The organism is Arthrobacter sp. NPDC058288 (assembly GCF_042880995.1).
Classification (GTDB): domain Bacteria; phylum Actinomycetota; class Actinomycetes; order Actinomycetales; family Micrococcaceae; genus Arthrobacter.
In genome coordinates this window covers 450,197-563,403 of record NZ_JBHVYH010000001.1, presented here as the reverse complement: position 1 = coordinate 563,403, position 113,207 = coordinate 450,197, and the positions used below count along the sequence as shown (strand labels likewise).

The window sequence follows — 113,207 nt, the reverse complement described above, 5'->3', positions numbered from 1 at the left end:
CCGTCCAGGAGGAAGCCGTTCTCGACGTCGTCCTCGCTCAGGCGGTCGCGCACCATCTTGTTGGTGACGCTGTCCGGCACGAAATCGCCGGCGTCCATGTACTTCTTGGCCTCGACGCCCAACGGCGTCTCACCCTTGACGTTGGCGCGGAAGATATCGCCGGTGGAGATCGCAACGACGCCGAGGCGCTCGGAGATCCGATCCGCCTGCGTTCCCTTGCCCGAACCCGGAGGTCCAATAATCAGCATTCTCGTCATCGCAAAAGCCCTTCGTAGTGACGTTGTTGTAGCTGCGCGTCAATCTGCTTGACCGTTTCCAGACCCACGCCCACCATGATCAGGATCGAGGTGCCGCCGAACGGGAAGTTCTGGTTGGCATTGATCAGGACCAGTGCGACCAGCGGGATCAATGCCACGAAGCCCAGGTAGAGGGCGCCCGGCAGGGTGATCCTGGAAAGGACGTACTGCAGATAGTCCGCCGTCGGCTTACCGGCCCGGATGCCCGGGATGAAGCCGCCGTACTTCTTCATGTTGTCGGAAACCTCTTCAGGATTGAAAGTGATTGCGACATAGAAGTAGGTAAAGAAGACAATCATGGCGAAATAAAGCGCCATGTAGATAGGGTGGTCACCCTTCGTGAGGTTGTTGTTGATCCACTCAACCCAGGGCTGCATCGGTTCGCCCTGCTTGGGCTGGTTGAACTGCGAGATCAGGCCCGGCAGGTACAGCATCGAGGACGCGAAGATGACGGGCACGACGCCGGCCATGTTCACCTTGATGGGGATGTACGTGCTGGTGCCTCCCACGGTCCGCCGCCCGATCATGCGCTTGGCGTACTGCACGGGAATCCTGCGCTGGGACTGCTCCACGAAGACCACAAGGGCGACGGTGAGCAGGCCGATGACCAGGACCATAAAGAAGGTGCCAGGGCCCTGGGCCTTCCAGATGGCACCCAGGGAGGTCGGGAACCCGGCCGCGATCGAGGTGAAGATGAGCAGCGACATGCCGTTGCCCACGCCCTTCTCCGTCACGAGCTCACCCATCCACATGATCAGGCCGGTGCCGGCCGTCAGGGTGATGATGATAAGGATCGTGGTGATGACGCTCGAGTCAGGGATGATGTCCAGCTGACAGTTGGGCAGCAACTGGCCGGAACGCGCCAGCGACACCAGCGTCGTGGCGTTCAGCAGGCCCAGGGCAATCGTCAGGTAACGCGTGTACTGGGTCAGCTTGGACTGCCCCGATGCGCCTTCCTCGTAGAGCTGCTGGAACCGGGGAATGACCACCCGGAGCAGCTGCACAATAATGCTGGCCGTGATGTACGGCATGATGCCCAGCGCGAAGATGGACACCTGCAGCAATGCACCGCCGCTGAACAGGTTGACGAGCTGGTAGATCCCGCCCGAGGTCTGACCGTTCTGCAAGCATTGCTGGACATTCTGGTAGCTCACACCAGGCGAGGGGATAAAGGCACCCAAGCGGAAGATTGTGATGATTCCCAGCGTGAACAACAACTTGCGTCGCAGATCAGGCGTGCGAAAGGCCCGGCCAAATGCGCTAAGCAAGCGTCCTCCTGTTGTGTTAATAAAGTCGTGTGAGATAGGTCAATAAAACCCAACAACCGAGTCTAACGGGTTCATGCGCCCGGCGAACAATCGGAGAGGTCCCAAATGATAAAAAACTCCCGGTACGCAGGGCCTGGGCCCCGCGTACCGGGAGTCTTCACAACGGGCGTCTGCCCCGCCGTCCTCTATTAGAGGGCGGTGGTGCTGCCGCCTGCTGCTGCAATCTTTTCTGCGGCGCTGGCCGAGAATGCGTGGACGGTGACGTCAACCTTGACGGTGATGTCGCCGGTGCCCAGCACCTTGACGGGCTGGTTCTTGCGAACGGCACCCTTTTCGACCAGGTTCTCCACGGTGACTGCGCCACCTTCCGGGAACAGCTCGTTGAGCTTGTCCAGGTTTACAACCTGGTACTCAACCCGGAACGGGTTCTTGAAGCCGCGCAGCTTCGGCAGGCGCATGTGCAGCGGCAGCTGGCCGCCGGCAAAGCCAGCCTTGATCTGGTAGCGGGCCTTCGTACCCTTGGTACCGCGACCAGCGGTCTTACCCTTGGAACCTTCACCACGACCAACACGGGTCTTGGCGGTCTTGGCACCCGGGGCGGGACGCAGGTGGTGAACCTTCAGTGCGTTCTGCTTCTCAGCAGCGGCGCCCTGTGCCTTTTCGGCGGTGTTCTTCTCTGCCATTTACTTCGCCTCCTCTACCTTTACCAGGTGCGGAACCGTGTTGAGCATACCCACGGTCACGGCGTCAGCGGTGCGGACAACGGTGTGTCCGATCCGCTTGAGGCCGAGGGACCGCAGCGTGTCGCGCTGGTTCTGCTTGCCGCCAATGGCGGACTTGATCTGAGTGATCTCCAACTGAACGTCAGAGGGAATCAGGTTCTTAGCCATGACTCAGACACCTGCCTTCTGGTTCATGAGCGCCTTCACCATTGCGGCCGGAGCGATCTCATCGAGCGGCAGGCCGCGGCGTGCTGCCACTGCTGCCGGCTCTTCGAGGCGCTTCAGCGCATCAACGGTCGCGTGAACGATGTTGATGGCGTTGGAGGAACCGAGCGACTTGGAGAGGATGTCGTGGATACCCACGCACTCCAGTACTGCACGGACCGGACCACCGGCGATAACACCGGTACCGGCGGAAGCCGGACGCAGCATGACGACGCCGGCGGCGGCCTCACCCTGAACGCGGTGCGGGATGGTGCTGCCGATGCGCGGAACGCGGAAGAAGGACTTCTTGGCCTCTTCGACGCCCTTTGCGATTGCGGCAGGAACTTCCTTAGCCTTGCCGTAGCCAACGCCGACCATACCGTTGCCGTCACCGACAACGACGAGGGCGGTGAAGCTGAAGCGACGACCACCCTTGACGACCTTGGAAACGCGGTTGATGGTTACAACGCGCTCTACGAACTGGCTCTTTTCGGCTTCGCGGCCACCATCGCGGCCACCACGGCCACCACGGTCGCCACGGCCCTGGCCGCGGTCGCCACGCTCGCCACGACGAGCGCCACGGCGGTCGTCAGTGGTAGCAGGCGCAGCGGTCTCAGTTGCCGGAGCAGCTACAGCTTCAGTCACCTGAATGTCCTTTTCGTTATTTTCGGTCACAGTGACAGCCCACCTTCACGTGCGCCGTCAGCGACGGCGGCGATCCGGCCGTGGTACTTGTTACCACCGCGGTCGAAGACAACAGCTTCGATACCGGCAGCCTTGGCACGCTCGGCGACCAGTTCGCCAACGCGCTTGGCCTTGGCGGTCTTGTCACCGTCGAATGCACGAAGGTCGGCTTCCAGCGTGGACGCGCTCGCTACGGTCAGGCCCTTGGTGTCGTCGACAACCTGGACGAATACGTGGCGTGCGGAGCGGTTGACGACCAGGCGAGGGCGTACAGCCGTTCCGGAGATGCGCTTGCGGATACGAAGCTGGCGACGGCTGCGTGAAGCAGACTTGCTCTTGTTCGTACGCTTCTTGTTAATTGCGATGGCCATGGTTACTTACCAGCCTTTCCGACCTTGCGGCGGATGACTTCGCCGGCGTAGCGGATGCCCTTGCCCTTATAGGGGTCCGGCTTCCGCAGCTTGCGAATGTTGGCAGCAACCTCGCCGACCTGCTGCTTGGAGATACCTGAAACAGAGAGCTTGGTCGGGGTCTCTACTGCAAAGGTGATGCCGTTCGGTGCCGAGACGTTAACCGGGTGGCTGTAGCCCAGAGCGAACTCCAGGTCAGAACCCTTGGCCTGGACGCGGTAACCGGTACCGACAATCTCAAGCTTCTTCTCGTAGCCTGCGGTGACACCCTGGATCATGTTGGCGATCAGGGTGCGGGTCAGGCCGTGCAGCGAACGTGAGGCGCGCTCGTCGTTCGGGCGGGCGACAGTCAGGGTGCCATCTTCCAGGGTGACCTCGATCGGGCTGGCCACAGTGTGGCTCAGCTCGCCTTTGGAACCCTTGACGCTGACGACAGAGCCGTCAACCTTGACCTCAACGCCGGCAGGAACGGTGATGGGGAGACGTCCAATACGTGACATTATTCTCTTCCTTTCCCGTTACCAGACGTAAGCGAGGACTTCGCCGCCCACGCCCTTCTTGCCGGCCTGCTTGTCAGTCAAGAGGCCGGAAGAGGTGGACAGGATTGCGACACCCAGGCCACCGAGCACGTGCGGCAGGTTGGTGGACTTCGCGTAAACGCGGAGTCCCGGCTTGGAAATACGACGAACGCCAGCGATTGAACGCTCGCGGTTCGGACCGAACTTGAGCTCGAGGGTCAGCTTCTTGCCAACCTCAGCGTCTTCTTCTTTCCAGGAGGCGATGTAACCTTCGGCCTTCAGGATGTCGGCAACGCGTGCCTTGAGCTTGCTGTACGGCATAGTCACGGTGTCGTGGTATGCCGAGTTTGCGTTGCGCAGACGCGTAAGCATGTCTGCGACGGGATCTGTCATGGTCATGTTGGGCTCTTGCCCTTCCTCATAACGGTTTCCGCCCTGCCATCCCCTGGGGGAAGCGGCAAGGCCGGACCTTCTATGTAGCTAGATTAAGCTTCGGTCTTGAACGGGAAACCAAGCGCCTTGAGCAGCGCGCGGCCTTCGTCGTCGGTCTTGGCAGTGGTCACGACGGTGATGTCCATACCGCGAACGCGGTCGATGGAATCCTGGTCGATCTCGTGGAACATAACCTGCTCGGTCAGACCGAAGGTGTAGTTGCCGTTGCCGTCAAACTGCTTGCCACTGAGGCCCCGGAAGTCACGGATACGCGGCAGGGCCAGCGTGACCAGACGGTCCAGGAATTCCCACATGCGGTCTCCACGCAGAGTTGCGTGTGCACCGATGGGCATGCCTTCGCGCAGCTTGAACTGTGCGATCGACTTACGGGCCTTGGTTACCTGCGGCTTCTGACCGGTGATCAGGGTCAGATCGCGGACAGCGCCGTCGATCAGCTTGGAGTCCTTGGCGGCATCTCCAACACCCATGTTCACAACGACCTTGACCAGACGGGGAACCTGGTTGACGTTTTCGTACTTGAATTCCTCGATGAGCGTGCTCTTGATGGAATCCGCGTACTTGGTCTTCAGACGAGGAACGATCTTGCTTGCCGGAGTCTCGAGAGTCTCAGTCATTAGATGTCCTTCCCGGAGCTCTTGGCCACGCGTACGCGCACTTCACGCTTCTTGCCGTTACGCTCAACGGTCTCGGTACGGAAACCGACGCGAGTGGGCTTCTTGGTGGACGGGTCAACCAGGGCCACGTTGGAGATGTGGATGGAAGCCTCGACGACCTCGATGCCACCGGTCTTGGTGCCGCGCTGCGACTGACCGACCTTGGTGTGCTTGGTTACGCGGTTAATGCCTTCAACCAACACGCGGTTGGTATCCGGGAATACGCGCAGAACCTTGCCCTGCTTGCCACGGTCGCCGCCGCGCTCAGCCTTGGCGCCAGTGATGACCTGAACGAGGTCACCCTTTTTGATCTTAGCCATGGACTAGAGCACCTCCGGAGCCAGAGAAACGATCTTCATGAACTTCTTGTCACGGAGTTCACGACCAACCGGTCCGAAGATACGGGTACCGCGGGGGTCACCGTCGTTCTTCAGGATCACAGCTGCGTTCTCGTCAAACTTGATGTAGGAACCATCCGCACGGCGGCGTTCCTTCTTGGTACGGACGATGACAGCCTTGACGACATCGCCCTTCTTTACGTTGCCGCCCGGAATTGCGTCCTTGACGGTAGCGACGATGACGTCGCCAATGCCTGCGTAGCGACGGCCAGATCCACCGAGAACGCGAATGGTAAGGATTTCCTTAGCACCCGTGTTGTCGGCGACCTTGAGTCGCGACTCCTGCTGAATCACTATTTACTCCTTGCGTCGCGCTGGTTCTCAGACCGAAAATCTTCCTACGGAATGAGCCTTGCGGAACGGTTGATCGGGGTGTCTCTTGACCTGCCTGGATTTTGCCAGACCAGGCCTAAACTCCCGTGCCAAAAACATTTGCTTCCCAGGCGAATCCGACGGATCGGGGCGCAAGGGGGCACTATGCCGTGGCACGATTGTTTACGAGGTTGATGACGGCGCACGAACGGCGCCATACAAACTCAAAATCTTAGCACGTTTTGGGCCAATCCCCATATCACAGCCTCGGGGCCGGCGCAGGGCAATGGCGCCGGGCCACTCCCCCGGCTTTCAGCCCGGACACGGAGAAGCCCCCGCTCCCGCAAGGGGAACGAGGGCTTCTCGGCATTTCTGCAGGTGCTACTTAGCCTTCTCGAGGATCTCCACCAGACGCCACCGCTTGGTAGCGGAGAGCGGGCGGGTCTCGGCGAGGAGAACGAGGTCGCCGATGCCGGCGGTGTTCTCTTCGTCGTGAGCCTTGATCTTCGTGTTGCGGCGGATGACCTTGCCGTAAAGGGCGTGCTTCACGCGGTCTTCGACCTGGACAACGATGGTCTTTTCCATCTTGTCCGAGACGACGTAGCCGCGCTTCGTCTTACGGTAACCGCGCTCGTCAGCCTTGGCTGCGCCGGAAACAGTTTCCGTCACGTTCTCGTCCTTTTCACTCACTTGGCATCCTCCTCGGTCTCAACCGTTTCAGCCTTGTCGGCCTTCTTGGTTGCAGCCTTCTTGGATTTCTTTTCTTCCTTGGCTTCCACAACCGGTGCGGCAACCTCGGCACGAATGCCCAGCTCGCGCTCACGGAGAACGGTGTAGATGCGTGCGATGTCCTTCTTTACCGCGCGCAGACGACCGTGGTTCTCCAGCTGACCGGTGGCGGACTGGAAACGCAGGTTGAACAGCTCTTCCTTGGACTTGCGGAGTTCTTCAACGAGACGCTCGTTGTCGAAACCGTCCAGCTGCGCGGGTGCGAGATCCTTCGACCCTACTGCCATTTCTACTCACCACCTTCGCGACGCACAATGCGTGCCTTCAACGGCAGCTTGTGGATTGCCAGGCGCAGTGCCTCGCGAGCTACCTCTTCACTGACACCGGAGAGTTCGAAGAGAACCCGGCCCGGCTTGACGTTTGAGACCCACCATTCCGGAGAACCCTTACCGGAACCCATACGGGTTTCAGCAGGCTTCTTCGTCAGCGGACGGTCCGGGTAAATGTTGATCCAGACCTTGCCGCCACGCTTGATGTGGCGGGTCATCGCGATACGGGCAGATTCGATCTGACGGTTCGTGACGTATGCCGGGCTCAGAGCCTGGATGCCCCACTCACCGAAGGAGACCTTGGTGCCGCCCGTAGCAGCGCCGGAACGACCCGGGTGGTGCTGCTTACGGTGCTTGACTCGACGTGGGATAAGCATTTAAGCCTGTCCTCCTTCTACTGCCGGTGCAGCTGCCTCAACCGCAGGAGCTTCAGCAGCAGGTGCTGCTTCGGCTGCCGGGCGGTCGGTACGACGACGGCGGTCACCACGGTCAGCGCCACCCGGGCGGCCCGGACGATCGCTGGCACCACGGCCGCGGGACGGAGCAGCAGCTGCCTGCTGAGCCAGTTCCTTGGAGGTGACGTCACCCTTGTAGATCCAGACCTTCACGCCGATGCGGCCGAAGGTGGTCTTGGCTTCGTAGAAGCCGTAGTCGATGTTCGCGCGGAGGGTGTGCAGGGGCACACGGCCTTCGCGGTAGAACTCCGAGCGGGACATTTCAGCGCCACCCAGTCGACCGGAGCAAGCGATACGGATGCCCTTGGCACCTGCACGCTGTGCGGACTGCATTGCCTTCTTCATTGCACGGCGGAATGCCACGCGGGAAGTCAGCTGCTCCGCAACGCCCTGGGCAACAAGCTGTGCTTCCATCTCGGGGTTCTTGACCTCGAGGATGTTCAGCTGAACCTGCTTGCCGGTGAGCTTTTCGAGCTCGCCGCGGATGCGGTCTGCTTCAGCACCGCGGCGGCCGATAACGATGCCCGGACGTGCCGTGTGGATATCCACGCGGACACGGTCGCGGGTGCGCTCGATCTCAACCTTGGCGATACCGGCGCGCTCCATGCCCGTGGACATGAGCTGGCGGATACGGATGTCTTCGCGAACGAAGTCCTTGTACCGCTGGCCGGCCTTGGTGCTGTCAGCAAACCAGTGCGATACGTGATCGGTGGTGATGCCGAGTCGGAACCCGTGCGGGTTAACTTTCTGTCCCACTTAGCGAGCCTCCTCTTTCTCCGGGGTAGCGACTACCACGGTGATGTGGCTCGTGCGCTTCTTGATCTGAAATGCACGACCCTGGGCACGCGGCTGGAACCGCTTCATGGTCGGGCCTTCATCAACAAACGCTTCGCTGATGATGAGGTCACCTTCGTCAAACGCCACGCCGTCGCGGTCCGCGAGGACCCGGGCGTTGGAGATTGCCGACTGAACTACCTTGAATACCGGCTCAGAAGCTGCCTGGGGGGCAAACTTCAGAATTGCCAGAGCCTCGTTCGCTTGCTTACCACGAACAAGGTTGACGACGCGCCGGGCCTTCATAGGCGTTACGCGGATGTGACGCGCAATTGCCTTGGCTTCCATTGCTTTCCTTCTCTCGTCTTTGACGTAAGTGCAGGCGCCTAGCGGCGCTTGCCCTTACGGTCGTCCTTGACATGGCCGCGGAATGTCCGCGTGGGAGCGAATTCGCCGAGCTTGTGCCCGACCATCGACTCGGTGACAAACACCGGAATGTGCTTGCGTCCGTCGTGCACGGCGATCGTGTGCCCGAGCATGTCGGGAATGATCATCGAGCGGCGGGACCAGGTCTTGATGACGTTCTTGGTGCCCTTTTCGTTTTCCCTGTCCACCTTTACAAAGAGGTGCTGGTCAACGAAAGGACCTTTTTTCAGGCTGCGTGGCATGTGTCCAGGCTCCTATCGCTTGTTCTTGCCAGTACGACGGCGACGAACAATAAGCTTGTCGCTCTCTTTGTTGGGACGGCGGGTGCGACCTTCGCGCTTACCGTTGGGGTTGACGGGGTGACGTCCACCGGACGTCTTACCCTCGCCACCACCGTGCGGGTGGTCAACCGGGTTCATCGCGACACCACGGACGGTCGGGCGAACGCCCTTCCAGCGCATGCGGCCGGCCTTGCCCCAGTTGATGTTCGACTGCTCGGCGTTGCCGACCTCGCCGATCGTTGCGCGGCAGCGCACGTCGACGTTGCGGATTTCGCCGGAAGGCAGACGCAGCTGGGCGAAGCGGCCTTCCTTTGCAACGAGCTGGATCGATGCGCCGGCGGAGCGGCCCATCTTGGCGCCGCCACCCGGACGCAGTTCAACTGCGTGGATAACGGTACCCACCGGGATGTTGCGCAGGGGCAGGTTGTTGCCGGGCTTGATATCAGCGTTGGCACCGGCCTCTACGAAGTCACCCTGGGACAGCTTGTTCGGGGCGATGATGTACCGCTTGGTGCCATCAACGTAGTGCAGGAGGGCGATGCGAGCCGTACGGTTCGGATCGTACTCAATTTCGGCAACGCGGGCGTCAACGCCGTCTTTGTCGTGGCGACGGAAGTCGATCAGACGGTACTGGCGCTTGTGGCCACCACCCTTGTGACGGGTCGTGATCTTACCGGTGTTGTTACGGCCACCCTTTTTCGGGAGGGGACGTACCAACGACTTTTCCGGCGTCGACCGCGTGATTTCAGTGAAGTCCGCTACGCTCGAGCCGCGACGGCCCGGGGTAGTCGGCTTATATTTACGGATTCCCATAATTCATTTCCTCGTTAAAGTGGTCTCCGCTACGCGAGCGGACCGCCGAAGATGTCGATCGTGCCTTCTTTGAGGGTCACAATCGCACGCTTGGTGTTCTTGCGGGTTCCCCAGCCGAATTTGGTGCGCTTACGCTTACCGGCACGGTTGATGGTGTTGATCGATTCGACCTTGACGGAGAAAATCTTCTCCACGGCCAGCTTGATCTCGGTCTTGTTCGAGCGGGGGTCCACCAGGAAGGTGTACTTTCCCTCATCGATCAGGCCGTAGCTCTTTTCCGATACGACGGGTGCAAGCACGACGTCGCGCGGATCCTTGATGGTGGCTGCGCTCACTTGGCATCCTCCTCGTTCTTTGCCTTGGCGGCAACGAATGCCTCGTAGGCAGCCTTGGTGAAGACTACGTCGTCAGAGACGAGCACGTCGTAGGTGTTCAGCTGGTCTGCGTACAGAACGTGAACATCTGCGAGGTTGCGCACGGACAGTGCGGCAACATCGTTGGCGCGCTCGATGACAACGAGCAGGTTCTTGCGCTCGGAAACTCCGCGCAGCGTTGCCAGTGCTTCCTTGGCGGACGGCTTGGTGCCGGCTACCAGTTCAGCAACAACGTGGATGCGGCCGTTGCGGGCGCGGTCAGACAGTGCGCCGCGAAGTGCAGCAGCAATCATCTTCTTGGGGGTCCGCTGGCTGTAGTCACGCGGGGTCGGGCCGTGGACAACGCCACCACCGGTCATGTGAGGGGCGCGGATTGAACCCTGACGGGCGCGGCCGGTGCCCTTCTGCTTGAACGGCTTGCGGCCTGCACCGGAAACTTCAGCGCGGGTCTTGGTCTTGTGGGTACCCTGGCGAGCAGCAGCGAGCTGTGCAACGACGACCTGGTGCAGCAGCGGCACGTTGGTCTGTACGTCGAAGATCTCTGCAGGCAGGTCAACCTTGACAGTGCTAGTCATTGAACTAGGCTCCCTTCACGGCGGTGCGTACGAGGACGACCTGGCCGCGGGCACCGGGAACGGCGCCCTTGATGAGGAGCAGCGACTTCTCGACGTCAACTGCGTGAACCGTGAGGTTCAGCGTGGTGTGACGAACGGCGCCCATACGGCCGGCCATTTTCATGCCCTTGAAGACGCGGCTCGGGGTGGATGCGCCACCGATTGAACCGGGCTTACGGTGGTTCTTGTGTGCACCGTGGGAAGCACCAACGCCGTGGAAGCCGTGACGCTTCATAACACCGGCGAAGCCCTTACCCTTGGTGGTGCCAACGACGTCGATCTTCTGGCCGGCTTCGAAGACCTCAACAGAGAGCTCCTGGCCCAGCTCGTACTCAGCAGCATCTGCGGTACGGAGTTCGACGACGTGGCGGCGAGGCGTGACGCCTGCCTTTTCAAAGTGACCAGCCAGCGGCTTGGTGACCTTGCGGGGATCGATCTGGCCGTAGCCGATCTGAACGGCGACGTAGCCATCAACGTCTGCATTGCGCAGCTGGGTGATGACGTTCGAGTCAGCCTGGACAACAGTGACGGGGATGAGCTTGTTGTTCTCGTCCCAGACCTGGGTCATGCCGAGCTTCGTGCCCAGCAGGCCCTTTACGTTACGGGTTGCGGTCATAGTCTCTCAGCACCTCCCTACAGCTTGATTTCGATGTTCACGTCGGCCGGCAGGTCGAGACGCATAAGCGAGTCAACAGCCTTCGGCGTGGGGTCGATGATGTCGATCAGACGCTTGTGCGTGCGCATTTCAAAGTGCTCGCGGCTGTCCTTGTACTTGTGCGGAGAGCGGATAACGCAGTACACGTTCTTCTCCGTCGGCAGCGGCACGGGGCCGACTACCGTTGCGCCTGCGCGCGTGACCGTCTCAACGATCTTCCGTGCTGAAACGTCAATGACCTCGTGGTCATATGACTTCAGCCGGATGCGGATTTTTTGTCCCGCCATGTCGCCTGACTCTCTTTCAGTCTGTGCTTCCCCTGTTTGGGGCTGCCCTGTTTACTTACGCGTTGTGCGGCTGCCGAAGCATTTGAAGTCGTAACTACCACCCGCCGCACAAGCTGAATCCGGAAGAATCCGGGTTCCTCAACCTGCCGGCGCAACCGACCCCCGCGGTCGGGCGTGTCGCGCTGTGCACGCGTACTCGTCCGCAATTCCATGGGGAGTGGGTTATGTTTGGTCTCCTACTTGGACCCTGACACCCGGCATTATCCGGATCGGGACGCGAAGGAGCGCTTGAACAACTCATCTAGTATGCCGGATTTTGCAGGCAGAAGCGAATCAGGTGGTGCCGGGGCCCTTCAGCACCGGAGATGCCGGTCATTGCCTTCAGCAACCGTCGAATGGATGATAGGGGCATGACTGTGCAGAACTCTGCGGCGTTGCAGAGCCTGGCCGGGCGGCTGGACCCGGAGTTCGTCCTTGGCGTGGCCGCCGCCGCCTTCCAGATTGAAGGATCCCTCAAGGCTGACGGGCGCGGCCCGTCCGGCTGGGACGCCTTCGCCGAGAAACCTGGCAGCATCATGGACGGCCACTCCCCTGCCATCGCCTGCGACCACTACAACCGTTCCGGCGAAGACGTGGCCCTGATGCGCGAACTGGGCGTCGACTCCTACCGGTTCTCCATTTCCTGGCCCCGGATCCAGCCCGACGGCCGCGGCTCCTTCAACAGTCAGGGCCTGGACTTCTATGACCGGCTGATCGACCAGCTGCTCGACGCCGGCATCTCACCGATGGCCACGCTCTACCACTGGGATACTCCGCTGCCGCTCGAGCACGGCGGTGGCTGGCTGAACCGCTCCACCGCGGAACGTTTCGCCGAATACAGCGCAGCCGCAGGGGAACGGTACGGGGACCGCGTGGCGCAGTGGGTCACACTGAACGAACCTGTTTCGGTGACGCTCAACGGCTACGCCCTCGGCGTGCACGCCCCCGGCCACGACCTGCTCTTCGACGCATTACCCGCAGTCCATCATCAGTTGCTGGGCCACGGACTCGCGGTTCAGGCACTGCGGGCGGCCGGTGTTGCGGGGACCGTGGGGGTTACCAACCTGCACTCCCCCGTGCGTCCGGCCTCGGGCAAGCTTACCGACAGGTTGCTGGCCAAGGTTTTCGACCTGATGCTGAACCGGGTGTACGCCGACCCCATTCTCCTGGGCAGGTATCCGACGCCGCCGCTACTGGCGAGGCCATGGTTCCGAACCCTGTCCGGCGCCAAGGACGCCGATCTCCGGAACATCCACCAGCCCATCGACTTCTATGGACTCAACTACTACTACCCCGTGAAAGTCGCCACCGGGCGCGGTCCGGCCGACAGCCCCGCCGGGACTGCCGAGGCAATGGCCCGGGTGCCGTTCCACCTGGCCGCGTTTCCCGAATACGGCCTGACCGGCTTCGGCTGGCCGGTGGCTCCGGATCACCTGGGTGTGCTGCTGCGGGAAATGAAAGACCGGTACGGTGATGCCCTCCCGCCGCTATACATCACCGAGAGCGGAGCGAGTTTCCCGGAGCCGGAGCATGTGACAGGCCCGATTGCCGATTCCAACAGAATCGAATACCTCGCCGGCCATCTGGACCATGCCCTCGCGGCCACGTCACCCGGCGGCCTGGCCGAGGACGTGGAACTCCTGGGCTACTACGTATGGACGCTGCTGGACAACTTCGAGTGGGCCGCGGGGTACTCGCAGCGTTTCGGCCTGGTCCACGTGGACTTTGACACGCTGGAACGGACACCGAAGGAGTCCTTCTATTGGCTCCAGGCGCTGAGCAGGGCCCGGAAAGCCTGAGCGCGGCCCTACTGGTTCTTGTTGGCGCGGTTGATGCGCTTGGCGCGGTCGATCTCCTGGCGGAAGTGCTTCTTCGCCCAGAAGACGCCGACGACGACCACAGCGGCCACCAGGAAAAAAATAAACCAGCCCATGTTGCTGTCCTTTCGTTGCCAGCAACCTTACCAAGGCATCAGGAGAAGCGATCCGGCCGCATGTCGGGTGTCGGCCGCGGTTCAGGCATGGGCTCCGCGTCAGCCGGCACCACAGGCTTGGCACGCGACAGCTTCCACAGGGCAAAGACGATGAGCCCGACGGCGATCAGCGCCAGCAGCGCGAACGTGTAGGACCGGAGCGCCCACATCAGGCACAATGAAACCCCGGCCGCGCCCCACCAGACGAACATCCGCTCACCGATGAGCAGCCCGGACAGCAGGAGCGCCGCATGCAGTGCCAGGATCCACAGCTGCTGGCCGCCGGATCCGCCAAAGAGAATCCCCACGCCGCTCAGGCCCAGCAATGCGGCGCCGGAAGACAGAAGGACGCGCCCCGCCGTCGTGAATCCGGCAGTATAGCGGGCCGCAGCCAGAACAGCGCCAAGCAGGACGTACCACTGCACCGCCCAGAACGGAGACTGGAGGTGGCCCTCCGTGACAAGGAGTGCACGCTGCACTGCCAGCGTCACCACTAATGCGCCAATTTCGGCGGCCAGCCTCCGCGTTCCGCCCGAAACTTCACGCACGATCACAGCCACGGTTGCGGCCACCAGCAGTGCGGCCGTCAGGGAGGTGGCGTCGCGCACTAATCCGGTCAAGGCAGGCACTGCCAAACCAAGCGCTCCTCCGCAGACCAGTGTCCGCCGTCGCACTCCGTCCTCCGCGCCGAACGCGAAGCTGGCCCCGTAAAGGACCGCTGCCGCCAGACCGCAGCCGGCGAGCCATGGCAGGTAGGCTCCCCATATGCCCGGAGTGCCACGCAACACGGCGTCGGCAATTCGTGTGGCACCAGCCAGGACAAGTGCTGCGGCAGGCGGGTAGAGCAGCGGCAGGCGTTCCAGGTGCGAGGCCGTAAACCCGGTGACGGCCAGAACCAGAAGTGAGGCACCGGTAATCCAGTCCCCTGTCTCGGCGGCTGTCAGCACGGCAACCACTGCAGGAACAGCCGCCCCCGTCAGCCAGAACCGGCGGACCACCGCGTCCGCATGCTGCCCCTGCCGGCGCCGCAGTCTTAGAATTCCGGAAGCGTTGAAGGCAAGGGACACGGCCAGCAATGCCAACGGAACGCCGGTCCGGCTGAGAAGTGGCGCTTCGAGGAAGGTTCCGGCCCCGAAATGCAGCGCCGGTCCCGCCGCCACAACGCCGAACACGACTGCATATACACTCAGATATTGCGCACCGCGCGCCGCGAACAGCCGATGGGCCGCGACGGCACCAAGCAGCAGCAGAAGCAGTTCCGCCAGGACAACGCCGCGGCCGCCCTCGGCAGCGTAAACGGCGGACCCAGCGCCCGCCTGGATGACATACAGCGCCGGCAAAAGCGCCTGCGCCGCCAAGGTCAGCCACACCGCGGCATCTTGGAAGGGCACCTGCACCAGCCGGTGCCGCATGAACCAGCGGACCACGTGCTGGCCAGCCAGCACGACAGCGAAGGTCAGCGACACGGCCGCTGCGGACGCCGTGACGTCATAGCTGAAGACGAGGGCTAGCGCCGCGGTGAGGATGCGCGCTGAAGCAAAGTAAGCGCCCTTGGCCTGTCCCGGTTCCGCCGCGACAACCATGACCGCGCTGTAAACAGCGAAGATTCCCAGCAGGAGCTCGACGTCGGGCAAAATCCCGGCGCTGCAGACCAGCAGGACGGCCATCATGGACGGCGCGAAGGCTGCGGCGGCAGCGGTCAGGTCCCGGAATACGTAGCCGGACGCGGCGGCGCTGAGCGCCATGACGGTGATGGTCACGGTTCTCTGCCAGTCTGCCGCGCCGAGGGCTGAGGCGGGCAGGATCACAGCCAGCGCCAGCGTGGCGGTTTGCAGCGCCAGGACCAGTGCGACGTCGGCTACCACGGCGTCCGGGGCACGGTCGCGGATTGCGGCCACAAGGGGGAAGACTAGCTGGACTCCCAGGCCAACGATCAGGACCGTGGGAAGCGAGATGCTCCCTCCGGCAATGACCAATGGTCCGGAACGCTCCTGAAGGTCTCCGTACGCCATCGCCAGGAGCAGGGTTGCCGCTCCGCGCGCCATCCACCAGTAAGCCCAACGCTGGCCGATCGCAGCGGAGCGAACCGCCGACGTTGCCAGGTAAAGAACCACCAACACAAGAAGGCCGTTGGCGAGGCCTGGCGAGACACCGGAGTAGGCCGTCATGACGGCGGTCAGCGCTATTGCCAGCGGCAGCCACTCGACTGCCACAGGCTGCCAGGTCGCGCCCGCAGCGGATCTCGGGAACAGGAGGGACCCGGCCGCCAGTGAAGCCAGCAACTGGACTACAAGGGCTACCGTCGAAAGCAGGTTGCCCGACGTGGAATCCGTCATGGGCAAGGCCATAAGGCACAGGGCGCCGGCGGCGGTAAACCCGGCAAGGGTGGGTACAGGCAGCAGGGCCGCGGCACCTGCCCGTTCCGCCACGGCCGACGTCACCTGCTGGACCACAAGGCTGAGCGAGAGAGCGAAGAGAGCCGCAGCAAGCGTTTCATGGCTTCCCTCCATCACTGCCGTCACGAGTGCGGGAACGGCCAGTGTGCCGGCCACACGCGCGGCAAAGATGAAGTACCGGCGCAGCCCTGAGCGGGATGTCATCGCACGGACCGCCCAGAAGAGTGTTGCGGCCGCCAGCAGGTTGAAGGCCAGCCAGGGGCCGAGCTGGGAAGTTGCGACAATGCCGGTTGCCAATGCTGCCGGAGGCGCCCATTCGGCGGCGCCCCCGGCCCTAACCGCGATGTACATGCCCGTTGCGGTGCCGGTAAGAACTGCGCAGAGCAGCAGGTCCTCCGTGCTACTTGAAACCCGCATGGTCATGATCATGGCCAACACCAGATGCGCGCCAAGCGTAACGAACGCGTCGGCGGTCCAGTGCTGCCTGCCTGCCCGGGCCGGACTCCATCGCTGGAGGGACGCTGCCGCCGCGGTTACGGCCACTGACTGAAGGGCAAGCAGGAATGCGCCCGTGAAAAGGGCCCAGACGAAACTTCCGGAGAGCTGCCACACCCCGGCCGAGGCCGCGACGGTCAGCGCGAGGCGCGCACCGTTGATTTTTGCGAGTCGGTTGCCAGCGGCGGGCAGCACGGCGGCAACGGCGAAATAGGCTCCGCAGAGCGCCATGATCAGTGCTAGCTCCCCGCGTTCCAAACGCAGCGGAAGAATCATTGCGGCGAGGGCGACGGCAGGAACAACGAAGGGGTCGAGAAGCATGATCGGGCGCAGGAACAGGGGCGGAACCCAGCCGGACTTCGCCAGCGTGACCGCCGTCGCGGCCACGGCAAAGCCGATCACCGCCGCGGAGTACCAGACGAGCGGGGCACCCAGCACGGACACCCCTGACCAGGCAGTGGAGACCACGAAGGTGAGCGACAGGTATGCAAGGACCCTGCTGTCGAGCCTGACGGCCGCCACCACGTAAGCCAGCGTCCCGACGAGCGACGTGAGGAGCCAGGCCATCGGTGCGTCCTGCACGGCAAAGTTATACATCGCCAGGCCGGACACGGGCACCAGTGCCAACCCTGTACCTGCGAACGCTACGGCGGCCGGCCGCAGCCTGGGAGCCCTGGCATGGATCGCTAATCCGGCACCATAGAAGAGTGCCGTGATGAGGCAAACTCCGGCGAAACGCAGCACGGCAGGGAGGCTAGTGCCTACAAAGAGCGCACCAGCTGCCACAAGCAACAGACTCGCTACATAAAGCGTGACGTTGATGTTTTGACGTTCGCGCCTTTCCTTGCGTGCCTGCAATTCCTCCGCGGACTCCGCAACCAGTGGCTCATCAGTCGTCGGACCAGCAGCCGGAGACGCGGCAACTCCTGTCGGGGCAACCGCGGCGTCGGAAGGCTGGCCCGGGGACAGCTCGGCAGGCTGAAACTTGGGCCACGCGGATAGATCGACAGAGCCAGCTTGAGGCGCTTCCGTAGCCGCCGGACGGCTGGCCCGGCCTGTCCCACGGATATTTGCAGCAGCAGCGGGAAGCCCTGCACTGGGTGCGCGCTGAACAGAGGCCGCGGTTGCGCAGTCATTCCACCCCTGGACGTGCCCGGTCATGAAGCCGCTTCGGTAGGCCTCTTCATTCGCGCCCCCAAGTTCTCGGATGGAGCGCCGGGCGGAGACCAACAGGACGACGGCAATGATCAACAGAAGCGTCATGAGGGCAGCCCACATCAAGGTGTTCCTTTCGTGTCATCGCCGCCACGTATCCAATCCGCAATTTATCCAGCGACTGGAATAAACTTAGCAAAAAACAGCCCCGCTGCGTAGAAACGCAGCGGGGCTGTTGATAAGTATCAGATGGCCGTTAGACGGCTTCCTGATCCTTGATCGTGAAGTACTACTTGATGATCTTGGTGACACGTCCCGAACCAACGGTGCGGCCGCCTTCGCGGATTGCGAAGCCGAGGCCCTCTTCCATAGCGATCGGCTGGATGAGCGCAACGGTCATCTCAGTGTTGTCGCCAGGCATAACCATTTCCGTGCCTTCCGGCAGGGTGATAACGCCGGTTACGTCCGTGGTGCGGAAGTAGAACTGCGGGCGGTAGTTGGAGTAGAACGGGTTGTGACGTCCGCCTTCGTCCTTGGAGAGGATGTAGACGTTAGCCTCGAAGTCGGTGTGCGGGGTGATGGAACCCGGCTTGACGACAACCTGGCCACGCTCTACGTCATCACGCTTCAGACCGCGGAGCAGCAGGCCACAGTTCTCGCCGGCCCATGCTTCGTCGAGCTGCTTGTGGAACATCTCGATACCGGTAACCGTGGTCTTCTGGACCGGACGGATGCCGACGATCTCGACCTCAGAGTTGATCGCGAGGGTTCCACGCTCGGCGCGGCCCGTAACAACGGTGCCACGGCCGGTGATCGTGAAGACGTCTTCGATCGGCATCAGGAACGGCTTGTCGCGGTCACGTACGGGGTCCGGAACGGACTCGTCGACAGCAGCCATCAGGTCCTCAACGGACTTGACCCACTCCGGGTCGCCTTCCAGGGCCTTCAGGCCCGAAACGCGAACGACCGGTGCTTCGTCGCCATCGAAGCCCTGCGAGCTCAGGAGCTCACGAACTTCCATTTCAACGAGGTCGAGGAGTTCCTCGTCGTCGACCATGTCAGCCTTGTTCAGTGCCACCAGCAGGTAGGGAACACCAACCTGGCGGGCGAGCAGAACGTGCTCGCGGGTCTGGGCCATCGGGCCGTCAGTGGCGGCAACCACGAGGATTGCACCGTCCATCTGAGCAGCACCGGTGATCATGTTCTTGATGTAGTCAGCGTGACCCGGAGCGTCTACGTGTGCGTAGTGGCGCTTCTCGGTCTGGTACTCAACGTGGGAGATGTTGATGGTAATGCCGCGCTGACGCTCTTCGGGAGCAGAGTCAATCGACGCGAAGTCACGCTTCTCGTTGAGAGTCGGGTACTTGTCGTACAGCACCTTGGAAATGGCGGCCGTCAACGTCGTCTTACCGTGGTCAACGTGACCAATGGTACCGATGTTAACGTGCGGCTTAGTCCGCTCGAACTTTGCCTTTGCCACAGGTTCCTCCTAGAACGTTTTCAAATGACTTACCCTTCGGCTGCGCTTGTCGCGGCCGAAACTCCAGTAAGTCTACTTGGGGGGCTTTGGATTGGTGAAATTGCAGATTCAGGAACTAATACTAGTCCCTCGAGCCTGTTCGTGCAGATGGCCGGAGCCCGGCTTGACCGGACTGCATCTAACCGGGAACCGGCCACCTGCACCGGGTGAGTTTCCGAAATCGGAAATACACCCAAGTTTGTCGCTTTGAAAGTCCGGTGTGGACTACTCGCCGCGGTTCTTCTGGATGATCTCGTCGGCGACAGCCTTCGGGACCTCGGCGTAGCTGTTGAACGTCATGGAGTAAACAGCACGGCCCTGGGTCTTGGAACGCAGGTCACCGATGTAGCCGAACATGCCGGACAGCGGGACGTGTGCGCGGATAACCTTGACGCCCTGGGCATCCTCCATGGACTGCATCTGGCCACGGCGGGAGTTGAGGTCACCGATAACTTCACCCATGTATTCCTCAGGGGTGCGGACCTCAACATCCATCAGCGGTTCAAGCAGAACAGGGTTCGCCTTGCGTGCAGCTTCCTTGAAAGCCATACGGCCGGCGATCTTGAACGCCATTTCCGAGGAGTCAACATCGTGGTACGCGCCGTCAATCAGCGTGGCCTTGATGCCGACAACCGGGTAGCCGGCCAGGACGCCGTCGTTCAGTGCATCCTGGATACCGGCGTCGACCGACGGGATGTATTCGCGCGGAACGCGGCCACCGGTGACCTTGTTCTCGAACTCGTACAGCTCGCCTTCAGCGGTGTCCAGCGGCTCGATCGCAATCTGGATCTTTGCGAACTGGCCGGAACCACCGGTCTGCTTCTTGTGCGTGTAGTCGTGACGCTCTACAGCGCGCTTGATGGTTTCGCGGTAAGCAACCTGCGGCTTGCCAACGTTTGCCTCGACCTTGAATTCGCGGCGCATGCGGTCCACCAGGATGTCCAGGTGGAGCTCGCCCATGCCGGCGATGATGGTCTGACCGGTGTCTTCGTTGAGGGAGACCTGGAAGGTCGGGTCCTCAGCGGAGAGCTTCTGGATGGCCGTGGAGAGCTTCTCCTGGTCACCCTTGGTGTTCGGTTCGATGGCAACCGAGATCACGGGCTCCGGGAAGCTCATGGACTCGAGAACGATCTGGTTGGCGGCATCGCACAGGGTGTCACCCGTGGTGGTGTCCTTCAGACCGATGGCTGCATAGATGTGGCCGGCGGTAGCGCCCTCAACAGGCATTTCCTTGTTGGCGTGCATCTGGAACAGCTTGCCGATGCGCTCCTTCTTGCCCTTGGTGGAGTTAACCACCTGGGCGCCCGCTTCAACGTGACCGGAGTACACGCGGATGAAGGTCAGCTGACCGAAGAACGGGTGCGCGGCGATCTTGAATGCCAGTGCGGAGAACGGCTCTTCGGAAGACGGCTTACGAGTGAGTTCCTTCTCTTCGTCGCGAGGATCGTGACCGATCATCGGGGGGACGTCGAGCGGGTTCGGCAGGTAGTCGACAACAGCATCCAGCATCGGCTGAACGCCGCGGTTCTTGAACGCGGAACCACAGAAGACCGGGTAGATTTCCGAGTTGATCGTCATCTTGCGGATGCCGGCCTTGAGCTCGTCAATGGAGATCTCTTCGCCCTCAAGGTACTTCTCCATGAGTTCTTCGGAGGACTCTGCAACGGTCTCAATGAGCGTTGCGCGGTACTCGTCAGCCTTCTCCTGGAGGTCAGCCGGGATCTCGCGGATCTCGTACTTGGCACCCATCGTGACGTCACCCTTGGCATCGCCGGGCCACACCAGTGCGCGCATGTAGAGCAGGTCGACGACGCCGATGAAGTCGTTCTCGGCACCGATCGGCAGCTGCATAACAAGCGGCTTCGCACCAAGGCGGCTGATGATGGTGTCCACGGTGAAGTAGAAGTCAGCGCCCAGCTTGTCCATCTTGTTGACGAAGCAAATACGCGGAACGTTGTACTTGTCAGCCTGGCGCCACACAGTCTCAGACTGCGGCTCCACGCCTTCCTTGCCGTCGAACACGGCAACTGCACCGTCGAGGACGCGCAGGGACCGCTCAACCTCGACCGTGAAGTCCACGTGGCCGGGGGTGTCGATGATGTTGATCTGGTTGTTCTCCCAGAAGCAGGTCACGGCGGCAGACGTGATGGTGATGCCGCGTTCCTTTTCCTGTTCCATCCAGTCGGTGGTCGAAGCGCCGTCGTGCGTTTCGCCGATCTTGTGGTTCACACCTGTGTAGAACAGAATGCGCTCGGTGGTGGTGGTCTTGCCGGCATCAATGTGGGCCATGATGCCGATATTGCGGACCTTACTAAGGTCGGTAAGCACGTCCTGTGCCACGGTGTCTCCCTTTCGGATGGACTACACGTTCGCCGCCGGCTCGTCAGAGCCGGCGGCGTCCGGGAAGTATTACCAGCGGTAGTGTGCGAAGGCCTTGTTGGACTCGGCCATCTTGTGGGTGTCTTCGCGACGCTTCACAGCGGCACCGAGACCATTCGAGGCATCCAGGATTTCGTTCTGGAGACGCTCGGTCATCGTCTTTTCGCGGCGGGCCTTGGAGTAGCCAACCAGCCAGCGGAGGGCTAGGGCCGTGGAACGGCCCGGCTTGACCTCAACCGGAACCTGGTAGGTTGCGCCACCAACGCGGCGTGAGCGGACCTCGAGGGAAGGCTTGACGTTGTCCATGGCCTTCTTGAGGGCTGCCACGGGGTCGCCGCCGGACTTGGCGCGGGCGCCTTCAAGGGCACCGTAAACGATGCGCTCAGCGGTGGACTTCTTGCCGTCTACCAGCACCTTGTTGATCAGCTGGGTGACCAGCGGGGAGCCGTAAACGGGATCTAGTACTAGCGGCCGCTTGGGGGCCGGACCCTTGCGAGGCATATTACTTCTTCTCCATCTTTGCGCCGTAGCGGCTGCGGGCCTGCTTACGGTTCTTCACACCCTGGGTATCGAGGGCGCCACGGACGATCTTGTAACGGACACCCGGGAGGTCCTTCACACGACCGCCACGGACGAGCACAATGGAGTGCTCCTGGAGGTTGTGGCCTACACCGGGGATGTAGGCGGTAACCTCAACGCCACCGTTAAGGCGCACACGTGCAACCTTACGCAGAGCCGAGTTCGGCTTCTTCGGGGTGGTGGTGTAGACGCGGGTGCAAACACCGCGGCGCATCGGGCTGCCCTTAAGCGCGGGAGCCTTGGTCTTTGAGACCTTAGGCGTGCGGCCCTTACGGACCAACTGGTTAATCGTAGGCACTCTCGTGTTCTCCGTTTTATCCGGAGCGGCCGCTGACAGCCGCTCTCCTTTTGCTTTGCCCCGCCGCCCGAGCTTTGAAGAATCTCCAGAGCAGCTGAGGCGAAGCCTTAATAGTCGGATCGCAGACCGGGACCTGGACTCGCGTCGTGATCGGCCCCTAGGCATGCAAAAATGTGGCATACGTTGCACAAGAACCCTGCAAACCGGAAACGTCGCTCTGGCTTTGCCTTTCAGCTCAGCCGGCGCTCTCATCCACTGCCACAATAACAATTGGTATCCAGTCTAACATGGACGGCCGTCAAGCCTTAATCGGGCCAACGGAAAGGCCCCGCCACCGCTCCGTTAGTCAAAACAGAGAGGTGACGGGGCCCGACGCCGAACTAACGGTTAGCGGAAATCGCTGCCGAGATCGTAGTCATCCAGCGGGATGGCGTGGAACTCAGGAGCTCCGTCGCCGCCCAGGGTGTCGTAGGAGAAGTCGCTGAATGCGCTGGGACCTGTAAACAGGTTTGCCTTTGCTTCTTCAGTCGGCTCCACCGTGACCTCCGTGTAGCGCGGGAGACCCGTACCGGCCGGGATGAGCTTACCGATGATGACGTTTTCCTTGAGGCCGAGCAGCGGGTCGCTCTTGCCTTCCATGGCCGCCTGCGTCAGGACGCGGGTGGTTTCCTGGAAGGAAGCAGCCGACAGCCAGGACTCGGTCGCCAGGGATGCCTTGGTGATACCCATGAGCTCAGGACGTCCGGAAGCCGGAGTCTTGCCCTCGGACACAACGCGGCGGTTGGCGTCTTCGAAGCGGCTGCGCTCGGCGAGCTCGCCGGGGAGCAGGTCGGATTCACCCGATTCGATGACCGTGACGCGGCGCAGCATCTGGCGAACGATAACCTCGACGTGCTTGTCGTGGATACCGATGCCCTGGCTGCGGTACACGCCCTGGACCTCGTCCACCAGGAACTTCTGTGCAGCACGGGGACCCATGATGCGAAGTACCTGCTTGGGGTCGACCGGACCGTTGATGAGCTTCTGGCCCACCGCGACGTGCTGGCCGTCTTCAATCAGGAGGCGTGAGCGGCGAAGGACCGGGTAGGCGATCTCTTCGCTGCCGTCATCCGGAGTGATGACCAGGCGCATCTGGCGCTCGGACTCTTCGATGGTGATGCGGCCGGCTGCTTCTGCAATCGGTGCGACACCCTTCGGAGTACGGGCTTCGAAAAGCTCCTGGATACGGGGCAGACCCTGGGTGATGTCGTCGCCGCCGCTGGCGGAAACAGCACCACCGGTGTGGAACGTACGCATGGTCAGCTGGGTACCGGGCTCGCCGATGGACTGTGCGGCGATGATGCCCACTGCCTCACCGATGTCCACGGTCTTGCCGGTGGCCAGCGAACGGCCGTAGCACAGGGCGCAGGTGCCGACGCTGGACTCACAGGTGAGTACAGAGCGGACCTTGACCTCGGTGATACCGGCTGCAAACAGTTCGGCAATGACCACGTCGCCGCAGTCGGTGCCGCCGGCAGCCAGGACCTTGCCCTTGGAGTCAACGACGTCCACGGCCAGGGTGCGGGCGTACGCGCTGTTCTCAACGTTCTCGTCCAGGACCAGCTCGCCGTTGGCGTCAGCCACGGCAATCGGGGTGACGAGGCCGCGCTCGGTGCCGCAGTCCTCTTCACGGACGATGACGTCCTGCGAGACATCCACCAGACGACGGGTCAGGTAACCCGAGTTGGCGGTACGCAGGGCGGTGTCAGCCAGACCCTTACGGGCACCGTGCGTCGCGATGAAGTATTCCAGCACCGACAGGCCCTCGCGGTAGGAGGACTTGATCGGACGCGGGATGATCTCACCCTTAGGGTTGGCCACCAGGCCACGGATACCCGCGATCTGACGGACCTGCATCCAGTTACCACGTGCACCGGAGGACACCATGCGGTTGATGGTGTTCATCGGCGACAGGCTGTCACGCATAACCTGCGCGATCTCGTTCGTTGCCTTGTTCCAGATCTCGATCAGTTCCTGGCGACGCTCGTCGTCGTCGATCAGGCCCTTGTCATACTGGCCCTGGATCTTGGCGGCCCGCTCTTCGTAACCGGCAAGGATGACCGGCTTCTCAACCGGGACCTCGATGTCGGAGATGGCGACGGTGACGCCTGAGCGCGTGGCCCAGTAGAAACCGGCATCCTTCAGGTTGTCCAGCGTTGCCGCGGTGACAACCTTCGGGTAGCGCTCGGCAAGGTCGTTGACGATGCGGGACAATTCGCCCTTGTCGGCAACAGCCTCAACCCACGGGTAGTCCTCGGGCAGGGTCTGGTTGAAGATGACCTGGCCCAGGGAGGTCTGGACGAGCGCGGTCTGGCCCGGCTCCCAGCCTTCCGGAGCTTCCCAGCCGGCGTAAGGAACAAAGCCCTCAAGACGGATCTTTACCTGGGAGTTCAGGTGCAGCTCGTGCAGGTCGAACGCCATGATGGCTTCCGAAACCGAGGAGAAGATGCGGCCTTCGCCAGCTGAACCGACACGCTTGGTGGTCAGGTGGTAGAGGCCAATGATCATATCCTGCGAAGGAAGGGTCACCGGGCGGCCGTCAGACGGCTTCAGGATGTTGTTCGAGGACAGCATCAGGATGCGTGCTTCAGCCTGGGCTTCAGGGCTCAGCGGCAGGTGGACTGCCATCTGGTCGCCGTCGAAGTCAGCGTTGAAGGCGCCACAAACCAGCGGGTGCAGCTGGATTGCCTTGCCTTCAACAAGCTGGGGCTCGAACGCCTGGATGCCGAGGCGGTGCAGGGTAGGTGCACGGTTCAGCAGCACAGGGTGCTCGGTGATGATCTCTTCGAGAACGTCCCAGACCTGCGGACGGTAACGCTCAACCATGCGCTTGGCCGACTTGATGTTCTGGGCGTGGTTGAGGTCAACCAGGCGCTTCATCACGAACGGCTTGAAGAGCTCCAGCGCCATCTGCTTCGGCAGGCCGCACTGGTGCAGCTTCAGCTGCGGGCCGACGACGATAACCGAACGGCCGGAGTAGTCAACGCGCTTACCCAGGAGGTTCTGGCGGAAGCGGCCCTGCTTGCCCTTGAGCATGTCGCTCAGGGACTTCAGCGGACGGTTGCCCGGTCCGGTGACCGGACGGCCACGGCGGCCGTTGTCGAAGAGGCTGTCAACAGCTTCCTGAAGCATGCGCTTCTCGTTGTTGACGATGATCTCCGGAGCACCCAGGTCAAGCAGGCGCTTGAGGCGGTTGTTGCGGTTGATCACGCGGCGGTAGAGGTCGTTGAGGTCGGAGGTCGCGAAGCGGCCGCCGTCCAGCTGGACCATCGGGCGCAGTTCCGGCGGGATCACCGGAACGGCGTCCAGCACCATGCCGAGCGGGCTGTTGTTGGTGGTCAGGAATGCGTTGACAACCTTGAGCCGCTTCAGGGCGCGGGTCTTGCGCTGGCCCTTGCCGTTGGCAATGATGTCGCGCAGCAGGTCCGACTCGGCCTGCATGTCGAAGTTCTCAAGGCGCTTCTTGATGGCTTCGGCACCCATGGAGCCTTCGAAGTACATGCCGTAGCGGTCACGCAGTTCGCGGTAGAGGCCTTCGTCGCCTTCGAGGTCGGCGACCTTGAGGTTCTTGAAGCGGTCCCAGACCTGCTCGAGGCGTTCGATGTCGGCGTCGGCACGCTTACGCACGTTGGCCATCTGGCGGTCCGCGGAGTCGCGGGCCTTCTTCTTGTCGGCAGCCTTGGCGCCTTCGCCTTCGAGACGGGCAAGCTCGTTCTCGAGGTCGCGGGCGATCGTGGCGATGTCGGAGTCGCGGTTGTCAACCAGCTGCTTCTTCTCGATGTCGTGCTCAACCTGCAGGTTGGGCAGTTCCTCGTGGCGGCTGTCGGTGTCGACGCTCGTGATCATGTAGGCAGCGAAGTAGATGACCTTCTCAAGGTCCTTCGGTGCCAGGTCAAGGAGGTAGCCCAGGCGGGACGGAACACCCTTGAAGTACCAGATGTGCGTTACGGGCGCAGCCAGTTCAATGTGGCCCATGCGCTCACGGCGGACCTTGGCACGGGTGACCTCAACGCCACACCGCTCGCAGATGATGCCCTTGAAGCGCACGCGCTTGTACTTGCCGCAGTAGCATTCCCAGTCGCGGGACGGGCCGAAGATCTTCTCGCAGAAGAGGCCGTCCTTCTCGGGCTTGAGCGTGCGGTAGTTGATGGTTTCCGGCTTCTTAACCTCGCCGTAAGACCAGCCACGGATGTCTTCCGCGGTGGCGAGGCCGATCTGCATGAGGCCGAAGGAGGATTCGCTGGACATATGGTCCCTGTTCTCTCTTGTTCTCTAAATTCTGAAGTCTTGGGTTACGGGAAGGGGCCGAGGGGTCCGACGGCGGGTGGTCACCCGCCGTCGGACGCCCTGCTAGACCTCTTCTACGGAACTGGGCTCTGCACGAGACAGATCGATGCCCAGTTCTTCCGCAGCCGTGAAGACTGCGTCATCAGAGTCACGCATTTCAATTGTGGTTCCGTCCGTGGAGAGTACTTCCACGTTCAGGCACAGCGACTGCATTTCCTTGATCAAGACCTTGAAGGACTCAGGAACGCCCGGCTCCGGGATGTTCTCGCCCTTGACGATGGCTTCGTAGACCTTCACGCGACCATGGATATCATCCGACTTGATCGTGAGGAGTTCCTGGAGCGTGTAGGCGGCGCCGTAAGCTTCGAGCGCCCACACTTCCATTTCACCGAAGCGCTGGCCACCGAACTGAGCCTTACCACCCAGCGGCTGCTGCGTGATCATGGAGTACGGGCCGGTGGAGCGCGCGTGGATCTTGTCGTCCACCAGGTGGTGGAGCTTCAGGATGTACATGTAGCCGACCGAGATCGGATCCGGGAACGGCTCGCCGGAGCGGCCGTCAAACAGGCGGGTCTTGCCCGAGGAGTTGATCAGGCGGTCACCGTCGCGGGTCACGTTGGTGGAGTCGAGCAGGCCCGTGATTTCTTCTTCACGCGCACCGTCGAAGACCGGCGTTGCAACAGTGGTCTGGCCACTCTCGCGCGGCAGGTTCGGCAGCTGCTTGACCCACTCGGGCTCGCCTTCGATCTTCCAACCGGTCTTGGCAACCCAGCCGAGGTGCGTTTCGAGCACCTGGCCGACGTTCATACGGCCCGGAACACCCAGCGGGTTCAGGACGATATCAACGGGGGTGCCGTCGGCAAGGAAGGGCATGTCCTCGATCGGGAGGATCTTGGAGATAACACCCTTGTTGCCGTGACGGCCGGCGAGCTTGTCGCCGTCGGTGATCTTGCGCTTGGCGGCCACGTAAACGCGGACCAGCTGGTTGACGCCCGGGGGCAGTTCGTCGTCGTTGTCGCGGTCGAAGACGCGGACGCCGATGACGGTGCCGGACTCGCCGTGGGGAACCTTCAGGGACGTGTCGCGCACTTCGCGGGACTTCTCACCGAAGATGGCACGCAGCAGGCGCTCTTCCGGGGTCAGTTCGGTTTCACCCTTCGGGGTGACCTTTCCGACCAGGATGTCGCCTGCTTCAACCTCGGCACCGATGTGGATGATGCCGCGCTCGTCCAGGCCTGCCAGGACTTCCTCGGACACGTTGGGGATGTCACGGGTGATTTCCTCGGCACCAAGCTTGGTGTCGCGGGCATCGATCTCGTGCTCCTCGATGTGGATGGAGGAAAGAACGTCCTCGGCAACAATGCGCTGCGAGAGGATGATGGCGTCCTCGAAGTTGTGGCCTTCCCATGACATGAATGCCACGAGCAGGTTCTTGCCGAGGGCAAGTTCGCCCTGGTCCGTTGCCGGGCCGTCAGCGATGATGCCGCCGACCTCCAGGCGCTGGCCTTCGCTCACCAGGACACGGTGGTTGTAGCAGTTGCCCTGGTTGGAACGCGCGAACTTGTTGATGCGGTAGTTGGTTTCCGTGCCGTCGTCGTTGAGCATGATGACGAGTTCGGCGGACACCTCGGTGACCACACCGGCCTTCTTCGCGATGACAACGTCACCGGCGTCGACTGCAGCGGCGCGCTCCATGCCGGTACCGACGAACGGTGCCTCGGAACGGACCAGCGGCACGGCCTGGCGCTGCATGTTGGCACCCATGAGTGCGCGGTTTGCATCGTCATGCTCGAGGAACGGAATCAGGGCCGTAGCCACGGATACCATCTGGCGCGGGGAAACGTCCATGAACTCGACGTCGGCGGCGGGAACCAGCACAGGCTCGCCTCCACCACCACGGGCGCGGACCAGGACGGTCTCTTCGGCGAACTTCTTGTTCTCGTCCAGCGGAGCGTTGGCCTGGGCGATCAGGACCTCTGCTTCGTCGTCGGCCGTCAGGTACTGGACCTCATCGGACACGACGCCCTCGGACACGAGGCGGTAAGGCGTCTCGATGAAACCGAACGGGTTGATACGGCCATAGGAAGCCAGCGAACCGATCAGGCCAATGTTCGGGCCTTCAGGGGTTTCAATGGGGCACATACGTCCGTAGTGGGACGGGTGAACGTCTCGGACTTCCATGCCTGCACGGTCACGGGACAGACCACCCGGGCCAAGCGCGGACAGACGGCGCTTGTGGGTCAGGCCCGACAGCGGGTTGTTCTGGTCCATGAACTGGGACAGCTGGGAGGTTCCGAAGAACTCCTTGATGGCTGCCACCACCGGACGGATGTTGATCAGCGTCTGCGGCGTGATGGCTTCGACGTCCTGCGTGGTCATACGCTCGCGGACGACGCGCTCCATGCGGGACAGGCCGGTGCGGACCTGGTTCTCGATGAGCTCGCCGACGGCGCGGATGCGGCGGTTGCCGAAGTGGTCGATGTCATCGATTTCGACGCGCAGCTCGTGGTCCTGGCCGTCGCGCTTGCCGGTGAGGGTCTTCTCGCCGGCGTGCAGTGCAACCAGGAACTTGATCATTGCGACGATGTCTTCAACGTGCAGGACCGAAGCTTCCTTGTCGCCAAGGGAGCGGTCGATGCCAAGCTTGCGGTTGATCTTGTAACGGCCGACCTTGGCCAGATCGTAGCGCTTGGAGTTGAAGTACAGGTTGTCCAGCAGGGACTGGGCAGCCTCGACGGTGGGCGGCTCGCCCGGTCGCAGCTTCCGGTAGATGTCCAGCAAGGCGTCTTCGCGGGTTTCGGTGGCGTCCTTCTCCAGCGTTGCGCGCATGGAGTCGTACTGGCCGAACTCTTCGAGGATCTGGCCTTCGGTCCAGCCGAGGGCCTTCAGCAGCACCGTGACGGACTGCTTGCGCTTGCGGTCAAGGCGGACGCCGACCTGATCGCGCTTATCGATTTCGAGCTCGAACCAGGCACCGCGGGACGGGATGATCTTGGCTGTGAAGATGTCCTTGTCGCTGGTCTTGTCAGCGGTGCGCTCGAAGTAGGCGCCCGGGGAACGGACCAACTGGGAGACAACGACGCGCTCGGTGCCGTTGACTACGAAGGTGCCCTTCTCGGTCATCAGCGGGAAGTCACCCATGAACACGGTCTGCTGCTTGATTTCGCCCGTGTTGTTGTTCATGAACTCGGCTTTAACGTACAGCGGAGCCGAGTACGTAGCGTCCCGGTCCTTGCACTCTGCCATGGTGTATTTGGGATCAGCGAACTCCGGATCGGAGAAGCTCAGGGACATGGTGCCCTGGAAATCCTCGATCGGGGAGATCTCTTCGAAGATGTCAGACAGACCGGAGCTAGTGGCGACGCTGAGGTCGCCTTCTTCGACGGCCTTCGCAACGCGTGCCTGCCAGCGTTCGTTTCCGACCAGCCAGTCGAAGCTGTCCGTTTGCAGGGCAAGCAGATTCGGAACGTCAAGAGGTTCGTGAATCTTTGCGAATGAGAGCCGGCGAGTGGCACCATCGGTGCTGTCGGCATTGATAGCGGTAGCGTTGTTTACATTAGAGGTGCTCGAGGCGACCAAGAGGGATCCTTCCACAGACCTTCAGGCGTTTTCAGATCTCCCCCGTTGCAAGCCCTGCAGAATGACTCCGCAGCGCTACCAGTCCGGTTCCGCTATATGACCCGGGACCCAGGCTGCCCATGGTGTGACACGTCTTTGACGGCACGTCGATGGATCAGCTGCTAGGCAAAGCCCACCGCTATATGAAGGCTGAAGGTAAACAGGGAAGACGCAAATATCTACGATACGGCAAAACAGCGTACGTGTCTACCCCACTTCCCCGCTTATTGCAAGCACTGTTGCCGCGGGCACCTAGTTGGCCTGCGCACCGTCACAAGCCCACCGTCACAAGCGCACCGTCGCAGGCGGGCCGCCTGCGACGGCGGCGCTACAGGGTGAGTGTCACACCTTCGGCGGTGCAGGCGCCGGCGTTGGCGAACACCGCATCTCGGACAGCGTCCTTGGAGGCCTGTTCCGGCTCGCCGCTTCCGCCGGCTGCCGAATGGTCGATGGCGATGAGGCTCAGTGCAGCAAAAAGGCCTTCGAGGTCGCCGGAGACGGCGCCCTTCGCGTCCTCCGCTTTGAGGTAGATGTCCTCGTAGGCATTTTTATTGCCTCCCGCAGCCTTGTATTCCGCGTAGAGGGTGTTGAATTTCTCGCATGCTTCCTTCACTCCGGACGTTCCGGAAGCGGCCGCGGACTCAGAGGCCGACGGCGTCGCCCGGGACGGCACGGAGGAGGACGTGGCCGGGGCAGGCGTCGATGTGGCGCTGTCCGGCGCGGGAGTGGAAACGCTGCAAGCCGTGAGTCCGGCCAGGCCTGCGACGGCCGCGACTGCAAGTATCTTCTTCATCTGAGCTCCTGTTTCCCCACAACGTCTTCCCGGGACGGGCATATCCGCCATCCACCCTACTCAGCCGTGTCCGGTGCCGCACATTCGCAGGATGGGCAGAGCTACCCGTCCGGGCCGCGGAATGGAGCCTGCCGCGCGTGCGTTTGAATGGATAGGTGATTCGGCTCACGATAGCCTTGGCCTACATCGTCACAGATCGGAAGAGAAACCATGAGCAACTCCCCAGACAACAATGATGTTGTCATCCTCGCTGCGGCCCGCACGCCGCAGGGCCGACTCAACGGCCAGTTGGCCGGCTTCACGGCCGTGGAACTCGGGGCGCATGCCATCAAGGCGGCCCTGGCTGCGAGCGGCGTTACCGCGGACCAGGTGGATGCGGTCATCATGGGCCAGGTGCTTCAGGCGGGAGCGGGCCAGAACCCGGCACGGCAGAGCGCCATCGGCGCCGGGATCGGCTGGAACGTCCCCACCGTAACCATCAACAAAGTGTGCCTTTCCGGCCTCACAGCCGTGATCGACGCCGCCCGCATGATCCGCAGCGGTGACGCCGCCGTCGTCGTCGCCGGTGGTCAGGAATCCATGAGCCGGGCGCCGCACATCCTGCCGGGTTCCCGGCAGGGCTGGACCTACGGGACCGTCCAGGCGCTGGATGTGGCCGCGCATGACGGCCTGACCGATGCCTTCGACGGGCAGTCCATGGGGCTGTCCACGGAAAGCAAGAATTTGGTTCTTGGCATCGACCGGACCTCGCAGGACAACGTGGCGGCCCAGTCCCACCAGCGCGCTGCCCTGGCCGCCAAGAACGGAGTATTCGACGACGAGATCGCGCCGATCAGCGTCAAACAGCGGAAGGGGGATCCGGTGGTAGTGGCCACCGACGAAGGCGTGCGCCCGAATACGTCAATCGAGTCGCTGGCCGGGCTCCGTGCGGCATTCGTCAGTGACGGCACCATCACGGCGGGCAACTCCTCGCCCCTCTCCGACGGCGCCGCCGCCCTGGTGTTAACCAGCCGCAAATTCGCGGAAGAAAACGGCCTGGACTACCTTGCGGTGGTGGGCAAGCCGGGCCAGGTGGCTGGCCCGGACAATTCGCTGCACTCGCAGCCGTCCAATGCAATCAAGAATGCCCTGAACCGCGCCGGATGGAGCACCGCAGACCTCGACTTCATTGAGATCAATGAGGCCTTCGGTTCGGTTGCGGTCCAGTCGCTCAAGGACCTGCAGTACCCGTTGGAAAAGTGCAACATCCATGGCGGCGCCATCGCCCTGGGGCACCCCATCGGGGCGTCGGGAGCCCGTCTGGCCGGACATGCCGCGCACGAACTGAAACGCCGTGGCACCGGCAAGGCCGCGGTTTCACTGTGCGGCGGCGGCGGGCAGGGCGAAGCACTCCTCCTCTACCGGGACTGACGACTGTGGCCGACAACGCTGGCGCTACTGATAACGCAAGCGACGGGGCAAGCGGGACCGGCAGGGAGCGCTTCCTTGCCGATGCCGCCGCCCGCGGGCTGGATGTCCAGCTCGTGGAGCGACTCGCCGCGAACAGCCTCGAAGAGGCGGCCCGGATCCTGGGCATCCAGCCGTCTGACATCGTGAAGTCCCTGGTGGTCAAGCATAAGGACGGCAGCTTCCTGTTCGCCCTGGTGCCGGGAGACCGCCAGATTTCCTGGCCGAAGCTCCGCAGCCTGCTGGGCGTCAACAAGCTTTCCCTGCCGCCGGCCGACGTTGCGCTGGAGGCTACCGGTTACGAGCGCGGCACGATCACCCCGCTGGGCAGCACCACGCCGTGGCCGGTCTACGCAGACGCGGCAATCGCAGGGCGGCGGATTTCCATGGGGGCCGGGCAGCACGGCTACAGTGCCTTCGTGGACGCCGATGCCCTGACCGCGGCGCTGGACGCCGTGGTGGCGGACATCAGCGACGCCGTCTAGGTCCCGGCGCCGCCAGGCTACAGCGTCTGGCGCCGGGCCACTGGGACTAGGGTGTGACCGCCAAGGGCTGGCCGTTGACCACAAGCCGCCAGTCCTTCCGGCTGAACAGGGCCGCATCAAGGGCGCCGTTATCAACAACGTAGTCAATGATCCGCTGCCGGATTTCCTGTTGGCTGTTTGACAGGACGGGGGCCGTTTTGACTGCCGGGAAGTTTCCTCCGCCGCTCTGGCGGTAGTTGTTGATGGCCATGGCGAATTCCTGCTCTGCACGCAGCGCCTCTCCCCCGTAGCTGAGGTTGACGATACGCTCGCCTACGGGCCGTGCCAGGTCGATGTCATAGGTCAGCGGCGCATCAAGGCCGTAGACGACGTCGTAGTTGTAGTCCGGGGTTCCGTTCGGCGCCATCGCGGTGCTGGCGTTGGTAACGTCGGCCGCGCGGGCCGTGGCGGAACTAACCGGCTTGAAGTACTGCGCCGACCATTCGAGGTAGGCCCTCACCTGAGCGCCGGTGACCTTGATGGACAGCAGCGTGTTGTCGAAAATGTAGAGCCCCGCGACATCACGGATGCTAAGGGGTCCGGCTTTCACGTCCACGGCGCGCGAGAACGCCGCGGCAATGGACAGCACCGGAAGACCTGCTGCAGGACCGCCGGCCAGTTCCGCCTTGATGGTGCTGGCCTGGACGTAGTTGATGGCGTCGATGGCCGCAGAGTCCTCCCAGCAGGCGCTGGCGGTGCTGAGCGGGGCCGTGGACGTTCCGATCACCTCGTTCACATACGCCACCGTGGCCTCGTGCCCGGCCTGAACGGCGCGGACGACGGCGGGATCCGCCTCTACGGTCTTCGCGTCCAGCAGGTGGGACGAGGCTGAAGTGACGCTCCACTGCCCCTTCTCCTTGGCCAGCTGGAGGTCCATCACGGCGACCCGCATGCCCCACTTCAGTGGCTCGGTCAGGAGCACCTGCTGGCCGGTGGCACTGTTCCTGACGAATCGTTCCGGGATCTCCACGTGGGCGTGGCCTACCAGGATGGCATCGATCCCCGGCACTTCCTCCGCCAACTGTGTGGAGGCGTTTTCAGGGAACGGAAGGGCATCGCCGTAGGAGGAGCCCGGCGTCGCGCCTGAATGGCTGGAGACGATCACGACGTCGGCTCCGGCGGCCTTCATGTGCGGGATAACGATCCTGGCTTCTTCAACAATTCCGTTGAAGTCCAGTTTTCCCTGGACGTTGTCGCGGTCCCAGAGTGCGCAACCGGGTGTCACGAAACCGACCAGTCCCACGGTCAGCCAGCCGTTGTCCGTCTTCACGCGCTTGAGCACATACGGGGTGAAGGCCCGCTCCCCGGTCACGGCGTCGTGGACGTTTGCTCCGAGGAGCGGGAAGTCGAGTTGCTTCTCCCAAGTGCGAAGCAGCGGGACGCCGTAATTGAACTCGTGGTTTCCAAGCCCGACGGCGTCGTAGCCCACGGCGTTCATGGCTAGGGCCATGGGGTGCGTGACCGACTCGGAAATGGGGCGAATTTTGGCAAAGTAGTAGGCCAGCGGCGTTCCCTGGATGGCGTCGCCCGCGTCGATGGTCAGCGTGCCTTGCGCCCCCCGCTCGGCCCGCATCGCCTTGATCAGCGTGGCTGCCTGGGCGATGCCGATCTTGTTGCCCGCCGGATCCGTGTAGGCCGTGTCCTTGAAGTAGTCCCAGTTGAAGACGTTGTTATGCAGGTCGGTGGTGCCGAGCACTGTCAGGGTGAACTGCTTCTTCCCTCCGGACTGGAGCGCCGGCAGGGCCTGTGCGCCGGGGGCTCCGGCCAGGGTGGCTGCGGCGGCGGTCCCCCCGACCAGGGCGGCCGTGAGCATGGCGCGGCGGGAGGGCGAAGAGGTCGGATCGGTCATCGTGTGAGCTCCTTGACGTTGGGGCCGGTAGGCACAAACCCAAAGTCTAGGGCCGCAGAAAGACCATGAAAAGGAGAGTCCGCAATCTTTTTCGGAACTTCACCGGCTGTTGGTGCGGGTCCCGGATGCAGGAAACCCCGCCCACCGGAGTGGACGGGGTTTCCCGGAGCAGAAAGGAAAGCAGGAAGCCTTCCGGAGCTCGAACGTTACTTGAGGGTAACGGTGGCGCCGGCAGCCTCGAGCTGCTCCTTTGCCTTTTCGGCAGCTTCCTTGGTTGCACCTTCGAGGACAGCCTTCGGAGCGCTGTCAACCAGGTCCTTGGCTTCCTTGAGGCCCAGGGAAGTGATGGCGCGAACTTCCTTGATCACTGCGATCTTCTTGTCGCCAGCAGCTTCGAGGACGACGTCGAAGTCGGTCTTCTCTTCAGCTTCTTCAGCAGCACCGGCAGCGGGGCCAGCAACGGCAACAGCAGCAGCGGTAACTTCGAAGGTCTCTTCGAAGAGCTTGACGAACTCGGAGAGCTCGATGATGGTCAGTTCCTTGAAAGCTTCAATGAGCTCTTCGTTGGTGAGCTTCGCCATGGTGTGGCGTCCTTCCTATAGGTGGTGCTTGGCGGCCTGGGCCGTTGCCTTCACACCGGAGTCTGGTTTGAAAGAGAGTTAGTTCTCTTCGGTGGCTGCGGCTTCGGCCGGAGCTTCGGTCTCTGCTGCTTCTGCGGCCGGAGCTTCTTCAGCGGCGGGCGCTTCGGCAGCTGCCGGTGCACCGTTCTCTTCTTCAAGCTTGAGGCGCAGGGCGTCGATGATGCGTGCAGCAGCGGCAGCAGGAGCCTTGAGGATGCCTGCAACCTTGGCGAGCTGCAGCTCGCGGGACTCGAGTGCTGCCAGGGCAGCAACTTCGCTGGCGTTCAGTGCCTTGCCCTCGAAGTAACCGGTCTTGATAACCAGCTGCTTGTTGGTCTTGGCAAAATCCGTCAGGCTCTTGGCAGCTGCAACTGCGTCACCCTTGATGAACGCGATTGCAGTGGGGCCGGCGAGCTGACCGTCGAATGCTTCGACACCAGCTTCCTTGGCTGCAATTGCGGTCAGGGTGTTCTTGACGACCGCGAACTTGGTGTCCTGGCCGAGAGAAACACGCAGCTGCTTGAGCTGTGCAACGGTGAGCCCACGGTATTCGGTCAGGACAGCGGCGTTCGATTCCTTGAAATCGTTAGTGATCTCAGCTACTGCTGAAACCTTGGTAGGCGTTGCCATAACCCTCCTTCCGGGGATAGTGCCGGTGTTCCGGGTCCCCGCTCAGGTGAGCTAAAACTAAAAACGCCCCGGGCAGATGCACGGGGCTTGGCTCGACACAGTCCATGACTGCGGAGCTTTACTTCGTTCACCTGCGCTGGCCGCCCTATGTTCAGGGTCCTTCGTCCGGAAATCCACTGGCTCCCCCGCACACAACTGCAGAAGTGAGCTATGCCCAGGAGAGTGGAATTCCAACAACCGACGGTCTTTGGTCCTTCAAGCTTACGGGCAACGCCGCCCGTACTCCAAATCGGGGCCGCTAGCTGCTGCTCGGTCCGAGGTCCGGCAGCTCCTTCTGCCATATCCCGGTGACGCCCGCGGTGTTGAAGCCCAGCTGTTGGTTGACCTTGAGCAGGTACCTGTTTTCCGGGGCATTCCAGGTATAGATGACCCTGGCGTCGGGGAACTGCTCGGTCAGGCGCACCATGTTGGCCACCTTGATCAGCAGGCCCAGCTTGTTGCCCCGGTGTTCCTGCATCACCACGGTGTCGTCCTGGAACACAACGTCCTGCCTCTGGGACAGGACGCTGATGGTAGTCAGCCCCACCAGCATCCCGGTGGCAATATGTTCGACGGCGGTGACCACCGTTCGCCGTCCCTGCGCGATGGTGGCGTCTTCCGCCTTCCGGATCATGGCGCCGTCGAACACCATTTGCTCTTCCGTCCGAGTGGACGGTTCGGTGTCTTCACCGGCCTGGTTCTCCAGGGCGGCCACACCCTCGAGCCAGATGTCCGGGCACCTGTCCGTCCAGTGATGCAAGCGGTAGCGGCCCGCATTGGCCTGCTCGGCTTCATCGGACAACTCCGCGACCAGCTTGGTGTCCAGCGGCAGCAGGCACGAACTGAACTGCTCAATGTGCTGCAGGGTGTAGCCGGTCTTCCGGGCGAACTCCACTTCCCGGCTCCCCATCGGAACAAAGCCAAGCCCGGAGCCGGGGACAAGCTGGTCGTCCACGGAGCTGCTCAATGAAACGCCGGGATGGTTGGTGTCGATCAGGATCATGCTCCGCCCTTCGGCCCGGGCAAACTGCTCAGCCGCCTCCAGCAACTGGCGTCCCACTCCCTGGCGCTGGAATTCCGGCAGAATGTCCAGCGTGAATTCAGCGAGGTCAAGGTTATCCGCGAGTGGCAGGGCGATATCCACCGTGCCCACAATTTGGCCCTGCACCTTGGCCACCAGGATGACCTGGCGCTCGTAGGGATCGGCAAGTTCCAGGAGCTTCTCAAGCGGCGTGTAGGCGAGATCATCACTCCCCCACGTTTGCATCCGCACCTTGCGGCCAACTTCGACGGCGGCCAGGAAATCGGCGCTGTCGGGCCCGTCGAGGGAATCGGGAATCCAGAGTTGTTCGATCCGTACGTCTTCAACCATAGAGGGCGTCATTCCAGTCGTTTCTGCCACTCACCTTCAAAGCCGGCGGGCTTGAATCCAAGCGAATATTTACGCCAGCATATGCCGGTTTCCGCTGGCATTCCACGTCATGACCGACTCCGGTCCCAGCTTCCACTGCCATTCGCCGTCGTACACCTCCGGCCGGCAAATAAATGGGTGCAGACGCAGGAAGACCGCCCCGCGGCTGCGGGACGGTCTTTCAGTTGGAACCAGCGAGGATTAGACCTCGGTCAGGACCTTGGTGACGTTGGGGTCAACCGAGATGCCCGGGCCGAACGTGGTAGCCACGGTGGCCTTCTGGATGTAGCGGCCCTTGGAAGCGGAGGGCTTCAGGCGAAGGACCTCTTCCAGTGCAGCTGCGTAGTTCTCGGCCAGCTTGATGGCGTCGAACGAAACCTTGCCGATGATGAAGTGCAGGTTGGAGTGCTTGTCGACGCGGAAGTCGATCTTGCCACCCTTGATGTCGTTGACAGCCTTGGTGACGTCGGGGGTCACGGTGCCGGTCTTCGGGTTCGGCATCAGGTTACGCGGACCCAGGACCTTACCGAGGCGGCCAACCTTGCCCATGAGGTCAGGGGTCGCGACGGCTGCGTCGAAGTCGGTCCAGCCGGCTGCGATCTTTTCGATCAGGTCATCGGAACCAACGAAGTCGGCGCCGGCAGCAATTGCTGCTTCTGCCTTGTCGCCCGTTGCGAAGACGAGGACGCGGGCAACCTTACCGGTGCCGTGCGGCAGGTTAACGGTGCCGCGGACCATCTGGTCAGCCTTACGCGGGTCTACACCCAGGCGGAAAGCGACCTCAACGGTGGCGTCGAACTTGGACGGGTTGGTGTCCTTGGCCAGCGTCACTGCCTCGAACGGCGCGTAGAACTTCTCCGCGTCGATCTTGGCGGCGGCTGCCTCATATGCTTTGCTGCGCTTTGCCATGCTGCTTATTCTCCTTGTGCAGTTGTGGTCTGCGGACCGCGCTGGGCCCTGCCACAGTTGGATGATCGGGCTGGATCTCCAACATTTCAATGATTCAGTGGTGCCGGTCTCCCGGCGGTGCCGTCCGGCGTCGTAATCGGTGTCTGTCCGAATACGCGAGCCGCATCAGCGGTGGGGAATTAACCCTCGACGGTGATACCCATGGAGCGGGCGGTGCCGGCGATGATCTTCGCTGCGCCTTCGAGGCTGGTGGCGTTGAGGTCTTCCATCTTGGTGGAGGCGATCTCGTTGACCTGGGCCTGGGTCAGCTTGGCAACCTTGACGGTGTGCGGGGTAGCTGAACCCTTGGCGACGCCTGCAGCCTTTTTGATGAGCTCTGCAGCCGGCGGGGTCTTGGTGATGAACGTGAACGAGCGGTCTTCGTAGACCGTGATTTCAACAGGAATAACGTTGCCGCGCTGGGCTTCCGTCGCAGCGTTGTACGCCTTGCAGAATTCCATGATGTTGACACCGTGCTGGCCAAGCGCAGGACCGATCGGCGGGGCCGGGTTGGCGGCACCTGCCTGGATCTGCAGCTTGATGAGGCCGGTGACCTTCTTCTTGGGAGCCAATGTAGGGTCCTTCTCTCAATTACGTCCTGGGACACAGGAGCGTGCCTCAGGTTGGTGGCCGCCATGGCGAGGCGGCCGGCCGCTTCGTGGCTGCTAAGCGGGCAGCCCCGGAGCGAATTCTGTGGGTGTTGCTAGATCTTGGTGACCTGGTTGAATGCCAGGGTAACCGGGGTCTCGCGCTCGAAGATGGAGACCAGCACCACGAGGGTCTGGGAATCGATCTTGATCTCGGAGATCGTGGCGGGGAGGGTCTCGAACGGACCTTCCTTGACGATGACGGACTCGCCAACTTCGAAGTCGACGTCCACCGGAGCTGCGGCGTGCTTGACCGGCTTGCCCTTCTCGGCCTGCTCTTCTTCGAAGACCGGGGCGAGCATGGAGAAGACCTCGTCGAGGCGGAGCGGCACGGGGTTGTGGGCGTTGCCCACGAATCCGGTGACACCCGGGGTGTGCCGGACAGCACCCCACGAGGCATCCGTCAGGTCCATGCGGACCAGGACGTAGCCGGGGATGCGCACGCGGTTGATGACCTTGCGCTGGGCGTTCTTGATCTCCACGACTTCTTCCATGGGAACCTGGATTTCGAAGATGTAATCTTCCATGTCCAGGGTCTGGATGCGGGTTTCAAGGTTGGCCTTCACGCGGTTTTCGTAACCTGCGTAGGAGTGGATGACGTACCAGTCGCCCTCCTGGCGGCGCAGCTTGGCCTTGAATTCCTCTGCCGGATCAACCTCGGCCTTGGCGGCAGCTGCGGCGAGGGCGTCAGCCTCATCTTCGTCGGATTCAGCGTCGTCGCCCGTTTCGGCGTCAGCATCTTCATCGCGTGCGGCGTCTTCATCGCGTGCGGCGTCGTCGGACTCAGCGTCGGCCTCAGAGGAATCGTCGATGGAATCGGGCGCAGCAGACTCAACCTCGGACTCTTCCCCGGCTACCGCCGCGGCGTCTGTTGTGCTGTCCGTGGACCTATCCAGCTCAGTCTCAGTTACCTCGAGCTCCTGCTCAGACACTTGGTCTCCTGCTTCCTCATTGCCTAACATGCCTATTTAAATGGCTCAATTCCGCACACCCCGTGAACCCTTCCGGTTTATCGGAAGCATTCCACGCAGTCTGCGGACGGATCGCCTTAGCGGTCCGTGGGGCCTGTGCCGCCGAAGACCCAGCTCACTCCGGTCCCGAAAGCCAAGTCCAGGACGGTAACAATGAGCATCATGATGATCACGAACACCAGCACCACGAGCGTGTAGTTGATCAGTTCCTTGCGGGTGGGTGCTACGACCTTCTTCAGTTCGCCGATGACCTGGCGGATGAAGAGTGCGATGCGAGCGAAGATGCCGGACTTGGCGGCATTCTTGGCGGGGCGGCCCTTGGAGCTGCTTGCAGCCGTTTCGGTCACCTGGTCCTCACTCATCCTCGCAAATGTCGGATTACCCGGCTCTGAACTGAACCATGGTTGCTGCGCTGGCCCCGGCTAACCGCCGGAACCGCTTGCGCAGGGCAGACAGGACTCGAACCTGCAACCTGCGGTTTTGGAGACCGCTGCGCTACCAATTGCGCCACTACCCTATGGATCGAAAACCAATCACACCACACTTCCCGCAGACTTCGCGGGGCGCAGGCCATCATCGTGTTTTCAACACCGGAGAACTAGTCTACGCAACAACTGCGCTTACGTCGAACCAGCCTCATTTCGGACCTTCTTCGCGGCTGCCAGAGCCTGCCGACCGGGACACGGTCACATTCCTGGCCGCCTCGCTGAACGATCCGCTGAACAGCATAGAGTAGATCTCGTCGAATCCCACATCCAGCCATCGAGCTGCAAGCGAAGAATGGACCCCGCCATGCCTGCCGCCCGCGTTTCCCAACGCATTTCCGCTATTGCCGAATCCGCCACCCTGGCCGTTGATGCCAAGGCCAAGGCACTCAAGGCAGCCGGACGGCCGGTCATCGGCTTCGGCGCCGGGGAACCCGACTTCCCGACCCCCGGCTACATCGTGCAGGCCGCCATTGAGGCCGCCAGCCAGCCGAAGTACCACCGCTACTCCCCCGCCGGAGGGCTGCCGGAACTCAAGCAGGCCATTGCGGACAAGACGTTCAGGGATTCCGGCTACAAAGCCGAGGCGTCACAGGTCCTGGTCACCAACGGGGGCAAGCAGGCCGTTTACAACACGTTCGCCACGCTGGTTGATCCGGGCGACGAAATCATTGTTCCCACCCCGTTCTGGACTACCTACCCGGAAGCCATCCGGCTGGCCGGGGGTGTTCCCGTTGAGGTCTTCGCCGGCCCGGAACAGGACTACCTGGTCACCGTGGAGCAGCTGGAAGCGGCCCTGACCGAGCGCACCAAGATCCTGCTGTTCGTCTCTCCGTCCAACCCCACCGGTTCGGTCTACTCGCCGGAACAGGTCCGCGAGATCGGTCTCTGGGCAGCTTCCAAGGGGCTGTGGGTTGTGACCGACGAAATCTACGAACACCTGACCTATGACGGCGTCCCCTTCACCTCCATTGCCACGGCAGTTCCCGAACTGGGCGACAAGGTGGTTATCCTCAACGGCGTCGCCAAGACCTACGCGATGACCGGCTGGCGGGTGGGCTGGATGATCGGTCCGGCGGACGTCATCAAGGCGGCCACCAACCTGCAGTCCCACGCCACATCCAACGTCTCCAACATCATGCAGATCGCTGCCCTCGCGGCCGTCTCCGGCCCGCTCACCGCGGTGGACGAGATGAAGGTGGCTTTCGACCGCCGCCGGAAGGCGATTGTCGCCGGCCTGAACGCCATCGACGGCGTGGAATGCCCGACGCCGAAGGGCGCGTTCTACGTCTACGCGGACGTCCGCGGCCTGCTGGGCAAGGAATTCGAGACGGCGAACGGCACCGTCCGCCCGCAGACTTCCGCCGAGCTCGCCGCGCTAATCCTCGATGAGGTTGAGGTTGCGGTTGTCCCTGGCGAAGCATTCGGCCCTTCGGGCTACCTGCGGCTCTCCTATGCCCTTGGCGACGACGACCTCGCCACCGGGGTGGCCAGGCTCCAGGGTTTCCTCGGCAAAGCCAAGTAGGCACCCCGAACCTCTGATGCTCTATCACTTAGGGTCCTTCTGCCGCCGGCTTAGGGACCCTAAGTGATAGAGCATTCTTTGGGCTAGAGGAGGCGGCGTTCGGCCGCCCATTTGGTCAGTTCGTGGCGGCTGGAAAGCTGAAGTTTCCGCAACACGGCGGAGACATGGGTTTCCACGGTCTTGATGGAGATGAACAGCTCCTTGGCCACTTCCTTGTAGCTGTAGCCCCTGGCAATGAGGCGCATGACCTCAAGCTCGCGGGCCGAGAGCCGGTCCAGTTCGTCGTCGGCGATGTCTGCCGGCGCCGTGCCGAACGCATCCAGCACAAACCCCGCCAACCGCGGCGAAAAGACGGCATCCCCGCCGGCCACGCGCAGGACAGCGTCGGTGATTTCGGTGCCGGAGATGCTCTTGGTCACATATCCGCGCGCGCCGGCACGGATGACCGACACAACGTCCTCAGCAGCGTCCGAGACGCTCAGTGCGAGGAACCTCGTGGTGCCCAGCAGCGCGGCCGACCCGGCGATCACCTCGCGGCCGCCGCCGCCCAGCCCGCCCGGCAGGTGCACGTCCAGCAGGACCACCTCGGGCCGGGTCTGCGCGATCACGGCGATGGCCTGTTCAACCGTTCCGGCCTCGCCAACCACGGTGACCCGGGCGTCCAGGTCGGCTTTGAGCCCAGAGCGGAAGATGGCGTGATCGTCCACGATGACCACCCGGATCGCCGGCGTGCCACCCGCTTCGGCACTCCCTGGTACGACGTTGTTCACGATTTTCCCTCTCCGTTGTCCGCGGCGTCGGACGGCAGCCTGAGCCTTACCTCCGTGCCGTCCGGGCTGCTGCTGATGACCGCGGTGCCGCCGTGACGGTTCATCCGACCAATAATCGATTCCCGGACCCCCATGCGGTCCTCCGGAACCGACTGGGGGTCAAAACCCGGCCCGCGGTCCTTCACGTAAACTTCCGCGCCGCCGTCGGAGACCTCAAGATACACGGATACCGCGCCGCCGCCGTGGCGGGACGCATTCACCATGGCCTCGCGGCTTGCCTGCACCAGGGCCTCGTGCCTGGGCGTCATGACGGTGTCTCCCACGCTGACGACGTCCACGGCATGGCCCAGGGAATCCTCCACCTCCGCTGCGGCGGCCCTGATGCGCTCCGACAACTGCCCCGCCTCCTTGCCGGGATCACGGTAAAGCCAGCCCCGCAGCTCGCGTTCCTGCGCGCGGGCCAGCCGCACGACGTCGTTCTCGTTGCCCGCCCGGCGCTGGATCAGCGCGAGGGTCTGCAGGACGGAATCGTGCAGGTGGGCTGCAATCTCCGCCCGCTCCGTTGCCCTGACCCGGCCTGCGCGCTCCGTTTCAAGGTCCCGCCAGAATTTCAGGCCCCACGGAAGAAGGACCAGGGCCACACCTCCAAGGACGGCCACGGAGGCCAGGAGCGCCAGCCATGTCTGTTCCCAGGAACCGGAGCCGGACACCATCACCAGTACGCCGGCAACAACCAGGGCCAAACCGGCAGCGAGTCTGGCCCAACCGCCTGCCTGGTCGGCCTTGGTCTTGTCGAGCAATCCGGCCCGGCGGGTTTCGTCCAGCTGGATCCAGGCGATGGCAGCCCCGCCAAGGATCGCCGCGGCCGGGATCAGCGTCCCGAGAGGAACGTCCACGCCCAGCATGCGTGCGATCAGGATTCCGCCCGCCAGCAGCAGTCCGGCACCCAGGAGGACTTCCTTGCCGTACGGCATGCTCCGCACGCGGAACCACGGGGCGCTGGCGGCCGCCGCACCGTCAGTCCCACCGGTTGCCCCCTGGCCGGTTCCGGGGACCGCGCCGTGAACCGGCGCATCGGGGAAGGCCGACGCGCCCGTCAAGTCAGTTGCGGCAGGCATCGGTCCGGAAACAAAGGCCGGCGGTACGGGAAGCTGCCCCGGCGCACTGACGGCCGGCGCAATGGGCGACGCCGGGCGGCGCGCGTTCCGTTTCGCGTTCTCGTCCGCGGTGGGAACCATGATCCAGAGCCAGGCATAAAACGCCAGCCCTGCTCCGCCGGCGAGCGCGGCCACCGCCATGCCGATCCGGACCATCCGCACCGGCCAGCCCAGGTGGGCGGCCAGGCCCGCGCAGACGCCTGCGATAACGCGGTCGCTGCTGCGGACCAGCGGAGGGCGGGCAAAGGCCATTGTCATGTGTCAATCCAAACACGGATCAGGGTTCCGCAGGCCTGATTTCGGGCTGAACCGGGGGTCAGTCAGGGGTAGCTCAGGGTGTTCCCCAATAGAGCGCAGCCGCCGCGGACGGCAGGATCGAAGTATGAACTCGCACAATGCATACCCAGGTGACGATCCCCTGCCATCCCACCGTCCCGATTCGGATTCCGGTTCCGATTCCGATTCCGGTTCCGCCGCGTCAGCTGGCGACGATTCCCCCGGCGGCGCCACTGCAGACCAGGGCGCCACTGCAGACCAGGGATCCACACAGGGCAGCTTCCCGGGAGGTCCGCCGCCGCTCTATCCGAACGCGCACATTCCCGGCGCCGGTTTTCAGGGCGACCAGCTCCCCGGCGACCAGTTCCCCCCTTCCCAGCCGGCAGCTGGTCAATCCTCTTACCCTCAGTCCCAGCCCCAGAACTTCTTCAACTGGGTCCGGAGCCACAACATTCAGCGCGGACGGGACCGCTGGATCGGCGGTGTGGCCAGCGGCGTCGCACACCGGCTAGGGGTTGATCCGCTGATCGTCCGCGGCGTCTTCATTGTCCTGTCGATCTTCGCCGGCATCGGAGTCCTGCTCTACGGCATCGCCTGGGCCCTGCTTCCGGAACCCGACGGCCGCATCCATGTTCAGGAAGCCGGCGCCGGGCGCTGGTCCACCGGCATGACCGGGGCGCTCATCACCACGGTGATCGGCTTTCCCAGCCTGGGCAGCGGCTTCTGGGGCTGGGAGCGGAACGGATTCGGCGGCTTCTTCTGGACGATCTTCTGGATAGCCGGCGCCATTTACCTCATCTACTACCTGTCGCAACGCGATAAGGCCGCCAAGGGAGCGCCCATCATGAACACCCCGCCAGAAACCGGCGCGGCTGCCGGCGGAACCGCCTTTGCGGCACAGTCGCCAGCAGGGACCTCATCCCCCGCCGGGGCGCCGCCCTACGAGCCCGGCGCCTTCGCGGGCGGTCCGTATGGGGGCAGCCCCTACATTGGTGGCACTTCCGCCACCGGTCCGCACGACGGCGGCGCTCCCGGCTCGGGAGGCTACGGCGCAACCCCGCCATACGGCGGCGGATACGGCGGCGGCTATGGCAGCCCGTCCGTTCCTGCCCCCAAAGCGCCCAACCTTGGCCCGGGTGCCCCTGCCGTCGCAGTGACGGCAGGCCTCGCGCTCCTGGTGGGCGGCGGCATCAAGGCCCTCGAGGCCCTCAACCTCATCAATCTCGGCGACGCCACCAACGCCGTGGTCTGGGCCAGCGGCGCGGCCGTCCTGGGCCTCGGCATTTTGGTCGCGGGACTCAGGGGCCGGACCTCTGGAATCCTTGGATTCTTTGCCGTCGTGGCCCTCATTATTGGCGGGATTTTCAACGTTGTGCCCCACGGAGACCGTTTCCGTTTCCAGGACGCCAACTGGAACCCGGCCAGTATCGAACAGGCACGCGGAGGATTCGACATCACCGGCGGCAGCGGAACAGCCGACCTGACCAAGCTGAACATCACCCCTCCGCTGGGCACCGCCGTCGTCATTCCGATGGACGTCACTGCCAGCAACCTGACCGTCATCATCCCGGACACAGTGCCCGTGGAAATCCGCGCTGACATGACCCTTGGCAACCTCAATGAAGGTTCGCAGAACCACGGCGGCATGACGTCCAAACAGAGTAGCTACAACACCGACAAGCCAGGCGCCGCGCTCATCCTCGAGATCGACGGCACCATGAGCAACATCACCATCCAGGAAGGAAAGTGACATGAGCAGCTACGAACCTGCACCGGACACTGCGCCGCAACCAGCGCCCTCACCGGCGGACGCGTCACACAGCGCCGGATCACGCCACGGTGGTGAGTCACCGGCCCGGGTGGGCACAGTGGTCTGGGGCCTCATCGTCCTGGCACTGGCGGCGTTGATCATCATCGGCCAGCTCGGCATCGTGGTGCTGAACGGCACGTACGTGCTTATCGGCCTGATGATCGGCGCCGGCGCAGCGCTGGTGGTTGGGGGGCTCCTCTCAGCCCGCGGACGTGACAAAGAATCCACAACAGGGAAGTCTTGAGGCATGGATAAGTTCTTCAGCATCGTCAGGGGCCTCGGCCTGAAACGCGGACCGCAGCGGTGGCTGGGCGGCGTGTGCGGAGGCATCGCCGCAAAGCTCAACGTGGACGTCGCCTTCGTGCGGATCGCGTTCCTGCTCCTCAGCCTCCTGCCCGGGCCGGCCTTCGTGTTCTACGTGGCAGCGTGGCTCATCCTCCCGGACCAGCGGAACGCCATCATCCTGCAGTCGTTCCTGGATAAACGGTCAATTAACGGATCCTGACCACGAGGTCCAGGGGCCCCGGCTCTGCAGAGCCGGGGCCCCTTTCGTTCGCCATGAATGAGCTGCCCTTTGTAACCGGTTTGTGTCGTAACCCACACTCACCACTACAATCTAGGTGAGCTCAGCGTGGCGCTCTGCCTGTACACCCCCTCACCAGGATTTGAGCCGAGACATGAAAATTGGAATTCTCACCAGCGGTGGCGACTGCCCCGGACTGAACGCCGTTATCCGCGGCGCCGTCCTCAAAGGGATCGCCATCCACGGCCACGAATTCGTAGGATTCCTCGACGGCTGGCGCGGCGTCGTCGAAGGCGACGTCATAGACATTCCCCGCACCATGGTCCGCGGCATCGCCAAGCAGGGCGGGACCATCCTCGGTACGTCCCGGACCAACCCGTTCGAAAACGGCGGCGGCCCCGAGGTCATCAAGGCCCACATGGACCGGCTCGGCATCGACGCGATCATCGCCATTGGCGGCGAAGGTACGCTGGCCGCAGCCAAGCGGCTGACTGACGCCGGCCTGAAGATCGTCGGAGTTCCCAAGACCGTGGACAACGACCTTGACGCGACGGACTACACCTTCGGATTCGACACCGCCGTCCAGATCGCCACCGAGGCCATCGACCGCCTCCGCACCACCGGTGAATCGCACCACCGCTGCATGATCGCCGAAGTCATGGGCCGCCACGTGGGCTGGATTGCCCTGCACGCGGGCATGGCATCAGGCGCGCACGCCATCCTCATTCCGGAGCAAAAGGCCTCCATGGACCAGATCACCGAGTGGGTGGAGGAAGCCCACGCCCGTGGCCGCGCGCCCTTGGTGGTTGTGGCCGAGGGCTTCGTTCCGGAAGGCCAGGAAACGCCGCATTCCGAGCGCGGACTGGACACCTTCGGACGCCCGCGGCTGGGCGGCATCGCCGAAATGCTGGCGCCCGAACTCGAGGCACGCACAGGCATTGAAACCCGGGCCACCGTCCTGGGCCACATCCAGCGCGGCGGCGTCCCGTCCGCATTCGACCGTGTCCTGGCCACGCGCCTGGGCATGGCCGCCATCGACTCGGTGGTGGACCAGCGCTGGGGAACCATGGTGTCGCTGCACGGCACGGACATCGTCCACGTTGGCTTCGACGCCGCGCTGGGCAACCTCAAGCGCGTTCCGCAGCACCGTTACGACGAGGCCGCCGTCCTCTTCGGCTAGGCCAACAGCCACAGCAGGCAAACAGCGCGAACGGGCACTTGTGGCCCCAGCAACAGGGCCGCAAATGTCCGTTCGCGCTTCACACCGCTGGGTAGGGTTGAGGCATGACTCTCGACCCCGGTTCCGCAGATATCATCCAGTTGGCATGGGCCCGCCACTTGGGCCTCGATGACGGAGCCTTTGCCGCGGTCCGGAAGCTCGACGCCGATGCGGCGGTCTCCGGGGCAGGCCCGCTGGCAGCAGGCGCACGGATCACGCGGGCGGACGAGTCCCGGAGTTCAGTGGACTTTGTGCGGTTGTTCGGCGCGTCGGCCCTCGTGGGGCCCCAGTGGGCAATCGACGCAGCAGAGCGTATACCGGACGAGGAACTCGCCCAGCACGTGACGCTCCTGACCATCACGCGGCAGCATGGCGGCCACGGCCAGGGCGCGGCCGCCCTCTTCTTCGCCGACGATCTCCCGCTGCGCCAGCCGGCCGAGGAGCTGACCGTCTCGCATGGAAATCCCGAAGCCATCGAACTGGAAGGCCTGTGTCCGCCGGACGACGTCAACGAGGTGGGATTGTCCGATCTCGAACACCGGTTCACCATCCTGCGCGATGACAACGGCCGCAAGGTCCCCGTTGCCTGTGGCGCCTACGCCGAGTGGGAGGGCATCCTGGCCCAGATGGGGGTCCTCGTGGATCCCGACTGGCGGCGCCGGGGACTGGGCTCGCTGGCTGCGTCCATTGCTGCCCATGAGGCACTCGCGGCGGGGCTCACCCTGCAGTGGCGCTCTGATGTCAGCAACAAGGGCGCACTGGCCATCGCGCGCAGCCTCGGATTTTCGACCGGCGGCATCCACACCAGCGTGCTGCTGGGCTGACCGGAATCAGCCCGGCACACGCTTAGGCGGACTTGGTCTGCGCTGATTCGGCTTGGGTTGCCGTTGTGCCTTTCGCTGACGCCGGGGCACCAGCCCCACCCCAGTTCTGAACCGGCTTGGGCTTGGCGAAGAACAGCGCCACGGCTGCGCCCAGCAGAATCACGGCCGCCGGCAACATGATGGACTGGCCCATCGCCGTTGAGAACCCCTCATGCAGTGCCTCCGGCAGTGTGCCGCCAAAGGCCATGGGACTGGCCTTGCCGGAACCGTCAGGTGCCGCCGGAAGCTCCGCCGCGAGCCGCGACTGGATGAGGACCGCAATGGCGGCGCTGCCCAGGACCGCGCCGATCTGGCGGGTGGTGTTGTAGACGCCCGAGCCGGCGCCGGCCTGGCGCGGCGGCAGGTTGCGGGTGGCTGTGGAGCTCAGCGGGGCCCAGATGCCCGCGTTCGCGAATCCCAGCACGGCACTGGGCAGGAGGAACAGCCAGATGGGCGTGTCGGGGTGCATGAGGGACGAATTCCAGAACAGAGCCAACGACATCAGGACCAGGCCGGCCGCGGTGATGTATTTCGGGTTGACCCGGTCAATGATGCGTCCGACAACCGGCGCCAGCCCTCCCGAGATCAACGCCATCGGGACCATCATCAGCGCAGACTGCGTAGGCGTCAGGCCACGGACCACCTGGTAGTAGAAGATCAGCGGGAGGCTGAATGCCGTCACCGTGAAGCCCACCGTGGTGATACCGATGTTAGCCAGGGAGAAGTTGCGGTCCTTGAACAGTGAAAGCGGGAGAAGCGGCTCTCCCTTGTTGAACCGCTGCCACAGCACGAAGCCCACCAGGACCACCAGGCCGGCGATGATCAGGCTCCAGACGGTGATGGGACCGGTGATGGTGCCCCAGCTGTATGTCTCGCCTTCCTGGATGCCGAACACCAGAAGGAAGAGCCCGACGGCGCTGAGCAGCACGCCGGGGATGTCGAACTTGTGCGGATGGGTGCTGAGGGAGGGGACGAAGCGCAGGGCAAGGATGAAGCCGACGAGACCCACAGGCACGTTGATGAAGAAGATCCATTCCCAGCCGAGGCCGTCCACCAGGACGCCGCCGAGGATCGGCCCCACGAGGGTGGCGACACCCGCCGTGGCGCCCCAGATCCCCATGGCCGCGCCGCGCCGGTCCGGCGGGAAGATCCGGGTGATCACCGCCATGGTCTGGGGGGTCATGATTGCGGCACCAAAGCCCTGGACCACGCGGGCCAGGATGAGGCTCTGGACGTCACCTGACAGCCCGCACCACAGGGAAGCGAGGGTGAAGACCACCAGGCCCGTGAGGTAGAGCCTCTTGGGCCCGAACCGGTCGCCCAGCCGGCCGGTGATCAGCAGCGGCACGGCGTAGGCCAGCAGGTAGGCGCTGGTCACCCAGATGACGGAATTGATGTCCGCGTTCAGGCCCTCCATGATCCGGGGGTTGGCGACCGAGACGATGGTGGTGTCGATCAGGATCATAAAGAAGCCGATTACCAGGGACCATAGGGCCGGCCACGGCCTAGCTACGTTTTCCATGTGAATCCTTCAGGTGTTGTGGTGTGGTCCGCTACCAGGGGAGGTCCCCGGAGCGGAGCTGGTCCTGCAGGCCGCATATCCAGCCCATCTCGGACCGCAGCATGGTCTGTTGGTACTGCAGGTCGATCCAGTACTTGCGTGCCACGTCCTTCGTCCGGACGGCCGACTCGGCTGACTGCAGGAAGTCCAGCTGTTCCTGCAGCAGGACCAGGCGCCGGTCCAGGAGGTCCAGGACGACTGGGGCGGGCAGGTTGTAGGCCTCTGCCACGGCGAGCGGGAACGACGGGTATTCGTTGACCGGCTCGGCGAGCATGTCCTGCAGGCGGGCCGTCAGGGCCTCCCGGCCGGCGGGCGTGATCCGGTAGGTGGTCCGTTCCGGCCGGTTGCCCTCCCGGTCCGTTCCGGCTGTTTCCACGAGGCCCCGCTCCTCGAGCCTGCCGACGGCGTGGTAGAGCGTTCCGGGGCGGACCTTGACCAGACGGTCTTCGTGCCTGGCCATCAGGAGCTGGTACATCTCGTATGGGTGCATGGGTTCTTCAACCAGGAGCGACAGGGCAGAGATGCCGAGCGGCGTCAGCGGGGCGGATCGGGGCATGGTTCCGGCTACTCCCCTGTTCCTCCACGGCCGCATCTCGACAGCACATTTGCTATTATTCCGCTTCAACTATTCCACATGGAATATTAGGGTGCAAGAAAGCCCGCGCATCCAAGGATCCGCGGGCCTTCCCTCCGTCCGGTTGCCGGCTGGGTCAGCCGAGCAGGGCCTGGATGTCCGTCCTGGCAAACATCTCCGCCGCAGCGCGTGCGGACGGCGTGCCGGCATCCGGGTCCGCGCCTGCTCCCAGGAGCGCCTCGGCGACGTCCGTGTAACCCTTGAAGGCGGCGCCGGCGAGGGGCGTCTGGCCCCGGTCGTTGATGGCGTTGGCATCGGCGCCGTGCCGCAGCAGCAACTGCACCGCCGGGGCGTGGCCGTGGTACGCCGCCAGCATCAGCAGGGAGTCGCCGGCGGCGTTGGTCATGTTGACCGGCGCACCTGCATCGAGGTAGCTGCCCAGGAGCGCAGCGTCGCCCTGGCGTGCCGCGTCAAAGAGGGCGTGGGCCAGTGCCAGTGTTTCGTCGTCGGGGCCGGCGGTACCGCCCCCCGGGGTGCCATCGTGGTCAGTCATCGGTGTGTTCCCTTCAGGAATCCGGTCTGGCGGCCCACCACTTGTCCTGCGTCGGGAGCCACAATGACTTCCTGCGCGGCCGTGTAGGGTTCGTCGCCGTCTACGACCGTCAGTATTTCATCCGGAGAGACGGAACGCTTTATGACTGCGAGTGCGATGGGACCCATTTCGTAGTGCTGCACCACGGACGTCACCGTTCCCACTTTGCGCTCCCCCAGGCGTACTTCGCTGCCCACGGCCGGGAGGGTGTGCTGCGAGCCATCCAACTGGAGGAAGACCAGCCGCCGCGGCGGATGGCCCAGGTTGTGCACGCGGGCGACCGTCTCCTGGCCCTTGTAGCAGCCTTTCGCCAGGTGGACTGCGGTGCGCAGGAGGTCAAGCTCATGCGGGATGGTTTTGTCGTCGGTTTCCGCGCCGAGACGGGGACGCCAGGCGGCGATGCGCAGCGCTTCGGCGGCCCAGACTCCTGCAAGCGGCCGGTCACCCACGGTGGCTTCGAGTTCCGTGGCCGGAACCAGGTATTCAAACCAGGGACGCTCCATGCCCGGGTGGGATTCCTCCGCGACAACAGAGTAGGCGTAGCCACCGGCACCCACATGCGGCCAGGGGTCTTCCCACACTTTCAGGCCGGACCACTCCTCAACCCGCCGCGTGGACCCCAGAACGGCCCAGTCGTCGGAAACATCGGCAATCTCGACCCGCAGCATGAACTTCATCCGGTTCAGCCACTCCGCCAGCGGCGCCGCCTCGGCGGCCTCCACAATCAGCCAGGTGGTCCCGCCGTCGTCAATTACCCGCGCGTCGAACTCGATGCGGCCCTGGACGCTGAGCAGCAGCAGTTCGCTGGACTCCCCCGGCGCGAGGTTGGTGACCTGCTGGGAGGACAGGGTGTTGAGCCAGCTCAGGCGGTCGGGCCCGGAGACGGTGACCACGCCGCGATGGGAAAGGTCGACGACGGCGGTGCCGGCCGCCAGCGCGCGCTGCTCCCGCAGCGGTTCACCATAATGCGACGCGACGCCGGAGTCCGCACCGCCGGCCTCGACGGCGCCCGGGCGCGACAACAGGGGGCTCTTGATAGTCATATGTAGTAGAAGTCCTTAGGGGCTAGCGGTATTCCGGATTCTCGAAGTCGAACCGCGTACCGGCTTTCCACTCCTCCGGCAGGTTGCCGTAGGCGGGGATCCCGCCGGCGTCTTTCAGGATTCGTGCCAGGTGCAGCAGATTCCACGTCATGAACGTGGTGTTGCGGTTGGTGAAGTCGCTCTCCGGCCCCCCTGACCCTTCGTCGAGGTAGCTCGGACCCGGCCCCACCGGACCGATCCAGCCGGCGTCAGCCTGCGGAGGGATGGTGAAGCCGATGTGCTGGAGGCTGTACAGGACGTTCATCGAGCAGTGCTTAATGCCGTCCTCGTTGCCGGTAATGAGGCAGCCGCCCACTTTGGGGTAGAAGGCCCACTGGCCTTTGTCGTTCAATTGCCCCGAGTGCGCGTACAGGCGTTCGATCAGTTTCTTGGTCTGGGAGGAATTGTCGCCCAGCCAGATGGGGCCTGCAACCACCACGATGTCCGCTTCCCTGACCGCGGGGTACAGTTCGGGCCACTCGTCGGTTGCCCAGCCGTGCTCGCGCATATCGGGATACACTCCGCTGGCAACGTCGTGGTCCACGGTCCGGATCACCCGGGTGGCGACGCCCTGCTTCTCCATGATCAGGCGGCTGACCTCGATCAGGCCTTCCGTATTGCTGGTCTCCGGAGATTTCTTGAGGGTGCCGTTGAAGAAAACGGCCTTGAGGTCGCTGTAGCTTGCTTTTCGTTGATCCGGCCTACCCGGGTCCTGCTGGCTGTTCACGGTCTTGCTCCCTGCGCTCGCTGCGGACAACAAAAATCAGTGAGACCTGCCGGCCGGAGGGTTGCAGGGTCCGGCCGGCCTAGGAAATCTTGCTCAGAATGGCCGAAGCGTGCGCTTCCAGTCCGCTGCCCGGGGCGGAGCCGGCGCCGCTGGCAACATCCCACCGCCAGAGCAGCTTTCCGTCCACCAGGCCAAAAATCCGTGTTGCCGCCGTGTACTCCTTGGAGTGGCTTCCACGCATGACCATGTCGGTGCTCAGCTGGATCTGGGGGCCTTTGATCTGGCCGTAGTACAGCTCGGAGATTCCGCCGGGGTGGGAGATGGAAACTGAGATGTCGAAGCCGCCGTCGCTGTTGCGCAACGCTTCGACTTCGTCGGCGCTTTTCAGCACCGGAACGATGTCGGCCGGGATCAGCCCCGGACCGCCGTCTTCCTCCCGCTGCTTCCGCTCCAACGCCCAGAAGCCGGTCTCCACCGTCAGCGGCCGCAGCTTTGTGCCTTCATCGTCGGTTAGCCAACTCTCGGCACGGTACTGGAGGTACGGCAGGCCGTTGTGCGTGAAGGACACGTGCTGGGAGAAATGCTCGGAATCCTCCTCGCCGGCCCCCAAGCGTCCGCTGCCCTCCCACTCACCAATGAGCCAGGACAACGGGACGAGCTCGGGTGTGAGGTCTGTAGGTATTTCAATCGGCACAGTAACTACCTCCGCAGACAACTAGCTCCGAACTGGTATTACTTCTGGCCCTTGAAGAGGCGGTAAACCACGAAACCAGCGAACCAAGCCATGGAAAGGCTGGCAATGCCAAGCAGGACAAGGAAGAAAATCTCAAATGCAAGTACGGACATGATGCCATCCTAACGCGTTAGTAGATGAGTAGTTTGTCTATGAAGTAAGCGAGTGAACCCACCGCGGCCACGGGTGCGAGGCCCATGCCGAGGGCGGCTGGAAAGTTAATCCGGTCCCCGCGGAGTATAACCAGTCTGCGAAGGCTGACGAGGACTGCGCCCACCGCAACGCCCACCACGGCGGCTGGTATTACGGCGATGTTTGAGAAGATCAGGCCTGCCAACGGAGCAGTGAGTCCGGCCAGCACAATGCCCAGCGGCGCTACGATCCGGTCCGGCCAGCGAATGAGTCCGGCCAGCAGGGCAAAGGCGGCACTAACGCCGGCCACGAGCAGCATCTCCTTGACGCCGTTGAACCGTGACGCCGCAATCCACCCTGCGCCAAGGCAGGACAGCAGCACACCTGCGCTCGAACCCAGCGTGGATTCCAGCCGCTGCGCCTGGCCGGTGCCCCGAAGCAGCTGCATCAGGAAGACAGCCATCACGCCCGCGGCGATAAACGCCGGGGTCCAGTCGAGGAAGCCGGGTGCCGGGACGTAGGTGGCAGCCACGGCCGATCCCGCTCCGGGCAGTCCGATGATTGCCGCGAGCGTCTTCTTGGCCGGGATGTCCAGGAAGTGCGGCCAGCCGACTCCCACGGCCAGGGCTACGAGTATGGCGACACCGAGCAGCACTTCAGGTGAGGTGTAAGCCCCGCCGATAAAGACAGCAAGCCCGGCCAGCCCAATGGTTCCGATGGTCCACGGCTTCACTGTTTACCCGCGCTCACTCTCTGCTGACATCTTCTTCGCTGCGTCCAATCCTGCCCTATGTGACCTGCTTATGTCGCAAAACGTGAACTGAAACCGCACTGATCAGTGTCTGTTTAGGGGCAATTGGGTATACTCAAAGCTCAGCTACGCTTCCTTCGGAGGATGCGGGCCCGGCGGGATTTCCGGCCGGCCACGACCGACGCGGGCAGCCAGTACCGGCCGGTGAAAGCCCGGTTCAGACGCCCAATGATGCGCGGACAGCCCCTTGGAGGAACAATGTCGCACATCCTGCTACTGACGAACAGCACCGGCTCATCGGTGGACATTTTGCCTGCCTTGGAATTGCTCAACCACCGCGTCCATATCCTCCCGGCCGAGCCCACCGCCCTCTTGGAAACCGATCCCTGCGACGTCGTCCTGCTGGATGCCCGCAAAGACCTGGTAGGTGCGCGGTCCCTCACGCAGCTGCTCAAGGCCACGGGGCTCAGCGCACCACTGATGCTGATCCTCACCGAAGGCGGCATGGCAGCCGTCTCCTCGGCCTGGGCCGTGGATGACATCCTGCTGGACTCCGCGGGTCCTGCCGAAGTCGAAGCCCGGATCCGGCTCTCTGTCGCGCGGGCCGTGCCGGAGAAAGAGGATCTTCCCACCGAAATCCGGGCCGCCGGCGTCGTTATCGACGAAGCAAGCTATACGGCCAGGGTGAACGGTGCCCCCCTGAACCTGACGTTCAAGGAGTTCGAACTCCTGAAGTACCTGGCGCAACACCCCGGCCGGGTGTTCACCCGGCAGCAGCTGCTCACTGAGGTGTGGGGCTACGACTACTACGGGGGCACCCGCACGGTGGACGTCCACGTCCGCCGGCTGCGCGCCAAGCTTGGCGCCGACCACGAGAACCTGATCAGCACGGTCCGCAACGTCGGCTACCGCCTGACGCTGGTGCGGCAGCCCGAAGAGGAGCTGACGGAGGCATAGCCCACCGCAGCCCGCGCGGGGTGGCCCGCTCCCGCAAATTCAACGAAAACGAAGAAGCCCCGGACCAATGGTCCGGGGCTTCTTCGTTGGCTTCTAGGCCTGCAGTGGAGGACATACGGGTCGAACGTATCGAGGCCACCCCAGTGGTGGATCCCCCTCAGTTCCCGCTTCAGGAAGCCGGAACAGGTAATGACTATACGTGCCGGATCCGGCCGCATCAAATCGACCCGAATCCCGCCGTCAGCCGGATGAGCCGTATAGCCTGTAGACCATGAGTCCTGCGCATCCCGAAAACTGGCCCGTGCTTGTCATCAAAGGCGGAGTGGACGATGAACTGCTCAGGGATTTCACCGCCCTCGCCGCGGCGGCCGAGGAGTCGGACGGAAACCCTCCCCTGTCCGAACAGACCTTTGTGACCCTTCGCGCCGGCGAGTCGGGAAGCCACTCACTCCTGACCTTGGCGCTCTATGCGCCCGATGAAGATTCGGATCCCGCCACCGCCCAGGACCTTGCCGGCTTCGCGGTGGTGGTGGAGGAAGCGGACGGCACGGGTGTACTGGAGGTGGCGGTGCATCCGAGCTACCGGAACCAGGGCGTGGCGGACAGGCTGGTGGCCACGCTCAAGGCATCACGGGGTTTCGACGGGCTCAAGGCGTGGTCCCACGGAAACCATGAAGCCGCAGCGGACCTTGCGGCCAAGTACGGTTACGCCCCCATCCGCGAGTTGTGGAAGATGCGGCTCACAGCGTCTGACGCTGAGTTGCCCGACGCCGCCCTTCCGGACAACGTGAGCCTGCGGGCTTTCGTCCCCGGGCAGGACGAGGAGGCCTGGCTGGCAGCCAACAAGGCGGCCTTCAGCCACCATCCGGAGCAAGGCAACATGACGCGGCAGGATCTGGCCGCCCGGATGGCCGAGGACTGGTTCGATGCCGCCGGCTTCCTCCTCGCCGTAGACCCGTCCGGGCGGATCCTCGGCTTCCACTGGACCAAGGTGCACCCTGGCCACGGCGGCCATCCCGCTATCGGTGAGGTTTATGTGGTGGGAGTGACCCCCGAAGCCCAGGGCATGGGACTAGGCAAGGCCCTCACTGTGGCCGGCATCAAGTACCTGCAGGACAAGGGCCTCCACGCGGTCATGCTCTACACGGATGCGGACAATACGCCGGCCGTTTCGCTGTACCGCCGGCTCGGCTTCACACGGTGGGATGCTGACGTGATGTACGGGCCCAAAAACGGCGGTTAATCCAATCGGCAGTCGCATGCGCCGCGGTTCAGGAAATCTGCGTATCCCCTGAATCGAATGCTTGTAAGGTTGAAGGTAAACCGCGCCAGCAAAAGGAGTGACCATGCAACCGGAATCAGCCGGAATCGCCACGTCTGAGGCCAAGGTGCTTCCGGTGCGCGCCCGCTTCGGGTCCTCCGAGGTCCCGGCTTCCCGTGCCACGCAGGACCGGATCGACATCCCCGAGTTCGCGCCCAATCTTGAGCCCGAAGGAGACATCAGCCCGGACCGGTTCCTGGACCGTGAACTGAGCTGGCTGGCTTTCAACGCCCGGGTGCTGGAACTTGCCGAGGACCCCACCCTCCACCTGCTGGAGCGTGTCAGCTTCCTGTCCATCTTTGCCTCCAACCTGGACGAATTCTTCATGGTCCGCGTAGCCGGGCTGAAGCGCCGGATCGCCACCGGGCTGGCCGTCCCGTCGCCGGCAGGCCTGAGCCCCATGCAGGTACTGGACCAGATCGGCGAAGCTGCCCACCGCCTCGCGCAGCGCCACGCCCGGGTCTATGCCGAGCAGATCCGGCCGGCCCTGGCGTATGAGCACATCCACCTCATGCACTGGGATGAGCTTGACGACCAGGCCAAGGACCAGCTCAGCGCGATGTTCGCGGAAAAGGTCTTCCCCATCCTGACACCTCTGGCTGTGGATCCCGCCCACCCGTTCCCCTACATTTCGGGGCTGTCGCTCAACCTGGCCGTGGTGGTCCGCAACCCCGTCAGCGACAAGGAACTGTTCGCCCGCGTCAAGGTTCCGGACCAGCTGCCCCGCCTCATATCAATCGACGGCCCGCGCGCCGGATCGGTCCCCGGCCGGGTGGCCCGGTTCATCGCCCTGGAAGAAGTCATCGCCGTCCACCTGGACCAGCTCTTCGCCGGCATGGAGGTCCTGGAGCACCACACGTTCCGCGTCACCCGCAACGAGGACGTTGAGGTGGAAGAGGACGACGCCGAGAACCTGCTGCAGGCGCTCGAAAAGGAACTGCTGCGCCGCCGGTTCGGCCCGCCGGTGCGGCTCGAAGTCACCAACGACATCAACCCGAACATCCGCGCGCTCCTGATCCGCGAACTGGGCGTCGAGGAGTCCGAGGTCTACTCCGTACCCGCACCCTTGGACCTTCGCGGCCTGTCCGTCATTGCGGCGATCGACCGCGCGGACCTGCACTACCCCAAGCACGTCCCGCACACCTCGCGGTACCTGAACGAATCGGAGACGTCGAAGGCAGCCAACGTGTTCGCGGCCATGCGCCGGCGGGACATCCTGCTGCACCACCCGTACGATTCGTTCTCCACCTCCGTCCAGGCCTTCCTGGAACAGGCCGCGGCGGATCCGAAAGTACAGGCCATCAAGCAGACTCTGTACCGCACTTCGGGGGACTCCCCCATCGTCGATGCCCTCATTGACGCGGCGGAGGCAGGCAAGCAGGTGCTCGCCCTGGTGGAAATCAAGGCCCGGTTCGATGAACAGGCCAACATCTCCTGGGCAAGGAAACTGGAACAGGCCGGTGTGCATGTTGTGTACGGCATCGTGGGCCTGAAGACCCACTGCAAGCTCTCCCTCGTGGTCCGCCAGGAAGTTGACGGGCTGCGGCGCTACTGCCACATCGGCACCGGCAACTACCACCCGCGCACGGCCCGCTACTACGAGGACCTCGGGCTGCTGACAGCCAACGAGCAGGTGGGTGAGGACCTTTCCAGGCTCTTCAACCAGCTCTCCGGCTACGCTCCGAAATCCACTTTCAAGAGGCTTCTGGTGGCGCCCCGCTCAGTGCGTTCCGGGCTCATTGACCGCATCGAGAAGGAAATCCGCAACGCCAAGGCAGGCATTTCGGCCAGGGTGCAGATCAAGGTCAACTCCATGGTGGACGAGGCAATCATCGACTCGCTCTACCGTGCCTCGCAGGCCGGCGTAAACGTGGATGTGATCGTCCGCGGCATCTGTTCGCTGCGCCCCGGCATCCCCGGGCTCAGCGAAAACATCACGGTGCGTTCCGTGCTGGGACGTTTCCTGGAGCACTCGCGCGTGTTTGCCTTTGCCAACGGCGGGGACCCCGTGGTCTATATCGGCTCCGCAGACATGATGCACCGCAACCTTGACCGGCGGGTGGAAGCACTGGTCCAGCTGACCAGCGGCGACGACACGTCCTATGTGCTGGACATGCTCCGCCGCTACATGGACCCGGAAACGTCCAGCTGGCACCTGGACAGCCAGGGCGAATGGACCAGGCACCACATCAGTGACGACGGCAAGCCCCTGGAGGACGTCCAGTCCTGGCTGCTCGCTTCGCGTTCCCGCCAGCGCCCAACGATTAGGCGGTAGGACCCTGGCCTCGAAGAGTGATGCGAAAAGCGACGCCAACAATGAGTCGGCGAACGATTCGCTTATCGCGGACCAGACAGACCATCCCGGGGAACCGGTCGCGGTCACCGCTGCGGGCGCCCTGCCGTGGCGCGTCAACAAGGACAAGCTTGAAGTCCTGCTGATCCACCGTCCAAGCTATGACGACTGGTCGTGGCCCAAAGGAAAGATCGACGCCGGCGAGACCGTTCCGGAGTGCGCCGTCCGTGAGATCGAAGAGGAGATCGGGCTCAAGGCCACCCTGGGCATCCCCCTTCCTCCGATCCACTACCATGTGTCCGCCGGCCTGAAGGTAGTCCATTACTGGGCCGTGGACGTGGACGGCGCCACCCTGCGTCCGGACGGCAAGGAAGTGGACAGCGTGATGTGGTGTTCACCGGAAAAGGCCGCCACCCTGCTGAGCAACCCCGGTGACATCGCGCCCCTTGAGCATCTGGTGGCAGCCCACGCACGCAAGGAGTTGGACACATGGCCGTTGCTGGTGGTCCGCCATGCCAAAGCCAAGCCCCGCTCCTCCTGGACCAAGGCGGAAGGGGACCGTCCGCTCGCGGCCACAGGATTGCGGCAGGCCCAGGCTGTCCGCCGGCTGCTGCACGTGTGGAAGCCGCTTCGCGTGCACTCGAGCCCGTGGCAGCGCTGCGTGGCCACCATAGCGCCGTACGCGAAGTCCGCCGATGCGAAGGTAAAACTGCATGACGCGCTGACGGAACACCGCCATGCCCGGAGTCCGAAGAAGACCGCAGCCGTTGTGGAAGCTCTCTTCGACAAGCAACGCGCGATCGCCTTGTGCACCCACCGGCCAGCCCTGCCCACGGTGATCTCGCAGCTGGGTGAGCACATGAACGGCCGGCTCCGCGCCCTGCTGCCCTCCTCCGACCCCTACCTGGCGCCGGGCGAGATCATCGTGTGCCACGTGGCCCGCGGCAGCAACCACAAGATTGTCGCCGTGGAACAGTTCCGGCCTTTCGACGACTAAAACGGACGGCCGGCCCGGCCTCCCTAAAGTGCAGGCAACCCACCGGCTTGACCCGGACCTCTTTGTATCAAATACTCAGTACATTGATGCAAAATCTGGGGGGATTATGCCGGTCCAATTCGAACTACCGCCAATGCTGCTGCTGGGACCGCTGGTCGCCGCCGTCGTTCTCTACCTCATCCTGAGGTGGGTGGTGTGGGAACCCAGGATGGGCGCCTCACCCGAAACCGTTTCGCAGCACGCGCTCTGGGTGGGCGTCATTGGCTGGATGGCAAGCTCCCTCCAGGGGGCCGCAAACATCGGGATCATCCCCGCAGGCAGGACCAACACCCCTGCCCTCGGTCCCTTCCTCGTCACTCCGGACACCATCATCCCGGCACTGGCCTGGCCCATCCTGGGCACTATCGGGGTCCACGCGCTGGGCCAGGTCAGCTATCCGCGGCCGCGGCGCCCCCGCCGCAAGGCCAGCCTCCATGTCCGGAAAATCAGCGATTTCCTGCCTCGGCCGCTGGCCTGGACAACGCTGGCCATTTTCACGGGCGCAGCCGCGTTCATCGCATGGACCGCCACGCTCCCGGCATACGAACCGCTGCCGTACGGGTCGGTCCGGGAGGATCCGCAGGGCTATCGGACCTTCGGCGGGGACGGGCGCATCCCCGGGATTGAGCTGGCCGGCTGGCTGGGAGGCGCGCTGGTTATCCTGGCTGCGGGCACCTGGCTGGTGCTCCTGCTGATCGGCCGTCGCCGGCAACTCGAGCAGCTATCGGACCAGGACAACTCGCTGCTTCGGACCATCGCTATGAACAGGCTCCTGCGGACAGTCGCCACGGTGGCGTCAGGCCTCGCCGTCATCGCCGGTAACTATGTGGCCCGGCCGGATCCGGCTGCGGGCAGCACGTCGTGGACTAATTTTGCCGCCTTTGCGGGCATGGCGGTTCTGCTGGCCATGCTGGTCTGGGCGCCGCCGAAACTGACGGGACCCGCAACAGCGGCCGCCCTCCGGGATTCTAAGCACGGCCCCCTCGATGCCGGGCCGCACCCGGCGACCAGACTCGTGGTTTCCATCGGTGCCGGCCTCGGCGTCGCCGCAGCCCTGCCGGTGCTCGTGGGAGTGTTCCTGGTTCCGGCGATCGTTGCCGCGGGCCCTGCTGGTCCGGCGCTTTTCGTAACGCTGGTGGCGGGGCTGGTCCTTCTGGTCCTCGCGGCCGGCGAGCTCCTGCTGCAGCGAAACTACACGACTCCCGATGAACCGCGGACCTGGCCGCAGCAGCCGGTGGGGCCAGCGCTGCTCACCACGCTCATCCTCGCGCTGCTGGCCTTCGTCACAATTCTCGTGGTCTCAGCCGCCGGGAACTCTGTGATTGGCAGGGACGGCGGGTGGGTCCCTGCCGCCGTCTTCAGCGCCGCCGGGGTGGTGCTGGCGCTTCCGGCTTTCCTGGCAGCCCGCCTCCGGCACGGCATACCGGCCGATCCCGCCGGGCTCGACGCTGCGCTGCGTGCCATCACCCTGCATCGTATGGCCCGGACGCTTTCGGCCATGTTCATGGCACAGGCAGCGATGGTGCTGCTGATGAACAGCCAGGCCTGGGCCGCTGTCTTCGGGGTGGCGTTCCTGCCGTCCATCCCGTGGTGGCCTGCGTCCCTTGCAGGCTCGCTCCTGGCCTGCGCGGCGATAGTCACGGCCCTGGTGCCGGTGCGGACCTTCGCAGGCTCCCGTTCCCGGTCCGCTCCCCTGCCCCGCAGGGACCCCGTCACATGACGGCGGGGATCGCAGTTGACCTGCGGTCGGCCGTGCCGCCCTATGAGCAGATCCGAACCCAGATCTCCTCGTTGATCGCCGTTGGCTCGCTGGCCGCCGGAACCCGCCTGCCTACTGTCCGCAGCCTCGCGGCGGACCTGGGCATCGCAGCCGGGACGGTGGCACGCGCCTACAAGGAACTCGAGCAGGCGGGCCTGATTGAAACACGGCGGCGCAACGGGACCGTCGTCGTCGGCATGCCCGACTCCGTCCGCCCGGCGGGCGGCTCCGTGCCCGCGGACCTGGCTGCCGCCGTCGACCGTTACATCGCTGAAGGCCGCGCCGCGGGCCTGGACGACGGCACGCTCCAGGACATACTGCGCCTCCGGCTTGGCCATCCTCAGTAGACTGGGACCGTGAGCATTCCAACGCCCTATGAAGACCTCCTGCGTGACGTCCTTGCCAACGGCACGCACAAATCTGACCGCACCGGCACCGGCACGCTCAGCGTGTTCGGGCGGCAGATGCGCTTTGACCTCAGCCAAAGCTTTCCGCTGATCACCACCAAGCGCGTTCATTTCAAGTCGGTGGCAGTTGAACTTCTATGGTTCCTGCGCGGCGAAACCAATGTGAAGTGGATGCAGGACCAGGGCGTCACCATCTGGAACGAATGGGCCGATGCCGACGGCGAACTGGGTCCCGTGTACGGTGTGCAGTGGCGCAGCTGGCCAACGCCCGACGGCGGCCACATCGACCAGATCGCGGAGCTGGTGGAGAACCTCAAGTCCAACCCGGACTCGCGCCGGCACATCGTCTCCGCCTGGAACGTGGCCGAGCTCCAGGACATGGCCCTGCCGCCGTGCCACGCGTTCTTCCAGTTCTATGTTGCGGACGGCAAACTGTCCTGCCAGCTATACCAGCGTTCGGCGGACACCTTCCTGGGCGTCCCGTTCAACATCGCCTCCTATGCGCTGCTGACATGCATGCTGGCCCAGCAGGTGGGCCTGGAGCCGGGCGAGTTCGTCTGGACCGGCGGCGACGTGCACATTTACGACAACCACATGGACCAGGTACTCAAGCAGCTGAAGCGGGAGCCGTACGAATACCCGCAGCTGAAGATCCTCCGCAAGCCGGACTCCATTTTTGACTACACGCTGGACGACTTTGAAGTGGTCGGCTACCAGCACCACCCTACGATTAAGGCGCCGATCGCAGTATGAGCACCGACAACGCCATGGATCCCCTGGCCTTCACTGAAAAAATCGCCGACGCCACCACCGGGGTGGGGCTCGTCTGGGCCCAGACCACGGCGGGCGTTATCGGCAAGGACGGCGACATGCCGTGGCACCTGCCCGAGGACATGAAGCACTTCACCCGGCTCACCACCGGGCACCCGGTGATCATGGGGCGCAAAACCTGGCTTTCCTTCCCGGACAAGTACCGTCCGCTGCCCGGGCGCACCAACATTGTGGTGACGCGCCAGGAAGGCTGGGGAGACACTCCCGAGGGTCAGGGCGCCATCGCGGTCAAGTCGCTCGACGACGCCCTGCTGGAATCACAGTTCGCCCCCGGCCACGAAACCGTGTGGGTGCTGGGCGGCGGGGAAATCTTCGCGCAGACCCTGGACATCGCCGACGTCGCGGTGGTGACATTCATCGATTCAGAGACCGACGGCGACACCTACGCACCCGAGCTCGGCTACGAGTGGAAGCTGGCCGTAAGCGAGCCGGCCACCGGCTGGCTGACGTCCGCCACGGGAACCCGGTACCGGTTCACCATGTGGCGCCGGACGGAGGCCTAGGAGCATGCTGAAGAAGCCGGAAACCCTTTTTGTCCTGGGCTACATGCTCCTCCCGCTGCTGGCACTCCTCTCCGCGATCGTGGGACTGACCATGATCCTGGGCGGCAACAAGATCGCCGGCGCGATCGTGCTGGTGGTGGTCACGCAGGCGTTTGCCTTCGGCGCCGTCTACGCGCTGCGCCTCCGCAAGGCGGCAGTGCTCGAACAGCACGACGCCGAGTAGCGGCTTGGGCGGTTCGTTCCCTTAGCCTGGGCCTCCTACTTCAAAAAGGGCAAGGCAGCGCCCCTCCGCAGGCAGTGCATTCCATGCGTGACGTAACCGACTGCGCCGTGCCGGTTCCGAAGTCTAAACTGGTCGAATGACTACAGCAGCTACCCCCTCCGTCGGCCTGGTCGGATGGCGCGGCATGGTCGGCTCCGTCCTGATGCAGCGCATGCAGGACGAAGGCGACTTCGCCAGCATCAACCCGGTGTTCTTCTCCACCTCCAACGCCGGAGGTGCCGCGCCTTCGTTTGCAGAAGGCGCCGGCAAGCTCGAGGACGCGTTCGACGTCGACACCCTGGCCAAGCTGCCGATTATCGTCACTGCCCAGGGCGGCGACTACACCAAGCAGGTCCATGGCGAGCTGCGCAGCCGCGGCTGGGACGGACTCTGGATCGACGCCGCCTCAACCTTACGCATGAACGACGACTCGATCATCGTGCTGGACCCCATCAACCGCGACGTCATCGACAAGGGCCTGGCCAACGGCACCAAGGACTTCATCGGCGGCAACTGCACCGTGTCCTGCATGCTGATGGGCCTCGGCGGCCTCTTCAAGAACGGCCTCGTCGAGTGGGGCACCTCCATGACCTACCAGGCTGCCTCCGGCGGCGGTGCCCGCCACATGCGCGAGCTGCTCAGCCAGTTCGGCACCCTCAACGCCGAGGTCAGCTCGGAACTGGATGACCCGGCGTCGGCCATCCTGGAAATCGACCGCAAGGTCCTGGCACACCAGCGCACCGACATCGACGCGACCCAGTTCGGCGTCCCGCTGGCCGGCTCCCTGATCCCCTGGATCGACGCGGACCTGGGCAACGGCCAGTCCAAGGAAGAGTGGAAGGCGGGCGTGGAGACCAACAAGATCCTTGGCACCGCTGGCGAGAACCACGTCATCATGGACGGCCTGTGCATCAGGATTGGCGCCATGCGTTCGCACTCCCAGGCGCTGACGCTGAAGCTCCGCGAAGACCTGTCCGTCGCCGAGATCGAGAAGCTCCTGGCCGAGGACAACGAGTGGGCCAAGGTCATTCCGAACACGAAGGAAGACTCCATGGCGAGCCTTACCCCCGTGGCCGCCTCCGGCACCCTGGACATCCCGGTGGGCCGCATCCGCAAGATGGAGATGGGCCCGGAATACATCAGCGCGTTCACCGTGGGTGACCAGCTCCTGTGGGGAGCAGCCGAGCCGCTGCGACGCATGCTCAACATCGCCACCGGCACGCTCTAGCCGAGGAATTTCAGGTATCTCGCGGCCTGCAGCTCAAATGACTTTTGGGCTGCAGGCCGCAGTCCGTTAACCGTGTCGAACGGTACAGGTACGACGGCGGCCGAGCGGCCGGTGCCTTCCCGCGCCCAGGTGCCCACCACTTCACCGCCGGCCACGATTGTCTTCTTGAACATCCCGTTGCCACCAGGAACCACCTTCTGGGCGTGCTCGGGCGGAAGCACCAGAGACCGGTCGGTGTATCCCAGCAGGAACTCATCGAAGCCCGGCAGGGCCAACACGGAGCGCTGGCCGGGGACGCCCTCGTCGAGCAGTGCCGCGGTGGCCGGCGACATCCAGTAGCTGGCTCCCTCAAACTCCAGCTCAACGAGCTGGTCCTTCACCAGGGCAAGCGCACTCCTCACCTCCGTCACTGGCGTACTGGACCACCACGCGAAGTCACGTTCCGTCGCAGGGCCGTGGCTGAGCATGTACCGCAGCACCAGTTCCGCGATCCCTTCGGCGCGGTCCAGCTCACGGGATTTCGGAATCCATTCGTCGAACGCCTTGATGAGCTGCTGGTTCCCCGTCGGCGGCCCCTGCACCAGCCAGGCCCGCTGGCACAAAACCCCCAGCAGGTGGATACCGCGCTGGCCCGCCGTGGACTGGCCCGCGGCTTCAAAAGCCTCAAAGAGCTGCCGGCGCGTAGCTGCGCCTCCGCCCGAGACGAGCTTCAAGGCCGCCTCGCGGGCCGCGTCCACGTCGCGGGCATCGATCTCAAGTTCCCGGTGGCGGCCGCCCATTCCCCGGAGCAGGCGGTCGGCCGTGATGTCCAGAATCCAGCGCAGGTCCTCCGGAGCCAGCAGGTGAAGCGTCCCGCGCATGGGCCACGAGCGGACCACCAGCCCTTCATCCAAGGCAGACCGGACGGTGTCAATGCCGGCGTTACGGACCCTCAGCCCAACGGCCCAGAGTGCCGCCTGCAGGTCCTGGGCCTGCATGGCGGTCATCCACCGCACGGCGTCCTGTGGAGAATCGAACGCCGGCGCCAGCAGCCCCTGCGAGGCGAGGCGCAACCGTCCGATGACCTGCCGGGTGACCCGGATCCGTGAGCCTGTTCCCATACCCCCATCGTAGGTCGCACCGCCATCCGGGTCGGCAGTCCCGGGCAGTTTGCACGGGCAGTGCACGGCAGGCTCCCAGCCGGTTTACAGCCGGGGTCCCTACGCTGGTTGGATGACCGTCGGAGAGCTCTGGCCGCACCTGCGGCCCCTGTGCCGGGCCCTTGCCCTGCTGGGCTGGGCCACAAGTGCTGCCGGAATGGCCGCAGGACTCTCCATCGCGGTGGCCGGCGGCACGAGCCTGTCCCCCACCATGGAGGCCCTGCAGTCCTTTTCGGCCGTCAGCATGGTGTTGGCTGTCATCAGTTTCATTGCAGCCTCCCTGCTGCAGCCCCGGCGCCGCGGCTGGCGTGGCATTGACCATGACGCCAGCGGTGCTGCCCAGGATCCGGGCGGCGAGATGCCGCCCACCGTCAGAGCCTTCCTGCTGGCGGCCTTCGCGCTGCTGGCGGGGGCCGCGGTGTTCGCCTGTGCCGGACTGGTCCTCCGCAACGGCCCCAGCGCCCAGTCCGTGGCCTTTTGCCAGGTCTTCCTGCTGGGGGCGGCGGCTTCAGGTTTCAGCTTCATGCTGTTCAGCAAGGTCACCCCGCGGCAGCGCCGGAACTAGCCGGAGCATGCCGGGTCATCGGAGCGGCTAGAGCTCGACGCCGATCAGCAGCGGCTCCGGGTGCAGTTCAATGCCGAAGCGCTCGACGACGCCGCGCCTCACCTCGCGCGCCACGGCCACCATGTCTGCCGCACTCGCTGCGCCCCGGTTGGTGATGGCCAGCGTGTGCTTGGTGGACAGCGACGCCCGTCCGCCGGAGACACTCCCGTCCTCCAGCCCGTAGCCCTTGCCGAAGCCGGCATGGTCGATCAGCCAGGCGGCGGACAGCTTGACGAGGCCGTCCGCCCCGGCCGGGTAGCGGGGAGCCGCTTCGGGGAGTCTCCCTGCCGCCTCTGCGGAGACGATCGGGTTCGTGAAGAAGGATCCCGTGGAAAAAGTGTCACGGTCCTCCGGGTCCAGGACCATGCCCTTGGAGGCACGGAGCCGCAGGACCTCACGGCGGACGTCGTTGGAGTAGGCCCTTTCCCCGGGCTCGACGCCCAGGGACTTCGCCAGCTCGGCATAACGGATGGGCGCACTCATCCGGCCCAGCGGCAGCTGGAACTCGACCGTGAGCACAACATAGCGCGGAGACCCCTGGACTGTTGCCTGCTTGAGGATCGAATCCCGGTAGCCGAACTTCAGCTCGGAATTGGTAAAAGTGCGGACAGCATTCTTTTCCCGGTCCCAGGTCCGGACAGCGGCAATGGTCTGGGAGACGTCCGATCCGTAGGCGCCCACGTTCTGCACCGGCGTGGCACCGGTGGACCCGGGAATGCCGGACAACGCTTCGATGCCGGACCAGGCGTGGAGCACGGCGTGCTGCACCAGGGCATCCCAGTTGTGCCCCGCCTGGACCACCACGGACACTCCGCCGCAGGAATCCTCGGAGTTGACTGTGAATCCCTCAGAGGCGATCCGGAGCACGGTGCCGGGGTATCCGTCGTCGGAAATCAGCAGGTTGGACCCGCCCGCGATGATCAGCAGCTTCTCACCGGCGGCGTCCGCTGAGCGGACGGCGTCAATGATTTCCGCTTCCGTGCGGGCCTCGATGTAGTTGCCGGCGGGACCGCCGACGGCGGCAGTGGTCAGGTCCGAAAGCAAAGTCTGGGTCACCTGTCCAGCCTATCGGTCATTGGCATCGGAGCGGATCAGGAGAGCTTCCGGGCTACCGGGGACAGCAGGAAACTGACCACGAGCATCACCATCACGGCAAGGAGGGAGTGGAGGATGCCGACATGTTCGGCCAGCAGCCCCAGCAGCGGCGGACCGCACAGGAACGCACCATATCCGATGGTGGACACCACGGACACACGGGCGGCCGCCTTGACCGGATCGTCGGCCGCGGCGGACATGCCAACCGGGAATCCCAGCGAAGCGCCCAGGCCCCAGACGGCCAGCGCCACGAACGCCAGCCACGGCATCGGGGCGAACACGAACAGCCCCAGGCCGGCCACTGCCAGCGCGGCGCACCAGCGCATCACAGGGACCCTGCCAAAACGGTCCAGGACCAGCGTTCCGGCAAAGCGGCCAATGGTCATGAAGGTGACGAAGAGGCCGTAGCCCGCTGCTCCGGCGGCGTCGGTCTGGCCGTGGCCGTCGGCAAGGGCCAGTGCCACCCAGTCGCCTGCCGCACCTTCGGCGAGGGCAAGGCCAAGCACCAGCACGCCCAGCAGCAGCGTGCGCTTGTCACGCCAGGCCTGGGCGATCTGGCGCTTGTTGTCCAGCGGCTGTTCCGGAACCGCGTCCGTCTGCCGGACAATCGGAATGGGCCCCGTGGACGGGTCCTCGAATGTGTCCGTACCGGACGCCTTGAACGGTCGTTCCCCGTGCACTGGCGTGATGTCGGCACGGAACCAGGAAGCAGCGGTTGCCACCGAGCCGGCCACCACGAGCCCTCCCGCCGCAAGATGCCAGAACACGGGGATGCCGGCCCCGGCTGCCCAGGCACCCAGCCCGGCTCCTGCCACCGTTCCCAGGCTGAAGGACCCGTGCAGCCGGGGCATGATGTGCCGGCGCACGGCGCGTTCCACCGCGGCGCCTTCAACGTTGGACGCCGTGTTCCAGCTGGCCGTGCCGAGCCCGATGACCGCCAGGCCGGCGGCAACCGCCACCGGGCTCGCCAGCACCGAGGTGCCGAATCCGGCCAGGAGCAGCCCGGCGCCCACCATGATGCTGCCGATCCGGATGGTCCGCTTGGAACCCAGCCGGAGGACGATCAGCCCCGAAGCGGAGACGGACAGAAAAGAGCCGGCCGTCATGCAGAGCAGGAGAAGTCCTACCGTGCCTGGGGTCAGGTCAAGCCCGTCCCTGATGGCCGGGAGCCGCGACACCCACGTGGAGAAGGCTAGTCCGCTTGCCCCGTAGGCCACCACCACGGCGTTGCGCCAGTGCGTGATCTCGGCAGACGGTCTGAAGACGTCCTTGGTCACGGGAGCATCGTGGTCAGGCAAGCCTGACGACAGCCTGGGCCTTCACCAGGACCTTCTGGCCGGCGGAGACCACGGTGAGGTCCACGCGGGCGGTGCCGGCCTCGGCGTCGAGAGCGCCAATGGCGCCGCTGACCTCGATAACGGCCCCGGGCTCGTCGGTGCCGGTAGTGTCGGCGACCAGGACCGGTTTGGTGAACCGGGTCTGGAAATCCACGACGGCGGCCGGATCGCCCGCCCAGTCGGTCACCAGCTGGACTGCGGCGCCCATCGTGAACATGCCGTGGGCAATGACGCCGGGCAGGCCGACACCGGTGGCGAACGCCTCGTTCCAGTGGATCGGGTTGAAGTCGCCGGATGCACCGGCATATTTCACCAAGTCCTGGCGGGTGACGGTGATGCTGCGGCTGCCGAGGTCCTGGCCGACGGCAAGCTCAGAAAAAACGGGGGCAATGGATGCAGTGCTCATGGTTACTGTCCCTCTCCGCGGACCAGGATGGACGAGGTGGTGGTGGAGACGCTCTCGCGGGAGGCGTCGGCGCCGTCGCCGGTCAGGGCGAAGATTTCCGAGCGTGTGGTGATCATTGCGCCGCCGCCCATGGCGCGGACGCCGTCCACGTGCAGTTCCGCCACGAGCCGGTCACCGGCGAAGATGGGCCGGTGGTGGACAAAGCGCTGGTCCGCGTGGACCACGCGGGAGAAGTCAATGCCGGACTCCGGATCCTCGATCAGCTGGGCATCGGCGCGCTGGGCAATGATGATGGCGAAGGTGGGGGGCGCCACGAGGTCGCTGTGGCCCAGGGCCCGGGCTGCTTCCAGGTCGAAGTGCGCGGGATGGGTGGCCTTGACCGCCCTGGCGAACTCGCGGATCTTCTCGCGGCCAACGTCGTACACCTCTGCGGCAGGGTAGCTACGGCCCTGCAGATCCGGATTGATAGTCATGGCCTCAAGCCTATCGCTCCCCCGCCGTCAGGCCAGCGGCCGGTTACGAAGAGGAAGGCAGCGCGGTTCACGGCCTGTTGCGAAGCAGGGGTCTGGCGGGATACCCCGGGCAGCGGTATGATGAATTCATCATTCCATCAATTCGCGTGGCATCCTCACATCCGGACTGCTGCGTGAACCAGGCGACAGCAGGTCTCCAATGCTTACCGCGGCACAGGCTCCTTTGTACGAAATCAAGGCCAACCTCTTCAAGGCCCTTGCCCACCCGGCCCGCATCAGGATCCTCGAACTGCTTGCAGCGGCCCCCGACTCAACAGCGCCGGTCAGCTTCCTCCTGGCCGAAACCGGGCTGGAGGCTTCCCATCTCTCCCAGCACCTGGCAACACTGCGCCGGCACAGGGTGGTGACCTCGGTCCGGTCCGCGAACGCCGTGACCTACCGCCTGGCGCACCCCAAAATCGCAGAGCTCCTCGCTATTGCCCGGACGTTCCTGCTGGATACCCTGGCGGATTCCAACGAGCAGCTCCGCCTGGCGCAGGAACTGCCGGTCGCCCATCTCTCCGGCCCGTCCTCGTGAGCCGGATGCGGACTCTGCGGGCATTCCTGCCCTCCCGCCGCGACTACGACGGACTCCGGTCCTCGTGGAAGACGGACCTCACCGCCGGCATCACGGTGGGCATCGTTGCGCTCCCCCTTGCATTGGCGTTCGGCGTCAGCTCCGGCGTGGGGGCCGAAGCCGGACTGATCACCGCAGTGGTCGCCGGCCTGGTGGCGGCCGTCATGGGCGGGTCCAACGTCCAGGTGTCCGGCCCCACCGGTGCCATGGTGGTGGTCCTCGCCCCGGTGGTGGCCAGCCACGGTGCCGGCAGCATCCCTGTTCTTTCGCTGATGGCAGGGCTCATTGTCTGCGCGCTCGGCATCAGCGGGCTGGGCCGCGCCGTTGCTTTCATCCCCTGGCCGGTGGTGGAAGGATTCACCCTCGGCATTGCCGCCATCATCTTCCTCCAGCAGGTGCCGCTGGCCACCGGAACAGCGGGCATCCCGGGCCACAACACCCTCGTTGCGGCGATCGAAGCCGCCTCGGGGGCCGCATTTCCCACCGTCATCCAGACCCTGGCCGTGGTGGCTGCGGTCGCGGCCATCATGTTTGTGGTGCCAAAAGTTCATAAGTCGCTGCCTGCCAGCCTGACCGCCGTGCTGCTGGTCACCATCGCCGCGGAACTGCTTCGCCTCGACATCCCCCGGATCGGCGCGTTGCCGCATTCGCTGCCCGCCCCTGCCGTGCCGTCGATCGACCCCGCAGCTCTTGGGGACCTCATGATGCCGGCACTATCCATCGCTGCGCTGGCGGCGATTGAATCGCTGCTCTCCGCACGGGTGGCGGGCGGAATGGTGGGGCCGGACGGCAGGCCAGGCGGCCGTTACAGCCCGGACCGCGAACTGGCCGGACAGGGACTGGCGTCCATCGCAGCCGGCCTGTTCGGCGGAATGCCTGCAACCGGCGCCATCGCACGCTCGGCCGTCAACGTCCGGTCCGGAGCGAAGACACGGCTGGCAGCCGTGGTCCACGCCCTGGTGCTGTTGGCCATCATCTACCTCGCCGCCGGGATGGTGGGGCGGATTCCGCTGGCCGTGCTGGGCGGAGTCCTGATGGTCACGGCCACGCGGATGGTCTCGACCCAGACGGTCAGTGCCATTCTCCGTTCCACACGTTCTGATGCGGCAGTCTTCATCCTCACGGCCCTGATCACCGTGGCCTTCGACCTGATCATCGCCATCCAGATCGGCCTGGCCGCCGCTGCCCTGCTGACGCTGCGGAAGTTTGCCTCACTAAGCGGTGTCCGCCGGGAGGACCTTACGGGTGCACCTTCCGAGGGGGACTCGCACATCGCCATCTTCAGGCTTGACGGCGCCATGTTTTTCGGGGCGGCGGAACGGATCCTGCAGGAAATCAGCGACGTAAAGGACATCCAGGTGGCCATCATCCGCTTGTCCCAGGTGCGCATGCTCGACGCCACGGGCGCCCACGCCCTGGTGGAAGTCATCTCGGCGCTGGAACTCCGCGGAATCACCGTCCTGCTGAAGGGGGTCCAGCCGGAGCACCTGGAACTCGTGACGAACGTGGGTGTGATCCGTTCCCTCCGGCACCACAAGCACCTGTTCAGCACACTGCCGGCGGCCGTGGAGCACGCCCGGAGCCACGTCCTGCGGAACGCCGCTGCTAGCGCTTGAGGTTCTTCCGGATCTGCTGGCCGCGCACCATGATCCCCACGACGTGCAGGACCAGGCCACCGCCGATCACCGGCAATGAAGCGACGGCGAGGCCCTGGTTGCCGGAGGTGTTGCCCACCAAGTTGAGGACAATCCCGGCTGCGATCAGGCCCATGGCGCTGAAAACGAGCACCTTGTAGGAGGTGGATGCGGTGGCCCAGAATTCGTTCAGCACCGTCCCATTCTATGTGCCGGCTCAGAACAACGATTCCTGCACGGCCGGAACATCCGAGGAGTGGTGGTCTCCGAGTTCCACGCTCCGGGCCTTCAGCTGCCCGAGGTTCACCACGAACTCCAGCTCGGTGCCTTCCAGGGCCGCCACGGCGACGCTGCCGCTCAGCGCGGCAATCCGGAATCCGTGCGCTCCGGCGCGCAGGCTGTGCGGGTACTCATACCTCGCCGCCGGCCTGCACGCGCTGTCTGCCAGGCCCGGCCGGACCCACTGTTCGTCCACCACCTCGAACCCCTCACCACCGGCGCGCACCAGCACTCCGCGTGCTTCACCGGCCAGGCGCCGGTTCAGCGCATCAAGTTCGACGGCGGGCGCCGGAGCCGCCAGGGCGGCGGCCTTGGCGGCCGACCGTACCTGCTGCGGGAGCCCGGCGTCGCGGGTCAGCATGTCTTCCAGGATCCGGACCACCCTGCCGTCGTCCGCGCGCGCCACATACCTCGCCACCACCGCCCCCTGCTCGGCCAGCCGGTTCCATTTGCGCAGGTTCGACGCGGTACCTACCTTGCTGGCACCGTTGGCGAACGTTGCCACATACAGCCAGTGCTGCTGCATCAGGTAGGCGCGAAGCCCCGGCGGGACACCTCCCCCGCGATGGAAATCGTGGATAAGCCGGGAATCATCGACCACGAAGCAGCGCTCGCACTGGTTGCCTCTAACGGCCAGGGCATTGGCCGGGCAGAGGACGTGGTCGCGGTCAGCAGGGCCGTGCACCTTGTGATGGCCCAGGCAGAACTTGCCCTCGGCGGCGAGCCGGAAACCCAGCCGGCTGCCGGCGTCGAGCTTGAGCTCACGGAAGCCGCCGGAAGGGTCCTGCAGGCGCATGACAGGAGTGCCGCCGTCGCGCTCCCCTGACCCGGGACTGCCCGGTGAAACGGGCGGCGCGCCATCCCAAAAGACCCCGTGGACCAGATAGCGGGTATCGGTCACGGGGTCTCCTTTTGGCTGGGGCTGCGGCGGCGCTAGATTGCCGGCTGCACCCCAAAGGCTACCGCGAGCTTCATGATCTTCTCGGCGCGTCCCAGGCGGGGCAGGTCGGAGCCGTCGCGGATGACGCGGCCGTTGGCTTCGAAGTCGGCCATGAAGTCCGTGGCCCAGGCGACGTCCGACGGCGTGGGGCTGATGACCTCGTTGATGACGTTGGTCTGGTCGATGGCCAGGCAGAGCTTGCCGGTCATGCCCATCATCACGGTGATGCCGGTCTGCTCGCGCAGGATGGGGTGGTTGGTCCCCACCGTGGGGCCGTCGATGGGGCCGGGGAGGTTGCCCACGCGGCTGGCAACAACCAGCTTGGCCCGCGGGTACGCCATCGCCTCGGGCGTGGCCGCCATGCCGGTGTCGCGGCGGAAGTCGCCGGAACCGAAAGCGAGGCGGAAGGCGCCCTGTGCCTTGGCGATGTTGTTGGCTTCCTCGATGCCGACGGCGGATTCCACCAGCGGAATCACGGGGGTCTTGCCGTCCATGCGGTGGTAGCTTTCGGTGACCTGGTCCGCGGACTCGGTCTTGGCCAGCATGACGCCGAGCAGGCCCGGGGTACCGCGCAGGCCGGCGAGGTCAGCGGCCCAGAACGGGCTGGTGGCGTCATTGATCCGGACCCAGGCCTGGCCGCCGGCGGTCAGCCAGTTGACGACGTTCTCGCGGGCCGCATCCTTCTGCGAGGGGTCCACTGCATCTTCGATATCAAGAATGATCGAATCCGCGCGCGACACGGCCGAGACGTCAAAAAGCTCAGGCTTCATTGCGTTCACCAAAAGCCACGAACGGGCAATTTCAGCGGGGATGTTTCGTTCGGGCCGCACGGTGTCGACGGCGGCGGAGGTAGAGGTGGTCATACTCCTACCGTATCCGGCCGGAGCCCTCCAACGCTAAGTAACAGCCGCCCGCCTCGGAACAATACCGCGAACAATACGACCAAAATCCGGTATGGCCGGCACGTCAAACTCCTTCACGGGCCGTTACCGGGCGAAACGGGGCGTCTTGTGACCCGCCGTTTCGCCCTGTTTCCGCGCATTTCCGCGGGTTTCCCGGCGTGACAGCAACGCTTCCCCTCGCCCCGGAAGGTGCGCTTACATCGTTCCAGCGGCAGGCAAACGGCCACCGCATCCTTCAGTTCAAACTTCCCCCTCCCTCACAAAGGAACCCCGAATGAAACGACACCTGACCATCATGAGTGCCGCGGCCGCCGTCGTCATCGCGATGACGGTGTCGGGCTGCGGCGGCGCAGCCGAAGCCGGCGGAAGACGCGACGACGGCGCCACCGAGGTCAAGGAGCTCCGCTACCAGGGCTCTGCCAATGCCGTTACCCTTCCGGAGCTGGCACAGGACCTCGGCTATTTGGGCGACATCAAGCTCAACTGGGTGGGCAACACCACCAGCGGCCCGCAGGACATCCAGTCCGCGGCCACCGGGCAGACGGACTTTGGCGGCGCGTTCGCCGGAGCGGTGGTGAAGCTGGTGGAAGCCGGCGCCCCGGTCAAGGCCGTCATCAACTACTACGGCGAAGACGAGAAGACCTTCAACGGCTTCTACGTCAAGGACGACAGTCCCATCCGCAGCGCCCGGGACTTCATCGGCAAGAAGATCGCGGTGAACACGCTCGGCGCACACGCGGACGCCGTCATCAACACCTACCTGCAAAAGAACGGCCTGAGCGCCGAGGAAATCAAGCAGGTGCAGCTGGTTGTGGTGCCGCCCAACGACACCGAGGAAGCCATCCGCCGCGGCCAGGTGGACGCCGGCTCACTGGGCGGCGTGCTGCAGGACAAGGCAATCGCCGGCGGCGGCCTGCGCTCGGTGTTCAGCGACGCCGAACTCTTTGGCACCTTCGCCGGCGGCCCCTACGTGCTCCGCACCGACTTCATCGCGAAGAACCCCAACACCACCCGGACATTCACCACGGGCGTGGCCAAGGCCATCGAATGGGAGCGGACCACGCCCCGCGAAGAAGTGATCGCCCGCTTCACCAGGATCCTGCAGGAACGCGGCCGCAACGAAAACCCGGCAGCGCTGCAGTACTGGAAGAGCGTAGGCGTTCCCGCCAAGGGCGAAATCAAGGATGAGGACTTCACCCGCTGGGGTAAGTGGCTCAAGGACACCGGAATCATCAAGGGCGAGCTGGACCCGAAGAAGCTCTACACCAACGAGTTCAACGCCCTGGTGACCGGATGAGCGCCGGTACCAGGCAGCGCGCCGGTACCAGTAACAGCAGCAGCAATACGAAAGGACAACCATGACGCCGAAAATCAGCCTCCGGAACGTCACCAAGGAATTCGCGGTGCGCCAGGGCAAGGGCAACCGCAAACAGGCAGGTCCGTCCGTGCTGACTGCCTTGGATGACCTCAGCCTGGACGTCGCCGCCGGCGAATTCCTCACACTGGTAGGCCCCAGCGGTTCGGGCAAGACAACGCTGCTTGATCTGCTGGCGGGACTCTCCCGGCCCACCTCCGGAAGCGTGCTGGTGGACGGCAAGGAAGTGAGCGGCCCCGGCCAGGACCGCGCAGTGGTCTTCCAGCAATACGCGCTCTTTCCCTGGCGGACCGCGTCGGCCAATGTCTCCATCGGACTGGAAGACTCGGGCCTTTCCCGTAAGGGACGGGCCGCGAAAGCCAGCGAATTCCTGGACCTCGTGGGGCTGGCGGGGTTCGAGGACCGTTACCCCCATGAATTGTCCGGCGGTATGAAGCAGCGCGTGGCCATTGCCAGGAGCCTCGCCTATGAGCCGGACATCCTGCTAATGGACGAACCCTTCGCAGCCCTGGACGCGCAGACCCGCGAGCAACTCCAGGACGAACTGCTGCGGATCTGGAAGGCCACTGGCAAGACCATCGTCTTCATCACCCACGGAATCGATGAGGCCGTCTATCTGGGACAGCGCGTGGCCGTGCTCAGCGCGCGCCCGGGCCGGCTCAAGGAGTTCGTGGACATCAACATCCCGGACCGCGACGGCGAAGGCGATGTCCGCTCCCACCCGGCTTTCGTGGAACACCGGCACCAGGTCTGGTCACTCCTGCATGACGAGGTCAAACTCGCCCGTGACTCCGGACACCGCAAGATCCTCCCCGACGGCACGGCCCCCGACGAACAACCCCAGGAAAGGAGCGCTGCCTGATGAGCGCAGTGTTGACCCGACCGCCCGAGGCGGCTGCCGCCGTCGAACCTTCCCTGCTGACAGGTTCCGGTCCCGAAAGTGGACAGCGCCCGACGCCGGCGGCCAGGTTTGCTGCCCTGGCCGGTCTCGCCGGACGGGCCGGCTGGAAATCACTTGCCGTGCTGCTGTTCCTTGCACTGTGGGAATTCGGCCCGACGTACCTGGCAAGCCCGTCCACCCGGGTGTTCCTGCCGCCGCTGCATGAAGTCCTCGCAGCCGGCTGGAAGCTGCTGGAAACGGGGCAGCTGCAAAGCCACTTGCAGGCAAGCCTCACCCGCTCAGTGTCCGGGTTCAGCATCGCGGTGGTGTCCGCCGTCGTGCTAGGGCTGCTGATCGCCTGGTATGGCTGGCTGAGCTCGTTCCTTAATCCGCTGCTGGAGTTGTTCCGGAACACGGCCACGCTGGCACTGCTCCCGGTGTTCACGCTGCTGCTGGGCATCGGCGAGGAATCGAAGATCACCATCGTGGCCTACGCGGCCTTCTTCCCGGTGCTCCTGAACACCATCGCCGGGGTCCGGACCGTGGATCCGCTGCTCATCCGGGCGGCGAGGTCGCTGGGGCTGAACAGCTTCCGGCTCTTCCAGAAAGTCATCCTGCCCTCCGCCGTCCCCACCATCTTCACGGGCATCCGGATGGCGGGCACGTCCTCCATCCTGGTGCTGATCGCCGCCGAAATGGTGGGTGCCAAGGCCGGGCTTGGCTACCTGATCGTGAATTCACAGATGAGCTTCCTCATCCCTGACATGTACGCCGGCATCCTCACCGTCTCCATCCTTGGGCTGGCGGTCAACATCCTGCTCGTGGCCCTGGAACGGCACTTCTCCCGCTGGCGCACCGCCGTCGGGTCCGGCAACTAACCGCAACGTCACACCCAACCAGTAAGGAAACAGCAATGACCACCATCACCGAAACCAAGCTCGAATTCGCCAAGCTGGGCTCCCGCATCGGGGCTGAGATCCGCGGCCTGGACCTCAGCGGTGACCTCTCCGCCGAGGCGGTCGCACAGATCCGGGCGGCGCTCAATGAGCACAAGGCGCTGGTGTTCCGCGAGGCCAACATCCTGACCGACGAGGCACAGGTGAAGTTCGCCAGCCACTTCGGTCCCCTCACGAAGGCACACCCCACCGTGGCCTCCGTGGAAGGCGAGGAGAACGTCCTGCCGGTGGACAGCGAAAACGGCTCCGCCAACAACTGGCACACGGATGTCACGTTCGTGGTCAACCCGCCCCAGGCCTCCACCCTGCGCAGCATCGACCTCCCCGCGTACGGCGGCGAAACGCTGATCGCGTCTTCGGCCGGCGCCTACCGCGACCTGCCCGGGGAGCTGCGGAACTTCGCGGACACGCTCTGGGCCATCCACACAAACGACTACGACTACTCGGTGCCCAAGAACCTGGAGCACCAGAACGCTGAGAAGCGCCGCAAGGAGTTCACCCGGCTGAAGTTCGAGACGGCCCACCCGGTGGTCCGGGTCCACCCGCTGACCGGCGAGCGCGGGTTGTTCATTGGGGGCTTCGCGCAGCGGCTGCGGATCGTGGGGCTGTCCAACACCGAGTCGAAGGACATCATCCGGCTGCTGCAGGTCTACGTGACCCGGCCGGAGAACGTGGTGCGGGTGAACTGGGAGCCGAACCAGCTGGTGCTCTTCGACAACCGCATCACCCAGCACTACGCCCCCGACAACTATGACGGCCAGCCGCGCAAGCTCAACCGCGTGACCATCGCCGGCGACGTCCCCGTGGGCATCGACGGCAAGCCTAGCCAGGCCCTGCAGGGCGACTCCTCCACGTACTCGGTGGTGGCACCGCTGTAGTCCCCCCACCCAACTAGGTCGCAGTTAATGTCGTTTAGACGGCTCATAACGACATCTACTGCGACCTAGTTGGGCTGAGCGGGCACTTAGGGGATGTTGCTCCCCCGGGCCGTGACCCACAGCCGGTACCACTCGGCGCGGGTCATGGCCGCGGCAACCCGGGCCGCTCCGGCGCAGGCACGAATGCGGTCCGGGTTGGCCGATCCGATCACGGGCGCGATCCCGGCCGGATGCCGCATGAGCCACCCGAGGAGGATGGCCTCACGCGTGGTTCCCTTGGCCTTAGCCATGTCGGCAACGAGCGCCGCAGTGGCGGCCTCGGCCTGCGTCGGGCTTTCCGGCGGAGCTCCGCTGTAGTGTCCCCGGGCCAGCGCCCCGTAGGCCTGCAGGGTGATCCCCCGCCGGCTGCAGAACTCCACGGTGCCGTGCGGGAAGCTGTAATCCAGCCCCTCCGCATGGTTCACCAGCACGGTGCTTTCCAGCCAGGCCCGTTTCAGCAGGCTCATTTCCAGCTGGTTGGCCACCACCGGCGTTTCCAGGTGGTCCTGCAGCACCTCAATCTGCGGGGCGGACATGTTGGACACGCCCACCTGCCGCACTTTGCCTTCCTGCATCAACTGCCCGACGGCGGACGCCACCTCGGCGGGGTCCGCCAGCGGGTCGGGGCGGTGCAGCAGGAGGACATCCACGTAGTCGGTCTTCAGCCGCTTGAGGCTGCCGTTGACCCGCTCGAGGATCCCGTCGCGGCTCAGGTCGTAGTGCGTTTCGAGTCCCTGCTCGTTGAGCCGGATGCCGCACTTGGTCTGGAGCCGGATCCGTTCCCGCAGCCCCGGCGTGATCGAGAGGACTTCACCGAAGACGGCCTCGGACTTGCCGCTGCGGTAGATGTCCGCGTGGTCGAACAGCGTGATGCCCGAGTCCAGGGCGGCGTCGATCGCGGCGGCGGCCTGCTCCACGTGCTCAGCGGCGTACGGCTCAGGTGACCAGCTGCCGCCAAGGCCCATGCAACCGTAGATCAGCTCCTGGCCGGGCTGGCCGGGCGCCGGGGTTTCCCCCTGCGCCCGGCCAGCCTGTCCGTTCACAGGAGTGCTCACCGCAGCCAGACGGTGGTGTTGCCGGGCAGCAGCTTTCCGTCCAGCGGGGCGCTGCTGATCAGCACCTCGCCGGCCGGGAGCTCCACCGGCTCGGCACCGAAGTTGGTCACGGACTGCCAGCCGCCGTGGCGACTGAAGTGCAGCACCTCGGGGTTGCCGGTCTCCACCCATTCCAGCTCTTCGGCGGTCTGCAGCTCGCGGCGCAGCTTCAGTGCCTTCCGGTACAGCTCCAGGGTGGAGCCCTTCACGCCGTCCTGGGCGTCCACTGCGTAGCGTGCGAACCAGGCCGGCTGGGGCAGGTGGGCATCTCCGGAGCCGAAGCCGAAGGACGTTCCATCCGTGGCCCACGGCAGCGGCACGCGGCAGCCGTCACGTCCGATCTCCACGCCCTTGTTGCGGAAGAAGGACGGGTCCTGGCGCTCCGAGTCCGGGATCTCGGCCACTTCCTGCAGGCCGAGTTCCTCGCCCTGGTACAGGTAGGCCGAGCCCGGGAGGGCAAGCATCAGCAGGCTGGCCGCCCGGGCGCGGCGCAGGCCGAGCTCGACATCCAGTTCCTCGGCGGGCGCGCCGGCCAGCAGCCAGCCCTTGCCGTCCTGGCCCTTGGCGTGGACACCGCCGCCCATCGGGAGGCCATAGCGGGTGGCGTGCCGGACGACGTCGTGGTTGGAGAACACCCACGTCGAGGATGCGCCGGTAGCCGTTGCCTCGGCGAGGTTCCGGGTGATGATTTCCTGGAACTCCTCGGCATCAAAATCGGCCTGCAGGAGGTCGAAGTTGAACGCCTGGCCCAGGCCCTGCGGGCTGGCGTAGCGGGCGCGCCGGGTGGCGTGCACCCATGCTTCGGCGACGGCGGTGCGCGGCGGGTTGTATTCGTTGAACACCTCACGCCATTCGGCGTAGATCTCGTGGACTTCGTCACGGTCCCAGAACGGGTGCGAGCCGTCGGCGAAACCGTCGGTGCCGGTGTTTGCCTCGCTGAGTTCGACCTTGGAGAGCAGCGGTTCGGTGAGGTCCTTGGTGAGGGCATGCGCCACGTCCACGCGGAATCCGTCCACGCCGCGGTCGGACCAGAAGCGCAGGGTCTTCAGGAAGTCGTCGCGGATTTCGCGGTTGGACCAGTTCAGGTCCGGCTGCTCCTTGGCGAAGATGTGCATGTACCACTGGCCCGGCGTGCCGTCCGGTTCGGTGATGCGCTCCCAGGCGGGACCGCCGAAGACGGAGTCCCAGTCCGACGGCGGCAGCTCGCCGTTCTCGCCCTTGCCGTCGCGGAAGATGTAGCGTTCGCGGGCGGCGGAGCCCCGCGGTGCGGCGAGTGCTTCCTTGAACCATTCGTGCCGGTTCGAGGAGTGGTTGGGGACGATGTCCGCGATGAGCTTGATGCCGGCTTCGTGCAGCGCGGCGGACATTTCGGCGAAGTCCTCCAGGGTGCCCAGCTTGGGGTCGACGTTGCGGTAATCGTCGACGTCGTAACCGCCGTCCGCGAGCGCGGACGGGTAGAACGGGCTGAGCCAGACGGCGTCGATCCCCAGTTCCTTCAGGTACGGCACTTTGGCCGTGATGCCCTTGATGTCGCCCAGGCCGTCACCGTTCGAATCCGAGAAGCTGCGCGGATAGATCTGGTACACGGAGGCCTGGCGCCACCAGTTGGGATCGGCTGCGAGGTTTGAGTCGGACAGGGTTGCCAGGGTGGCGGTGGTGGACAAAGGAGATTCCTTTTCTTGGGTTAGTTGTTTTTGGTATCGGGAAAAATGGATGGGCCGGGAACTGCGCCCTGCTTGACTGCGTCCTATTTCACTGCACCGCGCATGACTCCGGACAGTACCCAACGTTGCGCCAGGATGTAAACCACCAGGGTGGGTGCCATGGCCATCAGGTAGGACGCGAAGGCGAGGCTGTAGTTGGTGTTGAACTCGCCCTGGAACAGCATCTGCACCACGGGCAGGGTCTGCAGCGCGGGATCCGCAATCATCATCTGCGGCAGGAGGAAGTCGTTCCAGGAGCCGAGGAAGGCGAAGATTCCGACGGTGGCGTTCATGGGGGCCAGCAGCGGGAAGATAATCTTCCGGAACACCTGCCACGTGGTGGCACCGTCCATGCGGGCCGATTCCTCCAGTTCCACCGGGATGGAGCGGACGAAGGCGATGTACAGCAGGGTGTTGAAGGAGATGCCGCCGAGGACGTGCAGGAACACGACGCCCGCAGGGTTGTCCAGGCCGAGCAGCGCCGTCTGCTTGATCAGGGGCAGGATGATCACCGGGAACGGGATGAACATTGCGGAGAGCAGGTAGACGAACGAACCCCGGAAGAACCGGTGGTTCCAGTTCCGCGCAATGGCGTACGCCACGAGGGAGCTGCTGGCCAGCGAGCCGAGGACACTCAGCACAGTCACAAACGCCGTGGACATGAAGGCCCGCGGGAAGTTGGTGGCAACATACGCGGCAGCGAAGTTCTCCCAGTTCATCGGCTCCGGCCAGGCGAGGCCCGTGCCGGTGCCGATCTGGTCCGGGGACTTCAGTGCCATGGCCACTGTGAAGTAGAGCGGCAGCAGGACGGTCAACGACGCGGCCAGCATCAGCGCGGTGAGCCACCAGTTGATCTTGAAGCCCTCGCTGTTGGACCGGCGGGTCTTGGCGGAAGGAGCCTTCGGTTCGGACGCCTTCGGGGCGGCAAGTGTGGATGCGGTCATTAGAGTGAAACCCCCCGGCGCTGGATCAGGCGCAACTGGATGACGGAGATCAGCAAGGTGATCAGGAAGTAGATGACGGCGTTTGCCATCTGGTAGGAGTAGTCGCCGCCCGTGAAGCCGGAGAAGATGCGCATGGCCACGGACTGCGTTGCCATGCCGGGCCCTCCGCCGGTGAGGCCCACGATGATCTCGTAGGTTCCCAGGAAGCCCTTGAACCCGAGGATTACGTTGATCACGAGGTACCCCAGGATCAACGGCAGCGTCAGGCTGACGAACTGCCGGAAGCTGCCCGCGCCGTCGAGGTCCGCGGCTTCGTAGACCTCGGACGGGACGCTCTGGAGGCCCGCCAGGTAGATGATGGTGGCGCCCGGCGCCGCCTGCCACACCGTGACGAGCACGATGGCCAGCCACGCAAGGTTCTCGTTGGCGAGGATGCTCGTGGCCAGCGGGGTGACGCCGAACCGTTCGGCCAGCACAGGAAGCGTGTTGGAGAACAGGTAGTTGAAAACGAAGGAGACGATCAGGGCGGAGAGCACCATGGGGATGAAGAACACGGTGCGAATGCCGGTGCGCCATTTGATCTTCGCGTTGAGGCCCAGGGCGATGGCGAGCGCCACGACGTTGACCACCACCGTGGTGGTGAGGGCGAACACGAACGTGAAGATGTAGGACTGCAGGACGGCGGGGTCCTTGAAGATGTTGATGTAGTTCATCAGTCCGATGAACTTCCAGTCTCCGTATCCGGCGTAGTTGGTGAGGCTGAAGAAGACGCCCACGAGTGCCGGCAGGGTGATGAAGAAGGCGAACAGTGCCAGGACGGGCACCACCATCCAGTAATATGTCGGGTCGATCCTGCTCCTGGTCCGGACCGTGCCGGCGGGGGCGGACGTCGGGTTCTGGGGTGCTGCGGGACGGGCTGTCCGGGCCACCCGGGATGTTGTAGTCATTGAGGCTCCTGCATTCGGGGTGGGGGTCAGACCGCGGTACGCTCGGCGACTCGGCGCCATTCGTCGTCGAGCGCGGAGAGGAACTGTTCGCCGTTCTTGCTGTACACGAAGGACTGGATGTAGTTGTTCACGGGCACCGACGGCGGGAAGTAGGTAACGGCACCCTGGAAGTAGCGGGCCTCTTCGACTGCTGCGTTCAGCCCGGTAATCTGCGGATTGCTGACGGCGGGAGCGTCCTTGAGCGGCGAGAACGCAGCGTTCTTCTCGTTGTACGTGTTCACCACGGACGGTTCCAGCAGGTAGTTGACGAACCGCCGCGCCGCAGCCATGTTGGGCGTGTTGCGGGTGATGGACAGCGCCATGTCCACGTTCACGCGTGCCTTGGTCTCCGCCGGGTTGTTCGTCACCGGCAGCGGGAACGTTCCCAGCCTGATGTTCTTGTTGGCTGCCACCAGCTGCGACAGCGCCCACGGGCCCTGCAGGTACATGGCCGCCTGCCCCTTGGCGAACGCGGCGTTACCGTCCGCGTAGTTCTTGCTGGCCGCTCCGTTCTGCGAGAACGAGGCGAGCTGGAGCATCCTGGGGAGGGCCGGGCCGAAGTTGTTGGCAAATGATTCGGCGGAGTCCTTGGTGATGCCGGCACCCTTGGCATTGAGCTTCGTGAAGAAGTCCGCAACGTCCAGCGTGCCGCCGGACGCGTAGTCGAACATGCCCTGGGCGAGGGTCCAGGGGTCCTTGTACGTTCCGTAGATCGGTGTGATGCCGGCCGCCTTGAACTTTTCGCAGGCGGCAATGAAGCCGTCCCACGTGGTGGGTACGGAGACGCCCTGGGCTTCGAAGATGTCCCGGTTGTAGATGACGCCGGCTGCCGCAAGGGAGAAGGGCAGGGCACTGGTCTCGGTGCCCTTGTACTGGCCCCAGGAGTTGATGAGCTCCTGCATCTTCGGGTCGATGGTGTCTGCCACGGGCATGTCCGCGAGGTCGGCGAAGATGCCCTTCTTGACGAAGTCGGCGGTGGCCTGCGCGAAACCGCGGGTCACCACATCCGGCGGATCATTGCGGACGAGGCCCGGAACAAAGTTGCCCTCGTTGAAGTCCTGAACCACCCGGATGTCCGGGTTCAGCGCCTCAAAGTCCCTGATCACCTGGTTGAAGTACTCCACCACTTCGGGTTTGTTCTGCATGAACCGGAGCGTGGTGACCCCGTTCTGTGCCGCAGGCGTGGCGCCGCAGCCGGAGAGAGGAACCATCAGTGCGGCCCCGGCCAGGCCTGCCGCCCGGAGCAGTGCACGCCGGCTGAGCGGCGACGCGGGTAGTACCGCGTTCACTGGGCAGGGGCTGACGTGCGGGGATGACGGGGCTGTGCCTGCGGTGCGGGCGGGCAGTGCTTCAGGATGCGGTTCACAGTTGCTCCTTTGCAAAAGGCGGGTGAAGGGCTGGGAGAAGAGCCGGCGTCCGGCGGCCGTCCGACCCGCCAGGCTCTCTGTGTATATACAATCAACGTTTATTTGGAATCTAAATTTAGTTCCTCAAGTATTATGTGGTGCAAAGCACAGAGAGGTCAACACCATGTCGGAAATGACTGCTGCAACGCCCCAGCTGCTGCGCCGGGTGAGCGCCGGGGCGGTGCTGGACTTCATGCGCGCTTCCCAGGCGGTGACGGTGACGGAAGTCATGGAAGCCACCGGATTGACCCGGGCAACGGCTATTTCCGTCTGCGAGGACCTTATGGAGCGCGGCTGGATCCGGGAACTGGAAAACCAGCGGGCCTTTGGCGGCTACCAGAAGGGCAGGCCGGCGCGCCGGTTCGAGCTCGACGAGCGCGCCGGATACGTCCTGGGCATGGACGTGGGTATCTCCAAGGCCACCGTGGTGGTGTCCGATCTCCGCGGCAAGGCCCTGGGCCGGTCCAGCCAGCCGTTTGCCGGCGCGGAGATCACGGCGGAAGAACGGGTGGCCGTGGTGGACCGGACCGCCATGATGGCCCTGCACAGCGTGGGGGCCTCCCCTGACGCGGTGCTCGCCGTCTGCGCCGGAATCGCGGCACCGGTGGACCGCAACGGCGAGGTGCTGGTGACCCAGCACTTCTGGGGACTGTTCGACGTCGGCCTGAAGGCGGCACTGCGGGACCTCCGCGGGTGGACGGTGCTGCTGGAAAACGATGCCAACCTCGCCGCCCTGGGTGAGCGCTGGCGCGGCGCGGCGGCCGGCGTGGACGACGTCGTGGTTATCCTCGCCAGCGAACGCCTCGGCTCGGGAGTGATCGACGGCGGGCGGCTGCTGCACGGCCGGGGCGGCGGTGCCGGCGAGCTGGCGTTCCTTGACATGGTGGAGGGCGTGGGGGACACCTACGGTATCGCCTACCTGGCGCGCACCTGGGCTGCGGAGGCCCTGGCCGGGAAGGCCAAAACCTCGCTCCGGGAGCATAAAGCCGGCACCGTCGAGGCGGAACACGTTTTCGCCGCTGCCGCCGCAGGGGATGCTGTTGCCCTGAAGATCCTGGAGCGGCTGGCTGACCGAATGGCCAGGGTCATCGGGGCCGTTGCCACCATCATCAACCCTGAGCTGGTGGTCATCGGAGGCGCCGTGGCCAACTCGGCAGGCGTGCTGCTGGAACCCATCAGCGAACGGCTTCCCGGTTTCACCGCCACTCCGCCCACCGTGGCGGCTTCCCCCCTGGGCGACTCAATCGTGACCGTGGGCGCGGTGCGGTGCGCCCTGGATTATGTGGAGAAGAACACCCTCGACCTGGAGCTCGCAGCCACCGCCTAGGATGCCCCGTGCCAAGAGCGCGAACGGACAGTTGCGGCCCTGGATTCCGGGGCCTCAAGTGTCCGTTCGCGCCGGACTACTCCGGCATGATCATGGTGCGGAGATCCAGCTGGCGCAACACGCGGTCCGCCACTTCCGGGTCCATGTCCGGTTCATTGCGCGCCGCCACCACTTCCTGGCGGGCGGCATCGAGCGCGATGGTCTGCACGGCAATGGCCAGTTCGCGGCCGCGTTTGCGCTTCTCCCCCACCGATTCATTCTTCAGGCTTCCGTCCAGGAGTTCTGCGTGCAGCCGAGTCATCTTCTCCTTGACCAGCGCCACCTTCTCCGGCGGGAGCTCCTTCATGAGGTCGTTGTCCTTCAGGGCTACGACGGCGGCCTGCTGCGCCCGCTTCGCCAGTACCCTGGCTGCGTCGCGTTCCTCCGAACCGTCCCCGGTGGCCTTCAGGACTTTCATCAGCCAGGGCAGTGTCAGGCCCGGCAGCACCAGCGTGGCCAGCAGCACCGCGCACGCGATGACCAGCAGGTGGTCCCGCGCCGGGAACGGCGTGCCGTCATCCAGCGTCAGGGGCAGTGCCAGCGCAAGCGCCAGGGTGGCCAGGCCGCGCATCCCGCACCAGGTGAGGATCAGGACCTCCTTGGCCGAGGTGGGCTGCAGCAGGTTCTCCCGTTTGCGTGCCGAGGCCGCCAGGAGGCCGAGCCACAGGAACCGGACGGCGAACACGATGACGCATACCACCACCGCGCTGCCGATCATGCCGTAAATCCCGGTGCCTTCGTCGTGGATGACCTGGCGGATTTCCAGCCCCACCAACCCGAAGGCCAGTCCGGTCACCAGGAGTTCCACCACGTCCCAGAAGGCCGTGCGGGTGACCCGTTCGGCGGCGTCCTGCGGACGCGAATGGCGCTGCATCTCCAAGGCGGTAACGACGACGGCGATCACGCCTGAGGCGTGCACCTCTTCGGCCAGGATGTAGGCCGCGAACGGCACAACCAGGGTAACCGCGCTGCGCGCCACCATGGAGGCCACCAACCGGGTGATCAGCGCCGTCACCCAGCCCATGGCGATGCCCACCAGCACCGCAACCGCAGCCCCCACGAGGAACTTGAGGACGACGTCGGGCCCTATCCTGCTGCCGGATACGGCCGCCGCCACGGCAGCCTGGAAGATCACAATCGCGGCCGCATCATTGAAGAGGCCCTCGCTTTGCAGGACGGTAATGAGTCGCCGGGGCATATGCACCCGGCCGGCCACGGACTCCACGGCCACAGGATCCGGCGGAGCCACCATGGCGCCCAGGGCGATCGCGGCGGGGATCCCGATGCCGGGAATCATGAGCCAGGCCGCACCGGCGACTGCTGCCGTGGATACCACCACCAAGGCCACGGCGAGCATGACCAGCGTGCGCCAGCGGACCCGGAACACGGCCCAGGAACTGCGCTGGGCCGTCGCGAACAGCAGCGGCGGCAGGAAGATGGGCAGGATCAGCTCCGGGGAGATGTCCATCTCCGGGAAGCCGGGGATAAACGTCAGGGAGGCCGCCAGGATCAGCATCAGCACGGGATAGGGCAGCCGGAGCCTATCCCCCAGACCCACCGCCACCACTGTGGCAAGCAGGAGTCCGATAATAAGTGCCAACTGGTCCATAGGCTCACTTTCCCCGAAGCGGAGGCGCCGCCGTCACGCGCGGGCGCCTCCCCCACGATATCGGGTGCCCGGCGGGGGCCTCTCCGGCTAGTGGGCTGGCTGCAGCGCGGCTGAGACCGGGAGGCTGCCGTCCCGGAACTCGATGGTTCGGCCCGCGGTGTCCGGCAGGCCCAGGACGGCGGCCGCCACGAGTGCCACGTTGGCCCGTGAGGTGGCCGTACCCGTGGAAGTGTCCGCCGGATTGACGTCGATGAGGCCGTTGCCGGGGCCGTCCGTCAGGGTTCCCGGGCCCAGGATGGTCCAGGCCAGGTCCGTGCCGCGGAGGTACTGGTCCGCGGCGGCCTTCGCCTCGGCGTACGCGTGGAAGCTGTTGTCCGCCGGGACTCCGTGGTCCGGCCCCGCACCGAAGTAGGACACCATCACATAGCGCCCGACGCCGGCCTCAGCCGCCGCGTCCATCGACCGGATCGCTGCGTCCCGGTCCACGGCATAGGTGCGTTCGGGGCTGCCGCCGCCGGCACCGGCGGACCACACCACGGCGTCGTGGCCGCTGAGTGCGCCGGCGAGTTCCGCCGTCGTCGTATTTTCTACGTCCAGGACCGACGGCGTGGCGCCGGTTGCTGCGACGTCCTCAGTGTGGTCCGGGTTGCGGAAGAAGGACGTGACGTCCTTCCCGTCCGCCGCGAGGATTCTGGCCAGTTCCAAAGCCACTTTGCCGTGGCCGCCGATGATTGCGATGCGCGTCATTGACCCAGCTTACGAGTACTTGAGGCTGAGCAGCAGCGCTTTCAGCTGTGCGTACCGTTCGCCCGCCATCCACTCCCTCGCCGCCTCGGGGGTGGCGAAGACAGGCTGTTTCTCGAAATCGAACACCACGTAGGCGGACATGATCCCGTTGGGCAGGGGCACCTGGTTAGTACCCGAACCCTCCTGCGTCGGCAGGAACTCCTTGGTCAGCCGGACGTCCATGAAGTAATAGACAGAGGCATTGTCCGCCGGCTGCGTCGGCTCCGGCATCCCGGGATATGAGACGGGAAGGATCTGGTCCGAGGCGAAGCCGAACCCGGCTTGGTTCCCCGAAACGTCGGTGATTCCCGGCACCGGGGCAGTGTCAAAAACGGTCCGCTTGACGCTGCCCGCCGCCCCGTCGCCATACATCCCGCTCTGCACCCGGGCCACCTCGGCGCCCGCGCCGTCAGCCACCACGGCAACCACGGAACCTGCCTTCGACTCCTCGGCCAGGTACGGCCCCTGCTCCGTCCGCACGCTCCACCCTTCGGGGTATTTGAAGGAGAGGTGCCCGTCAGGAAAGACGAAGGTCGCCAGCACCGGCGAGGGGGTGGTTGGCGACGGCGTCGCCGTTGCCGCGCTACCCGGCGTCGGGGTCGCCGTTGCCGGACTTGCCGATGCAGTGGCGGTGGTGGCCGGTCCCGGCGTGGATGCCATCGGCCCGAGGTTATTGACCGCCAGGACCCCAGCGGTGACAGCCGCCGCAGCCAGCGTGATCGCACCGGCCAGCCGGGCGCGCCGCAGCCTGCGCTCCTCGAGCGACGTGGCACCGGCCGCGAGCCGGTCGCTGTACGCGGCTGGTTCGGCCAGCATCCGGCGAAGGGCCGCTTCGCCGTCGGGCATGGACGGATCGTTGCGCACGGGATCCGTCGCGGAAATCATGTTCTTGATCGGATCCATTTCAGGCACCCATCCTCTGTGTGATCGTTTCCGCTCCAGCTGGCATCTGTTTCCGGAACGCAGCCCGCGCCCGGTGCAGCCGAACTTTCGCGGCGGACTCGCTGCACTGGAGCACGCCAGCGATTTCCGCCGTGCCCAGCCCTTCCCAGTAGGCGAGCTGGAGGATGTCCCGGTCCTTCTCCCGCAGACCGGCCAGTGCATCATGCACGGCCAGGTTTTCGGATCCGTCGCCGAAGCTCAGGACCGCTGTGGCTCGCAGCTTCTCCTGCAGCGCCCGCTGCCGGTCGCGGGTCCGGTAGGCATTGCCGATCATGTTTCGGGCCACGGTGAGCAGCCACGCGATCTCCGTCCTGGGTAGGTCGCCCCATTTCTGCCACACCACCCGGAAGACGTCGGCGGCTATTTCCTCCGCCACCTCCGGGGATTCCACCCTCCGGCGCACGAAACTGAAGACCGTTGGATAGCTGTCCTTGTGTAAGGCTATGAACGCCAGTTCATGCTCGGAAAGCACCATATCCCCCTGATGAGTAGTCCTGAGCCCTCTTTCTATCTGTATTGTTTCCGGCCCGCCGCAACGCGTTACCCACCGTGCAGGAAATTTACGGGCTCCTGCCGAACCAGCGTGATCAGGGCCCTTGACCGCGACCGGCAGCCCGGTCCCTCACCACAAATTGCTGGGCCAGCGTCCACAGGTTGGAAACAGTCCAGTAGATCAGGACGCCGATGGGGAACAGTATGCCGCCGGCGCCGAAGATGAGCGGCAGGACGTAGAGGATCATCTTCTGCTGGATCACCGCCGGACCCGCCATGGCCTCCACGGAGGCGTACCTGGTCATGATCAGCCTCTGCGTCAGGAACTGCGCGGCGGTCATGGCCAGGATCATCACGATGGCCAGCACGCCAACCGCAAGAGCATCGCCCCCGCCGCCGTGGAGCAGCGACGCGGACAGCGGGACTCCGAAAATGCTGGACCGATCGAACTGCACCACCTGCTCATGGCTTAGGGCCCCAATGCCTTTTCCCTGGCCGGCCGCAGAGGAGATGCCGGAGAGCACCTGGAAGAGCGCCAGGAAGAACGGCGCCTGGATCAGCAGGGGCAGGCAGGCCGAGAACGGGTTGGTGCCGTGCTCCTTGTACAGGGCCATCTGTTCCTGCGCCATCGCCTGGCGGGACAACTGGTCCGTCTTGCCCCTGTACTTGTCCTGCAGCCTTTTCAGGTCCGGCTGCAGCCGGCGCATGCGGCGCTGCGCGTTGACCTGCTTCAGGAACACGGGGATCAGCGCGGCACGGATGACCAGCACCAGCCCGATGATGGACAGCGTCCATGTCCACCCGCCGGCGGCCGGCATACCGAGGGCGCCCAGCCCATCGTGGAAGCCCACCATGACGGTGGAAACCAGCCACTTGAACGGAAGCATGATCGCTTCAAAGAAGTCCACTGAAATCCCCATCCGCCAATTGCTGCAAAGCTACTGCGGAACGTTGTACTTGTCACGGTGACGGCAGCCGGCGGGGTCCGCGGGGATAACAGGAAAGCCCCCGGAATCTCAAGGATTCCGGGGGCTTGTCCTGTAGCGGTGGGGAGGCTCGATCTCCCGACCTCACGATTATGAGTCGTGCGCTCTAACCAACTGAGCTACACCGCCACGAATGAGAAAAACCTGCATCAAGCCGGTCAATAACCGCCTTGACACAGGCTCTCATTCAGAGCCCCCCACCGGAATCGATCCGGTGACCTCGTTCTTACCAAGAACGCGCTCTACCACTGAGCTAGGGGGGCAACGAGTAAATACTCTACCGGAAGATTCCGCTCCCAACAAATCGGCGGCAGGACAGGTCCCAACTGGCCGAAAACCCCGGAAATCCGGGGCCGAAAAGCGCCGCTGCGGCGCTGACAGGGGCTCCTGCGGCGGCGTCGCAGGCCCGGTGTGACGAAGCATACACGGAGCCGCAACCGGGGGGCGGGATAAACGAAAACAGGCCGGCTCGAAAGCCGGCCCGTTCTCAGTGCCTGGTGGTGCTAGGGCCTACCACTTGCCCTTGCGGTTGAAGTCGCGCTGTCCGCCTTCGTTGCCGTGGCGCGGCTTGCGTGAACCGTCGCCGTGGCCGCCGAAGCGAGAGTCGCTGGCCTGGCCGCGGTTGGCACCGCTGTCGGCACCAAAGGAGCGCTCGGAACGCTCGCTGTAGGAGCGGCCGCCGCGATCAGCGGAGGAACGCTCGCCGTCGCCCTTGCGGAATTCCTTCTTGAACCCGCCGCTGCCCTTGAAGTTGCCGCCGCGGTCGCCTCCGCCGGAGTACCCGCCGCGGTCGCCTCCGCGGCTGCCCTGGTAGCTGCCGCGGTCACCGGACGGCTTGCGGCCGTTGTCCAGCTCGAGGTGGATCAGCTCGCCGCCGATCCGGGTGCGGGACAGTGCACGCAGCTGCTCGGGGCTAAGGTCCGCCGGAAGCTCCACGAGGGAGTGGTCCGAGCGGATATCAATGCCGCCGATCTGGGCCGAGGAAATGCCGCCCTCGTTGGCAATGGCGCCAACGATGGAACCCGGCATGACGCGCTGGCGGCGTCCGACGGCGATCCGGTAGGTGGCGTTGCCCTCGGTCAGGGTGCGGGTCGGGCCGCGTGAGCCAAAGCCGTCCTTGGAGCGCTCGCGCTTCTGGAACTCGGGAGCTGCGGGCAGTTCCTTCACCAGGAGCGGCTGGCCGCCCTGCGCCATGACGGCCAGTGCCGCAGCAATTTCCGAGGCCGGAACGTTGTGCTCTTCCTCGTAGGAGGAGATGAGGTCGCGGAACGGGGCAACATCCTCGGACGCGAGGGTCTCGGTGATCCGCTCGGCGAACTTGCCCAGGCGCAGCGTGTTCACGGTCTCGGCCGTGGGCAGGTGCATCTGCTCCACCGGCTGGCGGGTGGCCTTCTCGATGGAACGCAGCAGGTACTTCTCCCGCGGCGTCATGAACAGGATGGCGTCACCGGAACGGCCCGCACGGCCGGTGCGGCCGATGCGGTGGACGTAGGACTCGGTGTCGTGGGGAATGTCGTAGTTGACCACGTGGCTGATGCGCTCCACGTCAAGGCCACGGGCCGCGACGTCGGTGGCCACCAGGATGTCGATGCGGCCTTCCTTCAGCGCGTCGACAGTGCGTTCGCGCTGCTGCTGCGGGATGTCACCGTTGATGGCGGCAGCCTGGAAGCCGCGGGACTTCAGCTTGTCGGCGAGGTCCTCGGTGGCCATCTTGGTGCGCACGAAGGCGATAACGCCGTCGAACTCTTCGACCTCGAGGATGCGGGTCAGCGCGTCGAGCTTGTGCGGGCCCATGACCTGCAGGTAGCGCTGGCGGGTGTTCGCACCGGTGGTGGTCTTGGACTTCACCGAGATCTCGGCCGGGTTGTTCAGGTACTGCTTGGACATCCGGCGGATCTGGCTCGGCATGGTGGCCGAGAACAGTGCAACCTGGCGGTCCGAAGGCGTCTGCTGGAAGATCTGCTCCACGTCTTCGGCGAAGCCCATGCGGAGCATTTCGTCGGCCTCGTCCAGCACCAGGTACTGGAGTTCGGACAGGTCCAGGGAACCCTTGGAGATGTGGTCGATCACACGGCCGGGGGTACCGACGACAACCTGGGCACCGCGGCGCAGGCCGGCGAGCTGGGGGCCGTAGGCGGAGCCGCCGTACACCGGGAGGACCGTGAAGTCGTCAATGTGCTTGGCGTAGGAGGTGAAGGCCTCGGCAACCTGGAGCGCAAGTTCGCGGGTCGGTGCGAGGACCAGTGCCTGCGTCTTGCGGGAGGGGCCGTTGAGGTCGTGAAGCTCGGCCAGGCGGGACAGTGCCGGTACTGCGAATGCTGCAGTCTTACCGGTGCCGGTCTGGGCCAGGCCCACGACGTCGCGGCCTTCGAGCAGCAGCGGGATGGTTGCTGCCTGGATCGGGGAGGGCTTCTCGTAGCCGACGTCCTGCAGGGCAGCGAGAACGCGGCCATCGATGCCGAGGTCGGCGAAACGGATGCCTTCAGCTTCAGTGTCAGCCTCGCCGCTTGTGGGGTCGGCCTTGGGGGCTTCAGCGGCGGGCGCCTCAGCAGCCGGACGTTCTTCAGCGGCGGGCGCCTCAGCGGGTGCCGGGGCCTCGGTGAAAACGGGGGCGGAACCGGCTACCGGAGCGGCGGTCTCGGGGGTTTCCACGGCCGTCTCGGCGGTTTCGGCAGTTGCCGTTTCGTTGATGGCGTCGTTGTGATTTTCGGGCATAGGGAAGTTTTCCTCATCCATAGGGGGCCAGGCGGCACAACCCGAGGTGAGCGGAGCCGCAGTACATGTGCCGTTTGGACGCCGGGCAGACATTGACCGGCCGGTCACGTAGAAGTCCGGCGCTTTCGCAATCCCGTGGCAGGACTTCCCGCTGCATCTCTTGGCTGCTATCCCAGCAGTCTGTACAGCGTTTTCTTTAGCCGGCTCTCCCTATGAAAATGCCCGCATCGCTTGTGCGGGCCCCAACACTTGCCAGTCCTGCCTCAAAAATTGGGCAGGAATAAGGGATTTCCGGAGTGGGGGATATTTCAAGTGTAAGGCATGGTTCCGACTTGCACTAACCCGCCCGGCGGTGACGTTGCGCACACGGGTTGCTTCAAGCCCGGCGGCTAGATGCCCAGCCGCCGCTGAACCTTCTCGAATTCCTCGTGGTACTCCGGCTGCAGGCGGATCTCGCCGTCCGCGTCCGCGTCCCGCAGCGCTTCAATATCCTCGATGCTGGGAGCACTGAACCAACTGCCGATGGTCACGCCGTGGCTGGGAACAAACAAGCGGTGGATGTGGTCGCCGGCCTGGACGGTCCCCGTCTTGATGACGCGGAGGTAGGTGCCAATCCGGCCTGCCTCGGTGAACCGTTTGACCCACCGGGCCTCGTCCATGCGGCGTTGGAACGTGGCGCAGGGAACGCGGGGCGATGTCACTTCGACTTCAACGTCGAGGCCGATCCTCCACCGTTCGCCGATCACCGCGGTGGTGGTTCCAATGCCGGCGACCCGCAGGTTCTCGCCGAAAACCCCTGGCGGCAGTTCCCGCTGAAGCTCCCCCGCCCAGTAGTCGGCGTCGTCCTGCGAATACGCGTATAGCGCCTGGTCCACGCCGCCATGATGGATGCGGCTCGCCTGGATGTCGCCGTGGAGTCCGAGCTTGTGAACCCTGACGGGGCCATCGACGGCACGTTTGTCGATGGCCGTCACGCCCACGCTCCCTTCATCGCTTAGAAGCTGGTGTACCCGGCATACGGCAAGCACAGATGCGGTTTCCATGGCTACAGTCTAGGTTCTTCGGCCCTCGTTGCCCGGGCAACTTCCGCCGGCAACTTCCGCGGGCAACTTCCCCGGCCCACGTCAGGGATCGAAGCGGTAGCCCATGCCGGCTTCCGTGTGCAGGTGGCGCGGCCTGGCCGGGTCCTGCTCGAGTTTGCGCCGCAACTGGGCCAGGTAGACGCGCAGGTACTGGGTCTCCTTGGCGTACGCCTGGCCCCAGACCTGGGTGAGCAGCTGCTGCTGGCTGACCAGCTTCCCCGAATTGCGCACCAGCAGTTCGAGGATGTTCCACTCGGTGGGGGTGAGCCGGATTTCGTGCCCGTCCCGGACAACCTTCCGTGCGGCCAGGTCCACCTCGAAGTCCGCAGTCTTCACCGTAGGAGCTTCGCGCTGGGCCGGAGAGCGCCGGGAGGCTGCGCGCAGCCGCGCCAGCAGCTCGTCGAGGCCGAACGGCTTGGTCACGTAGTCGTCCGCCCCGGCGTCGAGCGCTTCCACTTTGTCCTCGGAGGCGTGGCGGGCGGAGAGCACGATAACGGGCACGGAGCTCCAGCCGCGGATCCCCCGGATCACGTCCACTCCGTCCATGTCCGGAAGCCCGAGGTCCAGCACCACGATGTCCACCGGGTGCTGGGCGGCCAGTTTCAGCCCGTCGGCTCCCAGGCCCGCGGTGATTGCCTGGTAGCCGTGCGCGCGGAGATTGATCTGCATGGCGCGGGCCAGCTGGGCCTCGTCTTCGATAATCAGTACCAGGGTCACGGTAGCGGTCCCTGCCACAGCGGGAGGGTGACCACCATGGTCAGCCCGCCTCCCGGCGTCGGCTCCGCCGCGAGGGTTCCTCCCATGGCTTCCGTGAAGCCGTTGGCAACCGCCAGGCCAAGCCCGATCCCCACTGCCCGGCCGCCGGTGCGCTGGGAGTCGTTGAGCCGCTGGAACGGCTGAAACATGTCCAGCACCGCGGCCGGAGCAACCCCTGAGCCGTGGTCCACCACGCGGAATTCGCTGGCAGGCCGCCCGCCCAGGGCGATCCCCTCCCCCGCCCGCGCCGTCAGCACCACATCGGCCTCCGGCGCGTATTTGAGTGCGTTCTCCACGAGGTTCGCCACCACGCGTTCAAGCATGCCCGCATCGGCCTCCACGCGGGGCGGGTTGGGCGGCAGTTCCACGCGGATCCGCGCCGCTGGCAGGCCCCTCAGGGCATCGGGCAGCACGTCCGCCCAGCCGAGCCCGCGCAGGAACGGGTTGACCGAGTCAGCCGTGATCCGGGACATGTCCAGCAGATTGCCGATCAGATGGTCCAGCCGGTCGGCCGAATCCTCGATGGTGGCGAGCAGCTCGCGTTCGTCTTCCGGGGAGAACCTCACATCTTCCTGGCGAAGGCTGCTGACCGCCAGCTTGATCCCGGCCAGCGGGGTGCGCAGGTCATGGCTGACGGCCCTCAGGATGGACGTGCGCATCTTGTTGCCCTCGGAAAGCCGCTGGTTGTCCTGCATGCTCGCCGCCAGTTGGCGCCGTTCCAGGATGGCCACCAGGAACGCCCCGAAAGCGGCCAGCATGCGCTGGTGCTGTCTTGAAAACGGCTGGCCGGACGGCGGGCCGCCATTGATCAGGAGCGTGTAGCGGGAATCGACGACGACGGCGTGGTCGGCGGCCGCGTGCGTCACCGGCGCGCTGGTCCCGGAACTAGCCAGGACTGCCCACTCGGTGTTGCGGCCCGCGGCCCGCCCCGGACCGTTTCCGGCGGCGGGCCCCCCGCCAAGCGGGCCGCCCGGGGTGCTGCCCGCCATCAGGGTCACGGAGTCCACCCCCAGCCTGCTGCGGACCTTCTCGAGGAAAGACTCCAGGCTGCCGTCGGAACTGAGGATCCGGAGTGACAACTCGCTCAGGGCCGTGGCTTCGGCCCCGGACCTGGCGGCTTCCTGCGCCCGGCGGGTCGCCAGGCCAACGGCCAGGGCCACGCTGCAGGCGACGGCCAGGAACACCAGGAGGGTAAACAGGGTGGAGGGGTCGGCGATGGACAGCGAGCCCACGGGATCGGCAGAGAAGTAGTTGAGGAGCGTTGTGCCCAGGACTGCCGCCACGACGGCGGGCCAGAATCCTCCGATGGCGGCCACCGCCACCGCAACGGCGAGATGGAGCAGCATGATGATGGCGAAATTCCGGTATCCCGCTACTGTCACCAGGACTTCCACTGCGGGCGGCAGGACCACGGCAAGCACAATGCCGACGACGAAGCGGTTCCGCCCGATTCCTTGGAGCTCCGCGCGGGCCGTCAAGGAACTTGACCGCCCGGGGGCTGATCGGGCGGCCCCGCGGGTGGATTCAACTGCTGCCATGGCTCCATCTTGGCATGGGCAGATCTCCCCCGTTTTCCGTTAACAGCACGTCCCGTCAGGCACTAGGCTGACTTCAGGATTTACCCGGCCGCCTCGTGCCGCGGCGGCATTGCCGCGCCGCGCTGACATGCAGGTGCACGGTCACAGTTTGAGCATGGACAACCAAGGGGGACCCATGGAACCGCAGGACCCGAACCAGGACCCTTCGCAGGATCCGAAAGACGCCCGTTCCGGGAAACAGGGACCGGGCACCGAACCGGCCGGAGCCGGTGGTCCCGGGGCCTCCGAACCGGGGTGGATGACCGCGCCCGAGGACTTCACGCCGCAGCCCCACGATCCGGCGACGGGGCAGCTGCCGCCCTGGCAGGTCCCGAAACCGGAGCTCCGCCCGGAACTGCTCAACGGTTCGGCACCGGGCCCGGAGACCCCCGAACCTGGAAACCCCGGCAGGAAACCCGGACGGCGGCAGAAGGGCCAGGCCGGCGGGCCGGGTGCTAGGCCGGGTCCGGTACCGTCACCGGGGGCAGGACCAGGTCCGGTCATCGATCCATTTGAACGTGAACGCGAGCGGGAGGCAGCGGCACGGAAGAAGCGCTCGCAGCGCCGCACCGTCGTCGTCGGCCTCGGCGTCACCGCCCTGCTGGCAGGCACCATCACCGCCATCGTGGCCAGCAACGAGGCGGAAGCGGACTACGCGCAGGTCTGCTTCAACGACGAAACCGGCGAGCGCGTGGATGATGCCCAGTGCGACAACAGCAGCAGTGCCGGGCGTAGCTCCGGCATCTACGCCTGGTACTTCTACTCGCGCGGCGCCAGTGTTCCGGCGGTCGGGCAGAACCGCTCGCAGTACACGGGCTTCACCAAGACCGTGCCGCAGGGGGCGAAAACGTCCACGGGCTACAGCAGCAAGGGCGGCACGGTCAGCAGGGGCGGCTTTGGCAGCAGCTCCAAGGGCGGAAGCACGGGAGGCTAGGCGTGAAGAGACTGACTGCAACCCCCAGGCCCGACTGGAAGCGGAAGATCGAGGAACAGGGGCTGGTCTTTTCCACCACCACCATGCCGGACGGCAGGAAGATCGAGTACTGGAACGAGTCCGCGTACTACGAATTCACCATGGACGAGGTGGAAACCCTCGAGAAGACCGCCGAGGACATGCACCTGATGTGCCTTGAGGCGGCCAAATACCTGGCCACCGGGGCCATGGGCAACATCGGGATCGGACCGCAGGCGCTGGAGCTTGCCGCGGAATCACTGCAGGCCGGGGACATGGACATCTACGGCCGCTTCGACTTCGTCTACGACGGCCGCGGCGGCCCCGCCAAAATGCTCGAGTACAACGCGGACACACCCACCGGCCTGATCGAGGCCTCCGTGGCGCAGTGGTTCTGGCTGCAGGACGTATTCCCGGAGAAGGACCAATGGAACGGCATCCATGAAGCCCTGATCCGGCAGTGGAAGAAACTCCAGTACCGCACCGGCATGAGCACCCTGCACATTGCGCACTCGGAAGCCGAGCAGTCCGGCGAGGACTGGATGACGGCGGCCTACATGCGCGACGTCGCGGGCCAGGGCGGCTGGACCACCATCGGCATCAACATGTCCGACATCGGCTGGGACCCCAACCTGAACCGCTTCGTGGACCTGGACAACTTCATGATCAGCACCATCTTCAAGCTGTATCCGTGGGAGCTCATGATGAAGGAACCCTTCGGCCAGCGGCTGCTGCAGCGTGCCCATAATCCGCGCTGGGTTGAGCCTGCCTGGAAGATGCTCCTGTCCAACAAGGCACTCCTGGCGGCGCTCTGGCACCTCTACCCGGACCACCCGAACCTCCTCCCGGCGTACCTGAACGAGCCCGGACCGCTGAAGGAATGGGTGGCCAAGCCGCTGCACGGCCGTGAAGGGGACAACATCAAGATCCACGCCGCCGGCATCACCATGGAGCAGCCCGGCGGCTACGGACGCGAAGGCTGGTGCTACCAACAGTTCCACTCCCTGCCCGATTTCGACGGCAACCACCCCGTCCTGGGCCTCTGGGTGGTGGATGGCGAGTCCGTGGGCTGCGGCATTCGCGAATCAGACGGCCCCATCACCGATTACTTCTGCCGGTTCGTCCCCAATACGATCGACGCCCCGGCACCTCTTTCAGTCCAGGCCGCTTCGGCCTCCTCCAGCAAAGCAGGTATCGCACTATGAGCACAGGGACGACGACGACGGCGGAGGTTCCGTCCAAGGGGCTGCGCGCCGGCATCCTGGACCTGGGCGACTCGGTCATGCTGGGGCTGGCATCCACCGCCCCCGTGTATTCACTCGCCGCCACGCTCGGCCTGATCGTGGCGGTCAATGGCAACTACACCCCGTTGATCCTTCTCCTGGGCTTTGTGCCGGTGCTCTTCATCGCCTACGCCTTCCGGGAACTGAACAGCGCCATGCCGGACTGCGGGACCACCTTCATCTGGGCCCGCCGGGCATTTGGCCCGTGGGCGGGCTGGCTGGGCGGCTGGGGCGTTGCCTTGGCGGGCATCGTGGTGCTGGCCAACCTGGCCCAGGTGGCCGGGCAATACGTGTGGCTGCTGATCGGCGACGGATCGCTGGCAGAGAATGACTTGGTGGTGACATCCACCGGCGTCGTGTTCATCATCTTCATGACCCTGGTGAACTACCGCGGCATCCGGCTCGGTGAGCATGTCCAGCGCGTCCTGACCTACGTGCAGTATGTCTCGCTGGGCATATTCGCGCTGGCCATCGTCTTCCGGATCACGGGCGGGGCACCGGAGGGCCAGGCGTTCGATTTCGAGTGGTTCAACCCCGCAGGCGCCTTCGCCGATCCCGGTGCAGTGGTGCACGGCGCCCTCCTGGCACTCTTCATTTACTGGGGCTGGGACACCTGCCTGGCCGTGAATGAGGAAACGGAGAATCCGGCCACGACACCCGGCCGCGGTGCGGTGATCTCCGCTTTCGTGCTAGTAGCGATTTATGTCTCCGTGGCCCTGCTGGTGATGATGTATGCCACGGTGGGCACGGACGGCATCGGCCTAGGCAACTCGGAAAACCAGGATGACGTCTTCCTGGCCATGAAGGATGTTGTGCTTGGCCCGTGGGGCTGGCTGATCGTGGTGGCCGTGCTGGCGTCGGTGCTGTCCTCCACCCAGACCACCATCCTGCCCACCGCCCGCGGGACGCTGTCCATGGGCGTTCACGGGGCCCTGCCGGCCAAGTTCGGCGAAGTCCACCCGCGCAACCAGACACCGGGGTTCTCCACGCAGGTGATGGGGGCCGCCGCCGTCGTGTACTACGTGGCCATGAGTTTCCTGAGCCAGAACCTGCTTTCCGACTCCATCAGCGCCATCAGTCTGTTCATTGCGTTCTACTACGCGCTGACCGGCTTCGCCTGCTTCTGGTTCTTCCGAGGTACCTTGCGCGTTTCCGCCCGCAATCTCTGGTTCCGGGGCATCCTGCCGCTGCTCGGAGCGCTGATGCTGACTGCCGCGTTCTTCATCTCCGCCGTCCAGATGTGGGACCCGGCCTACGGCGATACGGAGATCTTCGGTGTGGGCGGCGCCTTCGTCAGCGGCGTGGTGCTGCTGGCGCTGGGCGTGGTGCTGGCCGTGGTGTGCCGCTTCTCCCCTGCCACGCAGGGCTACTTCGTCGCACGGCAGGCGGAGCCCAGCAAGGCATAGGAACGAGGGTGCGCGGTCCGGAAGGGCAAAGCCGTAGGATGCTCCAATGAGCAACGCCGCCGACCTTCCCGCCGTTTCCGACACCTCCGATGTCCTGGGCCTTGACGCCCTGCTAACGGCCGGGGAGCTGGCCGTCCGGGAACGGATCCGCGATTTCACGGAACAGCGGATCAAGCCGGATATTGCCCGCTGGTATGACGACGCCGTCTTTCCGCTTGATCTTGCCCCGGAACTCGGTGAACTGGGCGTCCTCGGCATGCACCTGGAGGGTTACCGGTGCCCCGGGCGCTCGGCGGTCGAGTACGGTCTGGCGGCCATGGAGCTGGAGGCCGGGGACTCCGGAATCCGCACCTTCGTCTCGGTGCAGGGGTCCCTGGCCATGACCGCCATCCACAAGTGGGGTTCTGAGGACCAGAAGCAGGAATGGCTCCCCCGGATGGCCGCCGGCGAGGTGATCGGCTGCTTCGCGCTGACCGAACCCGCTGCGGGTTCGGATCCTTCCGCCATGACCACGGTGGCACGCCGCGACGGCTCCGGGGACGACGCCGGGTGGGTGCTCGATGGCGCCAAGCGCTGGATCGGGCTGGCTTCCGTCGCAGGCGTGATGGTGGTGTGGGCCATGACCGACGACGGCGTCCGCGGCTTCCTGGTACCGGCCGGAACACCCGGGGTCACCGCGACGCCGATCAACCGGAAACTTTCGATGCGCGCCTCGATCCAGTGCGACGTGGCGTTCGACGGGGTGCGGCTGGGTCCGGAGGCCCTGCTGCCGGGTGCCCGCGGCCTGCGGGGCCCCTTCACCTGCCTCAACGAAGCTCGGTACGGGATTGCCTGGGGCGCCATGGGTGCCGCCCGCGATTCGTACGAAGCCGCGCTCAAGTACGCGCAGGACCGGCTCCAGTTCGGCCGGCCGCTGGCCGGGTACCAGCTCACCCAGGAGAAGCTGGTGAACATGCTCCTGGAGATCCAGAAGGGGACCATGCTGGCGCTCCACCTGGGCCGGCTCAAGGACGCCGGCACCCTGCGGCCGGAACAGATTTCACTCGGCAAGCTGAACAACGTCCGCGAGGCGCTGGCTATTGCCCGTGAGGCCCGGTCCATCCTGGGCGGCAACGGGATCACCCTTGACTACTCGCCGCTGCGGCACGCCTCGAACCTCGAGTCGGTCCGCACCTACGAGGGCACCGACGAGGTCCACACCCTCATCCTGGGCCAGCACATCACCGGCATCGGCGCCTTCCGCTGATCCCTGTCCCAACTGACTCGCAGTTAACGTCGCGAAACGCGCGTTTGACGACGTTAACTGCGAGCCAGTTGGGCTGACGCGGGAAACCTAGGCCGAGAAGCCGCCGTCGGCCTTGATCAGCTGACCGGACACCCAGCGGCCTTCCGGGGAGAGCAGGAACGCCACGGCTCCGGCCACGTCTGCAGGTGTTCCAAGCCTCCCGCCGGGCTGGCGCCGGGTGAGGTCCTCCCGCAAGTCCTGGTCCATCCAGCCGGTGTCCACCGGCCCGGGGTTCAGCACGTTCGCGGTGATGCCGATCGGTCCCAGCTCCCGTGCTGCGGCAATGACGGTCCGGTCCAGCGCTCCCTTGGACGCGCCGTACGGCAGGTTGAACGCCGTGTGGTCACTGGTCAGCGCCACGATCGCGCCGCCGTCGTCCGCCGCCTGCCTGGCGAAGGCGGCGATCAGCTGCCAACTGGCCCGGGTGTTCACGGCGAAGTGCCGTTCCCAGCTGGCAAGGGTGGTGTCCAGGATGCCGGAGTCCACGGACTCGGCGTGGCTCAGCACCAGCCCCTGCAACGTTCCGGCCTGCTCCGCCGCTGCGGCCATGAGCAGGTCCACGGCCAGCGGATCCTCCAGGTCCGCCGGCAGGGCAAAGACGCGGGCGCCGGTTGCTTCGAGTTCCGCCGTGAGGCGTTCGACGTCCTCCGGCTGGACTCCCCAGGGCATCCGGGAATCGTAGTCCTGCCAGTAAGTCAGCACAAGGTCCCAGCCGTCGGCAGCGAGGCGCCGGGCAATGCCGGCACCGATTCCGGCCAGGCGGCCGACGCCGGTCACCAACGCGATCCTGCTCATGCGGGCACCTCGGCCAGGGACCCCCGGCGGAGCACCACGAGCCAGCACGCCAGGAGGGCCACCGCGCAGAAGACGCCGGCGCTGGAGGCCATCAGCCAGGGCTCCGGCGTTTGGAAGTCCAGGTTCTCCGCGCCCAGGGCCTCGCCGATGCTTTTGGGTGAAAAGAAGAACACGATGATCGAGGCCCCCAGTACTCCGCCCATGACCCAGCGGGTGGCACGGTAACGGTGCGGCGTCTCACGCAGGGTCCAGGCGAAGGCCGGGAGGACTGCCGCCATCCAGACCCAGTGGTGGGACCAGGAGACGGGGCTGATGAGGAGCATGGTGAGGGCCGTGGCCGAAATGGCCACCACCCGCGCACCCTGGTCGCTGGCGGCCTTGATCACCATGGCACCCATGCCTGTCACCAGCAGGCTCAGCAGCACCCAGGGAAAGGTCACGCCGGCTTCGGGAACGCCGAAATGCAGCAGCGCACCCTTGAGCGACAGGTTGTCCACGTAGCCCGCGCCCCCGATCCGGGATGTGTCCGGGAGGATCTGCAGCCAGAACGTGAACGATTCCGCCGGGCGGACAATCCAGCCCAACAGCACAGTGCAGGCGAACCCGCCGGCCATGTTGAACAGTCCGCGCCAGTCCTTGCGCACCAGGAAGTACAGGCCAAAAACCAGTGGCGTCAGTTTGATGCCGGCGGCCATCCCCACCAGGAAGCCGCGGCCCGGAAAACCCTGGTTCCAGCGCTGGTTCCGGGCCAGGAGGTCCGCCGCCATGATCCCCATCAGCAGGATGTTGATCTGGCCGAACGCCAGGGTCTCGCGCCACGGGCCAAGGTTGATGACCGCGAGCAGCAGGATCACGGCGCCCCACTTGTTCCGCGTTGCGTGGAACCCGGAGGTTCCGAAGGTGGAGCGCCAGTCCTGTTTCGCGGCCCAGTACCGTACGCCGCGTACGGCAACCCACACGGCGACGGCGGCCCCGGCCGCGTTGAACAGCATCAGGGCGGATTTCTCCGGCAGCCTGGCCAGCAGGCTGAACAGCAGCGCGGCGAACGGCGGATACGTGAACGGCAGCTCCGGCCCTCCTGCCCAGCCCACGGTCAGGCTGTAGAGGTCCGACGGCGGCTGGCCCGCTTCGTTGAGGATCTTGCCGCCGTGCCAATAGACGCTGAAATCGAGGCCGTGCTCGGCCCAGGCATCAAGGCGTTGGGCGACGAACCAGGCTGCGGCCAGGACTGCCAGCAGCGTCACCAGCTCACCGGCGTTGCCCAGCGCCAACCGGCTGAGGTACCAGGATCCAGCGGCCCCGGGGCGTGGCCCGGGTTCCGCCCCGTGTAGGCGGGTTCCGGCGTCGAACTCATTTTCGGCGTCGAGCAGTGCCATCCCGTGTCCCCAAACGTTGTTCCTGCAGAGCGGCGCCACTGAGGGCGCGGTGCGCGCGTATCGCGAAGTTGTGCCGGCTGATTCGCGCCGGATCCGGCGCATCGTCCTCACATCCTACTGAAGCAGCGGCCCTGTCCCCTGCTGCGCGGCCCCGGCGTGGCACCACGAACCGCCCCGGAACCTGCCACCGGCGGTACGCCGGCAGCCTCCCACCCGGCCGGTACGCCGACAGCCGCTCGCGGCGGAGCTCAGCCCTCGGCGGCCCTGGCCTCCACCAGGACGGGCTCCGGGGCGCCGGCGTCCTTGCGGATGGTGGCGCTGATGACTGCGGCAATGGTGCACATGGCGGCTGCGCCGAACCAGGCATACGTGTACTGGCCGGTGACGTCACGGATGGCACCGGCACCCAGTGCCGCGGCGGCTGCGCCGAGCTGGTGGGCGGCGAAGACCCAGCCGAACACCACGCTGCCGTCGGCACCGAACACCTGGCGGCAGATGGCAGCGGTGGGCGGAACGGTGGCCACCCAGTCCAGTCCATAGATCACGACGAACACGATCATGCTGGGCTGGACTGTTGCGCTCAGCAGCAGCGGCAGCACCAGCAGTCCGATGCCCCGGAACTGGTAGTACACCGCCAGCAGGATCCGCGGGTTGAAGCGGTCCGTCAGCCAGCCGGATGCGATGGTGCCCACGATGTCGAAGATTCCGACAACGGCGAGGAGGCCGGCCGCGGTGGTTTCGGCCATCCCGTGGTCGTGCGCGGAGGGGATGAAGTGGGTGCCGATGAGCCCGTTGGTGGTGGCGCCGCAGATGGCGAAGCCGGCCACCAGCGCCCAGAACGTCCGGACCTTGCTGGCCCGCTTGAGCACCTGCAGGGCCCGGACGGCGGCGTTTCCACCAGGCGCGTTCCCGTCAGGAGCTGGGTTCCCCCCGGGCGCCGGGGCCGGTTCCGCAGCGGCGTCGGCGCCGTAGGGCAGCACGCCGGCGTCGGCGGGTGAGTTCTTAAGGAATTTAAGCACCAGGGGCACCACGGCCAGCGCACCTGCGGCGATGAGCAGGGAGGCCTGCCGCCAGCCGGGATCCTGCGCCAGCATGGCGATGAAGGGCAGGAAGACCAGCTGCCCGGCGGCGCTCCCTGCCGTCAGAATGCCGATCACCAGGCCGCGGCTCTTGGCGAACCAGGTGTTGGCGATCGTGGCGGCGAAGACCAGCGCCATGGAACCTGTGCCCAGGCCGATCAGCAAGCCCCAGGTCAGGAGGATCTGCCAGGACTGGTTCACCAGCACGGTCAGGGCGCTCCCGGCGCCGATCAGGACCAGCGCCACCGACGTCACGGCACGGATGCCGAACCGTTCCATGAGCGCCGCGGCAAAGGGGGCGGTGAGGCCAAAGAGCACCAGGTTGATGCTGACGGCGGCGGACAGCACGGTGGTGGACCAGCCGAATTCGTTCTGCAGCGGAACCATCAGGACTCCGGGGGCGGCCCGGAATCCGGCTGCGCCCACCAGTGCGAGGAACGCGACGGCGGCTACGATCCACGCGGGATGCAGCCGGCGCCCGGATTTCTTGTGGGGAGCGGAGGGCAGTGTGGTCCTGGGGGCGCTCATGCTGCGGTTCCGTTCTGTGGTGCCGCCGTGGCCAGCGGGACCGGCTCCGGGGTTCGGGCGAGGCTGTGCCAGCTGGTGTTGTCCGCGGTGAGACGCTCACCGCATGCCGTGCAGGTATCCGCGGAGGACGTCCGCTGCCCGCAGGTTGAGTGGATCACGAACATGTGCGCCGTGTCCGACGGCGCCGGAAGGTGCTTTTCGGCCCAGATCACCACGGCGTTGAGCACCGGCAGCGCGTCCTCGCCCTTGCCGGTGAGGACATACTCCTGGCGGGTGCGGCCACCGTCGTCGTACGCTTTCCGCTCCAGCAGCCCGGCGTCCACGAGGCCGGCCAGGCGTTTGGTGAGCACGGAGTCGGCAACCATCAGCCGCTTCTTCATCGCGTCGAAGCGGCCGTTGCCGAAGAAGACTTCGCGGAGCACCAGCATGCTCCAGGGATCACCAAGGATATCCAGGCCACGCGCCATGGCGCAGGTGCGTTGGGACCAGTCAGAGCGGAGTGCCATGCAGGCAACGGTAGCTGACTTTCTTCAAGAAAGCTAGGTTGCCTGGATGTCAGACTGCCCGGATGGAGACGCGCGCAGCAAGGCCCGCGAGGGACGGTAAGCGAGCGCCCAGTACAGCAGCATGGCTATCCCGCACACAACGCCCAGGCTGGACACCGTAAGCTGCCATTGCGTCTGCGGGTCCTTGCCCCATTCCTGCGCGCCGGCCATCACGGCGAGGTACTTGGGCGTCAGGTAGAACGCCACCACGGAGGCCGCCACGATGATCCAGCCGGCCAGCCGCATCCTGCCGTTGCGCGAGGGTACGCGGTGGATGGCAAAGCCCATGCACGGCAGCGCCACGGCCATCCAGACCCAGTGGTGGGACCACGACACCGGGCTGATCAGGAGCATGAGCACGGCGGTGGCGGACACGGCAACGAAGTTTTCGTCCGCGTGCACCGCCCATTTGATGGCCAGCGCGGCCACAGCCACCAGCGCCAGCGAAAGGACCAGCCACAGCACACTGGTGAGTCCGGAGTCCGGCAGGCCCAGGTGAAGCAGCATTCCCTTGACGGACAGGTTGTCCACGTAGCCGGGGCCGCCGATCCGTCCGGTGTCCGGCAGGATCTGGGTCCAGAACGTCACCGAGGCGTGCGGCAGCACAGCCCAGGACAGCGCAATGGAGCCGAAGAATCCCGCAGCCATCCAGCCGAGGGCTTTGAAGTCCCGCCGCACCAGGAAATACAGCCCGAACGCCAGCGGGGTCAGCTTGATCCCCGCCGCCAGGCCGATCAGCAGCCCCGCCGGCCACCGCAGCTCGCCGGCGCGGGACTTCCCATACAAGGCGAAGTCCGCGAGGATCAGGCCCATCAGGATGATGTTGATCTGGCCGAAGTCAAAAGTGTCGCGCCAGGGACCCAGCAGCAGGATCGCCGCCGTCCCGGCGAGCGCCACGGCCCGGAACCGCCAGTCGGCGAAGGCATCCTTCCAGCGGCGCAGCCCGAAATAGTGCCGCGCCAGCCATGCCGACACCACGGCGGCTCCGGCCAGCGCCGTCGTGATGAAAATCAGGCTGCTGGCACCGATGCTGAGCGTGGCCAGCAGGGCGAACAGCAGCGCGGCGAACGGCGGGTACGTGAACGGCAGCCCGTCCCGCGGAGCATAGAGTTCGTTGACGCCGGTCTCGCCGGTCTGCAGCACCCGGCTTCCGCCGTAGTAGTACACCTCAAAGTCGTTCATCAGGGGGATGTACGCCGAGTACAGGACCACCAGGGCGACGACGACGGCGGCAGCACCGGCCGCCGTCGCGAGCCAGCCGCGGGTGGTGGGCGAACTAGCCCGAAGCGAGATGGTCACCGGCTGCTAGCTGCCCGTACCGATGAAGGTGAAGGCGTGCTCCAGGTCAGCGATCAGGTCCTCGACGTCCTCAATGCCGCAGGAGAGCCGGATCAGGTTGACCGGCACCGCCAGTTCTGTTCCCTTGACCGAAGCGTGCGTCATTTCCGACGGGTAGTTCATCAGGGATTCGATGCCGCCGAGGGATTCGGCCAGCGTGAACACGGACGTATTTTCCGCAACGGTTCGGGCAGCGGCCTCACCGCCCTTGAACTGCACGGAGATCATGCCGCCGAACTTCTTCATCTGCTTTTTCGCCAGCTCGTGTCCCGGGTGCGACGGGAGGCCGGGGTACAGCACGGCCTCCACCTCCGGGCGCTGCAGCAGCCATTCGGCCACGGCCTGGGCGTTGTCGCTGTGCCGGTCCATCCGCACGCCGAGGGTCTTGAGGCCGCGGGTGGTAAGGAAGGCATCCATCGGACCTGACACGGCGCCGACGGCGAACTGCACGAAGCCGATCTTCTCGGCCAGTTCCGCGTCGTTGACCACGATCGCTCCGCCGACGACGTCGGAGTGGCCGCCGATGTACTTGGTGGTGGAATGCACCACGATATCCGCGCCGAGCGCCAGCGGGGTCTGCAGGTAAGGCGAGGCGAAGGTGTTGTCCACCACCAGGAGGGCCCCGGCGTCGTGGGCCAGTGTGGCGAGCGCTTCGATGTCGGTGATCTTCATCATCGGGTTGGAGGGGGTTTCCACCCACACCAGGCGGGTTTTGCCGCCACCCGTTCCGCCCGCGGCGATGGCCTTCGCCACTGCATCAAGGTCCGCCATGTCCACAGGGGTGTTGCCGATGCCCCACTCGCCCAGCACACGGCTGATCAGGCGGTAGGTTCCGCCGTAGGCGTCGTTGCCCAGCACAATGTGGTCGCCAGGGCGGGTGAGGGCCCGGATGAGGGAGTCCTCAGCGGCCAGGCCCGAGCTGAAGGAGTACGCGTGCGAGCCGCCTTCGAGGGCAGCGAGCTGTTCCTGCAGGGCGTCGCGGGTGGGGTTGCCGCCGCGGCCGTATTCGTAGCCGTCGCGCAGCACCCCGATGGCTTCCTGGGCGTAGGTGGAACTGAAGTGCAGCGGGGGCACCACGGCGCCGGTGCGCGGCTCAAAAGCCTGGCCGGCGTGCACGGCGCGGGTGTTGAAGCCTTGGTTTTCTCTGGACATGGTTCTCCTTGTGATTGCGGATGCAGGGAGGGTCAGTTGCTGAGGTAGGCGAGAAGGTCGTGGCGGGTCAGGATGCCCACCGGGGCGCCAACGAACGTGACCATCACGGTGTCGACGTCGGAGAGCAGTTCGCGGGCGGCGGAGATGGTTTCCAGCGATCCGATCACGGGCAGCCGCTCCCCCATGTGTTCGGAGATCTTGTCGGTCAGCTTCGCCTCGCCGCGGAACAGCTTGGAGGTGAGGCTTCGCTCGTCCACGGCACCCAGCACTTCGCCCATGACCACCGGCGGCTCCTGGGACAGGACGGGGATGTGGGAGACGCCGAACTCGTTCATGATGTTGATGACGTCGCGGACGGATTCGTTCGGGTGGATGTGCACCAGCGCCGGAAGTTCACCGGTCTTCGACTTGAGCACCTCGCCGACCGAGGCTTCCTCACCGCCGGACAGGAAGCCGTAGGACCGCATCCACTGGTCGTTGAAGATCTTGGCAAGGTAGCCGCGGCCTGAGTCAGGCAGGATCACCACCACCACGGCGTCCTCGGGCAGGTCCTTGGCGACCCGCAGGGCGGCCACCACGGCCATGCCGGAGGATCCGCCCACCAGCAGGCCCTCTTCGCGGGCCAACCTGCGGGTCATCTCGAAGGACTCGGCGTCGCTGACGGCAATCACCTGGTCCGGAACGGACTTGTCGTAGTTGGCCGGCCACATGTCCTCGCCGACACCTTCGACGAAGTACGGCCGGCCGGTGCCGCCGGAGTACACGGAGCCTTCGGGGTCGGCGCCGATGATCCGGACGCGTCCGCCGTCGGCTTCGGGCCGGTTGGCGGAAACCTCCCTGAGGTATCGGCCCGTGCCGGTGATGGTGCCGCCGGTGCCGGCCCCGATCACGCAGTGCGTGACCCGGCCGTCGGTGTCGCGCCAGATTTCCGGCCCGGTGGTCTCGTAATGGCTGCCCGGGGCGGCAGGGTTGGAGAACTGGTCCGGTTTGTAGGCGCCGGGAATTTCGGTGACGAGGCGGTCGGACACACCGTAGTAGCTCTGCGGGCTGTCAGGGGCGACGGCGGTAGGCGTGACCACCACTTCGGCACCGTATGCCTGCAGGACGGCGCGCTTGTCCTCGCCCACCTTGTCCGGCACCACGAAAATGCAGCGGTAGCCCTTCTGCTGCGCCACCAGGGCCAGGCCAACACCGGTGTTTCCCGACGTGGGTTCCACGATGGTTCCGCCGGGGAGCAGCTTGCCGTCCCGTTCCGCGTCCTCAATCATCTTCGCCGCGATCCGGTCCTTGATGGACCCTCCGGGGTTCAGGTATTCCACCTTCGCCAGGACGGTGGCTTTGATGCCGTCGGTGACGTGGTTGAGCTTGACGAGCGGCGTATTGCCGATGAGGTCCAGGACGGACTGGGCGTACTTCATAGGTACAAAGTTACCGTCTCTGACCTGTTCCCCTTGCCTCGGCGGCCATCCTTGGCCTGCGGACGCGTGAGCGTCGCAAAGGCACTCAAACGGCGGCGGGTGGGAGGATTGGCCGGTGGAGCGGTTCGCATGGCTGACGAAGATACGGAGTTACCTCCTGCCGGGGGCCCTGCTTGCTGCAGGCGTGGCCGCACTGGCGGTTGGTGCGCTCCCAGCACCCGCCTTCGGGGAACTGGCTGCCCGCACCATTCCCATCCTGTCCTTCGTGCTGGCCATGTCACTGGTCACTGAGCTCCTGGACGAGGCGGGGCTGTTCCGCGTGGTGACGGACCGCCTGGCTGCCCTGGGCCGCGGGCGCGTGTTCTCCTTGTGGCTCCTGGTCATTGCGGTGGCCACCGTCTCCACGGTGTTCCTGTCCCTGGACACCACGGCAGTGCTGGTGACTCCCGTGGTGGTGCTCCTGGCCGTCCACGCCAAAATTCCGCCCCTTCCGTTCGCCCTCACCAGCATCTGGCTGGCCAATACGGCCTCCCTGCTGCTTCCGGTGTCCAACCTGACGAACCTGCTGGCACAGGACAGGCTCGGGCTCAGCCCGCTGGGGTTTGCGGGCCTGGTCTGGGCGCCCGCCCTGGTGGGATTGCTGGTCCCGCTGTCCCTGTTGTGGCTGGCGTTCAGGCGGGAGCTGCGCGGAACATACGGTCCTCAGCCTGTGCACCGAGTGCGGGACCGCGGCCTGCTGGTCATCGCGGCCGGCACGGTGCTGGTGCTGCTGCCTGCGCTGGTGTCCGGGGTGCCGGTGCAGTTCCCCGCGATGGTGGCCGCGGCTTTCCTGCTGGCGGTCTTCCTGCGGCGCCGCCCGGCCGCGCTGCGATGGTCCATGGTTCCGTGGCGTCCGTTGATGCTGACGGTGGGCCTGTTCATGGTGGTGGAGGCCCTGCATGCCAACGGTCTGACCTCGCTCCTGGCCGGAGTGGCCGGATCAGGCGACAGCCTGGCCGCCCTCTTGCAGCTGGCGGGACTCGGGGCAGGCGCCGCCAACGCTGCCAACAACCTCCCCGCCTACCTTGCCCTGGAACCAGTGGCCGGCTCGCCGGCCAGGCTGGCCGCCCTTCTTATCGGCGTGAACCTTGGCCCGCTGGTGAGTCCGTGGGCGTCGCTGGCCACATTGCTCTGGCACGAGCGGCTGCGGGCCCTGAACGTCCGGATCAGGTGGGGCGGATTTGCACTCGCGGGCCTGGTGGCTGCAACGCTGACGGTTCCCCTCGCCGTCGTGGCGCTGTGGATGGCTTCAGGCATGCACTGAGGCGTTAAGCGCCGATGTCGTTCGCGGCGGCGTCCGGGCCGGGGGCGAAACCGGGTTCGGAATTCTGCCACAGGCCCACGATGTTGCCTTCGCTGTCCTTGAAATACGCGTTCCAGCCCATGCCGGGAACCTCCATCTTGCCCCGGAAGACGGAACCGCCGATGGCGGCAATCTTCTCCAGTGCGGCGTCGATGTCCTCCACGTCCACGGTGACCACCGGTGCCGCCATCTCCCCCTCCCGGCGGAACATGCCTCCGTTGATGGAACCAGCGCCGGACGGTCGGCCGGTGGCATCAACCGGTGTCGTCGTGATCAGCGTGTAGCTCATATCCGGTAGCGGATTCATCTCCCAGCCAAACGCCGAACTGTAGAAATCCCGTGCGCGGTCTTCGTCGTCGGCGGGGATCTCGAAGTGCACCACTCCTCCGGCCATTGTCTTCACCTGGCATTCCATACTCTGGCCGCAGTCGGCCCGGCGCGGGCGGTCCACGCCACAGCTGGAGTCTAGGCCCGGGCGTCCGTGACGGGCAGGGCCGTTCGACCTTGCCCGTTTCCGAACCTGGGGCTGCCCGTTTCCGGTCCTGTCAGCACCGCGTGGGACGATGGTTCCATGACCATCGCAGACGTCCCCGCCGGCCTGGCCGCCGCGGCTGACGCTTCCCTGCGGTGGCATCCCGGCGGCCCGTTCAACCTCCTGCAGACGCTCGGAACGCTCATCCGCGGCAACGGGGATCCGGCCTTCGCTTCCCGCCCGGATGGGCTCTGGATGGCCTTCACCACACCGTGCGGCCCGGCCACCCTGCGCCTCACCGTTGCCGGGGACCCCCGCGAACCGGCGGTGGACGTCCAGGCCTGGGGCCCGGGTTCGGCGGACGCCGTGGCCGCCGCGCCGCGGCTGCTGGGCAGCGCGGACGACTGGGCAGCGTTCGACCACCCGGAGTTCCACTCGACGCTCCCCCGGATGGTGGTGGAAGCCCGACGCCGGAACCTGGGGCTGCGGCTCCCGGCCACCGGCCGCATGGTTGACTCCCTGGTGCCCACCATTCTTGAGCAGAAGGTCACCG

Annotated in this window: 111 protein-coding genes, 3 tRNA genes and 1 pseudogene (2 of these 115 running past the window's edge); 33 read left to right on the top strand and 82 right to left on the bottom strand. The window is 65.0% G+C overall.

Annotated features, from left to right (window positions below; genetic code table 11):
- The 22 genes from ACFVWT_RS02635 to rpsJ all read right to left on the bottom strand — a co-directional run.
- Positions 1 to 248 carry the 5' portion of an adenylate kinase gene (locus ACFVWT_RS02635; RefSeq protein ID WP_198011601.1) on the bottom strand. Its footprint begins 322 nt before the window's first position, so the window shows 248 of its 570 coding nt (coding positions 1-248); it begins with the start codon at positions 246 to 248; its stop codon lies off the left edge, out of view.
- Between the two features lie 5 nt (positions 249 to 253).
- Positions 254 to 1,564: a preprotein translocase subunit SecY gene (gene secY, locus ACFVWT_RS02630; RefSeq protein WP_390244951.1), complete on the bottom strand. Its 1,311-nt coding sequence runs from the start codon at positions 1,562 to 1,564 to the stop codon at positions 254 to 256.
- A gap of 188 nt (positions 1,565 to 1,752) precedes the next feature.
- On the bottom strand, positions 1,753 to 2,247 hold the full coding sequence (gene rplO / locus ACFVWT_RS02625) for a 50S ribosomal protein L15 (RefSeq protein ID WP_011692793.1): 495 nt from the start codon (positions 2,245 to 2,247) through the stop codon (positions 1,753 to 1,755).
- Positions 2,248 to 2,454 carry a 50S ribosomal protein L30 gene (gene rpmD, locus ACFVWT_RS02620; protein WP_011692794.1) on the bottom strand — a complete coding sequence of 69 codons (207 nt, stop codon included), beginning with the start codon at positions 2,452 to 2,454 and terminating at the stop codon, positions 2,248 to 2,250. It abuts the gene before it with no gap.
- Positions 2,455 to 2,457: 3 nt separating this feature from the next.
- Positions 2,458 to 3,135, bottom strand: a complete 678-nt coding sequence (rpsE, locus tag ACFVWT_RS02615) for a 30S ribosomal protein S5 (protein WP_200891032.1) — start codon at positions 3,133 to 3,135, stop codon at positions 2,458 to 2,460.
- Between the two features lie 26 nt (positions 3,136 to 3,161).
- Positions 3,162 to 3,545: a 50S ribosomal protein L18 gene (rplR, locus tag ACFVWT_RS02610; RefSeq protein ID WP_011692796.1), complete on the bottom strand. Its 384-nt coding sequence runs from the start codon at positions 3,543 to 3,545 to the stop codon at positions 3,162 to 3,164.
- Positions 3,546 to 3,547: 2 nt separating this feature from the next.
- Positions 3,548 to 4,084, bottom strand: coding sequence for a 50S ribosomal protein L6 (rplF, locus tag ACFVWT_RS02605; RefSeq protein ID WP_028269576.1), 537 nt, complete (start codon positions 4,082 to 4,084; stop codon positions 3,548 to 3,550).
- Positions 4,085 to 4,102: 18 nt separating this feature from the next.
- The gene (gene rpsH / locus ACFVWT_RS02600) at positions 4,103 to 4,501 is read right to left on the bottom strand and encodes a 30S ribosomal protein S8 (RefSeq protein ID WP_011692798.1); all 399 of its coding nucleotides are present in this window, start codon (positions 4,499 to 4,501) and stop codon (positions 4,103 to 4,105) included.
- Between the two features lie 86 nt (positions 4,502 to 4,587).
- On the bottom strand, positions 4,588 to 5,169 hold the full coding sequence (gene rplE / locus ACFVWT_RS02595) for a 50S ribosomal protein L5 (RefSeq protein WP_011692799.1): 582 nt from the start codon (positions 5,167 to 5,169) through the stop codon (positions 4,588 to 4,590).
- Positions 5,169 to 5,528 carry a 50S ribosomal protein L24 gene (gene rplX / locus ACFVWT_RS02590; protein ID WP_011692800.1) on the bottom strand — a complete coding sequence of 120 codons (360 nt, stop codon included), beginning with the start codon at positions 5,526 to 5,528 and terminating at the stop codon, positions 5,169 to 5,171. Before rplX ends, rplE begins: the two co-directional genes overlap by 1 nt.
- 3 nt (positions 5,529 to 5,531) lie before the next feature.
- The gene (gene rplN, locus ACFVWT_RS02585) at positions 5,532 to 5,900 is read right to left on the bottom strand and encodes a 50S ribosomal protein L14 (RefSeq protein ID WP_003803789.1); all 369 of its coding nucleotides are present in this window, start codon (positions 5,898 to 5,900) and stop codon (positions 5,532 to 5,534) included.
- Between the two features lie 399 nt (positions 5,901 to 6,299).
- Complete coding sequence (gene rpsQ / locus ACFVWT_RS02580) at positions 6,300 to 6,608, bottom strand: 30S ribosomal protein S17 (RefSeq protein WP_011692801.1); 309 nt, start codon at positions 6,606 to 6,608, stop codon at positions 6,300 to 6,302.
- Entirely contained in the window at positions 6,605 to 6,934 is a 330-nt protein-coding gene (gene rpmC, locus ACFVWT_RS02575; protein ID WP_056737810.1) for a 50S ribosomal protein L29, read from the bottom strand. The genes rpsQ and rpmC overlap by 4 nt, the downstream gene beginning before the upstream one ends.
- 2 nt (positions 6,935 to 6,936) lie before the next feature.
- Positions 6,937 to 7,353: a 50S ribosomal protein L16 gene (gene rplP / locus ACFVWT_RS02570; protein ID WP_011692803.1), complete on the bottom strand. Its 417-nt coding sequence runs from the start codon at positions 7,351 to 7,353 to the stop codon at positions 6,937 to 6,939.
- Positions 7,354 to 8,187 carry a 30S ribosomal protein S3 gene (gene rpsC, locus ACFVWT_RS02565; protein ID WP_011692804.1) on the bottom strand — a complete coding sequence of 278 codons (834 nt, stop codon included), beginning with the start codon at positions 8,185 to 8,187 and terminating at the stop codon, positions 7,354 to 7,356.
- On the bottom strand, positions 8,188 to 8,553 hold the full coding sequence (gene rplV / locus ACFVWT_RS02560) for a 50S ribosomal protein L22 (RefSeq protein ID WP_003803798.1): 366 nt from the start codon (positions 8,551 to 8,553) through the stop codon (positions 8,188 to 8,190).
- A gap of 38 nt (positions 8,554 to 8,591) precedes the next feature.
- Positions 8,592 to 8,873, bottom strand: a complete 282-nt coding sequence (gene rpsS / locus ACFVWT_RS02555) for a 30S ribosomal protein S19 (RefSeq protein WP_011692805.1) — start codon at positions 8,871 to 8,873, stop codon at positions 8,592 to 8,594.
- A 12-nt stretch (positions 8,874 to 8,885) separates the two neighbouring features.
- Complete coding sequence (gene rplB / locus ACFVWT_RS02550; protein WP_104172031.1) at positions 8,886 to 9,725, bottom strand: 50S ribosomal protein L2; 840 nt, start codon at positions 9,723 to 9,725, stop codon at positions 8,886 to 8,888.
- A gap of 29 nt (positions 9,726 to 9,754) precedes the next feature.
- Positions 9,755 to 10,060: a 50S ribosomal protein L23 gene (gene rplW / locus ACFVWT_RS02545; protein ID WP_011692807.1), complete on the bottom strand. Its 306-nt coding sequence runs from the start codon at positions 10,058 to 10,060 to the stop codon at positions 9,755 to 9,757.
- Positions 10,057 to 10,674 (bottom strand): 50S ribosomal protein L4, encoded by a 618-nt coding sequence (gene rplD / locus ACFVWT_RS02540; protein WP_011692808.1) that lies wholly within the window; start codon positions 10,672 to 10,674, stop codon positions 10,057 to 10,059. Before rplD ends, rplW begins: the two co-directional genes overlap by 4 nt.
- Positions 10,675 to 10,678: 4 nt before the next feature.
- Positions 10,679 to 11,329 (bottom strand): 50S ribosomal protein L3, encoded by a 651-nt coding sequence (gene rplC / locus ACFVWT_RS02535; protein ID WP_011692809.1) that lies wholly within the window; start codon positions 11,327 to 11,329, stop codon positions 10,679 to 10,681.
- 17 nt (positions 11,330 to 11,346) lie between these two features.
- Positions 11,347 to 11,655: a 30S ribosomal protein S10 gene (gene rpsJ, locus ACFVWT_RS02530; protein ID WP_003803825.1), complete on the bottom strand. Its 309-nt coding sequence runs from the start codon at positions 11,653 to 11,655 to the stop codon at positions 11,347 to 11,349.
- A gap of 410 nt (positions 11,656 to 12,065) precedes the next feature.
- On the opposite strand from rpsJ, the gene ACFVWT_RS02525 reads away from it, so the two are divergent.
- On the top strand, positions 12,066 to 13,493 hold the full coding sequence (locus ACFVWT_RS02525; protein ID WP_390244945.1) for a GH1 family beta-glucosidase: 1,428 nt from the start codon (positions 12,066 to 12,068) through the stop codon (positions 13,491 to 13,493).
- Positions 13,494 to 13,501: 8 nt separating this feature from the next.
- On the opposite strand, the gene ACFVWT_RS02520 is transcribed toward ACFVWT_RS02525, so the two are convergent.
- From ACFVWT_RS02520 to ACFVWT_RS02480, 9 genes are all read right to left on the bottom strand, one after another.
- Positions 13,502 to 13,627, bottom strand: a complete 126-nt coding sequence (locus ACFVWT_RS02520; RefSeq protein ID WP_390244943.1) for a hypothetical protein — start codon at positions 13,625 to 13,627, stop codon at positions 13,502 to 13,504.
- Positions 13,628 to 13,665: 38 nt separating this feature from the next.
- The gene (locus ACFVWT_RS02515; protein WP_390244941.1) at positions 13,666 to 17,301 is read right to left on the bottom strand and encodes a hypothetical protein; all 3,636 of its coding nucleotides are present in this window, start codon (positions 17,299 to 17,301) and stop codon (positions 13,666 to 13,668) included.
- A gap of 700 nt (positions 17,302 to 18,001) precedes the next feature.
- Complete coding sequence (tuf, locus tag ACFVWT_RS02510) at positions 18,002 to 19,192, bottom strand: elongation factor Tu (RefSeq protein WP_003803827.1); 1,191 nt, start codon at positions 19,190 to 19,192, stop codon at positions 18,002 to 18,004.
- 264 nt (positions 19,193 to 19,456) lie between these two features.
- Positions 19,457 to 21,571 carry an elongation factor G gene (gene fusA / locus ACFVWT_RS02505; RefSeq protein WP_390244938.1) on the bottom strand — a complete coding sequence of 705 codons (2,115 nt, stop codon included), beginning with the start codon at positions 21,569 to 21,571 and terminating at the stop codon, positions 19,457 to 19,459.
- Between the two features lie 69 nt (positions 21,572 to 21,640).
- Positions 21,641 to 22,111: a 30S ribosomal protein S7 gene (gene rpsG / locus ACFVWT_RS02500; RefSeq protein ID WP_026531948.1), complete on the bottom strand. Its 471-nt coding sequence runs from the start codon at positions 22,109 to 22,111 to the stop codon at positions 21,641 to 21,643.
- Position 22,112: 1 nt separating this feature from the next.
- Positions 22,113 to 22,487, bottom strand: coding sequence for a 30S ribosomal protein S12 (rpsL, locus tag ACFVWT_RS02495; protein WP_009358312.1), 375 nt, complete (start codon positions 22,485 to 22,487; stop codon positions 22,113 to 22,115).
- A gap of 387 nt (positions 22,488 to 22,874) precedes the next feature.
- Complete coding sequence (locus ACFVWT_RS02490) at positions 22,875 to 26,774, bottom strand: DNA-directed RNA polymerase subunit beta' (protein WP_043483032.1); 3,900 nt, start codon at positions 26,772 to 26,774, stop codon at positions 22,875 to 22,877.
- Between the two features lie 102 nt (positions 26,775 to 26,876).
- A complete protein-coding gene (gene rpoB, locus ACFVWT_RS02485; protein WP_209743095.1) occupies positions 26,877 to 30,392 on the bottom strand; it encodes a DNA-directed RNA polymerase subunit beta in 3,516 nt (1,171 codons plus the stop codon).
- A gap of 367 nt (positions 30,393 to 30,759) precedes the next feature.
- Positions 30,760 to 31,224, bottom strand: a complete 465-nt coding sequence (locus ACFVWT_RS02480) for a hypothetical protein (protein WP_390244935.1) — start codon at positions 31,222 to 31,224, stop codon at positions 30,760 to 30,762.
- Positions 31,225 to 31,434: 210 nt separating this feature from the next.
- Between ACFVWT_RS02480 and ACFVWT_RS02475 the strand changes: the two genes are divergently transcribed.
- Positions 31,435 to 32,634 (top strand): acetyl-CoA C-acetyltransferase, encoded by a 1,200-nt coding sequence (locus tag ACFVWT_RS02475; RefSeq protein WP_390244933.1) that lies wholly within the window; start codon positions 31,435 to 31,437, stop codon positions 32,632 to 32,634.
- Between the two features lie 5 nt (positions 32,635 to 32,639).
- A complete protein-coding gene (locus ACFVWT_RS02470; RefSeq protein ID WP_390244931.1) occupies positions 32,640 to 33,155 on the top strand; it encodes an aminoacyl-tRNA deacylase in 516 nt (171 codons plus the stop codon).
- A 46-nt stretch (positions 33,156 to 33,201) separates the two neighbouring features.
- Here ACFVWT_RS02470 and ACFVWT_RS02465 read toward each other — a convergent pair whose 3' ends face one another.
- From ACFVWT_RS02465 to ACFVWT_RS02420, 10 genes and pseudogenes are all read right to left on the bottom strand, one after another.
- Complete coding sequence (locus ACFVWT_RS02465) at positions 33,202 to 35,043, bottom strand: bifunctional metallophosphatase/5'-nucleotidase (protein WP_390244929.1); 1,842 nt, start codon at positions 35,041 to 35,043, stop codon at positions 33,202 to 33,204.
- Positions 35,044 to 35,249: 206 nt separating this feature from the next.
- Positions 35,250 to 35,624 (bottom strand): 50S ribosomal protein L7/L12, encoded by a 375-nt coding sequence (gene rplL, locus ACFVWT_RS02460; RefSeq protein ID WP_043483052.1) that lies wholly within the window; start codon positions 35,622 to 35,624, stop codon positions 35,250 to 35,252.
- 78 nt (positions 35,625 to 35,702) lie between these two features.
- On the bottom strand, positions 35,703 to 36,293 hold the full coding sequence (rplJ, locus tag ACFVWT_RS02455) for a 50S ribosomal protein L10 (RefSeq protein WP_011692822.1): 591 nt from the start codon (positions 36,291 to 36,293) through the stop codon (positions 35,703 to 35,705).
- Positions 36,294 to 36,591: 298 nt separating this feature from the next.
- Positions 36,592 to 37,704: a GNAT family N-acetyltransferase gene (locus ACFVWT_RS02450; RefSeq protein ID WP_390244927.1), complete on the bottom strand. Its 1,113-nt coding sequence runs from the start codon at positions 37,702 to 37,704 to the stop codon at positions 36,592 to 36,594.
- Positions 37,705 to 37,712: 8 nt separating this feature from the next.
- Positions 37,713 to 37,821, bottom strand: a pseudogene (locus ACFVWT_RS02445) (GNAT family N-acetyltransferase); the annotation flags it as partial.
- A gap of 123 nt (positions 37,822 to 37,944) precedes the next feature.
- Entirely contained in the window at positions 37,945 to 38,652 is a 708-nt protein-coding gene (gene rplA, locus ACFVWT_RS02440) for a 50S ribosomal protein L1 (RefSeq protein ID WP_011692825.1), read from the bottom strand.
- A 179-nt stretch (positions 38,653 to 38,831) separates the two neighbouring features.
- Positions 38,832 to 39,263: a 50S ribosomal protein L11 gene (gene rplK, locus ACFVWT_RS02435; RefSeq protein WP_003803853.1), complete on the bottom strand. Its 432-nt coding sequence runs from the start codon at positions 39,261 to 39,263 to the stop codon at positions 38,832 to 38,834.
- A gap of 131 nt (positions 39,264 to 39,394) precedes the next feature.
- Positions 39,395 to 40,270 carry a transcription termination/antitermination protein NusG gene (gene nusG / locus ACFVWT_RS02430; protein WP_390244924.1) on the bottom strand — a complete coding sequence of 292 codons (876 nt, stop codon included), beginning with the start codon at positions 40,268 to 40,270 and terminating at the stop codon, positions 39,395 to 39,397.
- A gap of 116 nt (positions 40,271 to 40,386) precedes the next feature.
- A complete protein-coding gene (secE, locus tag ACFVWT_RS02425; RefSeq protein ID WP_390244922.1) occupies positions 40,387 to 40,671 on the bottom strand; it encodes a preprotein translocase subunit SecE in 285 nt (94 codons plus the stop codon).
- Between the two features lie 82 nt (positions 40,672 to 40,753).
- Positions 40,754 to 40,826 (bottom strand) — tRNA-Trp (locus ACFVWT_RS02420).
- Between the two features lie 275 nt (positions 40,827 to 41,101).
- Here ACFVWT_RS02420 and ACFVWT_RS02415 point away from each other — a divergent pair.
- A complete protein-coding gene (locus ACFVWT_RS02415; protein WP_390244920.1) occupies positions 41,102 to 42,319 on the top strand; it encodes a pyridoxal phosphate-dependent aminotransferase in 1,218 nt (405 codons plus the stop codon).
- An 83-nt stretch (positions 42,320 to 42,402) separates the two neighbouring features.
- Here ACFVWT_RS02415 and ACFVWT_RS02410 read toward each other — a convergent pair whose 3' ends face one another.
- Together ACFVWT_RS02410 and ACFVWT_RS02405 are read right to left on the bottom strand one after the other, a co-directional pair.
- Positions 42,403 to 43,089, bottom strand: coding sequence for a LuxR C-terminal-related transcriptional regulator (locus tag ACFVWT_RS02410; RefSeq protein WP_390244918.1), 687 nt, complete (start codon positions 43,087 to 43,089; stop codon positions 42,403 to 42,405).
- Positions 43,086 to 44,504 (bottom strand): PspC domain-containing protein, encoded by a 1,419-nt coding sequence (locus tag ACFVWT_RS02405; protein WP_390244916.1) that lies wholly within the window; start codon positions 44,502 to 44,504, stop codon positions 43,086 to 43,088. Before ACFVWT_RS02405 ends, ACFVWT_RS02410 begins: the two co-directional genes overlap by 4 nt.
- 124 nt (positions 44,505 to 44,628) lie before the next feature.
- Here ACFVWT_RS02405 and ACFVWT_RS02400 point away from each other — a divergent pair, with 124 nt between their 5' ends.
- The 5 genes from ACFVWT_RS02400 (at position 44,629) to ACFVWT_RS02380 (ending at position 48,898) form a co-directional block, all read left to right on the top strand.
- Entirely contained in the window at positions 44,629 to 46,272 is a 1,644-nt protein-coding gene (locus ACFVWT_RS02400) for a PspC domain-containing protein (RefSeq protein ID WP_390244914.1), read from the top strand.
- A gap of 1 nt (position 46,273) precedes the next feature.
- Positions 46,274 to 46,576: a hypothetical protein gene (locus tag ACFVWT_RS02395; protein WP_390244912.1), complete on the top strand. Its 303-nt coding sequence runs from the start codon at positions 46,274 to 46,276 to the stop codon at positions 46,574 to 46,576.
- Positions 46,577 to 46,579: 3 nt separating this feature from the next.
- Complete coding sequence (locus ACFVWT_RS02390) at positions 46,580 to 46,837, top strand: PspC domain-containing protein (RefSeq protein ID WP_209743076.1); 258 nt, start codon at positions 46,580 to 46,582, stop codon at positions 46,835 to 46,837.
- Between the two features lie 172 nt (positions 46,838 to 47,009).
- Positions 47,010 to 48,035 carry a 6-phosphofructokinase gene (locus ACFVWT_RS02385; RefSeq protein WP_390244910.1) on the top strand — a complete coding sequence of 342 codons (1,026 nt, stop codon included), beginning with the start codon at positions 47,010 to 47,012 and terminating at the stop codon, positions 48,033 to 48,035.
- A 104-nt stretch (positions 48,036 to 48,139) separates the two neighbouring features.
- A complete protein-coding gene (locus ACFVWT_RS02380; protein ID WP_390244908.1) occupies positions 48,140 to 48,898 on the top strand; it encodes a GNAT family N-acetyltransferase in 759 nt (252 codons plus the stop codon).
- Between the two features lie 22 nt (positions 48,899 to 48,920).
- Here the strand turns inward: ACFVWT_RS02380 and ACFVWT_RS02375 are convergent, their stop codons facing one another.
- From ACFVWT_RS02375 to ACFVWT_RS02345, 7 genes are all read right to left on the bottom strand, one after another.
- A complete protein-coding gene (locus ACFVWT_RS02375) occupies positions 48,921 to 50,459 on the bottom strand; it encodes a DHA2 family efflux MFS transporter permease subunit (protein WP_390244906.1) in 1,539 nt (512 codons plus the stop codon).
- 31 nt (positions 50,460 to 50,490) lie between these two features.
- Entirely contained in the window at positions 50,491 to 51,054 is a 564-nt protein-coding gene (locus tag ACFVWT_RS02370; protein WP_390244904.1) for a PadR family transcriptional regulator, read from the bottom strand.
- Positions 51,055 to 51,208: 154 nt separating this feature from the next.
- Positions 51,209 to 51,625, bottom strand: coding sequence for an ankyrin repeat domain-containing protein (locus tag ACFVWT_RS02365; RefSeq protein ID WP_390244902.1), 417 nt, complete (start codon positions 51,623 to 51,625; stop codon positions 51,209 to 51,211).
- Positions 51,622 to 52,707 (bottom strand): YgfZ/GcvT domain-containing protein, encoded by a 1,086-nt coding sequence (locus ACFVWT_RS02360; protein ID WP_390244900.1) that lies wholly within the window; start codon positions 52,705 to 52,707, stop codon positions 51,622 to 51,624. Before ACFVWT_RS02360 ends, ACFVWT_RS02365 begins: the two co-directional genes overlap by 4 nt.
- 22 nt (positions 52,708 to 52,729) lie before the next feature.
- Positions 52,730 to 53,473, bottom strand: coding sequence for a flavodoxin family protein (locus ACFVWT_RS02355; protein ID WP_390244898.1), 744 nt, complete (start codon positions 53,471 to 53,473; stop codon positions 52,730 to 52,732).
- A 79-nt stretch (positions 53,474 to 53,552) separates the two neighbouring features.
- Complete coding sequence (locus ACFVWT_RS02350; protein WP_390244896.1) at positions 53,553 to 54,167, bottom strand: FABP family protein; 615 nt, start codon at positions 54,165 to 54,167, stop codon at positions 53,553 to 53,555.
- 169 nt (positions 54,168 to 54,336) lie between these two features.
- Complete coding sequence (locus tag ACFVWT_RS02345) at positions 54,337 to 55,071, bottom strand: permease (RefSeq protein ID WP_390244894.1); 735 nt, start codon at positions 55,069 to 55,071, stop codon at positions 54,337 to 54,339.
- 276 nt (positions 55,072 to 55,347) lie between these two features.
- Here ACFVWT_RS02345 and ACFVWT_RS02340 point away from each other — a divergent pair, with 276 nt between their 5' ends.
- The 10 genes from ACFVWT_RS02340 (at position 55,348) to asd (ending at position 65,686) form a co-directional block, all read left to right on the top strand.
- Positions 55,348 to 56,046, top strand: a complete 699-nt coding sequence (locus ACFVWT_RS02340; RefSeq protein ID WP_011692843.1) for a response regulator transcription factor — start codon at positions 55,348 to 55,350, stop codon at positions 56,044 to 56,046.
- Between the two features lie 271 nt (positions 56,047 to 56,317).
- Entirely contained in the window at positions 56,318 to 57,289 is a 972-nt protein-coding gene (mshD, locus tag ACFVWT_RS02335) for a mycothiol synthase (RefSeq protein ID WP_390244892.1), read from the top strand.
- A gap of 103 nt (positions 57,290 to 57,392) precedes the next feature.
- Entirely contained in the window at positions 57,393 to 59,642 is a 2,250-nt protein-coding gene (locus ACFVWT_RS02330) for an RNA degradosome polyphosphate kinase (RefSeq protein WP_390244890.1), read from the top strand.
- 64 nt (positions 59,643 to 59,706) lie between these two features.
- On the top strand, positions 59,707 to 60,657 hold the full coding sequence (locus ACFVWT_RS02325) for an NUDIX domain-containing protein (protein ID WP_390247043.1): 951 nt from the start codon (positions 59,707 to 59,709) through the stop codon (positions 60,655 to 60,657).
- Between the two features lie 133 nt (positions 60,658 to 60,790).
- Positions 60,791 to 62,416, top strand: a complete 1,626-nt coding sequence (locus ACFVWT_RS02320; protein WP_390244889.1) for a hypothetical protein — start codon at positions 60,791 to 60,793, stop codon at positions 62,414 to 62,416.
- Complete coding sequence (locus ACFVWT_RS02315) at positions 62,413 to 62,802, top strand: GntR family transcriptional regulator (protein WP_390244887.1); 390 nt, start codon at positions 62,413 to 62,415, stop codon at positions 62,800 to 62,802. The genes ACFVWT_RS02320 and ACFVWT_RS02315 overlap by 4 nt, the downstream gene beginning before the upstream one ends.
- Positions 62,803 to 62,811: 9 nt before the next feature.
- The gene (locus tag ACFVWT_RS02310) at positions 62,812 to 63,615 is read left to right on the top strand and encodes a thymidylate synthase (RefSeq protein ID WP_011692849.1); all 804 of its coding nucleotides are present in this window, start codon (positions 62,812 to 62,814) and stop codon (positions 63,613 to 63,615) included.
- Complete coding sequence (locus ACFVWT_RS02305) at positions 63,612 to 64,196, top strand: dihydrofolate reductase (protein WP_390244884.1); 585 nt, start codon at positions 63,612 to 63,614, stop codon at positions 64,194 to 64,196. The genes ACFVWT_RS02310 and ACFVWT_RS02305 overlap by 4 nt, the downstream gene beginning before the upstream one ends.
- 4 nt (positions 64,197 to 64,200) lie before the next feature.
- Positions 64,201 to 64,419 carry an NF038396 family protein gene (locus tag ACFVWT_RS02300; RefSeq protein ID WP_104171996.1) on the top strand — a complete coding sequence of 73 codons (219 nt, stop codon included), beginning with the start codon at positions 64,201 to 64,203 and terminating at the stop codon, positions 64,417 to 64,419.
- A 136-nt stretch (positions 64,420 to 64,555) separates the two neighbouring features.
- Positions 64,556 to 65,686, top strand: a complete 1,131-nt coding sequence (asd, locus tag ACFVWT_RS02295) for an aspartate-semialdehyde dehydrogenase (protein ID WP_390244882.1) — start codon at positions 64,556 to 64,558, stop codon at positions 65,684 to 65,686.
- Here the strand turns inward: asd and ACFVWT_RS02290 are convergent.
- On the bottom strand, positions 65,683 to 66,786 hold the full coding sequence (locus ACFVWT_RS02290) for a winged helix DNA-binding domain-containing protein (RefSeq protein ID WP_390244880.1): 1,104 nt from the start codon (positions 66,784 to 66,786) through the stop codon (positions 65,683 to 65,685). The two genes, asd and ACFVWT_RS02290, sit on opposite strands and share 4 nt — an antisense overlap.
- Positions 66,787 to 66,898: 112 nt before the next feature.
- On the opposite strand from ACFVWT_RS02290, the gene ACFVWT_RS02285 reads away from it, so the two are divergent.
- Positions 66,899 to 67,390 carry a hypothetical protein gene (locus tag ACFVWT_RS02285; RefSeq protein ID WP_390244878.1) on the top strand — a complete coding sequence of 164 codons (492 nt, stop codon included), beginning with the start codon at positions 66,899 to 66,901 and terminating at the stop codon, positions 67,388 to 67,390.
- A 27-nt stretch (positions 67,391 to 67,417) separates the two neighbouring features.
- Here the strand turns inward: ACFVWT_RS02285 and ACFVWT_RS02280 are convergent, their stop codons facing one another.
- From ACFVWT_RS02280 to ACFVWT_RS02265, 4 genes are read right to left on the bottom strand one after another with little or no spacing between them, the layout of a single operon-like run.
- Complete coding sequence (locus ACFVWT_RS02280) at positions 67,418 to 68,485, bottom strand: UDP-N-acetylmuramate dehydrogenase (RefSeq protein WP_390244876.1); 1,068 nt, start codon at positions 68,483 to 68,485, stop codon at positions 67,418 to 67,420.
- A 35-nt stretch (positions 68,486 to 68,520) separates the two neighbouring features.
- The gene (locus ACFVWT_RS02275) at positions 68,521 to 69,801 is read right to left on the bottom strand and encodes an MFS transporter (RefSeq protein ID WP_390244874.1); all 1,281 of its coding nucleotides are present in this window, start codon (positions 69,799 to 69,801) and stop codon (positions 68,521 to 68,523) included.
- Positions 69,802 to 69,814: 13 nt separating this feature from the next.
- Positions 69,815 to 70,267, bottom strand: a complete 453-nt coding sequence (locus ACFVWT_RS02270) for a MaoC family dehydratase (protein WP_245199052.1) — start codon at positions 70,265 to 70,267, stop codon at positions 69,815 to 69,817.
- Positions 70,268 to 70,269: 2 nt separating this feature from the next.
- Entirely contained in the window at positions 70,270 to 70,740 is a 471-nt protein-coding gene (locus ACFVWT_RS02265; RefSeq protein WP_390244872.1) for a MaoC family dehydratase N-terminal domain-containing protein, read from the bottom strand.
- Between the two features lie 199 nt (positions 70,741 to 70,939).
- Between ACFVWT_RS02265 and ACFVWT_RS02260 the strand changes: the two genes are divergently transcribed.
- Positions 70,940 to 71,317, top strand: coding sequence for an ArsR/SmtB family transcription factor (locus tag ACFVWT_RS02260; RefSeq protein ID WP_390244870.1), 378 nt, complete (start codon positions 70,940 to 70,942; stop codon positions 71,315 to 71,317).
- A gap of 5 nt (positions 71,318 to 71,322) precedes the next feature.
- A complete protein-coding gene (locus ACFVWT_RS02255; protein ID WP_390244868.1) occupies positions 71,323 to 72,972 on the top strand; it encodes a SulP family inorganic anion transporter in 1,650 nt (549 codons plus the stop codon).
- Here the strand turns inward: ACFVWT_RS02255 and ACFVWT_RS02250 are convergent.
- From ACFVWT_RS02250 to ACFVWT_RS02240, 3 genes are read right to left on the bottom strand one after another with little or no spacing between them, the layout of a single operon-like run.
- A complete protein-coding gene (locus ACFVWT_RS02250) occupies positions 72,962 to 73,186 on the bottom strand; it encodes a DUF3188 domain-containing protein (protein ID WP_390244866.1) in 225 nt (74 codons plus the stop codon). The two genes, ACFVWT_RS02255 and ACFVWT_RS02250, sit on opposite strands and share 11 nt — an antisense overlap.
- 21 nt (positions 73,187 to 73,207) lie before the next feature.
- Positions 73,208 to 74,170, bottom strand: a complete 963-nt coding sequence (locus ACFVWT_RS02245; protein ID WP_390244864.1) for a DUF2797 domain-containing protein — start codon at positions 74,168 to 74,170, stop codon at positions 73,208 to 73,210.
- A gap of 32 nt (positions 74,171 to 74,202) precedes the next feature.
- Positions 74,203 to 75,072, bottom strand: a complete 870-nt coding sequence (locus tag ACFVWT_RS02240; RefSeq protein WP_390244862.1) for an HpcH/HpaI aldolase/citrate lyase family protein — start codon at positions 75,070 to 75,072, stop codon at positions 74,203 to 74,205.
- Positions 75,073 to 75,385: 313 nt separating this feature from the next.
- Between ACFVWT_RS02240 and ACFVWT_RS02235 the strand changes: the two genes are divergently transcribed.
- From ACFVWT_RS02235 to ACFVWT_RS02220, 4 genes are all read left to right on the top strand, one after another.
- Positions 75,386 to 76,408: an ABC transporter substrate-binding protein gene (locus ACFVWT_RS02235; protein WP_390244860.1), complete on the top strand. Its 1,023-nt coding sequence runs from the start codon at positions 75,386 to 75,388 to the stop codon at positions 76,406 to 76,408.
- 61 nt (positions 76,409 to 76,469) lie between these two features.
- Positions 76,470 to 77,348, top strand: coding sequence for an ABC transporter ATP-binding protein (locus ACFVWT_RS02230; RefSeq protein ID WP_390244858.1), 879 nt, complete (start codon positions 76,470 to 76,472; stop codon positions 77,346 to 77,348).
- Positions 77,348 to 78,244 carry an ABC transporter permease gene (locus tag ACFVWT_RS02225; protein WP_390244856.1) on the top strand — a complete coding sequence of 299 codons (897 nt, stop codon included), beginning with the start codon at positions 77,348 to 77,350 and terminating at the stop codon, positions 78,242 to 78,244. The genes ACFVWT_RS02230 and ACFVWT_RS02225 overlap by 1 nt, the downstream gene beginning before the upstream one ends.
- 35 nt (positions 78,245 to 78,279) lie before the next feature.
- Positions 78,280 to 79,200, top strand: coding sequence for a TauD/TfdA dioxygenase family protein (locus ACFVWT_RS02220; protein ID WP_390244854.1), 921 nt, complete (start codon positions 78,280 to 78,282; stop codon positions 79,198 to 79,200).
- Between the two features lie 86 nt (positions 79,201 to 79,286).
- Here the strand turns inward: ACFVWT_RS02220 and ACFVWT_RS02215 are convergent, their stop codons facing one another.
- The 5 genes from ACFVWT_RS02215 to ACFVWT_RS02195 all read right to left on the bottom strand — a co-directional run bounded on the left by ACFVWT_RS02215 (position 79,287) and on the right by ACFVWT_RS02195 (position 85,255).
- On the bottom strand, positions 79,287 to 80,219 hold the full coding sequence (locus ACFVWT_RS02215) for an aldo/keto reductase family oxidoreductase (RefSeq protein WP_390247041.1): 933 nt from the start codon (positions 80,217 to 80,219) through the stop codon (positions 79,287 to 79,289).
- Between the two features lie 71 nt (positions 80,220 to 80,290).
- Complete coding sequence (locus ACFVWT_RS02210) at positions 80,291 to 81,997, bottom strand: glycoside hydrolase family 13 protein (protein WP_390244852.1); 1,707 nt, start codon at positions 81,995 to 81,997, stop codon at positions 80,291 to 80,293.
- A gap of 83 nt (positions 81,998 to 82,080) precedes the next feature.
- A complete protein-coding gene (locus ACFVWT_RS02205; RefSeq protein ID WP_390244850.1) occupies positions 82,081 to 82,980 on the bottom strand; it encodes a carbohydrate ABC transporter permease in 900 nt (299 codons plus the stop codon).
- The gene (locus ACFVWT_RS02200; protein ID WP_390244848.1) at positions 82,980 to 83,927 is read right to left on the bottom strand and encodes a carbohydrate ABC transporter permease; all 948 of its coding nucleotides are present in this window, start codon (positions 83,925 to 83,927) and stop codon (positions 82,980 to 82,982) included. Before ACFVWT_RS02200 ends, ACFVWT_RS02205 begins: the two co-directional genes overlap by 1 nt.
- A 26-nt stretch (positions 83,928 to 83,953) precedes the next feature.
- Complete coding sequence (locus ACFVWT_RS02195; RefSeq protein ID WP_390244846.1) at positions 83,954 to 85,255, bottom strand: ABC transporter substrate-binding protein; 1,302 nt, start codon at positions 85,253 to 85,255, stop codon at positions 83,954 to 83,956.
- Between the two features lie 241 nt (positions 85,256 to 85,496).
- Here ACFVWT_RS02195 and ACFVWT_RS02190 point away from each other — a divergent pair, with 241 nt between their 5' ends.
- A complete protein-coding gene (locus tag ACFVWT_RS02190; RefSeq protein WP_390244844.1) occupies positions 85,497 to 86,699 on the top strand; it encodes an ROK family protein in 1,203 nt (400 codons plus the stop codon).
- Between the two features lie 76 nt (positions 86,700 to 86,775).
- Here ACFVWT_RS02190 and ACFVWT_RS02185 read toward each other — a convergent pair whose 3' ends face one another.
- The 11 genes from ACFVWT_RS02185 to ACFVWT_RS02135 form a co-directional block, all read right to left on the bottom strand.
- Positions 86,776 to 88,347: a Na+/H+ antiporter gene (locus tag ACFVWT_RS02185; RefSeq protein ID WP_390244842.1), complete on the bottom strand. Its 1,572-nt coding sequence runs from the start codon at positions 88,345 to 88,347 to the stop codon at positions 86,776 to 86,778.
- Between the two features lie 87 nt (positions 88,348 to 88,434).
- Positions 88,435 to 89,094 carry an NAD(P)H-binding protein gene (locus tag ACFVWT_RS02180; protein ID WP_390244840.1) on the bottom strand — a complete coding sequence of 220 codons (660 nt, stop codon included), beginning with the start codon at positions 89,092 to 89,094 and terminating at the stop codon, positions 88,435 to 88,437.
- Between the two features lie 9 nt (positions 89,095 to 89,103).
- Positions 89,104 to 90,036, bottom strand: coding sequence for a hypothetical protein (locus ACFVWT_RS02175; protein ID WP_390244838.1), 933 nt, complete (start codon positions 90,034 to 90,036; stop codon positions 89,104 to 89,106).
- Between the two features lies 1 nt (position 90,037).
- On the bottom strand, positions 90,038 to 90,550 hold the full coding sequence (locus tag ACFVWT_RS02170; RefSeq protein WP_390244836.1) for an RNA polymerase sigma factor: 513 nt from the start codon (positions 90,548 to 90,550) through the stop codon (positions 90,038 to 90,040).
- 112 nt (positions 90,551 to 90,662) lie between these two features.
- The gene (yidC, locus tag ACFVWT_RS02165; RefSeq protein WP_390244834.1) at positions 90,663 to 91,487 is read right to left on the bottom strand and encodes a membrane protein insertase YidC; all 825 of its coding nucleotides are present in this window, start codon (positions 91,485 to 91,487) and stop codon (positions 90,663 to 90,665) included.
- A gap of 121 nt (positions 91,488 to 91,608) precedes the next feature.
- Positions 91,609 to 91,682: transfer RNA gene (locus ACFVWT_RS02160), tRNA-Met, on the bottom strand.
- A 62-nt stretch (positions 91,683 to 91,744) separates the two neighbouring features.
- Positions 91,745 to 91,816 (bottom strand) — tRNA-Thr (locus ACFVWT_RS02155).
- 247 nt (positions 91,817 to 92,063) lie between these two features.
- Positions 92,064 to 94,268: a DEAD/DEAH box helicase gene (locus ACFVWT_RS02150; protein WP_390244832.1), complete on the bottom strand. Its 2,205-nt coding sequence runs from the start codon at positions 94,266 to 94,268 to the stop codon at positions 92,064 to 92,066.
- A 389-nt stretch (positions 94,269 to 94,657) separates the two neighbouring features.
- Positions 94,658 to 95,311, bottom strand: coding sequence for an MOSC domain-containing protein (locus ACFVWT_RS02145; protein ID WP_390244830.1), 654 nt, complete (start codon positions 95,309 to 95,311; stop codon positions 94,658 to 94,660).
- Between the two features lie 81 nt (positions 95,312 to 95,392).
- Entirely contained in the window at positions 95,393 to 96,067 is a 675-nt protein-coding gene (locus ACFVWT_RS02140) for a response regulator (RefSeq protein ID WP_390247039.1), read from the bottom strand.
- Positions 96,064 to 97,644 (bottom strand): ATP-binding protein, encoded by a 1,581-nt coding sequence (locus ACFVWT_RS02135; protein WP_390244828.1) that lies wholly within the window; start codon positions 97,642 to 97,644, stop codon positions 96,064 to 96,066. Before ACFVWT_RS02135 ends, ACFVWT_RS02140 begins: the two co-directional genes overlap by 4 nt.
- A 175-nt stretch (positions 97,645 to 97,819) precedes the next feature.
- Here ACFVWT_RS02135 and ACFVWT_RS02130 point away from each other — a divergent pair, with 175 nt between their 5' ends.
- The 4 genes from ACFVWT_RS02130 to ACFVWT_RS02115 are packed head-to-tail and all read left to right on the top strand — an operon-like array spanning position 97,820 to position 102,570.
- Positions 97,820 to 98,617: a Tat pathway signal protein gene (locus tag ACFVWT_RS02130; protein WP_390244826.1), complete on the top strand. Its 798-nt coding sequence runs from the start codon at positions 97,820 to 97,822 to the stop codon at positions 98,615 to 98,617.
- A gap of 2 nt (positions 98,618 to 98,619) precedes the next feature.
- Positions 98,620 to 99,840: a glutathionylspermidine synthase family protein gene (locus ACFVWT_RS02125; RefSeq protein ID WP_390244824.1), complete on the top strand. Its 1,221-nt coding sequence runs from the start codon at positions 98,620 to 98,622 to the stop codon at positions 99,838 to 99,840.
- The gene (locus ACFVWT_RS02120) at positions 99,837 to 101,324 is read left to right on the top strand and encodes an APC family permease (RefSeq protein ID WP_390244822.1); all 1,488 of its coding nucleotides are present in this window, start codon (positions 99,837 to 99,839) and stop codon (positions 101,322 to 101,324) included. Before ACFVWT_RS02125 ends, ACFVWT_RS02120 begins: the two co-directional genes overlap by 4 nt.
- A gap of 46 nt (positions 101,325 to 101,370) precedes the next feature.
- A complete protein-coding gene (locus ACFVWT_RS02115) occupies positions 101,371 to 102,570 on the top strand; it encodes an acyl-CoA dehydrogenase family protein (RefSeq protein ID WP_390244820.1) in 1,200 nt (399 codons plus the stop codon).
- Between the two features lie 87 nt (positions 102,571 to 102,657).
- Here the strand turns inward: ACFVWT_RS02115 and ACFVWT_RS02110 are convergent, their stop codons facing one another.
- The 7 genes from ACFVWT_RS02110 to ACFVWT_RS02080 all read right to left on the bottom strand — a co-directional run bounded on the left by ACFVWT_RS02110 (position 102,658) and on the right by ACFVWT_RS02080 (position 110,840).
- Entirely contained in the window at positions 102,658 to 103,404 is a 747-nt protein-coding gene (locus ACFVWT_RS02110) for an SDR family oxidoreductase (protein WP_390244818.1), read from the bottom strand.
- Positions 103,401 to 104,780, bottom strand: coding sequence for a glycosyltransferase 87 family protein (locus ACFVWT_RS02105; protein ID WP_390244815.1), 1,380 nt, complete (start codon positions 104,778 to 104,780; stop codon positions 103,401 to 103,403). Before ACFVWT_RS02105 ends, ACFVWT_RS02110 begins: the two co-directional genes overlap by 4 nt.
- Before the next feature lie 248 nt (positions 104,781 to 105,028).
- A complete protein-coding gene (locus ACFVWT_RS02100) occupies positions 105,029 to 106,387 on the bottom strand; it encodes an MFS transporter (RefSeq protein WP_390244813.1) in 1,359 nt (452 codons plus the stop codon).
- The gene (locus ACFVWT_RS02095) at positions 106,384 to 106,893 is read right to left on the bottom strand and encodes a winged helix-turn-helix transcriptional regulator (protein WP_390244811.1); all 510 of its coding nucleotides are present in this window, start codon (positions 106,891 to 106,893) and stop codon (positions 106,384 to 106,386) included. Before ACFVWT_RS02095 ends, ACFVWT_RS02100 begins: the two co-directional genes overlap by 4 nt.
- A 33-nt stretch (positions 106,894 to 106,926) precedes the next feature.
- Positions 106,927 to 108,231 carry a glycosyltransferase family 87 protein gene (locus ACFVWT_RS02090; protein WP_390244809.1) on the bottom strand — a complete coding sequence of 435 codons (1,305 nt, stop codon included), beginning with the start codon at positions 108,229 to 108,231 and terminating at the stop codon, positions 106,927 to 106,929.
- Between the two features lie 6 nt (positions 108,232 to 108,237).
- A complete protein-coding gene (locus ACFVWT_RS02085) occupies positions 108,238 to 109,422 on the bottom strand; it encodes a cystathionine gamma-synthase (RefSeq protein ID WP_390244807.1) in 1,185 nt (394 codons plus the stop codon).
- Between the two features lie 32 nt (positions 109,423 to 109,454).
- The gene (locus ACFVWT_RS02080) at positions 109,455 to 110,840 is read right to left on the bottom strand and encodes a cystathionine beta-synthase (protein ID WP_390244805.1); all 1,386 of its coding nucleotides are present in this window, start codon (positions 110,838 to 110,840) and stop codon (positions 109,455 to 109,457) included.
- Between the two features lie 115 nt (positions 110,841 to 110,955).
- Between ACFVWT_RS02080 and ACFVWT_RS02075 the strand changes: the two genes are divergently transcribed.
- Positions 110,956 to 112,143 (top strand): SLC13 family permease, encoded by a 1,188-nt coding sequence (locus tag ACFVWT_RS02075; RefSeq protein WP_390244803.1) that lies wholly within the window; start codon positions 110,956 to 110,958, stop codon positions 112,141 to 112,143.
- Positions 112,144 to 112,147: 4 nt separating this feature from the next.
- Here ACFVWT_RS02075 and ACFVWT_RS02070 read toward each other — a convergent pair whose 3' ends face one another.
- Positions 112,148 to 112,576, bottom strand: a complete 429-nt coding sequence (locus tag ACFVWT_RS02070) for a VOC family protein (RefSeq protein ID WP_390247037.1) — start codon at positions 112,574 to 112,576, stop codon at positions 112,148 to 112,150.
- Positions 112,577 to 112,753: 177 nt separating this feature from the next.
- Here ACFVWT_RS02070 and ACFVWT_RS02065 point away from each other — a divergent pair, with 177 nt between their 5' ends.
- Positions 112,754 to 113,207: the 5' end (the start) of a DNA-3-methyladenine glycosylase family protein gene (locus tag ACFVWT_RS02065; RefSeq protein WP_390244801.1), read on the top strand. It continues 527 nt past the right edge of the window; only the first 454 of its 981 coding nucleotides appear in the window; it begins with the start codon at positions 112,754 to 112,756; its stop codon lies beyond the right edge, outside the window.

Coding starts and splice junctions, on each gene's coding strand:
- yidC (WP_390244834.1), bottom strand. CDS start 91,487: ATGGGGATTTCAGTGGACTTCTTTGAAGCGATCATGCTTCCGTTCAAG.
- rplL (WP_043483052.1), bottom strand. CDS start 35,624: ATGGCGAAGCTCACCAACGAAGAGCTCATTGAAGCTTTCAAGGAACTG.
- rplC (WP_011692809.1), bottom strand. CDS start 11,329: ATGACCGCAACCCGTAACGTAAAGGGCCTGCTGGGCACGAAGCTCGGC.
- ACFVWT_RS02200 (WP_390244848.1), bottom strand. CDS start 83,927: ATGACTACAACATCCCGGGTGGCCCGGACAGCCCGTCCCGCAGCACCC.
- ACFVWT_RS02380 (WP_390244908.1), top strand. CDS start 48,140: ATGACTCTCGACCCCGGTTCCGCAGATATCATCCAGTTGGCATGGGCC.
- ACFVWT_RS02170 (WP_390244836.1), bottom strand. CDS start 90,550: ATGGTGCTTTCCGAGCATGAACTGGCGTTCATAGCCTTACACAAGGAC.
- ACFVWT_RS02525 (WP_390244945.1), top strand. CDS start 12,066: ATGACTGTGCAGAACTCTGCGGCGTTGCAGAGCCTGGCCGGGCGGCTG.
- ACFVWT_RS02340 (WP_011692843.1), top strand. CDS start 55,348: ATGTCGCACATCCTGCTACTGACGAACAGCACCGGCTCATCGGTGGAC.
- ACFVWT_RS02095 (WP_390244811.1), bottom strand. CDS start 106,893: ATGGCACTCCGCTCTGACTGGTCCCAACGCACCTGCGCCATGGCGCGT.
- ACFVWT_RS02270 (WP_245199052.1), bottom strand. CDS start 70,267: ATGAGCACTGCATCCATTGCCCCCGTTTTTTCTGAGCTTGCCGTCGGC.
- ACFVWT_RS02115 (WP_390244820.1), top strand. CDS start 101,371: ATGAGCAACGCCGCCGACCTTCCCGCCGTTTCCGACACCTCCGATGTC.
- ACFVWT_RS02315 (WP_390244887.1), top strand. CDS start 62,413: ATGACGGCGGGGATCGCAGTTGACCTGCGGTCGGCCGTGCCGCCCTAT.
- ACFVWT_RS02390 (WP_209743076.1), top strand. CDS start 46,580: ATGGATAAGTTCTTCAGCATCGTCAGGGGCCTCGGCCTGAAACGCGGA.
- ACFVWT_RS02180 (WP_390244840.1), bottom strand. CDS start 89,094: ATGACGCGCATCGCAATCATCGGCGGCCACGGCAAAGTGGCTTTGGAA.
- ACFVWT_RS02475 (WP_390244933.1), top strand. CDS start 31,435: ATGAGCAACTCCCCAGACAACAATGATGTTGTCATCCTCGCTGCGGCC.
- rpsS (WP_011692805.1), bottom strand. CDS start 8,873: ATGCCACGCAGCCTGAAAAAAGGTCCTTTCGTTGACCAGCACCTCTTT.
- ACFVWT_RS02240 (WP_390244862.1), bottom strand. CDS start 75,072: ATGACCACCTCTACCTCCGCCGCCGTCGACACCGTGCGGCCCGAACGA.
- ACFVWT_RS02225 (WP_390244856.1), top strand. CDS start 77,348: ATGAGCGCAGTGTTGACCCGACCGCCCGAGGCGGCTGCCGCCGTCGAA.
- ACFVWT_RS02330 (WP_390244890.1), top strand. CDS start 57,393: ATGCAACCGGAATCAGCCGGAATCGCCACGTCTGAGGCCAAGGTGCTT.
- rplO (WP_011692793.1), bottom strand. CDS start 2,247: ATGGCAGAGAAGAACACCGCCGAAAAGGCACAGGGCGCCGCTGCTGAG.
- ACFVWT_RS02235 (WP_390244860.1), top strand. CDS start 75,386: ATGAAACGACACCTGACCATCATGAGTGCCGCGGCCGCCGTCGTCATC.
- ACFVWT_RS02395 (WP_390244912.1), top strand. CDS start 46,274: ATGAGCAGCTACGAACCTGCACCGGACACTGCGCCGCAACCAGCGCCC.
- ACFVWT_RS02150 (WP_390244832.1), bottom strand. CDS start 94,268: ATGCCCGAAAATCACAACGACGCCATCAACGAAACGGCAACTGCCGAA.
- ACFVWT_RS02370 (WP_390244904.1), bottom strand. CDS start 51,054: ATGCCCCGATCCGCCCCGCTGACGCCGCTCGGCATCTCTGCCCTGTCG.
- ACFVWT_RS02220 (WP_390244854.1), top strand. CDS start 78,280: ATGACCACCATCACCGAAACCAAGCTCGAATTCGCCAAGCTGGGCTCC.
- ACFVWT_RS02285 (WP_390244878.1), top strand. CDS start 66,899: ATGACCGTCGGAGAGCTCTGGCCGCACCTGCGGCCCCTGTGCCGGGCC.
- rpmC (WP_056737810.1), bottom strand. CDS start 6,934: ATGGCAGTAGGGTCGAAGGATCTCGCACCCGCGCAGCTGGACGGTTTC.
- rpsG (WP_026531948.1), bottom strand. CDS start 22,111: ATGCCTCGCAAGGGTCCGGCCCCCAAGCGGCCGCTAGTACTAGATCCC.
- ACFVWT_RS02490 (WP_043483032.1), bottom strand. CDS start 26,774: ATGTCCAGCGAATCCTCCTTCGGCCTCATGCAGATCGGCCTCGCCACC.
- rpmD (WP_011692794.1), bottom strand. CDS start 2,454: ATGGCTAAGAACCTGATTCCCTCTGACGTTCAGTTGGAGATCACTCAG.
- mshD (WP_390244892.1), top strand. CDS start 56,318: ATGAGTCCTGCGCATCCCGAAAACTGGCCCGTGCTTGTCATCAAAGGC.
- rplP (WP_011692803.1), bottom strand. CDS start 7,353: ATGCTTATCCCACGTCGAGTCAAGCACCGTAAGCAGCACCACCCGGGT.
- ACFVWT_RS02465 (WP_390244929.1), bottom strand. CDS start 35,043: ATGACCGATCCGACCTCTTCGCCCTCCCGCCGCGCCATGCTCACGGCC.
- rplF (WP_028269576.1), bottom strand. CDS start 4,084: ATGTCACGTATTGGACGTCTCCCCATCACCGTTCCTGCCGGCGTTGAG.
- ACFVWT_RS02290 (WP_390244880.1), bottom strand. CDS start 66,786: ATGGGAACAGGCTCACGGATCCGGGTCACCCGGCAGGTCATCGGACGG.
- ACFVWT_RS02120 (WP_390244822.1), top strand. CDS start 99,837: ATGAGCACAGGGACGACGACGACGGCGGAGGTTCCGTCCAAGGGGCTG.
- ACFVWT_RS02205 (WP_390244850.1), bottom strand. CDS start 82,980: ATGACCGCATCCACACTTGCCGCCCCGAAGGCGTCCGAACCGAAGGCT.
- ACFVWT_RS02405 (WP_390244916.1), bottom strand. CDS start 44,504: ATGACAATGGCCTTTGCCCGCCCTCCGCTGGTCCGCAGCAGCGACCGC.
- ACFVWT_RS02145 (WP_390244830.1), bottom strand. CDS start 95,311: ATGGAAACCGCATCTGTGCTTGCCGTATGCCGGGTACACCAGCTTCTA.
- ACFVWT_RS02105 (WP_390244815.1), bottom strand. CDS start 104,780: ATGGCACTGCTCGACGCCGAAAATGAGTTCGACGCCGGAACCCGCCTA.
- rplX (WP_011692800.1), bottom strand. CDS start 5,528: ATGGCTAAGATCAAAAAGGGTGACCTCGTTCAGGTCATCACTGGCGCC.
- ACFVWT_RS02480 (WP_390244935.1), bottom strand. CDS start 31,224: ATGAAGAAGATACTTGCAGTCGCGGCCGTCGCAGGCCTGGCCGGACTC.
- ACFVWT_RS02085 (WP_390244807.1), bottom strand. CDS start 109,422: ATGTCCAGAGAAAACCAAGGCTTCAACACCCGCGCCGTGCACGCCGGC.
- ACFVWT_RS02070 (WP_390247037.1), bottom strand. CDS start 112,576: ATGGCCGGAGGAGTGGTGCACTTCGAGATCCCCGCCGACGACGAAGAC.
- ACFVWT_RS02300 (WP_104171996.1), top strand. CDS start 64,201: ATGCTGAAGAAGCCGGAAACCCTTTTTGTCCTGGGCTACATGCTCCTC.
- ACFVWT_RS02365 (WP_390244902.1), bottom strand. CDS start 51,625: ATGACTGACCACGATGGCACCCCGGGGGGCGGTACCGCCGGCCCCGAC.
- ACFVWT_RS02080 (WP_390244805.1), bottom strand. CDS start 110,840: ATGAAGTACGCCCAGTCCGTCCTGGACCTCATCGGCAATACGCCGCTC.
- ACFVWT_RS02255 (WP_390244868.1), top strand. CDS start 71,323: ATGCGGACTCTGCGGGCATTCCTGCCCTCCCGCCGCGACTACGACGGA.
- rplJ (WP_011692822.1), bottom strand. CDS start 36,293: ATGGCAACGCCTACCAAGGTTTCAGCAGTAGCTGAGATCACTAACGAT.
- asd (WP_390244882.1), top strand. CDS start 64,556: ATGACTACAGCAGCTACCCCCTCCGTCGGCCTGGTCGGATGGCGCGGC.
- ACFVWT_RS02450 (WP_390244927.1), bottom strand. CDS start 37,704: ATGGTTGAAGACGTACGGATCGAACAACTCTGGATTCCCGATTCCCTC.
- rplE (WP_011692799.1), bottom strand. CDS start 5,169: ATGACTGAGACTCTCGAGACTCCGGCAAGCAAGATCGTTCCTCGTCTG.
- rplD (WP_011692808.1), bottom strand. CDS start 10,674: ATGACTAGCACTGTCAAGGTTGACCTGCCTGCAGAGATCTTCGACGTA.
- ACFVWT_RS02265 (WP_390244872.1), bottom strand. CDS start 70,740: ATGACTATCAATCCGGATCTGCAGGGCCGTAGCTACCCTGCCGCAGAG.
- ACFVWT_RS02305 (WP_390244884.1), top strand. CDS start 63,612: ATGAGCACCGACAACGCCATGGATCCCCTGGCCTTCACTGAAAAAATC.
- rplR (WP_011692796.1), bottom strand. CDS start 3,545: ATGGCCATCGCAATTAACAAGAAGCGTACGAACAAGAGCAAGTCTGCT.
- ACFVWT_RS02190 (WP_390244844.1), top strand. CDS start 85,497: ATGTCGGAAATGACTGCTGCAACGCCCCAGCTGCTGCGCCGGGTGAGC.
- rpsH (WP_011692798.1), bottom strand. CDS start 4,501: ATGACCATGACAGATCCCGTCGCAGACATGCTTACGCGTCTGCGCAAC.
- rplA (WP_011692825.1), bottom strand. CDS start 38,652: ATGGCAAAGCGCAGCAAAGCATATGAGGCAGCCGCCGCCAAGATCGAC.
- rplV (WP_003803798.1), bottom strand. CDS start 8,553: ATGGAAGCCAAGGCAATTGCGCGTCACATCCGCGTAACGCCTATGAAG.
- ACFVWT_RS02100 (WP_390244813.1), bottom strand. CDS start 106,387: ATGAGCGCCCCCAGGACCACACTGCCCTCCGCTCCCCACAAGAAATCC.
- ACFVWT_RS02135 (WP_390244828.1), bottom strand. CDS start 97,644: ATGGCAGCAGTTGAATCCACCCGCGGGGCCGCCCGATCAGCCCCCGGG.
- ACFVWT_RS02400 (WP_390244914.1), top strand. CDS start 44,629: ATGAACTCGCACAATGCATACCCAGGTGACGATCCCCTGCCATCCCAC.
- ACFVWT_RS02130 (WP_390244826.1), top strand. CDS start 97,820: ATGGAACCGCAGGACCCGAACCAGGACCCTTCGCAGGATCCGAAAGAC.
- ACFVWT_RS02175 (WP_390244838.1), bottom strand. CDS start 90,036: ATGGATCCGATCAAGAACATGATTTCCGCGACGGATCCCGTGCGCAAC.
- ACFVWT_RS02415 (WP_390244920.1), top strand. CDS start 41,102: ATGCCTGCCGCCCGCGTTTCCCAACGCATTTCCGCTATTGCCGAATCC.
- ACFVWT_RS02520 (WP_390244943.1), bottom strand. CDS start 13,627: ATGGGCTGGTTTATTTTTTTCCTGGTGGCCGCTGTGGTCGTCGTCGGC.
- ACFVWT_RS02375 (WP_390244906.1), bottom strand. CDS start 50,459: ATGGAAAACGTAGCTAGGCCGTGGCCGGCCCTATGGTCCCTGGTAATC.
- rpsJ (WP_003803825.1), bottom strand. CDS start 11,655: ATGGCGGGACAAAAAATCCGCATCCGGCTGAAGTCATATGACCACGAG.
- ACFVWT_RS02360 (WP_390244900.1), bottom strand. CDS start 52,707: ATGACTATCAAGAGCCCCCTGTTGTCGCGCCCGGGCGCCGTCGAGGCC.
- ACFVWT_RS02230 (WP_390244858.1), top strand. CDS start 76,470: ATGACGCCGAAAATCAGCCTCCGGAACGTCACCAAGGAATTCGCGGTG.
- ACFVWT_RS02185 (WP_390244842.1), bottom strand. CDS start 88,347: ATGGACCAGTTGGCACTTATTATCGGACTCCTGCTTGCCACAGTGGTG.
- ACFVWT_RS02260 (WP_390244870.1), top strand. CDS start 70,940: ATGCTTACCGCGGCACAGGCTCCTTTGTACGAAATCAAGGCCAACCTC.
- ACFVWT_RS02320 (WP_390244889.1), top strand. CDS start 60,791: ATGCTGCTGCTGGGACCGCTGGTCGCCGCCGTCGTTCTCTACCTCATC.
- secE (WP_390244922.1), bottom strand. CDS start 40,671: ATGAGTGAGGACCAGGTGACCGAAACGGCTGCAAGCAGCTCCAAGGGC.
- ACFVWT_RS02110 (WP_390244818.1), bottom strand. CDS start 103,404: ATGAGCAGGATCGCGTTGGTGACCGGCGTCGGCCGCCTGGCCGGAATC.
- ACFVWT_RS02385 (WP_390244910.1), top strand. CDS start 47,010: ATGAAAATTGGAATTCTCACCAGCGGTGGCGACTGCCCCGGACTGAAC.
- rplB (WP_104172031.1), bottom strand. CDS start 9,725: ATGGGAATCCGTAAATATAAGCCGACTACCCCGGGCCGTCGCGGCTCG.